This is a genomic window from Gramella sp. AN32, from assembly GCF_023718305.1.
In the GTDB taxonomy this organism is placed as follows: domain Bacteria; phylum Bacteroidota; class Bacteroidia; order Flavobacteriales; family Flavobacteriaceae; genus Christiangramia; species Christiangramia antarctica.
This window is the reverse complement of the sequence record NZ_QEYO01000018.1, coordinates 1-90,821: the sequence shown is the minus strand read 5'-3', so window position 1 is coordinate 90,821 and position 90,821 is coordinate 1. Positions and strand designations below refer to the sequence as shown.

Annotated in this window: 73 protein-coding genes and 1 tRNA gene; 29 read left to right on the top strand and 45 right to left on the bottom strand. The window is 37.6% G+C overall.

The genetic code is table 11. The annotated features are described in order from the left end of the window. Positions 1 to 136: 136 nt before the first annotated feature. The 5 genes from DHD80_RS16475 to DHD80_RS16455 all read right to left on the bottom strand — a co-directional run bounded on the left by DHD80_RS16475 (position 137) and on the right by DHD80_RS16455 (position 3,817). The gene (locus tag DHD80_RS16475) at positions 137 to 1,246 is read right to left on the bottom strand and encodes a serine hydrolase domain-containing protein (RefSeq protein WP_251742561.1); all 1,110 of its coding nucleotides are present in this window, start codon (positions 1,244 to 1,246) and stop codon (positions 137 to 139) included. A gap of 210 nt (positions 1,247 to 1,456) precedes the next feature. Then, complete coding sequence (locus tag DHD80_RS16470; protein ID WP_251742560.1) at positions 1,457 to 2,284, bottom strand: DUF6602 domain-containing protein; 828 nt, start codon at positions 2,282 to 2,284, stop codon at positions 1,457 to 1,459. A 179-nt stretch (positions 2,285 to 2,463) separates the two neighbouring features. Beyond that, positions 2,464 to 2,886: a hypothetical protein gene (locus DHD80_RS16465; RefSeq protein ID WP_251742559.1), complete on the bottom strand. Its 423-nt coding sequence runs from the start codon at positions 2,884 to 2,886 to the stop codon at positions 2,464 to 2,466. A gap of 42 nt (positions 2,887 to 2,928) precedes the next feature. Further along, positions 2,929 to 3,180 carry a hypothetical protein gene (locus tag DHD80_RS16460; RefSeq protein ID WP_251742558.1) on the bottom strand — a complete coding sequence of 84 codons (252 nt, stop codon included), beginning with the start codon at positions 3,178 to 3,180 and terminating at the stop codon, positions 2,929 to 2,931. A gap of 295 nt (positions 3,181 to 3,475) precedes the next feature. Next, complete coding sequence (locus tag DHD80_RS16455) at positions 3,476 to 3,817, bottom strand: helix-turn-helix transcriptional regulator (RefSeq protein ID WP_251742557.1); 342 nt, start codon at positions 3,815 to 3,817, stop codon at positions 3,476 to 3,478. Between the two features lie 634 nt (positions 3,818 to 4,451). On the opposite strand from DHD80_RS16455, the gene DHD80_RS16450 reads away from it, so the two are divergent. The 3 genes from DHD80_RS16450 to DHD80_RS16440 are packed head-to-tail and all read left to right on the top strand — an operon-like array spanning position 4,452 to position 11,649. Further along, a complete protein-coding gene (locus DHD80_RS16450; RefSeq protein WP_251742556.1) occupies positions 4,452 to 7,424 on the top strand; it encodes a SusC/RagA family TonB-linked outer membrane protein in 2,973 nt (990 codons plus the stop codon). Between the two features lie 9 nt (positions 7,425 to 7,433). Further along, complete coding sequence (locus DHD80_RS16445; protein ID WP_251742555.1) at positions 7,434 to 8,840, top strand: RagB/SusD family nutrient uptake outer membrane protein; 1,407 nt, start codon at positions 7,434 to 7,436, stop codon at positions 8,838 to 8,840. Beyond that, positions 8,827 to 11,649: an insulinase family protein gene (locus DHD80_RS16440; protein ID WP_251742554.1), complete on the top strand. Its 2,823-nt coding sequence runs from the start codon at positions 8,827 to 8,829 to the stop codon at positions 11,647 to 11,649. Before DHD80_RS16445 ends, DHD80_RS16440 begins: the two co-directional genes overlap by 14 nt. A gap of 56 nt (positions 11,650 to 11,705) precedes the next feature. On the opposite strand, the gene DHD80_RS16435 is transcribed toward DHD80_RS16440, so the two are convergent. The 3 genes from DHD80_RS16435 to DHD80_RS16425 form a co-directional block, all read right to left on the bottom strand. Then, positions 11,706 to 11,993: a DUF6520 family protein gene (locus DHD80_RS16435; RefSeq protein ID WP_251742553.1), complete on the bottom strand. Its 288-nt coding sequence runs from the start codon at positions 11,991 to 11,993 to the stop codon at positions 11,706 to 11,708. 161 nt (positions 11,994 to 12,154) lie between these two features. Further along, positions 12,155 to 13,093 carry an AraC family transcriptional regulator gene (locus DHD80_RS16430; RefSeq protein ID WP_251742552.1) on the bottom strand — a complete coding sequence of 313 codons (939 nt, stop codon included), beginning with the start codon at positions 13,091 to 13,093 and terminating at the stop codon, positions 12,155 to 12,157. Positions 13,094 to 13,114: 21 nt separating this feature from the next. Further along, on the bottom strand, positions 13,115 to 13,483 hold the full coding sequence (locus tag DHD80_RS16425; RefSeq protein WP_251742551.1) for a hypothetical protein: 369 nt from the start codon (positions 13,481 to 13,483) through the stop codon (positions 13,115 to 13,117). A gap of 246 nt (positions 13,484 to 13,729) precedes the next feature. Between DHD80_RS16425 and DHD80_RS16420 the strand changes: the two genes are divergently transcribed. The 7 genes from DHD80_RS16420 to DHD80_RS16390 all read left to right on the top strand — a co-directional run bounded on the left by DHD80_RS16420 (position 13,730) and on the right by DHD80_RS16390 (position 20,898). Continuing rightward, positions 13,730 to 16,138 (top strand): aminotransferase class I/II-fold pyridoxal phosphate-dependent enzyme, encoded by a 2,409-nt coding sequence (locus tag DHD80_RS16420; protein WP_251742550.1) that lies wholly within the window; start codon positions 13,730 to 13,732, stop codon positions 16,136 to 16,138. Positions 16,139 to 16,216: 78 nt separating this feature from the next. Next, a complete protein-coding gene (locus DHD80_RS16415) occupies positions 16,217 to 17,071 on the top strand; it encodes an RteC domain-containing protein (RefSeq protein ID WP_251742549.1) in 855 nt (284 codons plus the stop codon). Between the two features lie 282 nt (positions 17,072 to 17,353). Beyond that, the gene (locus DHD80_RS16410) at positions 17,354 to 17,638 is read left to right on the top strand and encodes a helix-turn-helix domain-containing protein (RefSeq protein ID WP_251742548.1); all 285 of its coding nucleotides are present in this window, start codon (positions 17,354 to 17,356) and stop codon (positions 17,636 to 17,638) included. Positions 17,639 to 17,641: 3 nt separating this feature from the next. Beyond that, a complete protein-coding gene (locus DHD80_RS16405) occupies positions 17,642 to 18,394 on the top strand; it encodes a hypothetical protein (RefSeq protein WP_251742547.1) in 753 nt (250 codons plus the stop codon). Beyond that, positions 18,378 to 19,040, top strand: a complete 663-nt coding sequence (locus DHD80_RS16400) for an ATPase (RefSeq protein WP_251742546.1) — start codon at positions 18,378 to 18,380, stop codon at positions 19,038 to 19,040. Before DHD80_RS16405 ends, DHD80_RS16400 begins: the two co-directional genes overlap by 17 nt. Before the next feature lie 80 nt (positions 19,041 to 19,120). Continuing rightward, positions 19,121 to 19,837, top strand: coding sequence for a DUF6577 family protein (locus DHD80_RS16395; RefSeq protein WP_251742545.1), 717 nt, complete (start codon positions 19,121 to 19,123; stop codon positions 19,835 to 19,837). Between the two features lie 23 nt (positions 19,838 to 19,860). After that, positions 19,861 to 20,898 (top strand): nucleotidyl transferase AbiEii/AbiGii toxin family protein, encoded by a 1,038-nt coding sequence (locus tag DHD80_RS16390; RefSeq protein WP_251742544.1) that lies wholly within the window; start codon positions 19,861 to 19,863, stop codon positions 20,896 to 20,898. 172 nt (positions 20,899 to 21,070) lie between these two features. On the opposite strand, the gene DHD80_RS16385 is transcribed toward DHD80_RS16390, so the two are convergent. Together DHD80_RS16385 and DHD80_RS16380 are read right to left on the bottom strand one after the other, a co-directional pair. Beyond that, complete coding sequence (locus DHD80_RS16385) at positions 21,071 to 21,718, bottom strand: methyltransferase domain-containing protein (RefSeq protein ID WP_251742543.1); 648 nt, start codon at positions 21,716 to 21,718, stop codon at positions 21,071 to 21,073. Between the two features lie 95 nt (positions 21,719 to 21,813). Continuing rightward, on the bottom strand, positions 21,814 to 22,461 hold the full coding sequence (locus tag DHD80_RS16380) for an N-acetylmuramoyl-L-alanine amidase (protein ID WP_251742542.1): 648 nt from the start codon (positions 22,459 to 22,461) through the stop codon (positions 21,814 to 21,816). Positions 22,462 to 22,650: 189 nt separating this feature from the next. Between DHD80_RS16380 and DHD80_RS16375 the strand changes: the two genes are divergently transcribed. The 9 genes from DHD80_RS16375 to DHD80_RS16335 are packed head-to-tail and all read left to right on the top strand — an operon-like array spanning position 22,651 to position 29,991. Beyond that, on the top strand, positions 22,651 to 22,938 hold the full coding sequence (locus tag DHD80_RS16375; RefSeq protein WP_251742541.1) for a hypothetical protein: 288 nt from the start codon (positions 22,651 to 22,653) through the stop codon (positions 22,936 to 22,938). 32 nt (positions 22,939 to 22,970) lie between these two features. Then, positions 22,971 to 23,255 carry a hypothetical protein gene (locus DHD80_RS16370; RefSeq protein WP_251742540.1) on the top strand — a complete coding sequence of 95 codons (285 nt, stop codon included), beginning with the start codon at positions 22,971 to 22,973 and terminating at the stop codon, positions 23,253 to 23,255. Further along, positions 23,242 to 25,644: a TraG family conjugative transposon ATPase gene (locus DHD80_RS16365; RefSeq protein ID WP_251742539.1), complete on the top strand. Its 2,403-nt coding sequence runs from the start codon at positions 23,242 to 23,244 to the stop codon at positions 25,642 to 25,644. Before DHD80_RS16370 ends, DHD80_RS16365 begins: the two co-directional genes overlap by 14 nt. Positions 25,645 to 25,691: 47 nt before the next feature. Then, positions 25,692 to 26,270, top strand: a complete 579-nt coding sequence (locus DHD80_RS16360; RefSeq protein WP_251742538.1) for a conjugal transfer protein — start codon at positions 25,692 to 25,694, stop codon at positions 26,268 to 26,270. A 3-nt stretch (positions 26,271 to 26,273) separates the two neighbouring features. Next, the gene (locus tag DHD80_RS16355) at positions 26,274 to 27,116 is read left to right on the top strand and encodes a hypothetical protein (RefSeq protein ID WP_251742537.1); all 843 of its coding nucleotides are present in this window, start codon (positions 26,274 to 26,276) and stop codon (positions 27,114 to 27,116) included. After that, the gene (locus DHD80_RS16350; protein WP_251742536.1) at positions 27,113 to 27,727 is read left to right on the top strand and encodes a conjugal transfer protein TraK; all 615 of its coding nucleotides are present in this window, start codon (positions 27,113 to 27,115) and stop codon (positions 27,725 to 27,727) included. The genes DHD80_RS16355 and DHD80_RS16350 overlap by 4 nt, the downstream gene beginning before the upstream one ends. A 50-nt stretch (positions 27,728 to 27,777) precedes the next feature. Beyond that, entirely contained in the window at positions 27,778 to 28,707 is a 930-nt protein-coding gene (gene traM, locus DHD80_RS16345) for a conjugative transposon protein TraM (RefSeq protein WP_251742535.1), read from the top strand. Between the two features lie 52 nt (positions 28,708 to 28,759). Next, positions 28,760 to 29,617: a DUF4138 domain-containing protein gene (locus DHD80_RS16340; protein WP_251742534.1), complete on the top strand. Its 858-nt coding sequence runs from the start codon at positions 28,760 to 28,762 to the stop codon at positions 29,615 to 29,617. An 8-nt stretch (positions 29,618 to 29,625) separates the two neighbouring features. After that, the gene (locus tag DHD80_RS16335; protein WP_251742533.1) at positions 29,626 to 29,991 is read left to right on the top strand and encodes a hypothetical protein; all 366 of its coding nucleotides are present in this window, start codon (positions 29,626 to 29,628) and stop codon (positions 29,989 to 29,991) included. A gap of 4 nt (positions 29,992 to 29,995) precedes the next feature. Here the strand turns inward: DHD80_RS16335 and DHD80_RS16330 are convergent, their stop codons facing one another. The 5 genes from DHD80_RS16330 to dinB all read right to left on the bottom strand — a co-directional run bounded on the left by DHD80_RS16330 (position 29,996) and on the right by dinB (position 36,564). Further along, a complete protein-coding gene (locus tag DHD80_RS16330) occupies positions 29,996 to 30,784 on the bottom strand; it encodes a nucleotidyl transferase AbiEii/AbiGii toxin family protein (protein WP_251742532.1) in 789 nt (262 codons plus the stop codon). Then, positions 30,781 to 31,572 carry a type IV toxin-antitoxin system AbiEi family antitoxin gene (locus DHD80_RS16325; protein ID WP_251742531.1) on the bottom strand — a complete coding sequence of 264 codons (792 nt, stop codon included), beginning with the start codon at positions 31,570 to 31,572 and terminating at the stop codon, positions 30,781 to 30,783. The genes DHD80_RS16330 and DHD80_RS16325 overlap by 4 nt, the downstream gene beginning before the upstream one ends. Positions 31,573 to 31,672: 100 nt before the next feature. After that, positions 31,673 to 32,290, bottom strand: a complete 618-nt coding sequence (locus tag DHD80_RS16320; RefSeq protein WP_251742530.1) for an SOS response-associated peptidase — start codon at positions 32,288 to 32,290, stop codon at positions 31,673 to 31,675. Between the two features lie 38 nt (positions 32,291 to 32,328). Beyond that, positions 32,329 to 35,349: a DNA polymerase III subunit alpha gene (dnaE, locus tag DHD80_RS16315; protein ID WP_251742529.1), complete on the bottom strand. Its 3,021-nt coding sequence runs from the start codon at positions 35,347 to 35,349 to the stop codon at positions 32,329 to 32,331. 3 nt (positions 35,350 to 35,352) lie between these two features. Further along, positions 35,353 to 36,564, bottom strand: a complete 1,212-nt coding sequence (gene dinB / locus DHD80_RS16310; RefSeq protein WP_251742528.1) for a DNA polymerase IV — start codon at positions 36,562 to 36,564, stop codon at positions 35,353 to 35,355. 56 nt (positions 36,565 to 36,620) lie between these two features. Between dinB and DHD80_RS16305 the strand changes: the two genes are divergently transcribed. Next, entirely contained in the window at positions 36,621 to 37,406 is a 786-nt protein-coding gene (locus tag DHD80_RS16305) for a LexA family transcriptional regulator (protein ID WP_251742527.1), read from the top strand. A 170-nt stretch (positions 37,407 to 37,576) separates the two neighbouring features. On the opposite strand, the gene DHD80_RS16300 is transcribed toward DHD80_RS16305, so the two are convergent. The 6 genes from DHD80_RS16300 to DHD80_RS16275 form a co-directional block, all read right to left on the bottom strand. Next, positions 37,577 to 39,157 carry a type IV secretion system DNA-binding domain-containing protein gene (locus DHD80_RS16300; RefSeq protein WP_251742526.1) on the bottom strand — a complete coding sequence of 527 codons (1,581 nt, stop codon included), beginning with the start codon at positions 39,155 to 39,157 and terminating at the stop codon, positions 37,577 to 37,579. Between the two features lie 10 nt (positions 39,158 to 39,167). Next, complete coding sequence (gene mobB, locus DHD80_RS16295; RefSeq protein ID WP_251742525.1) at positions 39,168 to 40,220, bottom strand: MobB family relaxase; 1,053 nt, start codon at positions 40,218 to 40,220, stop codon at positions 39,168 to 39,170. Positions 40,221 to 40,231: 11 nt separating this feature from the next. Continuing rightward, entirely contained in the window at positions 40,232 to 40,651 is a 420-nt protein-coding gene (locus tag DHD80_RS16290; protein WP_251742524.1) for a BfmA/BtgA family mobilization protein, read from the bottom strand. Between the two features lie 449 nt (positions 40,652 to 41,100). Continuing rightward, positions 41,101 to 41,550 (bottom strand): JAB domain-containing protein, encoded by a 450-nt coding sequence (locus DHD80_RS16285; protein WP_251742523.1) that lies wholly within the window; start codon positions 41,548 to 41,550, stop codon positions 41,101 to 41,103. Positions 41,551 to 41,628: 78 nt separating this feature from the next. Beyond that, positions 41,629 to 41,985, bottom strand: a complete 357-nt coding sequence (gene ssb, locus DHD80_RS16280) for a single-stranded DNA-binding protein (RefSeq protein WP_251742522.1) — start codon at positions 41,983 to 41,985, stop codon at positions 41,629 to 41,631. 11 nt (positions 41,986 to 41,996) lie between these two features. Then, positions 41,997 to 42,236, bottom strand: a complete 240-nt coding sequence (locus DHD80_RS16275) for a hypothetical protein (protein ID WP_251742521.1) — start codon at positions 42,234 to 42,236, stop codon at positions 41,997 to 41,999. Positions 42,237 to 42,622: 386 nt separating this feature from the next. Here DHD80_RS16275 and DHD80_RS16270 point away from each other — a divergent pair, with 386 nt between their 5' ends. Further along, the gene (locus DHD80_RS16270) at positions 42,623 to 42,820 is read left to right on the top strand and encodes a hypothetical protein (RefSeq protein ID WP_251742520.1); all 198 of its coding nucleotides are present in this window, start codon (positions 42,623 to 42,625) and stop codon (positions 42,818 to 42,820) included. A 205-nt stretch (positions 42,821 to 43,025) separates the two neighbouring features. On the opposite strand, the gene DHD80_RS16265 is transcribed toward DHD80_RS16270, so the two are convergent. The 21 genes from DHD80_RS16265 to DHD80_RS16165 form a co-directional block, all read right to left on the bottom strand. After that, positions 43,026 to 44,063: a DUF4432 family protein gene (locus tag DHD80_RS16265; RefSeq protein WP_251742519.1), complete on the bottom strand. Its 1,038-nt coding sequence runs from the start codon at positions 44,061 to 44,063 to the stop codon at positions 43,026 to 43,028. 61 nt (positions 44,064 to 44,124) lie between these two features. Continuing rightward, positions 44,125 to 44,889, bottom strand: coding sequence for a glucose 1-dehydrogenase (locus tag DHD80_RS16260; RefSeq protein ID WP_251742518.1), 765 nt, complete (start codon positions 44,887 to 44,889; stop codon positions 44,125 to 44,127). 82 nt (positions 44,890 to 44,971) lie between these two features. Further along, a complete protein-coding gene (locus DHD80_RS16255; RefSeq protein WP_347709976.1) occupies positions 44,972 to 45,163 on the bottom strand; it encodes a fumarylacetoacetate hydrolase family protein in 192 nt (63 codons plus the stop codon). Positions 45,164 to 45,292: 129 nt separating this feature from the next. Further along, on the bottom strand, positions 45,293 to 46,069 hold the full coding sequence (locus tag DHD80_RS16250; RefSeq protein WP_251742517.1) for a glucose 1-dehydrogenase: 777 nt from the start codon (positions 46,067 to 46,069) through the stop codon (positions 45,293 to 45,295). Between the two features lie 35 nt (positions 46,070 to 46,104). After that, a complete protein-coding gene (locus DHD80_RS16245) occupies positions 46,105 to 47,181 on the bottom strand; it encodes a lactonase family protein (protein WP_251742516.1) in 1,077 nt (358 codons plus the stop codon). A gap of 9 nt (positions 47,182 to 47,190) precedes the next feature. Then, entirely contained in the window at positions 47,191 to 48,282 is a 1,092-nt protein-coding gene (locus DHD80_RS16240) for a mannonate dehydratase (protein ID WP_251742515.1), read from the bottom strand. Positions 48,283 to 48,443: 161 nt separating this feature from the next. Next, a complete protein-coding gene (locus tag DHD80_RS16235) occupies positions 48,444 to 49,202 on the bottom strand; it encodes a GntR family transcriptional regulator (RefSeq protein WP_251742514.1) in 759 nt (252 codons plus the stop codon). Between the two features lie 107 nt (positions 49,203 to 49,309). Further along, complete coding sequence (locus DHD80_RS16230) at positions 49,310 to 51,334, bottom strand: sialate O-acetylesterase (RefSeq protein ID WP_251742513.1); 2,025 nt, start codon at positions 51,332 to 51,334, stop codon at positions 49,310 to 49,312. 28 nt (positions 51,335 to 51,362) lie between these two features. After that, the gene (locus DHD80_RS16225) at positions 51,363 to 53,108 is read right to left on the bottom strand and encodes a class I mannose-6-phosphate isomerase (protein ID WP_251742512.1); all 1,746 of its coding nucleotides are present in this window, start codon (positions 53,106 to 53,108) and stop codon (positions 51,363 to 51,365) included. Positions 53,109 to 53,114: 6 nt separating this feature from the next. Beyond that, a complete protein-coding gene (locus DHD80_RS16220) occupies positions 53,115 to 54,044 on the bottom strand; it encodes an ROK family protein (RefSeq protein WP_251742511.1) in 930 nt (309 codons plus the stop codon). A 3-nt stretch (positions 54,045 to 54,047) separates the two neighbouring features. Continuing rightward, positions 54,048 to 55,442: a sugar porter family MFS transporter gene (locus DHD80_RS16215; RefSeq protein ID WP_251742510.1), complete on the bottom strand. Its 1,395-nt coding sequence runs from the start codon at positions 55,440 to 55,442 to the stop codon at positions 54,048 to 54,050. 28 nt (positions 55,443 to 55,470) lie between these two features. Beyond that, a complete protein-coding gene (locus tag DHD80_RS16210; protein WP_251742509.1) occupies positions 55,471 to 56,676 on the bottom strand; it encodes a hypothetical protein in 1,206 nt (401 codons plus the stop codon). A 33-nt stretch (positions 56,677 to 56,709) separates the two neighbouring features. Continuing rightward, on the bottom strand, positions 56,710 to 57,576 hold the full coding sequence (locus tag DHD80_RS16205; protein WP_251742508.1) for a hypothetical protein: 867 nt from the start codon (positions 57,574 to 57,576) through the stop codon (positions 56,710 to 56,712). A gap of 27 nt (positions 57,577 to 57,603) precedes the next feature. Further along, positions 57,604 to 59,067: a RagB/SusD family nutrient uptake outer membrane protein gene (locus tag DHD80_RS16200; protein ID WP_251742507.1), complete on the bottom strand. Its 1,464-nt coding sequence runs from the start codon at positions 59,065 to 59,067 to the stop codon at positions 57,604 to 57,606. A gap of 17 nt (positions 59,068 to 59,084) precedes the next feature. After that, on the bottom strand, positions 59,085 to 62,204 hold the full coding sequence (locus DHD80_RS16195) for a TonB-dependent receptor (RefSeq protein ID WP_251742506.1): 3,120 nt from the start codon (positions 62,202 to 62,204) through the stop codon (positions 59,085 to 59,087). 99 nt (positions 62,205 to 62,303) lie between these two features. After that, the gene (locus DHD80_RS16190; RefSeq protein WP_251742505.1) at positions 62,304 to 64,964 is read right to left on the bottom strand and encodes a GH92 family glycosyl hydrolase; all 2,661 of its coding nucleotides are present in this window, start codon (positions 64,962 to 64,964) and stop codon (positions 62,304 to 62,306) included. 209 nt (positions 64,965 to 65,173) lie between these two features. After that, complete coding sequence (locus DHD80_RS16185) at positions 65,174 to 65,407, bottom strand: tyrosine-type recombinase/integrase (RefSeq protein WP_251742504.1); 234 nt, start codon at positions 65,405 to 65,407, stop codon at positions 65,174 to 65,176. A 419-nt stretch (positions 65,408 to 65,826) separates the two neighbouring features. Continuing rightward, positions 65,827 to 74,082, bottom strand: a complete 8,256-nt coding sequence (locus DHD80_RS16180) for a PKD-like domain-containing protein (protein WP_251742503.1) — start codon at positions 74,080 to 74,082, stop codon at positions 65,827 to 65,829. 584 nt (positions 74,083 to 74,666) lie between these two features. After that, a complete protein-coding gene (locus DHD80_RS16175; protein ID WP_251742502.1) occupies positions 74,667 to 75,968 on the bottom strand; it encodes a site-specific integrase in 1,302 nt (433 codons plus the stop codon). A 228-nt stretch (positions 75,969 to 76,196) separates the two neighbouring features. Further along, positions 76,197 to 76,270 (bottom strand) — tRNA-Pro (locus DHD80_RS16170). A 58-nt stretch (positions 76,271 to 76,328) separates the two neighbouring features. Then, positions 76,329 to 77,174 carry an aldo/keto reductase gene (locus tag DHD80_RS16165; RefSeq protein WP_251742501.1) on the bottom strand — a complete coding sequence of 282 codons (846 nt, stop codon included), beginning with the start codon at positions 77,172 to 77,174 and terminating at the stop codon, positions 76,329 to 76,331. Positions 77,175 to 77,369: 195 nt separating this feature from the next. Between DHD80_RS16165 and DHD80_RS16160 the strand changes: the two genes are divergently transcribed. Then, complete coding sequence (locus DHD80_RS16160; RefSeq protein WP_251742500.1) at positions 77,370 to 78,611, top strand: YaiO family outer membrane beta-barrel protein; 1,242 nt, start codon at positions 77,370 to 77,372, stop codon at positions 78,609 to 78,611. Here DHD80_RS16160 and DHD80_RS16155 read toward each other — a convergent pair. From DHD80_RS16155 to DHD80_RS16145, 3 genes are read right to left on the bottom strand one after another with little or no spacing between them, the layout of a single operon-like run. Continuing rightward, positions 78,608 to 80,059, bottom strand: coding sequence for a glycosyltransferase (locus DHD80_RS16155; RefSeq protein ID WP_251742499.1), 1,452 nt, complete (start codon positions 80,057 to 80,059; stop codon positions 78,608 to 78,610). The genes DHD80_RS16160 and DHD80_RS16155 overlap by 4 nt on opposite strands. Beyond that, on the bottom strand, positions 80,049 to 81,098 hold the full coding sequence (locus tag DHD80_RS16150; RefSeq protein ID WP_251742498.1) for a hypothetical protein: 1,050 nt from the start codon (positions 81,096 to 81,098) through the stop codon (positions 80,049 to 80,051). The genes DHD80_RS16155 and DHD80_RS16150 overlap by 11 nt, the downstream gene beginning before the upstream one ends. Continuing rightward, positions 81,098 to 81,451 (bottom strand): response regulator, encoded by a 354-nt coding sequence (locus DHD80_RS16145; protein ID WP_251742497.1) that lies wholly within the window; start codon positions 81,449 to 81,451, stop codon positions 81,098 to 81,100. Before DHD80_RS16145 ends, DHD80_RS16150 begins: the two co-directional genes overlap by 1 nt. 326 nt (positions 81,452 to 81,777) lie before the next feature. Here DHD80_RS16145 and DHD80_RS16140 point away from each other — a divergent pair, with 326 nt between their 5' ends. From DHD80_RS16140 to DHD80_RS16110, 7 genes are all read left to right on the top strand, one after another. After that, positions 81,778 to 85,332 carry a PAS domain S-box protein gene (locus DHD80_RS16140; protein WP_251742496.1) on the top strand — a complete coding sequence of 1,185 codons (3,555 nt, stop codon included), beginning with the start codon at positions 81,778 to 81,780 and terminating at the stop codon, positions 85,330 to 85,332. A gap of 136 nt (positions 85,333 to 85,468) precedes the next feature. Then, on the top strand, positions 85,469 to 86,212 hold the full coding sequence (locus DHD80_RS16135) for a hypothetical protein (RefSeq protein ID WP_251742495.1): 744 nt from the start codon (positions 85,469 to 85,471) through the stop codon (positions 86,210 to 86,212). Then, a complete protein-coding gene (locus DHD80_RS16130; RefSeq protein ID WP_251742494.1) occupies positions 86,209 to 86,574 on the top strand; it encodes a response regulator in 366 nt (121 codons plus the stop codon). Before DHD80_RS16135 ends, DHD80_RS16130 begins: the two co-directional genes overlap by 4 nt. Before the next feature lie 19 nt (positions 86,575 to 86,593). Beyond that, entirely contained in the window at positions 86,594 to 87,619 is a 1,026-nt protein-coding gene (locus DHD80_RS16125) for a HEAT repeat domain-containing protein (RefSeq protein WP_251742493.1), read from the top strand. 75 nt (positions 87,620 to 87,694) lie between these two features. Continuing rightward, on the top strand, positions 87,695 to 89,113 hold the full coding sequence (locus DHD80_RS16120) for a glycosyltransferase (RefSeq protein WP_251742492.1): 1,419 nt from the start codon (positions 87,695 to 87,697) through the stop codon (positions 89,111 to 89,113). A 260-nt stretch (positions 89,114 to 89,373) separates the two neighbouring features. After that, positions 89,374 to 90,093, top strand: a complete 720-nt coding sequence (locus DHD80_RS16115) for a LytTR family DNA-binding domain-containing protein (RefSeq protein WP_251742491.1) — start codon at positions 89,374 to 89,376, stop codon at positions 90,091 to 90,093. 252 nt (positions 90,094 to 90,345) lie between these two features. Continuing rightward, on the top strand, positions 90,346 to 90,645 hold the full coding sequence (locus DHD80_RS16110) for a hypothetical protein (protein ID WP_251742490.1): 300 nt from the start codon (positions 90,346 to 90,348) through the stop codon (positions 90,643 to 90,645). Positions 90,646 to 90,821: the final 176 nt, after the last annotated feature.

Genomic DNA, 90,821 nt, shown 5'->3' with positions numbered 1-90,821 from the left:
CCAAATCGCTGAATAGCAACCCCACAATTTAGACCAATCCCCATAGTAGACAATCGGTAAACAACCGGTTCAGTCAACACTGCGTTCATGTTGGGCCGTACCGGCCACACGAACGCTTAGTTATTGTAGCCAGTTTTTATTTATTTTGTTCAATTATCTTATCTGCTAAACCACTTAATTTTTGATGTATTTCTGGTCCAGATACATTTGTTATTATGAATACTCCTGTCTTCGTTTCTGGTATTGTTGTCAACCAACTTGAAGTTCCAAATGCTCCGCCATTTTGAAATATTTTTGTTGGCTTATCTCCATTTTTAAAAATTTGCCAAAACAGTCCGTTTTCAAAATCTCCATATTTGCCATTTAATAATTCCTGATGTGAGATTTTAACCAGCGGATTATCCGATTCTAATTGAAAACGTAGATACTTTATCATATCATCAAGGGTAGAAATCATTCCGCCCTCGGCTTGTAATTCTTTCTCAACTCTTGCAGGCATCTCAATTCCGTTGGCATTTAAACCTTTGGCAAGAAATGGTCTGTTTTCTTTTGAAATTCCAACATAGGTGTTGTCCATTTTTAGTGGTGTAAGAATATAAGTTTTCATTAAGTCCTCGTACGGCCTTTCATATATTCGTTCAAGGCAATAAGCCAATAAATTCGCTCCTGCGTTTGAATAACTAAATTTATGTCCCGGAACAGTATCCAATTTTACTTGATGTAGTTCGGTCAAAAATTGCTTTTTTGTAAATCCAGCTTGTAATTTGTTGATTTTAAAAGGTAATTCGTCCCAATTTGGGTTTTGGAACATTTCAGGTTGGTTTGGGAACATATTAGGTAATCCGCTTGTGTGAGTTACCAAGTTCCTGAAAGTAATTGGCTGTTCGTTAAATTCTAAATTTGGGTAGCTCTCTGGTAGATATTTCCTTATATCGTCATCCAGTCCAACTTTGCTATCTGAAATTGCTTTTGCTAACAAGGTACCAGTAAACGTTTTTGTCAAAGACGCAATTTCGTAAAGAGTTTGGTCATTGGGACTGATACCATTGGTTAACTTGCCTTTATGATATTTGTAGACTTTGCCATTCTTTATTACTCCAATTGAAAGCGACTTTATATCTCCGCTTGCTATTAAAGAATCACATTCTTTGTTAATTAATCCCTCTAAATTGTCTTGACTTTGACAGCTTGTGAATACGAGAATTGTAAAAATTATTAGTGTTGCAGCGGATAGTTCTAATTTCATTGTTTGGTTTTTACTTAAAGACGAGTAAAAATATGTAGTGTGTCAATAGTTTCAAGATTTTGTTCAAATTGGCTACAACGGTCTTGTTTAACGCAAGTGGCGCGGAGTAGGACGCGTCCTTGTCGGCTTTGTTGATTTTTACTTGATGTCTAAAATAGCACTTTTCACTAGAATGCCCGCTATTTGCGCTTAACCGATGTTGTGCACAGTCTAACCAATATCTATTAATTTTTTATTTAGTTCCAGATCAGTACTAGCATTTTCTATTTCTTCTTTATAATAAAATTGTAATACGGGTTCTCCAATTCTTGGATCACATTGAGGAAATTTGTTGAGCCACATTAGAAAGACGGCTAAAGTTTGTGAATCATATTTTTTGAAAAACAAACCTTCATGTTCCTTTTTAAAGTTTACGTACATATTCTTTCTGCAATTATATAAAATACCTCTATTGTTGATCACAATCATATCAAACTGTTCTCTCCATTTTATGTTATTATCTACATAATATTGAACAATTGTAGTGAACAGTTTATTTAAATCAGAGTATGAATTATTGCAAAAAATGATGCTTGGTATTTGTTTTGCAGTCTCAATGTATTCCGGATCATACTTTTTGGTCCACTCCAATAATCCAAATTTTTGTCTTCTTAGCTTCTTAACTGATTGAATTTGTTGTAAACTACGATGAATCTCTTTCTTTTGATTTAAAGTTGGTTTTAATTCTATTGCGGCATCAACTCCATCAGCGAAAATAATTGAATGTTTTTTTTTAGCAGAAACTGTATGTGGATGACAAGGATTTAAAATGAGTCCATCAATTGACTGACTTCTTCTTTGAAAACTATCGATAATATTCCCTTTTGCTATTCTATAGGGAAAGGGAAAAAATTTTTGAAGAAATGTATGAAAAGCATCTTCCCTTCGGTCTGAAACTTCTTGGGAAGTACCTTTTCCTTCGATACTTGCTTTTTTGAATAAATGATCAATTTCCTGTGATTCAAATTTTATTAATTCTAAAAAGTCAATATTATTCATTTCTCAATTTTTCTGATTGTGCACAACTCGTTATATAATTACTAAGATAGACAATTAGGCGCACTGGTATCGGGATAAAGACAAATAAACAACCTTACTGTTTCCTATAAAAATCCAATTCTTTATTGTCTTGGCATTATAAAAAAATAACTAAAAAAGATTCCAAAAAGGATAGCATATTAATCTATATGAAACCGAGTTATTAATGGCTTTGAAAACTCATTTGCAGTCGGCACCTCCCACTCAATAATTTCAATTCTCTCATCTGTATTTTTAAGTACTCTAAAGATCGCTGGAGAGGGAGGGTCTTCACCATCCCGAATTAAATGAGTATAGTAAGTTTGATTAGTTCCATAGGTATCATGATTATTCTCGTAATTATTAACCTTCCATTGCTGAAAATGATTATCCAATTTACCTTTACTAAAAATAGAAATGGTATCTGTAGAGATGGAGATTTCCCGGGTAATCCATTCGTAGGGAGAGGCTACTTTATGTGGTCCTTGAGAATACTCTGTAAGCAATGAAATAAAAGTAGAATCTATTTGAGAATATGAATATCCACTTAAAATTAAGAATACGATTATCATTAATTTTTTCATGGTCTAATTTAATTAAACAATTCAACCGATTCTGTTTCTGAATTATTTTTTTTCATTTTCGATTTCAGAGTAATCAATAAAGTCCCAAGGAATTTCCTTTTTAAATGTTGAGATGCATTCTTCCATTAACTCTAATGACACATTTTCCTTAAAAACTGTAATCGTTAGTGTTTTGTCAGTATCATCTCTAAAAATTTCTACAACTAATTTATCATTTCGGTATACTTCAATTCCGATTCCGTCTCTTTCATTCACTTCACTTGCGATAATAACTCTGTCCTTTTTTAGTTCCATTTAGTTCTAATATTGTGCCCAACTCCTTATATACTAAGATAGCCAATTAGGCTCACAGGATAGGGATAAACGTATTTAATAGTGTTTTAGTGAGGGAAGCTATTTACCAAAAAAGAATTTCTTATCAGCAGAGAAGAGAGAGAGAGAGAGAGAGAGAGAGAGAGAGAGAGAGAGAGAGAGAGAGAGAGAGAGGCAGCAGATTTGTTCTGTAAGTATTAATAATTTTTCTCGGACGTAAAGGTGGCTTTTGATGATAAAAAAATTGAATTAGTACTGTAATATAAAGAGTGAAAAGTTACTTATTCTTAAGTAATTTAATAATTTCATCTTTTTCTTTTAATCTGGCTTCATACTGTTCTATTAATTTTTCGGATAGAACTTGATTTATAAAATAAGCAGAATTTCCACCTTGTTGATTATTATTTATTATAACAGCATCACTTCTTAATAATTCTTCAGGAGATATTTCAAATACTTCACAAATTCCTTCTATATGCACAGCCCAAGAATTACTTTCGCCTGATTCCATTCGCGCATAGGCAGATTGAGAAATTTTTAAATAATCCGCAGCCTGTTCTTGAGTATATCCTTTTTGTTTACGATACCTCCTTAATTTCTCTCCAATAATTGCATTCATGAAATTGATATTTGATTTCAAATTTAATAAATATCTTATGATAATCCGATAAAAGGGTAAAAATACCCTAAAGATGAATTAGATGTAAAGTACCTTAATTGTAATTTAGTTTCTTAATAATATATGCGATTCTTAAAATATTAGAAACAAAATCACTTGAAGTACCTTGTTCGATAAGTTGAGCTTTCACGCCTTTTTTGTATTCTGGCGGTACTATTTCTCAACTATTTTTAAAGCATTTGTTTCTTCACTATAAGAGTTCGTATTTAAACTAAAGCCTACATCAAATTTACAGGCCAAAGCGGCCGGCATTCCCTGTGGAGTGTATTTATTAAGCTTGTTTTACGGGAACAAGATAATTCCGCTAATAATCCCGTGGGTTGCCGTGGCATCCCTATATATCACGGCAAGTTGGGTTGGGTTGGGCACGGTGATCTTTTATTACACCAAATTTTAATTTTTGTTTTAGCCAAAAAAAATTGCTTATGAGAGCCCCTAAAGGGCATGTAAAAAGAAAAAAGTGAACACTCGTTTTTACGGGTAAAAGCAACAGAGCCTTCCCCTAAGATTGGCGTCGTACAGGGAAGGCCTAAGCTTTAATAAAACAATGTTTCATTACAAACTACACAAAATTATGAAAAAATTTTACAGGCGGGGCATGCTCCTTATCATGTTCCTGCTGGCCATGGCCTTTTTGGTCCTTCTGGCCCTGAACGAAGCCCAGGCGGCAACACCCTCCCCCTTTTACCAGCAGGAAATAAGCGGTACGGTGACCACCACCAATGGGGAACATCTTTTAGGGGTTAGCATCTTAGTGAAAAATAAACAATACGGTACTACGACCGGCAGTTCAGGCCAATACAGCATCAGGGCCAATTTGCAGGATACGCTGGTATTCTCTTCTATAGGTTATAAAACACAGGAGATCGCTTTACATGGAAGAACTGTCCTGGATGTATTTCTTGAAGAAGATATTGCCGCGCTCAAGAATATTGAAATTAATGCCGGGTATTACAGTACCACAGCCAGGGAAAGTACTGGGAACATTTCGAGAGTGACCGCAGAAGAAATTAAATACCAGCCGGTGATTAGCCCTCTACAGGCACTACAGGGCAGGATGGCCGGGGTAGAAATCACCTCCGGTGGAGCAAATCCCGGAGGCGCTCCAACTATCCGGATTCGGGGAACCAATAGTTTGCGCAGGGAAGGTAACTACCCGCTCTATATTATTGATGGTGTCCCCATAAGTTCCGTTCCCGTGGAAAGTAATTCGGCTTTATCAGGCCCCGGGATCGATCCGCTTAATAATCTAAATCCGGCAAATATAAAGAGTATAGAAGTGCTTAAAGATGCAGATGCTACGGCTATATATGGTTCCCGGGGGGCTAACGGAGTGGTACTTATATCGACAAAGCAAGGAAATCGAAAGGGACTGGAAGCCAGCATTTACACAGGTACCTCCTCCTTAAGCAAAAAACTTGACCTGTTAAGTACCCAGGAGTATTTGCGGGTACGGCGAGAGGCCTTTCAGAATGACGGGGTGGAACCGAATAATTTTAATGCCTATGATCTTGTGCTGTGGGACCAGAACAGGAATACAGACTGGCAGGAATTCTTTTTTGGTGGCAAAGCCGAAGTAACCAATGCCAGCCTGGCGTTTTCCGGTGGAGAGAAAAATACCAGTTACAGGATAGGAGGCTCCTGGTTTTCCCAGGGAACAATTTATCCGGGCGATTATGACTACCATAAAGGAACCGGAAATGTTGCCCTGAATCATACCTCAGAAGACAACCGGTTCGAGATCAACCTGAACGCTAATTACGGCATTGACCGGAATAACCTCACCGGGAATAGCGGTCTGAATATCACTACCATATTATTACCACCTAATGCGCCGTCGGTTTTTAATCCTGATGGTGCTTTAAACTGGGAAGATTGGAGCGAAGCGGGGCTAACTAATCCGTTAGAGGGATATTTCAATACTACATCAACCCAAACAAAGAACCTGAATGCTAACCTACTGCTATCCTATGAAATAGTAACGGGCTTACGTTTAAAATCCAGTTTTGGTTATGCCGATTTTACCAGTGACGAATTATGGAAGTTGCCGGCACAGTCTTATAATCCGGCTTTTAGTCCTGTCAATAATTCTTCCCACCTGTCTACGAATAGAAGTTCGTGGATAGTTGAACCGCAGTTAACTTATGACCATTCATTTGAAAGGCTCGAAACCAATATTTTACTAGGGGGTACCTGGCAAAAAAATCAATCTGCCCGAAGCTCTTTCCAGGGAAGTGGTTACGCCTCCGAATCCCTGATCGGAAATTTAGGTTCTGCGGTAAGTATTATAAATGCCAGCAGTGGAGAAACCGAATACAAATACGCAGCCATATTTTCCAGGATTGGGTTGAATTGGGATGAGAAATATTTTCTGAATCTTACCGGGCGTAGGGACGGTTCTTCACGATTCGGGCCGAATAACAGGTTTGCAAGCTTCGGTGCCATAGGTGCTGCCTGGATCATATCAAAGGAATCCTTTTTTGGAAATAGCACCGATTTTTTATCTTTTGCAAAGCTTCGCGGTAGTTACGGTAGCACCGGTAACGATCAGATAGGGGATTATGGCTACCTGGATGCCTACCAGGCAACTACCGGTCCCGGAGGTCTCTACCCTACGGCACTGGCCAATCCTGACTATAGCTGGGAAGTAAATAAAAAACTGGAAGCGGCGGTAGCGCTTGGATTTTTTCGGGACCGGGTGAATTTGGGAGTTAGCTGGTATCGTAATAAATCTTCAAACCAGCTGGTAGGCTATTCCTTACCATACCTAACCGGCTTCAGTTCGGTGCAGGCAAATCTGCCGGCCACGGTTCAGAATAAAGGTATAGAAATCGAATTAGCGACCATTAATGTCGATAAGGAAAGGTTTCAATGGAGAACTAATTTGAACCTCAGTTTCCCGAAAAATGAACTGCTAAGTTATCCGGATATCGATCAATCATCCTATGCCAATACTTACCGTGTAGGACAGCCTTTGAATATTGCCTTATTATTCAAATTTGACGGGCTGGATCCGGAAACCGGCTTATATAGCGTAAGTGATGCTAATGGGGATGAAAAACTGGACTTTGAAGATCGTATTCTAATCAAAAACCTGAATAGGGAATTTTTTGGAGGTTTAAATAATTCTTTGCGTTATGGAAATTTCAGCCTTGACTTTCTTTTACAATTCGTGAAACAGGAAGGGATACTTTCAAATTTTCAGGCAGGGACAAATAGTAATATACTTAGTTCGATACTTGGAAAAAGTGATCTCCAGCGATACTCTGCATCATACCAGGGTTCAATAGCTTATCAGAATGTACTTAACAGTGATTTTGCCTATACAGATGCGAAATTCTTAAGACTTAAAACCCTGTCTCTCGGGTATGATTTTCCTCAAAATTGGGTGAAAAGACTGCACGCTAAGCAAATTCGCATATTCCTACACGGGCAGAATCTCTTAACATGGACACCGTACGAAGGTCTTGATCCTGAATCGCCTACATCTCCCCTATCACTGGGAAACCTGAGATCTATAACTACAGGCCTACAGTTTAATTTTTAAAATAAGATCATGAAAAGTTTAAAACATACATATCCTTATATAATTCTAATCCTGAGCCTTTTTATTTACTCCTGCGAGGACTTTGTAGATCTGGACCCACCTTCAGACCAGCTTATTGGAGAAGAGGTATTTAAAAATCAGGCTACAGTGGAGAGTGCCCTTATCGGGATTTACCATCAATTATTTCAGTTGGACTATTCCGGCGGCGGACGAAGCAGTATTGCCACTCTGGCAGGAATCTCCGCAGATAACATTCAAAATATCAGTTCCGGCAATATATCCCGGATGCAATTCCAGGAACATGAAATCGATCCTGATAATGTGGACAATCTGAATACCTGGTCCAGCGCTTATAATATGGTCTACGCTACAAATTCATTTCTGGAAGGACTGGAAAATACTGAAAATCTGGATCAGGAATTTAAACAGCAAATGGCCGGGCAGGTTTTATTTGTCCGTGCCTTCACCTATTTCTTTCTGGTCAACCTGTATGGTGATGTTCCCCTTGTCTTGTCCACTGATTATAGAGCGAATCAACTTGCTTCAAGATCTTCTCAAAATGCAGTCTACGATCAGATTCTTGCAGACCTGGTCCTTGCGCTGGAACAGGCTCCCCAGGAGTATATAAATGGAGAAAGGATAAGTGTTAACAGGCAGGTGGTCAGGGCTTTTTTATCCCGTGTTTATTTATACATGGAAAATTGGCAGGAGGCTGAAAAATATAGCACCCAGGTTATAAATGATACCGGTAATTACCAGTTGATGGAAGATCTCAATCAGGTATTTTTGGCTAACAGCCTCGAAGCAATTTGGCAGATTTCTCCTATCGGAGCAGGTGGCCTGGCAACGCAAACAAATGAAGGGAACTTTTTGATTATTGACCCCATATTTTCATTTTTTGCAGCAGTCAAGTTAGAGGAAACATTTGTATCTGAATTCGATACCATTGACAAAAGATTACAAAACTGGGTAGGATACAATGAATCCCTGGACGCCCATTATGTCCATAAATATAAAATACGATTAAGTAATGTGTTTCCCATTCTCGAATACTCTATGGTTCTACGTCTTTCTGAACAATACCTGATACGTGCGGAAGCAAGGGCCAGGCAGGGTGATTTAACAGGTGCGATCGAGGATATAGACAAGATTCGTACCAGGGCCGGCCTGGAATTGCTTGCAGATATTAACCCCGATCTCTCCCAGGAAGAGCTTCTCACTGAAATCTTATCTCAACGTAGGAAAGAACTTTTCGCTGAATGGGGCCATCGTTGGTTTGATTTGAAGCGCCTTGGCCTGGCAAATCAGGTTCTGGGTGGAAATGACCCGCTCTGGGAGGATACCGATATATTTTATCCCATACCGGAAGATGAAAGAAAGAAAAATCCAAACCTAACACAAAATGAAGGTTACTAAAATGAGGATATTTATAAGCTGTATAATTATAATTTTCGGGCTTGGATCTGGTCTGGTTGCTCAGGGAGAACCGGACATAGCGGAAACAAATCTTGACGCATCCGTGAGATATGGCCGCCTGGATAATGGTTTTACCTATTATTTAAAACATAACCAGGAACCCGAAGATAAAATTGAAATAATATTCTCTGTGAGAGCGGGTTACTACCAGCAAAATGAAAAGCAAATGGAATATGCGCATTTAATGGAGCATATGGGCACCTTTCATACAAAGAAGTTCCCTGCTCTACGAGAATATACAGATTCTGTAGGCATTTATAATCACGCCCGAACCGGGTATGATAATACGATGTACACTATTACCCTGCCTTCAGGAGATAAAAATAAATTAAATGCAGCCCTGGATATAGTACATGAATGGTCACAAAATATTTTACTTAGAAAGGAAGATGTGGCTGTTCAAAGTGGTGCAATTATAGCCGAAGGAAGATCTAAAACCTATCATCAGGACTGGGTTGTCGATACTCTTTCTAATATAATTCTTTCGAATACCAATTTTGAATTAAAAGATAAAAAGGGAAGAAAGGCCAGTATGAAAAATGTTGACCTGCAAGCTCTAAAGGATTATCGTGACAAATGGTACAGAACCGATCTTGAGGCCGCAATAATAGTAGGAGATATTAATATCGACAGTCTGGAAAATGTTCTTCGTAATCGTTTTAAAGATTTGAAGCTAAGCAGTGACACCAAAAATCCTGAGCCTTACAACGAACGACATAAGGTTAAATTAAAAGGGGACAACCAGTATAAATTTATCAATGATTCGATTGATAGATCATCCAGGTTGGTTGTCATAAAGAAGAAGCTGAATGACGAAACTTACGTTCGATCAAGAGCTGATTTCAAAAGGATGGTATTACAAAATTTAAGCAGAAGGATGCTCTCGGAAATGGGAACAGATTTCAAAAACCAATACGATCCGCCTTTCCACAATTATACGAACAGTTTTATGAGTAATTCTTTGGGCGGTGGTCAGATACAAACTAGTGCCTGGTCGGTAGATCTGGATGATGATCTGGATATAAAAGCCAAAATGACCCGCCTATTTAAGGCCGATCAACTTCTTAAAAAAAGTCTGAACCATCAACTCCTAAACGAAGCCAAAAAAGAAGTATTGGCTGAATTGGTCGCAACGGATCACAAATCCGATAAAATTGCCTTGAAATTGCATAATCATTTTATTTCAGGAACGGTCGCCTGGACTGCGGACCAATGGCAAGAGGAACTAACGCAAACTCTCGAGAGCATCGATTTAGATGCGCTTAAAAATCATATAGATTATGAATGGGATTTTACAAAAAATTCCGATTTTATTTTTTTTAATGTCCCGCAGGATAAACTACCTGATCATCAAACCGTAATGAAATGGTACCGCGAAGCCAAAAAGCAGGCAGCGGTTAAAAGCGGATTTCAATTCCAAAAAATCAAGACTATGCCAAACCGGTTTTCGTCATCAAAATCTATTAAAGCGGATTTACCGGAAGCCAATGAGATCGGGATAAGTAAACTAACCTTACGCAATGGAATTAATCTAATATTCAAGCCCTCGAAACCAGCTTCAAATTTTTATAAAAATGAAGTTTCCATATATGGTTATAAAAATGTTCCTGTATCCTTTCAGGATAGGGAGGAATATTTAAAGGTTGTCACGGCGCCCAAAGTAATGTTTTATGGTGATGTTGGAGAATACTCTAAATTTCAAATAAAAGATTATATGCTTGAGCATAGAATCAACCTGAACTATCATAACATCAATAACCAGTTTATTATCGATGGCAAATTTAAAAGTGAGCATATCCAGGACTTCTTTAATATTCTTTACCTGTATTTAATTGAGCCTAAATACAATGAAATAGCTTTTAAAAGCTGGAAAAAAGACGAAATACTTAATTTAAGCACTACCAAGGATTATAATAGCATGATCCGGGAAATTACCGATAAGAAACTATATACCACATTACCTGAACTTACCGGCAATGATATTAATACAATACGTTATCAGGAATACCATCGGGCTTATAAGAGGTTTAGCAACCTAAAGGGTTATACCTTTATAATCACCGGGGACTTTGATCCGGAAAAATTGATGTCGCAGGTAGGGCACTATTTTTCTGAGTTTTCGACAAATGATATCGGAGAAATTTGTGAAAGTAAATTTGCCTATAGGTTTGAAAAATTTTCAGAAAAAGTCCCATACGAAAATACAAGCCAGGCTGTTGTCGAATTGTATTTTCCAATCAAGGTTAAAAAAGATGTAAAGACCCAGGCTCTTTTGGATTTAGTTGCATTTAGGCTAAACCAGGTTGTTTTTGATCGATTACGAGTGGGTACCTACACTCCCCGGGCCCGGGGAATATGGATGGATTACACCAGGGGAATTTATGCCTTTAATATAAGTTTTGACAGTGATTATGGATTTCAGGATCACATGATCGAAAATGCGCTGGAAGAATTCAATAAGTTAAAAGCAAGTGGAGTTACAAGTGATTGGCTGCAAACTACCAATGTACATTTGCTTAATCAATATGGCCGGCAGTTAGAAACCTTCTGGCTTGTGAATATATGGCCGGAATATTTAAAGCGATATGAAAATTATGAAGAAGAAGGTATTGAGAATCTTTTGAAATACGAGTCAATATTGAACCATTTTATAGATATAGATGACGTCAATCTTGCCGCAAAAAAATACCTGTCTGAGGAAAAGCGGCAGGAGATAATAATTATACCAACAGAATCAGAAGAACTTTAGAAAACAATTCATCCCGGAAAATTTTCCGGGATGAATTTTATGAATGTTAATGATTATTAGGGCGTAATCAATCGCGCTTCGGGAGTGGGACTAAGTCTTAAAGTATTTACATTCATTTCATCGTAAACATTGTACTTTTGTCCATTCTCACTGAATTTTACCTGGCAATGGTATTTTTCTCCTGTACAATCCTGTTCAGCTATAGGTTGCCAGTTCCCATTGACCAAAATATAATCGCTAGCCAGGTTTACCGGTTCTTTGTCTGTTTCACTTCCAAAATTTGTAAAGGACATGCCTAATACAACCAGAAGCGCCATAAATGGAATTAAAAATAGCTTTTTCATAATATTAAAATTTAAAATACACCTACTCTTTAAAGGATTTTCGGCTTCTCCTACTTATTGCGCAATAAGGTTTAAATGTAAATTCCTTTGTAATTTTACACTAGTAAATGTCACCAATTACCTTTAAATAAAATGGTCGCTAAGGCAGTTTGACTGTTCTGTTAGGAAACAGATCCTAAATGAAGCCTTCTGTGTTGAGTGGGAGTTTGTCCAAACTGAAGTTTGAAATTTTTTGAAAAATGTGAGTGATCTTTAAATCCGCATTTCTGTGTGATCTCAGAAATAGGTAATTCCGTGTTCCGTATTAAAAGCCCTGCTTTTTCTATACGCTTCTCCATATGAAAACGATGGATGGTAGTTCCATACATTTTTTTAAATTCCTCTTTGAGCTTGGTTTTATTGGTTTGATGGATGAGTCCTAATTCCCGAAGTGAAGGCAGGGAGGTGTGTAAATTTCTTAGTATATATAAACGGACGTTCCTTAAAAGAAGTTTTGTGGTGGCACTACCATTATTAGTTGACCTAGCCCGGTCATTTGTAGCGTCATTTTTAAAATCGTCCTGATTTTCCTTTTGAGCATACTTATAAAGGTTTTTAAAAGCTGTCATCAAAAATAGTTCATTCTGGGTATTCCCAACCATTCTCTCAAGCCTGCAATGTGATCTATAATAACTGTTCTCTGCGGTTAGAAAATCGATAACGAAAAAGTTATTTTCCAGATCTTCTTTAAAAGACCGAAAATGTTCATCGAAGATGGCTTTTGAGTTTTTTGAAAGTAGATTTGAAATATGGATGTTCAAAACATTTTCATCCCATTTAAGAATGTTTAAAAGTCCTGAAGTATAAGAGACCACATTTAGATCATTATCCAATATCAAAGCCATTTGAAAATGTTGTTCTTCCTGTTTGTGTTCAGCTTCAAAACAGAAATGATAAATTTCCTCAGACATCATATTAAGCAATACCGCTATAGTATCAATATAATCCCTTTTACCTGAAGGTTCAAGCCGGTACATAAAATTTCCACAGGCAATTTCAATAATTTGCTGATACAGCATATGAATGCGTGCTTTATCGAGGGAGTCCAATTCTCGTTTCATAACCATCCTTTTTTAGTTGCGTTATTTAAAATCTTTTAAAAAGCTAAGGGCTTCTTCTTTATCTATAAATACTTTGGTAGGATAATCCGGCTTACTTGTTTTTACATACAATTGGGTAATTGCCATGGAATGTTCATCTTTTACAAGCAAAGCGAGTGCTTTAGTCATATAGGAACCTTCCAGGGCCAGGTAATCCCGTGCTTCTTTATGGGCATTTGTAACTGCTCGAAAATCACAGAAAATAGGAAATGACTTTTCATTTTGTACCCTCAGTCTTTGGCTTACAATATATTTTGCCATCTGTCGGTCTATTTCGTAGATCTCTTTATAGACAAAAAATAAAATGCCATCACTAATCCATATTTTCGCATATTTATCATCCACCACCATTCCGCTAAAGATTTGGATACCCCTAATATAAAAATTTTAATTTTGGAGGGAATGAAAACAAAAAACACTGTTTACTATCAAACTCTCTTATTTTAATAGCTTCCCCATAGAATTTGATTGAATTTGAATGAAAAGACTAAAAACTGTTCTAAAAAGCCTTTTATGGTAAACCGTTAGGCTTAGCGCTTAAAATTATCCACCCTATTTCATAGCTTGTAAGTCCTTAAATTTTAATTTACAATAGCTATGGCAAAAATTAAGCACAACAACTTTTTAGATACCGTAGATGAAGTAATTACCAACGCCACCAGGGCTGGTGTCCTACATTTACATGCAGAAGGAACCGGGTTAAACGGAAGGAAGATCACTGTTAATGGAATAGAATCCTTCCATTTCGGAACTACCGGTTATCTGGGGCTCGAACAAGACCAGCGCCTTAAGAACGCCGCCATAGAAGCTATTCAAAAATACGGCACCCAGTTTCCACTTTCTAAAACTTATATCTCTCACCCCTTGTATGCGGAATTAGAGGAAAAAATAGGATCTATCTACAACAACCCGATCCTTATAACTAAGAATAGTACGCTAGGCCATATCGCTGTAATCCCCACAGCGGTAAGGGACGATGATGCGGTAATCTTAGATCACCAGGTTCACTGGAGTGTTCAAAATGCAGCCCAATTCCTTAAAATAAGGGGTATCCCGGTAAGTCTTATCCGCCATAATAATCTTGATATGTTGGAAGATCGTATAAAGCGCCTCTCTGGAAAAGTTCGAAAAATATGGTATATGGCAGATGGGGTATATTCCATGTTCGGGGATTATGCCCCGGTTCAAGATCTCATTGCCCTAAGTAATAAATATCCCCAACTGCATTTATATTTTGACGATGTACATGGAATGAGCTGGAAGGGACATAACGGTAGTGGCTATATAATGGATGTTTTAAAGGAATTACCCGATAATATTTTATTATTTGGCACTTTAAGCAAAACATTTGGGGCCTCCGGTGCGGTGCTGGTATGTCCGGATCGTAAACTCTTTCAAAAAATTAAAAACTTTGGTGGCCCCCTCACCTTTTCAGCCCAACTGGAACCCAGCGCGGTGGCGGCGGCAATTGCCTCCGCAGATATCCATCTATCTACGGAGATTTATTCTTTACAAAATGCATTGCAGTTACGAATTAATTACTTTAATGAACTTCTTGCACGAACCAACCTGCCTTTAATATCAAAGAACGGTTCACCTGTTTTTTATATCGGTACCGGGTTACCTGCAACCGGCTATAATTTTGTCAAACGAATACTGGATGAAGGGTTCTTTGTAAACCTGGGATTATTCCCGGCGGTTCCGGTGAAAAATACAGGAGTAAGAATTACGATTTCCTGCCACAATGAATTAGAAGATATTAAAGCCCTGGTGGATGCCCTGGAGCATCATTACGAAAAAGCGCTAAAGGCAACAAATAATACCTTGAAAAGGGTTGGGAAAGCTTTTAATATTGAAGTACACCAAAATATTATAAAAGAAAAATCAGGTTCAGATTTTTCGGTGATTTATGCGGAAAGTATTGAAGACATCGATACAGACCTATGGAATAAACTACTTGGAATAAATAATATGCTCAATGTGGAAGGACTCCAATTTCTGGAGAAATGCTTTTCCAATAACGACCAGAAAGAGCATAACTGGACATTCCATTATTATATAATTAAGGATCATGATGGCCATCCGATTTTAGCTACATTCTTCACTGCCGGTTTATGGAAGAATGATATGCTTGCCCCGGATTCGGTATCGAAAGCCATAGAGAAAGACAGGGAAGCAGATCCTTATGCGATGACCACCAAAGTACTATCCATGGGATGTCTATTTACTGAAGGGACACATTTGTATATAGACCGCAAGCACTCAAAATCTGATAAAGCTTTAAAAGAATTATTGCTGAAAACAGAAGAATTGGCTGAGCGATTAGGAACCGGAATGTCCGTCCTGCGTGATTTTAGAAAGGCAACCCCTTTAGCAGAACTGTTTCAAAAGGAAGGTTACATCCCCATAGCAATGCCTGATTCCTGCGTGATCGATGATTTGAACTGGAGCAATGAAGAAGAATTTCTTGAAACCTTAAGTTCCAGGTCCCGAAAACATTTCAGAAAAGAGGTAAAACCATTTGAAGAGAAATTCAATACTTCAATTATAAACTCCCCTGCTTCAGAAAAGATTGAGAAGTATTATGAACTCTATAAAAATGTGAAATCACAGAATTTCGGATTGAATACTTTTACTTATCCCAGGGAAGTATTTCAAAATATGGCATCCCATCCATGCTGGGAGTTTATTGAATTACAGCTTAAGCCAAAAAACCAGATTGTCGGTGTTATGTTCTGTTACAAAAATAAAGAAGGTATATACGTTCCGAATTTAATCGGTATGGATTATACCTATGCCCGAGAATTCCAGGTTTATCGTCAATTGCTATATCAAACCATCAAAAGGGCAAGGGACTTAAATTTTGAGAGGATAGATCTAGGATTTAGCGCTTCCTTTGAAAAACGAAAATTCGGTGCTAAAATAAGGACCAAACAGGCTTTTATACAGGCTGGGGACAATTTTCTGTTGGAACAATTAGAGATGATGAGAAATGAGTTTTCGTAATTAATAACTGATTGAACCCTACTCCGTTTTTTTATTAAACCAGGCAAATTGAAGATCCCGTTACCACACTATTTTTTAATGATTCAAGGTAAGAATAAGATGTTTGATGATGTAATACATGAATTTCACAATAATTTAAACACAAAGGTGGTACCCATCCCCCATCCCCTAAAAAAAGCGGATAAGGGAATTGATGTTTCAAATCACAGCCTCTCAAAATTAAAAGAAATAGTAGAAAAAGAGGACTTTGAAAATACCCCGGATGAGATTGAGTTTTTTAAAAAAATCAAGCCCTGCCCGATGAGCTATCTCATCTACTTTTCGGAGGTGAGATCCTGTGAGACCCGCAAGCCAAAAGCGGGTAAAAATTTTCAGTTCCGTTTCTTTGAAAAGGAACTGCGAAAAATCAATAAATTCTTTTATAAGAATAATGATTTTGTCCAGTATATGGAACAGGGACATGCATACCTGGATCATCAGCTTTTTACCCGAAATCACCGTAAGAACTATCCTTTCACTCCCATGATCAATTACTACCAGTACCCGGAGTTCTCAAGTTCGCATGATATGTTATGGGCAAAAATCCAGGCGATGTACCGGCTCATTCATTACATTCGGGAAGCCATGGAAACTTTAAAACCAGGAAAACAGGAATCCTTTCTGGACAAAAAGCATAAAATCATGTTGTGGTCTGGCTCAAAGACCGCTCTGGTAGAACTTATCTATGCTTTATATGCCAATGGAGACCTCAATCATGGAGCAGTGGACATAAGCACCGTTACTTCTTCATTCGAAGACTTCTTCAATATCAAGCTGGAGAATATTTACAAAACTTACTCTGAAATGAAGTCCCGAAAAGGCCCCCGGGCAAAATATCTGCAAAATCTTATCATTCGGCTGGAAGCTAAAATGAACCAGGATGATGAAAACTGAATTTTTCGTAGTAACCCGTAACTACGAAAAGTAGAAATCCCTCTTTATAACCCATTTTTTTCGGCAGTGAAACACTTATTATATGCCCTACCGCTACCAAAACTCTCCAAATTCCAACAATAAATATTAAACGTTAAATTTTCTCGTAACTACGAAACGTATAGGGAAAAATAACCTTCAAAGAGCGCCAATTTAGTAGAACGAAAGTCAAATCCTGATAGGGGCTATCAATTAAAAAGCTTTAACCTTTTGATAGTCCCTTTCTATTAAAATCGTTCTATTATGCCAACAAGTATTATTACCACAGACGACCTTCGCGAGTTCAAATTGGAATTACTCGAAGATATCAAAAGCCTTCTTTCTAAACAATCTTCCGGAACACTCAAGCGCTATCTGAAATCTGGCGAAGTTATGGACCTGCTTCAAATAAGCCCGGGCACTTTGCAAAATCTTCGCATTAATGGTACACTCCCCTATAACAAGGTAGGTGGGATCATTTACTATGATATCCAGGAGATCCATCGGGTGATGGATGAAAACAGGGTACAACACAATTTTGATTTATAAAGGATGAATTATATAAAGCTACTTAACGCGGCTTTTTCAACCTTCTTTTTTGATGACCGCCTAAACCCAACACATATCAGCCTGTATATGGCTTTGTTCCAGGAATGGAACAGCAGCCGTTTTGCCGATGGTTTTTTTGTGAACCGCAGAGAACTCATGCGCGTGGCCAAGATAGGTTCAAAATCTACCTATCATCGTTGTATCACCGATCTTGATTCATGGAATTACCTCTCCTATTTCCCTTCCAATAATCCGTATAAAGGAAGTAAAATCAAGATGGCCATTATCGGGACAACTGATGAACCGGATACGGGAGACTACGATCCCATATTGGAACAGGTTGCGGAACAGTACCATCCCGTACGTGAACCGGTGATGTACCAGCACCATCCCGTAAATGGACAAGCTGTGGACCCGCACCGTCCCGTGAGTGGACAAGCATTGGTACCTTATATAAACAATACTAAACAAATAAATAGTAATAAACAGCCAAAGGGCAGGCAGGCCGTTTTAATTTTTTTTGAAGAAAAAGGATTTGATGCTGATGAAGGAAAAAAATTCTTTAAGCATTACCAGGCTAATGATTGGAAAACCAGTGACGGAAACCAGGTAAGGGACTGGCAGGCTTTAGCGATCCACTGGATGGAAAGAACCGAATTATTTAACAAGGAACACAAAGAAATTAAAAAGGAAGCGTCCCATAATCGGGACAACCTACAAACCACTAAACTCAAGGATTATGGACAACCCCTCTAAAATTATCGAAGGTGGCGTGGAATACTGGCTCGGAAAATTTGATGGAAAGAGCGTACTCTACGATTTTGACAAAATCTTGATTTACTTAAATGCAAAGGGAAAGTTACTTTTTGGCAAACAATTCAGAATCTATGATGAGGACACGGTTATCATTCGAAAACTATGCTACTATTTCATCAAGGACAAAGAAAATTGCCTGAAAGATGATATCGATCCTGACAAGGGCATTCTTCTTTCCGGACCCGTGGGATGTGGAAAGACCTCTTTGATGAAACTACTGCGCCATATCGTTCCAATGCAACGACCTTATGAGATGATTCCTTGCCGGAATGTAACTTTCAGTTTTAATCATCTAGGTTTTAAAACCGTTGAAGAATATGGTAATACCAAGTTTTACTGTTTTGACGATTTAGGCGTTGAACCGTCTGGTAGATTCTACGGAAAAGATTTGAACGTGATGGGCGAAGTGCTCTTATCTAGATATGAGCTGTATCTACAAACCAAGCACAAAATTAAAACACACGCTACCACAAACCTAAATGCTGAAGAGCTGGAAGATCGCTATGGCCACCGGGTGCGCAGCCGAATGCGAGAACTGTTTAACTTGATTGCTTTTGATAAGCGGGCTGGGGATAAGAGGAAATAATCAATAAATTTTAATTAAACTTTGGCAAATTAAATGTATTTTGCCAAAGTTTAATTAAAGGCAATACCTTGGATAGAACAATGCAAAATAAAATACCATCCTATTTTGAAGGGCATAAACCTATTTCAAAAAATGATTTGGTTGAACGTATCCTAGAGGATTTCCCGAACCTAAAGGAAAGCTCTATCAATGTCTATTTATCCAAATTAAAAAAGCAGGGGATATTGAAAAATCCGACCAGAGGTATATATGCTTTGAAGGGAAAGCAAGAATTTTATCCTGTCATCAATGCTAAATTGAAGCGACTGTTCAATAAGGTAAAAAAGGACTATCCTTTCATAGACTTTTGCGCATGGAATACTATATGGTTAAATGACCTAATGCGCCACCAGCCCTTTAAGTTTTATACCATTTTAGAACTTGATAAAGATGCAACGCAGTCCGTCTTTTACAAATTGAAAGACCAGGGTAAACAGGTTTTTTTAGAACCTGATGCTGAAACTTTTGAACTGTACATTCATAATAGTGATAATGTAATAATCATTAAGCAGTTAGTTTCCGAAGCACCGTTGCTAGAAACCGAAAATGTCGTAATCCCCTCCTTAGAAAAACTTTTAGTAGATATGATTGTCGATACCAACCTTTACGCTGCTCAACAAGGGGAATTAGATTTTATATATCAATCGGCTTTTGACAAATTTGAAGTTAACCAAGGCAAAATGAAACGTTACGCTCAAAGGCGTAACAGAGAAAAAGAAGTTGAACAAAGAACGAATTTAACTTTGGCAAATAGTTGATATTTTGCCAAAACTTAATATAAATGATTGAAGAAAGTACATATCATCTCGACTGGATTTATGAGGTCAAACAGAGACTTGGCAGAAAGTATGACCCAAAATTGATAGAGAAGGTCATCTATGCTATGGTGTTATTAGAACAGCTAAAAATAAATGGATTAGACTTTATCTTTAAAGGTGGTACCGCTTTATTGTTAGCAACAAAAAAGCCAAAAAGATTTTCAATTGACATCGATATTATAACCGAACAAACGCAAAGCGATATAGCACCCGTATTAGATACGATATGTGGTAAGACGATATTCACCCATTGGGAAGATGACAACAACCGAAAACATACACCTGATGCGCCTGTTGGTCATTTCAAATTGTATTATAAAAGTAACGTTGACGGTAGCGTTGAGCCGATACTATTGGATGTTCTATACACCCCAAATCCATATCCTGAGCTTACAGAAATCCCGATTGTCCACGATTGGATTCAAACACAGGACGAAATCACAACCGTAAAGATGCCGACTTTTGATGCCATCTTGGGAGATAAACTCACTGCCTTCGCCCCAAAAACTACAGGAATATTATATAGCAAAGGAAGACCAGTAGAGATTATCAAACAGTTATTTGATGTAGCTTTCTTAATGGACAATATTTCCGATTTGACTATAGTTCGAAACAGCTACGCAAAAGTGGTTAAAGAAGGGTTGAAATTCAGAAGTTTAGTCCTAACTGCAGAACAGGTTCTAAACGATACACAAGAGGCCTGTTATACTCTTTCAACCCGGGACACTCAATCTGACGAGTTTAAGCACCTCCAGCTTGGAGTTAGCAACTTTACAAATTTTACAATTGAGAAATTTAATATAGAAGAGGCAATTACAGCAGCTTCAAAAGTGGCATATTTGTCCGAATTAATAAAATCTCCTGATGATAAGATTGAAAGGTTTGACAACCCATTAGAAGTTAAAGACTGGCTGATTGAGAATCCTCAATACAATAAACTGAATAAACTTAAGAAAAGTAATCCAGAGGCTTTCTTTTATTGGTATAAGACGATAATTTAAATTAAGGTTTTTGAATGTCTAGATAAGATAACTGAAGCATTGCTACGGGAATCGGGTGCGCAGCCGTATACGGAAACTGTTTAATTTGATTGCTTTTGACGAGAAGGCTGGGGGGATAAGAGGAAGTAAATCAAATAGTATTCTCGTAAGATTACTGCTTTAATGGATGGCTTCAGCTGGGCTTACTTCCGGAGGCAACAAATACACCCCCATAATTGAAACTGTAATCCACTTTAAAATCGGATACTTTGTTCTGTAAATATTGCCAAATTGGCCTGTCCACTTCGCCTTTCCCAATCCATTTCACAAAATCGCCCCTGAAACTCGGTTTTTCAAGATACCAGTCCAAAATCACAATCCTTCCCTTCGGTTTTAAGATTGAAATCATATTGTCAATTATGTTCCGCCATTCGGGTAGCCCAGACAAACCAAGATCGCAAAAAATAGCGTCAACGGCAATTTTTTCATTTCTATAACCCTCAAGCCACTTTTGATTAATTTTAGTAGCGTTGTTTAATTCTGTTTCGATATTTTTCCATCCGTTTTTTTCTATTTTTTGCCTTGCTTTACCGAGCATTCCGCTTGAAAGGTCAATGCCGATAATATGTCCAGAATTGTTCAAATATTCATTAAAATATTTGAAGTTGACCCCTGTTCCGCAGGGCACGTTTAATACTGTTTGTCCATTTTTGAGTTCAAGCTCCTTGATGGCATAGTTTCTTGCTTTTTTATAATACCAGTTTGAGATATAATCATAAATTACGGAAAGCTTGTTGTAATAACGAATAGCTTTTTCTTGATTTTTTTTTGTTCCGTACATTAGAATTTTCATTTTACTTTATAGCTGGTAGTGGGTTTGTTCCATAAAAATACTCATTTCCTGTTTTTTAGAGCATAGATGTTTCTTAGAATCTTTCACAATTGTATTTTTAAGTAGTTCTCAATTCCTTTTAAAATTGCCAACGCCATCGCCTCAACGTTTGAAGGTTGCGAAAAATAACCTCCTTCATCAACATTGGTAAGAAACCCCAATTCCAATAGTACTGAAGAGCAATAGGCAAATGTTTCACGCAACACCTGAAAATTAGAAAACTTCACCCCCCTACTCTCAAATCCCAATTTCTCATTAAATGCATCTTGAAGTTGAAAAGCAAACCAAGTAGACTCCTCTGAATATTTTGAAGTAGCATCAGCCCCATAAACTTCAATACCTCTCGCCTTCGGGTTATATGAATGATTACAATGCAGCGAAATAAATAGATCAGCCTGTAGGGTTCTTGCCAATTTCGTTCTATCTGACAATGGAATCAAAGTATCATTATAACGTGTTAAATAAATATCTAACGGCCTATCCAAGTCATTATTTAACTGCAAAATTTCCTTCGCAATATTTAAAACAACATCCTTTTCTTGAATGCCATTTATTCCGATAGCACCGGAATCTTTTCCACCGTGTCCAACATCAATTACAATTCGTTTTTGAGTTAGAGTTTCCTGCCCAAAAATGATGCACATTTTTAGGAGCAAAATCACAAAACTGACGTTTTTGAGCACTTTTTTCATTTTCAAATTTTGGGTTATCAACAACTTACCTATTGAAATTCATAGAATTTGATGTCAAATAATAGCAACAAAATTCAAATGATATCAAATAATATTTTATTCACAAATTACTGATTATCAGTTATTTAAAACCAAATATATGTAAATTTCCCATAACGAAAACGAATCAAAAACTTAAACCGTTACGTTATGAAAAAATCAATTTATTTGGCAACTTTTCTTTCATTGTTCTCAACATCGATTTTTGCCCAAATTGGGGGGATTGAAGATTCTGTTGATGATGTGTCCGATACCATCCGGACCATTTTTCCCATCATTCTTGGGGTAATTTTCCTCATCGGCTTCCTGTTTAATGCCGGACATTTCTTTGGAGAAAATTCCGATCTCAAAAAAGGGATCACCCGGGTTTTGGTCTTTGTATTAATTGCCGGAGCGGTAGTGGGCATCTTCACCTATCTAATCACCATTGTAGTCTAAGCCTCTAAGAGGCATTTTAAAAACTATACTGTATGAAAAAGTTTGGGGTCTATAGGAATATTAGAAAAAAGGCGATCATTTTTGGATTGCCCTTGTCCCTGTTTGCCATGATGATGATTTCCATAGTGGCTTCGCTCCTGGTCATTATCTTCTCCTTCAGCTTTGGAATTATTATAGGAGTCTTAAGCTTTAACTCTGCCCTTTATATCGCTTTAACGAGGATAACGAATAATCCCCAACTTTTTCAATTTGGAGTTTCCTTCCCTAACATCATCAGTAACCGAAAAAATTCAGGCTTATATTATGAAGAGGATTAACCTATCGACATACTGGCCTATCACAGATATTCAGGATAATATCATTTTTGCCAACAATGGTAATGTGGTCTTATGTTATGAAGTGATACTGCCTGAAATATATTCCCTATCTGAAAAAGATTTTGAAGATCTCCATGGGGCCTGGTTCCAGGCGTTGAAGTCGTTGCCCGTTGGCACTGTGGTGCATAAGCAGGACATCTACTTAAAGACGGCTTATTCGTCCGATAAACTGCCGAATCAAACTTTTTTAGGAAAGGCGACCCATGATCATTTTAAAGGAAGGGAATATATGCAGCACAAATGTTACCTGTTCTTTATCCTAACCAAAAATAAAGCGCTTAATAATCCTAAATATGTCAATCCATTTCGTAATATCTCAAAAGCGATTGTTAGGGAACTGGATGATAGTGTAAAGAGTTTTATCGGGGCGGTCAGCGATTCTGTTTCCTTTATCAATAACAGTCGTAAAATAGAACTTGTTCCGCTTGAAGGGAAAGAAATAGAGAACCTGACCAACGGCTATTTCAATGGCTTCAATGAAGGCTTTGATACCGATATTTTACTGGACAAGAAGAACGTCAATATAGGAGAAAACTATTTTGACGCGCTGGCCATTAACAGTGAACTCTGCTTTGGCGAGAATGTGCAAAGCAGTAAGACCAATGAGAAGTTCACTTCAGACGATTTTGTATTTCACCAGGGCTTTATTGATGGTTTAGGGCTAACTCTTAATGAAAACCATATCGTCAACCAGATTTTATACCTGGATGATAAACATAAGTGGCGTAAGCTGCTGGATAAAAAGGTCGAAGAGTTAAAAAAGAGTTCCAATTTCGGTTCGCAGAACAAAGTGGTACTGGGTAAAATCCAGCATATCTTAGAAAAGATAAATGCTGATGACAACGCCCGGATTATCCGTGGTCATTTAAACATTATCTATTGGGATCGGGAGGCCCGGAGCCTAGATAGAATTGCTTCCAGAATAAAAACCGAATTCAAAGAACTGGATATCCTCCCCTACTACCCCAGAGGTGAAGAACGTAAAAATTATATACTAAACAGTTATTGCTGCTTTTCGTCAAATTTTTCCAATGAAGATCTCTATGTAACTGATTTAAAACATGCCTTATGCCTGTTTATTAATAACACGAATTATAAGTCTGATCCTACCGGTATCATCTTTAATGACCGCGAACATAATATTCCCGTGCTCAAAGATGTCTGGGACGAGAAAAAGAAACGGATCAAGGCACGGAATTTTGCCATTTTTGCCCCTACAGGCGAAGGCAAGTCTTTTTTGGCCAACAATATCCTGCGACAATATTTTGAAAGTGGTGTACGCCTGGTCATTATCGATTTGGGAGGTTCCTACACCAAATTCGCTAAACTATATCCTGAACAATATACCGTGCTTCGCTACGAGAGCGGAAAAAATTTGGGCATCAACCCGTTTTACATTAGCCATACAAACGACCTGACCCCGGAACGTCTGGAAGATTTATCGCTGTTTTTATTTGAACTCTTCGCATCCGACTTAAAAGTTACCAAGGCTCAATCGGTATCTATCAAAAAGATATTACGCCACTATTTTCAATGCACTCCTGGAGATCATTCTTTGGATGGTTTCTATCATTTCATCGAAAGCAATCAAAAAGACCTGCTTCGTAAACTTAAAATCCATCCCGACTACTTCAATATTACGAACTTCCTGCACATCATGTCGGAGTATGTTGGTGCTGGCCTATACAGCTTCCTCTTTGAGGTGAGCGAAGACCAGACCTATAAAATTGAAGACAAACGCCTGATTGTTTTTGAACTGGATGAAGTAAAGGATAACAAGGAAATCCTTTCGGTAATGTTAAAGCTGATCAAGTCGGCTATTCAAAGAACGATATGGAAAAACCGTTCGGAAAAAGGAATTATCCTATTCGATGAATTCGCCAAGCAACTGAAATTTGAAAACGTACTCGAAAGCGTGGAATTTTATTACCAGGCCATCCGTAAACAGAATGGTGCTATCGGGATCATTTTACAATCTATCAACCAGCTTCCGAACAATTCCACTTCAGCAAGTATTCTGGAGAACACACAGGTGATTTACAGCCTTCATAATGAAAAAGGATATGAAGAGCTGGTCAGGCGATTAAACCTCTCCAAACATGATCTCAACCAGTTAAAATCCATTAAGAACAACCTTACCGGGCCCAGAAAGTACACCGAGATTTTTATAAAGATCGGGAAACAAAGCAATGTTTTTCGGCTGGAAGTACCCAAAGAAGTTTATGCAGCTTACCTAACCGATGGACAGGAAAACGACCGCATAATGCGGATTTATGAAAGGACAAACGATATGGAACAAGCCATAAAAGAATTCACATCTAAAATATAATATTATGAAATCGAAGATTCACGAATACCAAAACAAATATTTTAGCAATGAGTAATACAAAAATCTTAATTATCGCAACGGCATTCATCTTTTTACTGCCTGCACGCGCTGCGTGCCAGGGAATGCCGGTTTATGACAACACCAATTTTGTAAGCCTGGTCAAATCTCTCGTGGAATCGGCGAAACAGACATCGAACCTTGTCAAGACCGTGAAATTTCTAAAAACCCAAAAAGAAAACCTTGAAAAGGTCAATAATGTGGTCAAACAGTTAAAAGCCGTCCGCGAAATAGTGCAGAACAATCAACGTCTCATAAATGTAATGCAAAATGACCTTCAGGACATTCTGAGCTCTCCTTATATCAAACCTGATGAAGTCGAAAAAGTCTCCGAATCCTTTACTACAATAGTAGAAAACTCATTAGAGACGATGGACTTTATTGATGAAATATTGTCCAGCGACAATCTCAAAATGAGTGATGCAGACCGTGCTGAAATACTCAAGCAGAAGGAACTGGAGTCCAAAGAAATGGTTTCGAGCATAGCGATTAGGACCAAACGCTATCGTGATATCATTTCCTTCCGAAAAATGCAGGATAAAATAAATAATCGAAAAACCGAATATTAGAAAATGGCTTCAATTATTATTTTAGGGATCGGGGTAGAATATATCGATACTGTTTTTCAGACGATAAAAAGCAGTGAATTCTCCCAGTACACTATTGCTGGAATGAAAACACTTGCTGTGCTTTTCTTTCTGGTCAATATCCTCAAAAAATATAATGAAGGGGTTGCAGATAAGGATGGTTACACCTGGGGCTTGAGTCCAGGGGAACTGGCCAAGAATTTTGCAGTGGTCCTCCTGGTCATCTTCTCAACTCAAATACTCGGTTTTTTCGATGGTATTTTAGTGGCCATTGAAAGTCAATACCGCAATACCGCACCTGCGTTGTTGCCTTTGCAAATGCAGGATATTCCTCTTGAAGAAGACGTCAACTTTATTGAAGCGGCACAAGCAGCAATGGCATTGCTGTACGAAGCCTTGATAACCCCTTTATACGGGTTCAAAATTTTTGCTTTTATCATAAGCCTCTTCCTTTGGATTTTAGATTTATTTATCTACCCATTATTTCTTGCTGAACGATATTTTCTATTGGGAATAATGCAAGCCTTTTTTCCTTTAGTGCTTAGTCTGGCTGTGTTTGAAAAATTCCGTTCAATGGGTTATAATTTTTTTAGGTTGTATGCTGCTGTTTATATGCTTGTCCCTGCCTTCTTTTTGGCAAACGTGTTTATCAACGCCATTTATACCGAAATTAATACCAATTTCTGGGTCAACCTTTTCGGAACGGATGTGGGAAATACCTTGTTTGCACCTGTCGTGGAATTAGGCTCCATAGGTTTCATTGTATTTCTGAAATTCAAACTTTACCGGCGTGCTACTTCATTTACACTAAGACTCTTTACACAATGAAAACACCTTATAAAAACATATATGCCGTGCTTAGGATCAACCGTTTTATCGTGCTTGCTGTGGTCATTTGTGCCACGCTCTCAAGCTTTTTTTCGATCTGGATGGTGTTCACTATCAATAACCAGGCAATGAACAACGCATTTGCTATTAATACAGATGGTTCGGTAATCCCCTTAAAGCTCATTGCGCAAAAGGAAAATTTTAGGGTCGAGGCTCTGGCACACCTGGAACTGTTCCATTCCTATTTCTATAATATTGATGCGAGTAACTATGAAAGCAATTTAGAGAAAGCGCTTTGGCTGGGTAATAGTTCGGTAGATAACCTTTATCGACAAAAAAAAGCTGATGGTGTTTACAACCGGTTGCTCCAATATTCATTGGTACAGAAAGTTTTGAGCATCGATTCACAAATCCAGGAAAAAGATGGTTCTTATGCCTTTAGGACCGTAACCATATTTGAAATAAATCGTGGTTCTATTATCGATACCTATGAGCTGGTTTCCACAGGAAAACTAATTACTGTCAACCGTAATTTTCCCAATAACCCACACGGATTGCTCATTACCGATTATTTTGAAAAGACCTTAAAAAAACTGAACAATGAAAATTGAGCCTACCCGCCTGCCGTCGGGCAGGTAATCGGCATTTAAAAACCACGATTATGAAAGTTGAAAAAAATAAAATAGTGTTTGCATCAGTATTGGTTATGGTGCTCATATTTCTAATTTCCTATTCCTTTATGGTAATGGGTGATGATGAAAACGAAAATGAAAACCTTGAACAAACCTTGGTACCGGATCTTGAAGAAGGCCAAAAAGAATATGATTCCAAACTGGATGCCATTAATGACCTAAAAGAGGTCCGGGAAACCAATGCCCCCAGTATCTATGATGAAAAATTGATTGATTCCCTAGGCTTCTACGATCCTGATTTACCTGAAAAGGAGAAAGAACGTATCGTGGATAGTATATATAAAGCTGGAAGAATACAGTATTCCGAAAAATCGTATCAAAATATCGGTGTTAAAAAGGGGGCTGAGACCGTAACCCGAAAAATAGATTCCACTGAAATAAAAGCCGAGCAAAAAGTAGCAGCTAAAGAACTGGGCCTGGAACATCAGTTGTTTTTCGCTTCGGTGCCCGCAAAAAATAAAAGTTTGATTAGCTCAAATACAGATGCAGTAATAAATGCTGTGGTCGATGGCGACCAGGTGGTCAAAGTCAATTCCCGGTTACGGATGCGATTGAATAAAACAGCGACTATCAACGGTAAGGTAATTCTTAAGAATACACCCATTTTCGGTTTTATCAGTTTTCAGCCCAATCGTGCGCTTATAGAAATTGAGAATATTGACCAGCATCCCGTCAGGTTAAAAGCCTTTGACCTGCAAGACGGCAGCGAAGGGATTTATGTGGAGAACAGTTTTCGGGAAGAAGCTATAAGCAAAGTACTTGATGATCTCATCCAGGATATCAATATCCCAAGTGTTCCCCAGGTGGGCGGTGTAACTAAAGTGCTTCGACGCCAGAATAGGAACGTAAAAGTAAGTGTCTTAAACAACTATAAACTCATTTTAAAACCAAAATTATGATGCCCATAACCTGCCCTCTGGCAGGTTGGTGGACATTTAAAAACTCACTCCAATGAAAAATCATTTAATTCTTTTTTGCTTTGTAATGGTTTCCGCTTTTGCGCCCCGACCGTGCTTTGCACAGATTACAGAAAAACAACCACTAGTACTCGATACTATTTACGCCAACGACCAAAAGAATGTGGCATTATTTTTCCCGGAACCTATTCGTCAAGGCATAACCGGGTCTGATAATTTCGTGTTTACTTATAATCGGGAAAAAGAACAATATTTTGGGCTGCTACAGGCCAAGCCCGGAAAGGAAAGCAACTTGCTTGTAATCAACAGAAATGGTTCAGTTTTTTCGTATATTATAAGTTATAAACAGCAACTTTCGAGACTAAATTATTTTATCCCGAATTCCAGTAGTATTGGTAATGAAAAGCCTTTGGTATCTATAGCTACTAACGAAGATTCTCTTGAAGAAAGCATTGATCTTAAAAGGCATTATTACAAGGAATTCTGTAGTTATTTAGTTAACCGAAGGCAGAAAATAGGTCGAATAAAAAAGCGTGGCCAAGACATTGTATTAAGTGTTGAGAACATTGTTTTTGATAAGTCAGCACTCTACTTCGTTATCCAGATTGAAAACAAATCTACGCTGGATTACGATTTGAATTTTTTGAACCTTTCACTGGTCACGAGACAAAAGGGTAAAAAGAAATCCTTGCAGAAGCTATTTAAGGAACCCGTGTTAAAATACAACCTGCCTTCGAGAATCAAGGAAGGCGATACAGCCAGATTGGTTTACGTCTTTCCCAAATTCTCTTTGAGCGGCGACCGTAGAGCTGTTTTGGAACTCAATGAGAAAGATGGGGGACGCAATTTAAAATTGAAAATATCGCATAGGTTTATTAATAACCCTAATTAACCATAATTATGAAAAAGTTAATTTGTTTTTTTATCCTTATATCTACAATTTCATGTTCGGAAAATGACCAAATGTCCCATACGGAAACAGCAAAGTTGGTTGCGGAGAGCTTTATAAATAAGGACAATAGTAGTTTGGAAAAATATACAACTCCACAACCTTATCGGTCTTTGGTCTCGGTTCAGGAGATGGTTACGTCTGCCTATTCTGGCAATACAAATTTTAAAGTCGTTCGGGATACCGTGTGTAATGATATGGCCTGGGTGAAATTTACGACCTCACATGAACAAAAACCGGAGACCTTTAAAATGATAAAACAAGACGGCCATTGGAAAGTAACTGAAACCGGTTTAAGGGAACGCAGTCCTTTTTAGTAGATCACATTCTTAAAATGATGTTTTCCTTTAGCCACTGGAAAGCTGATTTTTGGTCATAAGCTATTTCCGGTCTTAGTAAGCCTTCCATATCGCCGGTGAATCCCGGATCATTTTCTTTGGCTTCTATATTTTGCAGGAACTCTTTTTGTGAAGGAGCTTTTCCTACCGAAAATTCCATATAAACATTAAAACATTGAATTATTTCATCTAAATCAAGTTCCATATTTCGCCTCGAATAATCTAAATCGAAGAGATCCCTTCCTTTACTACGCTGATATAATGCCCTTAGTTTTGTACCCAGAAGTTCATTGATGCTATAGGTGGTAATGGCGGCTTTTCCTTTAAACCAGGGATTATTGATCTCAAATGGAAATTCAACCCAATCCAGTACATTAAAATGTTCTTTACAGTTGATCTCCAGTTTAAGCCGGCGACGTTCTTCTTCATATTCTGTAGTAAACCGATACAAAGCCTTTGCACCGTGTCCCTTTACCTGTGTACGCCTATCTTCTTCAAAAAAGGTGATCACCTCCCCTATCCGCTTCATAATAGGTTTTATAGGACCTTCTTTGATTTGTACAAGATCAATATCTTCAGAATATCTGGGAGCAGGATCCAGATATAACTTATGTAAGGCTGTGCCACCTCTAAAAGCTAAATTCTCGCGCAGAAAATCATCGGAAAAAATTTCTACCAGTGCCCGGCTAATAATCAAATCCTGTTCAACCTGGGAAAATTCTTTCCATGGGGCATGTTCCTGCCATTGAGCCAAATAAGGTCTTGGGATCATAAATCACTTTCTAATTGCAGGTTAACATCCACTTTCCACTTATTGTCTACTGCGCCGGGTCTTTGCTCAGTATTGGGTTGCAATAAAACAGGATAAAATTTTTGTTTGCTTAGATGTGCAAAAATAAGATCATCCAGGCTATTATTTCCATCTATTTCTGAAACTAAAAAGCCTAAACGCTGTAAAGTTGCTTTATGGTCAAACCATTCGAGTAAATCTTCCAGATCATCTTGAGAAACTTCCTCCATTAACTCTTCTATCGTAGAAAGCATCCGGTTGATACCGCCCATCTTGTTCTGATAACGAACCAGATCTGCCAGAGTAAGCGCCGGGCTCGAAACTTGATAGATCCCGGCATCTGATTTTTTAGAACTAATATTCCTTTTAGGCCAAACTGAGGTCGTTAAAAACCGAATATCGATGGCTGACTTCTGAATGTCTAAAAGTTTAGGTGTCTGGGACATTACGTAATCTCTCTGTGTCTGTTGATGGCTAGCTCCATAAACTTTAGCCGCGCTATAAAACCCCAGGTAATATTTGCGCCCTAAATAATCAAACAGTTTATGGATATAAAGGCTAATGGGTAATTTGCCAAAGCCGGAGTATCTTGGAGTGAGTATTAGATAAAAGCCCTGTCTAAGATTAATGACCTCTTTTTTTTCAATTAAACGGTCCAGTTCTCTTATAATTGCAGTTTTGCCTTTACCGGTTTCTTTGAAAAGCTCAGCCAGCGAAAAGGAATATTCCTCTATGCTTAATAGTTTCTTAATATAATCGGATACTGACATATTAGTATTTATTCGATAAATATACCTATAAAAGGTATAAAACTAAAATAAATACTAATATTTATAGTGTGTAATACTACTTTAACTAACTTGAAAAATGCTAACATTTGTCGGCCACTAAATCCGTTTCATACGGAAATGCGAAAGCACTATAATCTTCACTGGTAAGCCATTTCTTTCTATCCTGCTTATGTAGTACGATGGGCATTCTTTTTTTATTGTTATGTATCTCACCCATTAACTCATTGGCCTCGGTAGTTACAATGCTGTAAGTTCCCATCTCGCTGCCGGTCTCTGGGTTCTTCCATTGAGAGTAGATGCCCGCCAGGGCAAAAATATCCTGATCTTTGGGTTTGATAATATACTTTTGTTTTTCCTTACCTTTTGGGTCTAACCATTGCCATTCGTAAAATCCGTCAACGATTACCAGACATCTATTTTTTATCGCATTGCGAAACGACGGTTTTTCATTCAAGGTTTCCACTTTTGCATTCAAGGTTGCTTTCTGAATTTTATTATCCTTTGCCCAGAACGGTATAAGTCCCCAATTATAAAATTGGATGTGTCCAGGACTTTCATCCACGATTACCGGATATGGCGAGTGAGAAAATCCATTGATCTCTTCTCGTGGCATATAGCGTTCCTTTTCCTCAAAGTAGGCATCAAATGATTTTTCAATTTCTTCTAATTGGGCATTTAATCTGGTTCGGTAGCACATTGTCTTATATTATAGTCTAGTATTTTACAATATAGGGATTAGCTCTTAATTTCCTTTCTTTTTGCTGATTTCAGGTTGAAAACATCGTCGTATGTAGGTTCTTCCCGACTTCGTGGATCTGGTTTCAGCGGCATTTTTTCTGTTCGGATGACTTTCATACTGTAATGGCCAAATTCTTCTGTGATTAACCCGTAGCAATAATAAACGCCTCGACCGTGAATTGGGTATTTATCTACAGCATCCGTAAAGTGAACGACATCGAAATACTCGCCATCGTAATCAATGAAAGTGCTAAGACGCATATTTTTTCCGTGCTTGGTAGTATTGAACCGGGTGTTTACCAGGATACCATAAAGTAAGAGATCCTTGTTTTTAAACCTGCACATATCCCTGGCTCGATATTCATAATTTAATTCTACACCTATCAAATCGAAATAATTGCACAGAGGGAATCCCAATAGTTCCATTTCATCATAGGCATCTTCAACCCATCCTTGATCGAAAACTGGTAACCTAAAATTTCTGTGCTTTGGTTTGAATAGCTGCGGATGCACACTGCGTCTTCCCAACGCATTCAACTTAAACTTTGATTGCCATAGCAGTTCAGGTTTTGACCTTTGGGTAAAGCGGAATGCCCCAATCCTTATCAAAATGGTCAACTGCTCAATGCTAACAGCTACACGGTCAATAAAGTCATCCAGAGATTTAAAACTTCCATAGAGCTGCCTTTCAGTAAGCAGGCGTTGAACCAATAACTTTTCGAGATTTTTTAAATACCCAAAGCCCAAATAGATGTTCCTGCCCTTAATACAATTGGCGAGGTCACTGTTATTGATACAGGGTGCGTGGATGGTTCCACCGCACATTCGGGCTTCCTGAATATAATGTTCACTACTATAGAAACCACCACCGTTATTGAGGACCGCTACCATAAATTCAAGAGGGAAATAGCATTTCAAATAAAGACTCTGATAGCTCTCTACGGCATAACTGGCCGAATGACCTTTCGCGAAAGCATAGCCGGCAAAACTGGATATCTGTTCCCATACCTCGTTAATCACCGTATCAGAATACCCTTTCTCTTTACAATTGCTTCTAAACTTCAGCTCTACGGCCTTGAATTCTTCGCGGGAACGAAACTTACCGCTCATTCCCCGACGCAATACATCTGCCTCGCCCAAATCCAACCCGGCAAACTCGTGGGCAACTTTCAAAACATCTTCCTGGTAAACCATCACGCCGTAAGTCTCGGGCATAATTTTGGCAAGAACCGGATGCGCATCTTTCCTTCTTTCAGGCTCTCGATGTCTGCGGATGAACTCGGTTTTCATACCCGATGATGATACACCAGGACGAATAACTGAACTGGCCGCCACTAAGCTCAGATAATCCTGCACACGAAGTTTTTTCATTAAACCGCGCATCGCTGGTGATTCTACATAGTAAACACCGATAGCCTTTCCTTTAGAAAGCAATCTATTAAGTTTGTCGTCTTTTTTGAATTTTTCAATTTGGGTAATATCAATTTCAGGTAGTTCCGGACGGTTTTCCTTTACGATTTCTATGGCGTCCTTTATTTTGGCCAATCCCCTTTGCCCCAAGATGTCAAATTTGAATATTCCGGCATCTTCGGCTATTATCATATCAAATTGCACGGTCGGGAAACCTTTGGGCGGAAGGTCCGTTGCAGAATAATAATGAATGGGTTTGTCCAATATCAAGATTCCCGCAGAATGAACGCTTAAATGATTGGGCATTCCTTTTATAAGCGAACTATACTTCAAAACCAGCTTATGAATTTCGTTCATTTTGGATTTTAGAAAGTGGCCATCACTAAGTTGGTCAATATCGCTTTTTGGCAGGCCAAAGACTTTACCCAGTTCCCGTATCGTTGCGCGATATTTGAAAGTGTTGTAGGTGGCAAGTAACGCTGTATGTGGAAAGCGTTTAAAAATATAAGCTGTAACGTCATCCCGGTCCCGCCAGCTAAAGTCAATATCGAAATCCGGTGGCGATGCACGGAAAGGATTGATGAACCGCTCGAAATACAAGTCTAATTCAATAGGGTCAACGTCCGTTATCCCGATAATATAAGCAACTATGCTGTTTGCGCCACTGCCTCTGCCCACGTGAAAATAGCCTTCATTTTTGGCATAGGCAACGATGTCGTGGTTGATAAGGAAATAGGAAACAAAATCCATCTTCTTAATCACTTCCAATTCCCTGTTTAATCGAGCTAATACTACATCGTTTGGATTAGGATATCGTTTGGCCAATTTATCTTTACAGAGCTCATTTAGTACCTTGAAATCTTCTTCTTTGGAAGTGCTGAATACGCGTTGATTCTGGGAAACCCTGCTTGCACCAAAATTGAACTTAATACTGCAATTTGATAAGAGTTTTTTGGTGTTCTCCATGATATAGGGAAAATCCTCATAATGCTTCAATAAATCATTAAGCGGTAGCATTTGATCTGTATAACTACCCTCTTCGCTTTTTTGCAATTTGCTCAATAAGGTATTGTTGGCAATAGCACGAAGTAGTCTATGCGCATTAAAATCCTGTTTATTTCTAAAAGTAACTGGCTGCTGTATGACCAATTTAGATTTATAGTTTCTATAGGCTGAAAATGGAAGCCTTCTAAGGTTCTCAAGTGAAATACCCACATATTCATTCTCAGAAAAATCCTTTTTTCGTAACTGGAGAAGTTGTTCAAATGGATATACAATGAAAGTATTTTCTAGTGGTGGTGCTATTTCAGGAAGTTCCATACTGTTATGCGAATGATGGGACAAAAAAGTATTCAATTCGTGGAACCCATCGTTATTCTTTGCGATACCTACATACAACTGTTTTGCACCATTCCTGAAATCGATGCCCACTAAAGGTGTAATTCCATAATCAGGAGCTTTTCTGATAAAGTTTAGACAGGCAGAAGTGTTATTGATATCTGTTAAAACTAGTTTGCTGACACCACAATCTTTTGCAAGCTGCAACAGGTCCAACTCAGAAAATGTTCCGAATCTCAACGAATAATATGTATGGCAATTCAAATACACGGGCTATTGGGTTCTATGAGCAAGAACCATAGGCGGTTCGCCGTTAAACGCATTGTAAAATCTGCCAATGGACTTGGCGCCCATAGACGAGGCACGCATAATTTTCTTTTCCCCGAACCGCATGCGTATGTGGTCCATTGCACTATAAAGGCTTAGCATTTCTTCAGTGTCATCGAAAAGATCGATTTGATAATTTCCCGAAACCAGGTCGCCCATACGCACACCCACCAATCGCAACAACAATCTTCTTTGGTACAATTGCTCAAAGAGTTCGAGTACTTTGGGAATCAAAATATGGTCGGCACTTGTATATGGAATTTTTATCTGTTTGGTACAGGTATTGAAATCAGCGTACCTGATTTTAATTGAAATACAGGATGTGAGCTTGTTGCCCTTGCGTAATGCAAATGCTAAATTCTCTGCCATTGCTGTAAGAGTGGTTCGCAACTTTACCATATCGGTAGTATTCCAAAATGTACGCTCTGTTGAAATGGATTTACGTTCGTGGTACTGTATCAGTGGTGGCCTATCAATCCCATTGGCACGTCGCCAAATGATTTGACCATTTTTCCCAAAAGCACTGAGCATCATTTCTTCCGGCATTTCCTGAATCGTTCTTACTTTAAAAACCCCCATATTTTTTAGGGACTGAAACGTCTTTCCTCCAACAGAGGGTATCTTGTGTACAGAAAGAGGGGCTAAGAATGATTTCTCTAAGCCAAAATCAATCTTCATTTGATTGTTCGGCTTTGCTTCATTGGTGGCCACTTTTGAAGTGATTTTGTTCGAAGACAATCCAAAAGAAATAGGTAAGCCTGTTTCCTTTATAATTTTGTGCCTCAATTCGGTGGCATATTTATAACAGCCGAAGAATTTATCCATTCCTGTGAGGTCAGCATAAAATTCATCCACGCTGGCTTTTTCGAAAATGGGAACTTGCTCTTTAATTATATCAGTAACCTCTTGCGAAAATTTGGTATAAGTACCTGCATTACCTTTTATGACCACGGCCTCCGGACAAAGCTGTTGTGCCAATTTCATGGCCATGCCCGATCGAATCCCAAATTTTCGGGTTTCGTAGCTACATGCAGAAACAACACCACGGTTACCAGTCCCACCCACCAATAAAGGCCGTTTCTGTAACCTGGTATCTAATCGACGTTCACAGGACACGAAAAAAGTATCCAAATCGAGATGAAGAATTTTGCTATTCATTGGACGAACAAAAATAACTACAATATGTAGTTACTATTGCTTATTTTTGTAGCATTATGAATTATATTTCCAAAAATATTCGACATCTTCGAGATTTAAAGGGCATTTCGCAAGAGAGACTTGCAGATGAGCTTGGCATCACACGTTCTAACCTTGGGTCTAAGGAAGAAGGACGTTCCCAGCCCAATCTTGACCTATTGGTTGCTATATCAGATTATTTCAAAATACCCGTAGATATCCTTATTAGAAAAGACTTGACCAAGACCAAGGATTTCTCATTTATTGAACTGGGTAATCAAAGGGTGCTTTTTCCCATCATGGTTGATACCGAAAATGAAGATTTAATAGAGATTGTTCCGGTAAAAACTTCGGCTGGATATTTGGCGGGGTATGATGACCCTGAGTATATTGAGCAACTTGAAAAAATAAAATTGCCATTTCTTTCTACCGGAAAGCATCGCGCCTTTCCTATAAAAGGTGATTCTATGCTGCCTATGAAAGATGGTTCATTTATCATTGGGCGCTATGTTGAGGATATAAAAGAAATAAAAGATGGCACTACTTATGTCCTGTTGACAAAAGATGATGGAATGGTTTATAAACGGGTTTTTAACCAATTGGAATCTAAGAGTTCTCTTCTCTTAGTTTCTGATAACAAAGAATACCAATCCTACGAAATCAATGCAGATAACGTGTTGGAACTTTGGGAATTTTCCTGCGCTATTCAGACTCAGGAATACAATCAAGAAGAACTGAAGATTAGCAGTATTTTAAATATGTTTAATAATTTGGGAATTGAGTTGGAAGCTTTAAAGAAAATTCCAAATGAATATTCCTCTTAATCTTATTACTTCGGCCTTGGATTTAAAACTCTCAGGGCATTTATCTTCTTTCATACCGGGTGGAAGCAAAATGTGATACCATAAAAATTAAAATAATATCGGCAGATTTTAACCATCTTGTCATTTTCTTTTTAGCCATTATTTTTTAAGTATTTCCAAAGAAAATTTAATCATTTAAATATAGACCGGGCCTCATCATATATGCGCTCAAAATTAGACTGCAAATCCTTACTTAAATATTCCTTTGTTATTTCAGGAAATTGTCTCCGAATTTTAGACAATTTAAACTGTACCTTCTTGTCCTTCCCATCGGCATAGGTAATAAATTCGCCTTGCTTCAACCTGAAAAACACATCGGCCCTAATTTTTGGCATCTCCTTTTCCCCGGTTGTTATCCGGGTATCGAAATCCAGGTTATGGCCTCTGCTAATGCTCGTTGTGGGATTTTTGACGATCTCGAAAAAGCGTTCGTAATATTTGGCGGTATCAGGATCGTTTACCTTTCCGAAGAACTGATAGGACAGATTGCTCAATATCGCCTTACTAGCTTTATCTCCATACATCATATCGTTCTGGATCTTGTCCTGCATCACATACACCGTGGCAATATCATAACTTCTTAAAGTAGCCGGAATGCGGTGCATATTCAGTAAGCGTATGGTTGGTGCTTCTTCCATCATTAGAAAAGAGGGATTAGAATTTCGCAAACTCATTTGCTTGGTTATTGTATGGATAATGGCAGCGATCACCGGGGAATAAGAAGCTTCAAATTTTGGATTGTTCACTACCGAAATTACCACCGGATTCTCAGGACTATTAATATTCAGTGGTACTTCATCTGCAGATAGGGCCATAAAGATGTTTTGGGTACTGATGCGTTTTAAGGCGTTGGCCAGGGTACTTTTTACCCCTGCGGTTTGCCTATCGGAATCTTTACCGCTAATAAAAGCATCTGCCATCGCTCTGGAAGTCCTGTTTGAATCCAAAAAGTTTATAAGGCTGTCTGTGTCCAGGAATTGATATATAGCTATTAAATGGGGTAAGGTGCAGTATTCGGGGTAGGAAGTTTTCAATTTCCAGATCATCCCCCCTATCAATCCTTCCGCAGCATCATTAAAAAATTTCGTTGTTCCGCTCGTGCCCGATTCCTTTTGTTCCAACAGATTTTCAATCAGCACCCTGGAAATTTCATTGACGCTTTCTTCATTTTCCAGATATCGTGGGGCAATGGGATTGACCCGATGGATGATTTTATCAAAAGAAATCACTTTAAAAGGAATATCCGAATTCTTAAAAAGCGGATAGGCCATTTCCGTAATTTCAAAATCTTTATAATCGTGGATCACCCCACAAAAATTGTATTTCTGAAAATGCTTTAGGAAACCATAGACCACGCTTTCCGTTTTGCCACTCCCGGCAGAGCCAATAATGGAGGCCCCGCGTTTTATATTTGCAACTTTAAAATCTTTGCTCCTCGTTTTAAAATTGACCTGATACTTCTTAGCAACCTTATCTTCTATATAAGTAGAATGGAGAAAAACATAAAAAACCGTATTGATCAACAACAAAGGACAACCAACATACAATAGGCTTTCAATTATCTGGTGTGGATAAAAGAAATAACCGATGAATCCCAATAGCAGTATCGTATTGATAAAAAAGGCAAATCTGGAAACCCGGTATAGCCCGTAGAAAAGCAAACTCCCCAAAGCGATCATTGATATGATGTTTATTACACTGAATGACTCCATAACTTTTCATTTAAATTCCGATAGAACTGGATTTGATCGCTATATCCACACCGCGCCTCAATCGGTTGAATACCTTTAATGCCAACTGGGCCTTATTGGTAGGAATACTGGGCATCAGGGGCATCCCGGATTCTTTTAGCATTTTCATAGCAACCGCTTTCTCATTGGTGGGCAGCTTCATTAAAGCGGAAAAATAGTTTTTGGGGTTTTTAATGAACTCTTTCCTGGCGGTATAGGTTTCTACAAAATTCCGTTGATATCCAAAGCTTTTGTCAAATGTCTTTTCAGCTTTTCCGAAAAATTTGTCACGGTCAAAACCTCGTTTGACTGTTTTTCCATTTAATTCTACCTGGGAAGCTTTGTATTTGCTACCGGGGGATAAGCTGAACCTGTTGGAAGCGTCCTTGCGGCTCACGATAATATGAATATGGCTTTGGTTTCCCTGCTTGGGCATTCCCTGAACGATCCGTTTTCCATCCTGCTGATGTGGGGCTGCCTTTTCAAGTTTATGAATTTCACGTTCCATCTTTGTGATATTACCAGGGAGTTCACCACGCCCCACTTTTTGTATATCGCTTTTTAGTTGAATTATTGTAGAGGCAAAAGGCTGGTTTTCCCGGACTTGTTTATCTGTTCCTTTAAAGCTTCGTTGATGCTCGATTTTTGCAAAGTATTTTATGTCATCTATGTTGACCGGTCTGCCATTGATCTCCCGGTTAAAAGATGCCACATAATCCTTCATCAATTCCCGGGTGTATTTTTTCAGATCTTTGCTGCTGTCCTGTAGTCTATTCAATTCGTATTTTGAAGGGCTCACTGTTATGGAATAAAACCTGGGTTCGGTCTTTTCCAGTTTAGCGGTATTGGCGTCAATTTCCCGGCTCACTTCCTCAGCTGAAATCTGGTTTCCATATTGATTAAAAAAGTATTCCCTACCTACCTTGCCGGCAGACAGGTCCTCTGGATCCAATCCCTGGTTTTCCTTTTCCAGGTAGTCCACAAAGTCCGCTGAACCCTGGGAGTAATTCCCGCCCAATTTCTGTGATGTGATGGTGATATACATGGATCAAAATTTTATAGTTCGTTATTGGGGTTTCGTTTTTCTTGAAAGCCTGCCTCGCCGGCAGGCAGGCGTACTTCCTTTTTTTTCTCCACAAATTTTCTCTCTAAGATCAGGGGTTGTTTTTTAGGTGCAGTCTCCTCAAATAAGGATTGCAGCATGGCTACGGTAGGTTTGGTTTGGCCCTTCTCAATATCCTTTAAAATAGCAATGACCCCATTGATCCTTTTTTTGATCAGGTGCTCCAGGGTTTGCATTTTGGGACCCATAGATTCCGCCGGGGAAATACCATGCTCTTCAAAAAACTCAATCATCAAAAGCAAGCTGACTGACTGGGATTTTGAAATAGCACGACTAAACCGTCTAAATTTTTTAGCTACGGAAGACTTGATTTTTAAAGTCTCAAATTGCTCTTTTTTATACTCTCTATCCATTTTTTAGTAAAAAACTGACCATTTTTCGGGGGCTGCGGAAGGTTTTTAGTAAAAAATGACTTCCGAATACCTAAAAATTAAATAATGCTCTTTTTAAATATCTGATATTCAGTTATTTAAAATTCATGTCGAATGTGTAACGTGGCTTTGCCCGTTACCCTCTTGCTATTCCTTTTTGTCCTGCCAGGCGGACAAAAAAATTATACAATCTGGCTAATAGCCAATTGCTTTTTTCTTAGAATTCAAGATTCCTTGTAAAATAAATTGATGGGTATAGGGAGCAGCGAAAGTCAAAATAATAGGCTCACTATACGTAAAAATAAATGCTGAAGATCAGCTTTTTAAATATAAGGATTTTTTACGAATTTCACTTTTCAAAGCATAAAAAAACATCCCCGGAATTTCAGAGATGTTCTTTAGCTAATTTTTGTAATTTCATATAATAGCATTTAAAGTATGCCTTCATCTGCAAAACTAAAATAATCACCATCGGGGGTCAGGATTAAATGATCAAGGATTTTAATGTCTAAAAGTTCCCCTGCCTTTTTAATTTTTTCGGTCAGGCGTTTATCTGCCTCGCTGGGTTTCAAAGTTCCGGAAGGGTGATTATGGGAAATTATCAAATTCACCGCTAATGACTTTAATACTACCGCAAACAGGATGCGCAGATCTACAAGGGTGCCGGTAATCCCACCGGTAGAAACTTCAAAAATGCCCTTCACTCTATTGGCATTGTTCAATAGCATGATTTTAAAACATTCCTGCAGTCCGATCTGGTCTTTATTCCATGTAACAAATAATAGCTCTGCCGCACTCACGGAAGAAGTTATTTTTGGCGCCTGTGAGATTTTAAAATTTCCCTGATATTTTATCGATATTTCATTAACTTTCGTTTTCATTTTAATCTGTTTTAAAGGGTTGAAATGAAAAAAGAGGGCGCTACCCTAAGCAAGTATCCGCCCTCTTTTATTTAACTGCTAATGGGTATTGTTGTTAGCATTCCCACTACCCAGCAATAGAATTTCGTTGGCTTCCACTTCGGTTACATAGCGTTTTACGCCATCCTTATCCTCGTAGCTTCGGGATTTGAGTTTTCCGCTTACTCCGATTTCTTTACCTTTTCCAGCGTATTGCTCGATAATTTCGGCAGTTTTGCCCCAGGTCACTATGGTGTGCCATTCGGTATTTTGCACTTTCTCGCCTTTTTCGTTTTTGTAATACTCGTTGGTGGCAAGTGAAAAACGGGCTACTTTTTTACCGCTTTCAAGGTTGGTAATACTTGGCTCCTGGCCAACGTTTCCAATTAACTGTACGTGATTTTTTAAAGTACTCATAACTTAAAGATTTAAAGATCTACCTTTCGGCAGACAGGATTAATTAAAATGCTACCTGAACCTTTCAGATAGTTTACTTTGATATTTTTTTGAAATGATTTACTTATTATATCTTGAGCGTTTTCCTTTTTTGTTTTTTTTGGTGTCACTTCCTTTTTTATGTTTTTGTAAGATTTCATAAGTTTCATTTTAGATTTACTTCCTATAGCGCCCTCGCTGTTACCTTTTTTTGTTGCTGATACATTTTTCAATATTTGGAATTGATAAGGACTTATAAAAAGGAGGAACGACTGGCTTATGCAGTCCGTTCAACTTCCAAATGTTGGTATTTTGCTTTCAAAAAATGGGAGGGACAGTGAGGGTGCGGAAGTATATTCTAAAGGCTTTTGTGAAATACAAAAACATAGGAAGCGGCATCAAATAATTAAATGGAATTCCGATTTGGCGGACTTAATTCACAATTTTGGCTCAGGAATAAAGTGTTCCTTCCCTAAATTGGGGGTTGTGTCCAAGACCAATGTAAATAAGCTCTTTTCCCCGAATGTAGCTTTTCGCGAAATGCAGGGAAATGGGCTGACCGGATAATGAAAAGGGATTTTTCTTTTCCGTTGAGTTTAAAGCGGACTGAACTTCAAAGATGGAGATTGAAATGGAGTTTGGTCGTTTCCCGAATTTTCTCGGGAATGAGCGGGCAAGTGAAATGGAAACCGCAAGCTTTGGAGTTAGGTTCAAGATTTTTGTAGTGAAGCTCTTTCTCGAGATCAACGGGGTAAGCGAAAATGTTCCGAGTGCTTATTGCAGGTCAAAATTTAATGCTCATTTAAAATTATTATAAATAGAACTGCTTAATCCTTTTTAATAAAATAGAATATAAGAGTAGATAAAATTTAGTATTGAAAATCATACAATTCTGATCTTATTCTTTACTAAAGTGAATAAAAAGCTTACAAATTTTTGAGAGCCTTGATTTTTCTATTATTGGGAATTGTCCTAAAGCATAAGAAAAAGGAGTTGTTTTCTTTCTTTTTCCCGGGATATATCTAAGTATCTTCAAATATTCCTGCACATAAATTAGTTTCAATAGTTTCTCCAGATTTAATTTTTAGCCATTCTGAATTCTCAATGGCTTTATCTGGATTATTAGTACCCGACGAGGTCCATGGTTCCAGGGCAACAGTATAGCAATCACCCCACCATGGAAAATCTTTAGCAGCATAGCGTTCTTCCCAAATCCAAAGACATTTAAACATATTACCATTCCATTTTACATTGAATGATAAATTCTTTTCTTTATTCTTTATGGTATAATAAGCGTCCTTTTCATAACCTTCCAGGTAACAAAGTTCACTATAGGAAGCTCCATTTTCATCAGGAATCAAACTCGCATCGTCTTTAGCACCATCTATATTTTCTCCAATTGGCCATTTGAATTTTTTGTCGGGTTTGAAACGTCTGTTAGAAGGCATTAAAGATTCTGCAATAAAGGTTTTAGCATTCGTTTCAATGGTAACACCTTCTTTTATAAAAGGTAGTCCGAATGCAATATGATGGCCCCACATAATATCCAGCGTTGTTTTCCCTTTATTGGTAAGTTTTTCAGAAATATATAATCTGGTATCATTCTGCTTAAGACAGAGTGTTTTTTCTAATAATAATGGCATGCATAATAATTCTGTCCAGACCTTCACGACTACCTCCTCTTTAGTATCTTTTATAATTGAATACTTCCATGGATTGAGTGAAGTCTCACCATGTTGCCCAAGTATTTTTCCACGATAATTAAAAACAGGACTATTAGGCAAAACTTCTTGCCAACCACCATAATAATATTCTTCAAATTTCCCTGCAGGATTTTGCATCTGGCTATATTCTTTTAAAGGATTTCTAATCCCTTTTGGCAGCCTTAATAGCGGATCTATATCTTTGGGCTTATATCTAAATTCAAAAATGTCACTCCCCCTTCCTACTAAAATCCCAATTCGTAAAAAGTTATTTTCTAAGTAAACAACCTGCATTTCCTTATAAGTCCATTCATCAGAAACAGAACAGCTATTTTCAAGATCATTATTCTTTATCATTTAGATGGTTTATAAAATGTTTAATTAACTGATAAAATATACCTTTTATTCTATCAGGGCATTACTGCTTACTTCCTGGTATCGAGATACCTAGTCCTCCGTCTATTCTTAGAGCCTGTCCGGTAATAAATGAAGCTTTATCGCTGGCTGCAAACCCAATTAGTTCTGCAACTTCCTCCGGCTTGGCTATACGTTCCATCAAGTGCATTTGCTCACATTCCCTAAAAACTTTTTCTGGATCTTTAGATTTTGATATAGCATCCCGGAACATTGGAGTATCTATACTTCCAGGGCAAATTGCCACGCATCTAATATTCGGGCCATAATCTACCGCTATACTTCTGGTAAGTCCTAACAATGCAGATTTTGAAGTCGTATATGCCGCAACGTTTTGCTGAGAAATAAAGGCTTGTACACTGGAAACATTAATTATTACTCCTCCTCCTAGTTTTAACATTGAAGAAACAGATTCCTTAGCACATAGATAATGGCTTTTTAAATTGACATTCATTACATGGTCCCAAACATCTTCAGACGTATCCAATAAATTACCATAGACCTGAATACCTGCATTATTTATAAGTACTGAAATCTCTCCAAAATGACCTATAGCTTTTTTGAAAGCCTCCTTAACCTCTTTTTCTTCAGAAACATCACAGGCTATAAAAAAACAAGTTTCACCTAATTCTGATTCCAGATTTTTACCCGAAAAATGATCTACATCAAGGATTACAACATTATAAGATTCCTTTAAAAATAACCTTGCACAAGCCGCTCCAACTCCCTTTGCCCCACCAGTAATGATAACATTCTTTTTTGTTTTCATATTATTAGCATTAAACTGAAACGAGACATTTCTGCTATTTCAATTATTTGTAAAGAAATTTAATGACCAGATTCAAAAAATATTACACAAATTGTTGCTTCTGACTTCCAAGATTATCAATGTTTAATTCTACAACATCATTTTTTGAAAGATATCTTGGAGGCTTCATCCCAAGTCCAACTCCGGGAGGAGTTCCTGTGTTTATAATATCTCCAGCTTCCAGTTTCATAAATTGTGAAATATAGTAAATAACAAATGAAGGTTTAAAGATCATATTTGGACGTGCTACACAGGAGAAGAGCAATCTATTCTATTCCCTTCAATTAATACCTCCGGGCTTTTCTTTTCCCTGCTCTCCTAATCTTATTAATTTCATAATTAAGTTTTTAGATTATTGACTGAATTATGTATTTAGGCTAATGAAACCTCCATCTATTGGATAAATGCTTCCCGTAATAAATGAGGCATCATCACTGCATAAATACTGGACTAATTTTGCTATTTCTCTGGGCGACCCCATTCTTCCGATGGGTTGTGTTTTTGCCAGCTTGTCAAACATTTCCTCTTCCTGCCCCGGATAGTTCTTTTTTAGATATCCATCCACAAATGGCGTATGAACCCTACCGGGAGCAATTCCATTACATCTAATGTTATCATTGATATAATCTCGAGCAACAGAATAGGTCATAGTTGAAACTGCTCCCTTACTCATCGAATATGCGAAGCGATCTGGCAATCCTACAATTGCTGCGACCGAAGATAGATTTACAATCACTCCTCCTCCGGTTAACTTCATACAAGGAATAACCTTGTGTAAACAATTATAAACCCCTTTAATGTTTATTTGGAAGATCTTATCAAAATCCTCTTCACTAGTATTTTCAGCTGTACCAATATGAGAAACTCCAGCATTATTGACCAGAATATCAATTTTACCTTCTTTCGTGAATATCTTATTTACAACTTCTGAAACCTGATTTTGTTTTGAAACATCGCAGTGTAAAAAGTTGGCTTTAAATCCCTGTTCGCGGAAAGAATTTACAGTTTCCCTTCCCTTATCTTTCTGTACATCTATTATATAAACAATCGCTCCAACTTCTGAAAGGGTTTCGGCAATTGCTCTACCAATCCCGCTCCCACCACCTGTTACAATAGCAACTTTATTATCTAATCTTATCATTTTTAATTTTTAATTAATCAGTGTTTATTAAATCTCTATTTGAATAAGATGCATACGGGAGTTCCACACTCAAAGGAAGTCCCCTTGGTTCCATCAGGCAATCCAGTTTTAGTATCGAGACGAAAAGGAATAAGTGTATCGGAATCCTGATTAGCAGCTAAGAGCCAGTTTCCTGTTGGATTTATACTGAAATCTCTTGGTTCCAGACCTTCAGAGGAAAAGTTAGATTTAAAACTCAATTCTCCACCGGCATTATTTATAGTAAAAACTGAAAAACTATTATGATTTCTATTTGAAACGTATAAGGTTTTTAAAGAAGGATGAATTTTAATTGCTGCTCCCGCAGGAACACCAGTAAAATCTTTTGGTAAACTTGAAATACTTCCACTTAAATTCATATTCCCAGAATGCTCATCTACAGTATAGGTCAGGATTTTTGCATCCAGTTCACAAAAAACATAAGCGAAGGGTTTATTTGGATAGAACACCAAATGTCGAGGCCCACTCCCTGAAGGAGTTGAAATTTTAGATACAACCTGGAGCTCTTCGTTATTTTCAGCCAGTTGAAGTTGCCAAATTGCATCGCTACCTAAATCACATGCGTAAATCCATTGCCCATTTGGATAAATTTCAACCTGGTGGATATGAGCAGCTTCCTGCCTTTCTTTATTGGGTCCATTTCCTTCAAACGACAGAATTTGAGGTTCCCTTTGTAAATGTCCATTTTCAAATGAATGCATTGAAATTTTCCCATCTCCGTAAGAAGCTCCAAAAATACGTTCCCCTTTTTGATCAACCCTTAAATGACAGGTCGACTGGCCATATGAACTAGAAACAGAAAGTTTTTCAAGTTTATTTCCTTCCTCAATTCTAAAAGCCTGAATTTCTCCGGTTTTTTCGAAATAATCACAGGCAGCAAATAAATTTCCCTTAGAATCCTTGGCTAAATATGTTGCGTTGATTACATCCTTGTTGATACATATTTGCTGGATTTCTCCTGATTCTAAATTAAGACTACAAGTAAGAATTCCTTCTCCGTTTGCATACGGAATATATGGTCCCTTTTCGCTATATGTTCCAACAAAAAATATTTGAAATCTCTCAGCAGGCATATCGTATGTTTAAGAATTTTCGTTTGATTCGTGTACAATTTGAAGAAGTGCTTTCAGATATCCCATGGCATAAGCCATTCCTGCATGCCAAGGGGCATCACAACTCATTTGAGGAGCATGATCTGGAATTAAAACCCCTTTAAAATTATTTTTCTTGAGTATTTTGAATATCCTGTGCATATCAATGTCCCCCTCATCAACAAAAGTTTCTTTATAATATGGGACCTTACCTCTAATATTTCTGCAATGGATATATCCAATTTTATTATTCAACGAGAAAAAATCTACAGCTTCATATATATCCCCGTCTACCATTTCTCCAAGAGTTCCTAAACAAAGTTCCATTACATGTTGGGGGCTCTTATTGTATCCCATTATATTTTTATAATGATCAGGTTGATAACCCAATCGAGGTTGCTTCCGAATTTCTTTCATAGGTGGATCATCCGGATGTAATGCCAAGCGCACATTTGCTTCTTCTGCAACAGGGATCATTTCAGCAATAAAATATTTATATCTTTTAATTAGTTCCTTATGACTAATAGTTTTTAAATCACCTTTCTTTACTTCACGATCATAAACCATATTCCAAACCATCCCGTTAGGAATTGGTGTATCCAAGGCTTTAGATGGCCCCTCCATACCTACTGCCACAGCATTTCCCCGGGCAAAAGATCCTTTAATTCTACCTGAAACTCCAGCCAGAGAAAAATTATATCCAAGAATAGGAATGCCAGCCATTCCCATATTCCGAATTAATTGTTTCAGGTTTTCAATCTGTTTTTCGCGTTCCGGGCCGTCTAATAAAACATCATACCAAAAACCCGGATCCAAATTTTCCAGAGCCTCTAACTTAAGATCGTATTCAGCCATATCCTGCTTTAAAGACAGCAATTGCTGAAAAGACCATATATTCTTTTTCCCTGTAAAACCCCAACCTCTTTCAATATTGCCCAAAGGCTGATCTGCTTCCCCATCTTTATCACCTTTATAAAAATAATCTGTGAGATGAGCAATAATGTGAGTTGCACCCGCTTGTCGAGCAAAGGCATAATGCTCTTTATTCAACATATGACTATATAAACCAAAACCTAATTTCATCTTTCCATTTTTTAAAAACAGGTATAACAAATACTGTTAGGAATTTCTAATTGAAGTCTAGCCTAATTTATTTGAACGTTTTAAATTTTCATTTTTCAGCATCTATATTAGATGCATACATAAGAGTAGAATTTTTACTAAACTCTATGTAGTTCAACTATTTATCGCCTAATATCAATTTCATACGTAAAACTATCGGCCCTATAATACCCAATGTTATATTCAATGGGGCGATCTCCGGGATCACAGACCAGACGACGCCTGTAGAGAAGTGGGCTCCCGGCTTCCACTTTCAATTTTTTGGCTATATCCCTATTAGCTGTTATAGCATTAATTTTTTCTTTGGAAATACTCGGAACAGTAGCGTAGTCCTGTTCCAGGATTTCATACAAGTGCCTTGAAAAATCTTCCTTTCCTGTTAAACCAATACGTGGATGAAAGTAAGAGACAAAGTTCACAAAGGGCCCGTCATCCAGTCCTCTTAATCGTTCCAGTTTCATAACTTCTTTTCCTTCTTCTATTTGCAATTCAGCGGCGATTACATTATTGGCTTTTTCCCAAGAAACATTAATCTGGTAGTTCAAAAACTTTACTCCTTTGCTAAACATTTCTTCACTGAAACTTGCCCAGTTGCTTAACTTAGTACTAACCGTTTCTTTTACTACCCTGGTACCTACACCTTTCTTTCGAATTAATAAATTTTCATTCTCCAGTTTATTGGTAGCCTGCCTTACAGTATTTCGTGATATCCCTAATCTTTTGGCTAATTCCACTTCTTTCGGCAGGAGCTTACCATCCTGGTATTCTGGAATTTTTATAAGTCCTCTAAGTAACTTTTCCACTTGCATATGAAGAGGTATCCCACTATTATGGTCTATTTTGAATTCTATCTCCTTATTTTTCACCTTTAGCTTATTCATTAAAGCATCCTATTAATTAGATAATAAATGTAACTAAAATCATTATGTGTTCTTTTTAGTTATTTAAAGCTGCTACTTTAGAATTAAAGAAAATCCTGAAGTTTACTTTAAAACCTGGGGCCTTCCTCGAATTGAACACCTTGAGTGCTCAATTCCCAATTATCGGTACGAAATGGTTCCAAAGGCAGCCCAATTGAATTAACCAAATCTAGTTCTCCGGGATTGTCACTCCAGGCATATCTTACTGCTACCGGGTCTGGCACCTCATCTGAATGTACAAATACACCATTCCCCTTTAAACTGGCTTGTGCCCAATGAAATTCTTTATTACTTCCGGCAATTTGAAAACCTCTTATATATCCGTATTTATTTTTTATGGTTAGCCTATTTTTTAAATTTTTAAAACTGATATAAATTCCATTATCTTTTATTTCCATTGTAGAAAAACGAGGTCCAGGGGAATCAAAAGTCCCATCATAACTCATATTCATGGCCAACATACCTAAACGTTGTCCTACGTCCTTTTTATTCTTAGGATGAATATCCCCGGCTTCCCCAATGTCTATTATAACCGCCATTTCAGTATTTAGCTCTTTTAAAGCTAAACTTTGAGCTTCTCTGATTTCTGCCCACTTAGAAGCTTTAGGCTCTTTATCTTCTTCTCGATAATTCGCTAATTGCACGAATAGAAATGGGAAATCATCCTGTGAAAATTGCTTTCTCCAGTCCTTTATAAGAGCTGGAAATAAACTTCTGTACTCATATGCCCGAGCTTCATTAGATTCGCCCTGATACCAGATCACTCCCTTAATCTGAAGTTGTGTAAGTGGTGCAATAACTCCATTATATAAAACTCCTGGAGAGGAAAACGGGGTCACGTTTGGCAACTCCGGTGAATCAAATCTGGAGGAGTCTATTTCAATTCCTTTTCGGTATTCCCAATCCCCCCAAAGTATATTATTTCCCCAAAAGGCCGAAGTCGTAAATCCACCAATTCCTCCGGCATCAAAAACTCTAACTACTATAGTATTACCTGTTTCCTTTAAATCTGAAACAGGAACACTGTAATTTCTATGATTGTGCTTTCCAAAAGTTTCTCCTATTTTTTTTCCATTAACCCAGGTAATATCGAAATCATCGATCTGTAACAATTGTAGGTTAAAGGTATTTCCGGAAAAGTTCTCAGGAAGATTAAATTTCTTACGGAACCAGACGGCTCCATCAAAATTTTTCAAATCCTCATTTTCAATCCAGGTATTTCCGGCAACTTTAACAGGTTTCCATTCCTCTGTATTTTCAAATTTCTGGGAATACCATTTTTCCTTCATCCCAATCCCATCGTAATATATATCCTTACTCCACTTGCTTTTATCATTATCAAATTCAGCTTCAAGGGTTTTAAAACTTTTTGAATGATCTACTTCTCGTTTAAACTGCGGGAATTCAGCAAGTGCATTGTTGCTCATCCATGTCTCTACCGCGGTAGCTCCAAGATTTGCAGATATAATCCCTACAGGTATGCCAGCTTCCTGATTAATAAACTTACTGAAATGGTATGCTACTGCGGAAAAATTACCAATGTTCTCCTGACTTAATAATTGCCATCCTGTGGAAGTGATATCAGATTTTGGCAGGTAATCCATCACTGGTTGTAGCTTCAAAAGTCGCACCTCACCTTTCTTTATAAAACTACTATCGGCTTCTTTGAATGGTGTATCTCTAAGAGGCCATTCCATATTAGATTGTCCCGAAGCAATCCAAACATCCCCAATTAGTATATCTCCCAACTCTAAAGTTTTGGATTTGCCGGAAACTTCCAGAATATAGGGTCCCTTTTCACTTAAAGCAGGAAACTCTACTTTCCACTTTCCATCCTTTCCAGCTTTTGTAATAGAATTTTGGCTGCCAAAATTAACTTCAATTTTTTCCCGTGCTTCAGCCCTACCCCAGATTTTTATTGGTTTATTTCTTTGAATTACCATATGCTCCTGAAAGAAACCAGCTAGCTGAAGGGAATCATCTTTCTGAGCAGTAACTGAAAAATGCAAAAAAAAGAGGATCACCAAAATTGAAAATTTCACGATAACTGAGCTAGCTGAATTTTCTTGTATGCTATTAGAATAGGATTTCATGATTTATCTTTTTGCTATGATCATAGAGTTATTTTCTAACAAAGGCTTTGATGGTTCCGCATTTTTGTCCTTCAGAACTGCCGTAAGGTCGAATTGTATAATCTCCAACTGCAGCAGGGATTATAAATGTCTCCGCATAATGAACTACAAATCCTGGGAATTTACCAGTAGGGCTTTCAACTATTGCTTCCCTTCCTTCTACTAGATTTATAACGTTTACACCTCCGTTAGTGGAATGTTCAACTTTATCTGTAAACCAATGTCTTCTGGTTTCAATAAAATTGGTTTCATAAAGGCCGGTTCTCTCTTCTACCCAACCATTACCCTTAGCTAGGATTTCAATGTTATTTACAAGATTTTTACCTGTCCAACCGGTGGTACGATCCCACTCAATAACCTGTTCACCATGTTCAATATTTATGGGTCTTGGTTTATTATCCAGTCCAAGTCTACCCCAATCCCAAAGTTTGAATGTGAAAATATAAGGCGTGGCACTAATTTCTAAAACCATACTATCTTTTCCTGAACAATGTACCGTTCCTGCAGGAATAAGAATATGATCATGCTTTTTTACCGACCATTTGGTAACATGCCTGTCTGCATCAAAATTATTTCCCGTTTCTTGTGCTTCCTTAAGATCGGCTATCATTTTTTCAGGAGCCACATCCTCATTTAATCCCAAATAAACAAATGCATCATCTTTTGCATCTAAAAAATAATAACTTTCATCCTGTGTATAGGACATTCCAAACTTTTCCCTAATATACTTTTTATTAGGATGAACCTGCAGACTAAGATTTCCGCCCTCCATAGTGTCCAGGAAGTCAAATCTAATTGGAAACTCTGCACCAAATTTTTTGTAAACCTCATTACCTAATAGATCTGGTGCCTCTTTAAGTACTAAATTAATCGCAGGAGTTTCAAAAGTTTCAGAACCAAAAGCTAAAAGAATACTATTCTCTTCAGGGACACAGTCAAATCCCCAGGCATAATTCACTGCAGATCTATCCAGATCTACCACCTCTTTTAACCATTGACCTCCCCAGACTCCGGGATCAAAAAAAGGCACCACTCTAAAAGGCTGTTTATTTAATTGTTTTAGTCCTTTTTTCAAGGAATCACCAGTGATCATTTTAGGCCTGTTCGTTTGATTGGAGTCAATAAAATAATCACAATCATCAAATATGGCTGTCTTATGTCGATCTAAAACTCTCCAGTCCACAAAAAAGGATTGTTTATAAAGTAAGGCAGCTTCTAAGTCTTTATTTTCTACACCTAAATTATTTACTTCATTACGCCGCATACGCTGTTGGATTTCCCAACGAGCCATGTCTATATAAATTAATAGATCAGTATCTGAAATAAGGCTAGCCCCGGGCCCATATATAAGCTTTAAGGTATTATCATCATGATCGATTTGTTTTTTTAGTTGATCAGCTTTATCACTATCTAGAAAATCCCTGATCTCCAGGTCTGTCATAAACCCAAAAATGCGATCATCAGTAACAAAAGGATATACCATTTTTTCTATTTCCTGTTTGCTTTTAAAAGCCTCAGAAGTATGGTATAAACTATGTGAAGGAAACATTTCTTTCAATGCCGTTTCCACTTCATCATCATTTACCCCCTGATATGTTTCAATGGCTACTATCGTTGAAGAATTTTTATTTATTTGTCTATTTAGTTCTCCTATAATTGATTCCCATCCAGTCAGGCATTCCTTCTCGTTATCGCTAACAAGAATACTGGGATTTTTATCGTAGTTTGATTTCATAGTTTTTTAATTTTTCAATAAAAAGCAGACCCCTAGAATTCCTGCGTATTTTGTTTGATTGGCGGTTGTTATCATCACCCCATCTTCAGGAAGCCAGGATCTTTCATTTACTCTTTTTCTGATGAATGGAATAATTTCACTTTTGCTCTTCATTATCCCACCACCTATGATCAGTTTTTCAGGATCATAAGCGTGAAGCAGATTTATAATCCCGGCAGACCAGGCTTCTAAACTTCTTTTTTTTAACTTTTTTGCTATTTCATCACCTTTAGAGGCATGGCTAAATATATCTTTATAGCCAATTGTTGTTAAAGCTGAAAGACTGCTGTTTTTATAGTTATGCAATTTCTTCAAATTGTGTGATAAAGCCCATGTTGAACCTGCAGTTTCTACACATCCAATATTCCCGCAATTGCATTTATCTCCTTCAAAGTCTATAGACATATGCCCTCCAAGATTCCCGGCTATAAAATTTTTACCTCGTAAAAGTTTACCCTCGATAAGTACCGCTGATCCCATACCAGTTCCCAGAGTCACCATAAGAAGATTATCATTTCCCTTACCTGCACCATACTGCCATTCTCCCATGAGGGCTGCTCTTGCATCATTCTCTAACACTAGAGGAACATTCCAGTTTTTTTTAGCCCAACTATTTAGATCTGTATTCTCAGCATCAGTATATTTTACATATTTCGAAAGAATCCTATTATTGATATAGTCTACGATTCCAGGAAATGCAATACCTATTCCCAGCAATTTGAATTTATCATGGAGAATTCTATTTATATCTTCCACTAATTCCTCTAAGCGAACAGGCATACTCAGATCAGACTTTGCCGGAAGCATTTCTGTCCCAAGTAATTCTCCCATTCCATTTACGAGACCCATTTTAATTTGGGTTCCTCCCATATCTATTCCTAAATAAACCTCCTCCACAAACTAAATTTTTGATTCGATTTCCACGGCATTTTCATTTTTCCAGCTTTTCTCAATTTCTTCTAGGCTCTTTTGCTTAGTTTCAGGCACAAATTTCCAGGTAAATATTAAAAGGAATATCGCATTGACCATAAAAATGAAGAAGGTTCCCGAACCTCCTATTTCTTCTAATAGAACCGGAGTTAACTGAGTAATTAGTATCACTCCTATCCAAAGGATTAAAATGCAAAACGACATTGCAATTCCACGGGTCTTGGTAGGGAATATTTCTGAAATTATAACCCATGGAATAGGCCCTAAAGAAGTTGCAAAACTTGCAATGAAACCAAGTATAAATAAGAGAAGCCATGGCCCCTCGTAAATTCTAAAGTGGAAGCATAACGCTGTACCAAGTAAACAAATTATCATACCGCTTACACCCCATAACAGTAATTTTCTTCGACCTGCTTTATCTATTAGGCCAAGCGCCACGAAAGTAAAAATAGTATTAATGACTCCTATTAGTATGGTTTGAGAAAGAGCTGACTCCACCCCAAATCCAATGCTCTTAAAGATCTCCGGAGCAAAATATATTACGGCATTAATACCTGTAATTTGTGAAAAAAGTGCCAATACAACACCTATCACTAAAGCCATACGATACCTCTTTCCAAAAAGCTCCTTTAGGCTACCTTTTTCTTCTTTTAAAGTAGACTTGATCTCTTTTTCAATTTCATCAGCTTGTGAACCATTGACCCTAACCAATATAGTTCTAGCTATTTTATCCTTACCCTTTTTTAAAAGCCATCGAGGACTTTCAGGTACAGTAAATAACAGCACAAAAAATATAATTGCCGGAATGGTCTCTGAACCCAGCATATATCGCCAGCCATATTCTATATTCCATTCCGAGGTTCCGGCTTTGGAAATCCAAAAATTAACCACATAAATAATATTTATCCCCAGTACAATAGCCAGCTGATAAACACTAACCAAAGTTCCCCTCATTTTGGCCGGGGCAACTTCCGATATATACAAGGGAGATAACATAGAAGCAGCACCAACACCTACTCCTCCTACAAATCGAGCTAAAATGAACGGTGTAAGATCATTAGCAATTGCAGAACCAAGAGCTGATAAAAAGAATAGAACTGCGGTGATGATCAAGACTTTTTTACGGCCCCATTTATCGCTTGCGTAACCTGCAACCATAGCTCCAAAAACACATCCCCATATAGCACTGCTTGCAGCCCATCCCACAAGAGCGGGGCTTAGATCGAATTTCTGCTGTAAAAAGCCAATTGCACCTGCTATAACGGCCGTGTCATAACCAAACAACAATCCACCCAGTGCCGCTACTGTGGTTATTTTTATAATATAGGATTTAGAAACCATAGTTGGAATCGGATCTTTTGCCATGTAATTGAATAATTAAACTTTGAAATTTTTATTTAGGTGTATTAAAGGAAATTCTAACAAATCTTGGCCTATATAAATGAGGCTTACTCTCGATGATATCGAAAAATTTAAAACTATTTACGTTGTAGCTAACCAGTAATTCTCCTGGTTTAGAAATTGCAGGATGTGCTTTTGCATTGTAAGTAAACAAATCGGGATCGTTCATTTCGGTGGTGGTATCCCAAATCAATTGTTTTTTGCCAAAGGGCCCGAAAGGTGTTTCTGATCGGCGCATATAGATTTTAGGGTAAATCCCGCCTTCCTGATAAACCAGTGCATACTGACCGTTTGATAACCTGGAAACACTTAATTCATTTGAAACACTGTCAGTAAGTGTCTGCATCTCTAAATCATCTTTAGTCCATTTATCTTCAGCTCTAAATCGCCATGAGTCAAAGTCCTCTATTTTATCGGCAGGTGTTCTAGCTACAACCAATTCTTTATTAGGGCCACGAACACCATATACATAAACATAGGATTGGCCATCCTGCTGTTCTGTGTAGATTCCGACTCCAAAAGAAATCTTCAATGAATCATTTTCGCTATTAAAAAAAGGGATCTTAAGTTGTTTGTCTGCTTTTAAAGGGAGATCATTCTTATTTTCGATCACCAAAAGATCATTACCCACTTCTTCGAAGGGAAGAAGATCATCTGTGTTTGTATTTCTAATGCGATAAGAAAATACATAAAGATTACCATTCATTTCCGGGTTAACAAAACCATCCCCCAGCCAGTAATATTCATTATTTTCGGAGTCAGGTTTAAAAAAGGCAGTATGCTCATTTTTATCATTTTCAGCCAGATAAAATTCTGTGGTGGATGGTTTCTTTCCTTTAGTATAGAATGCTAAGGAATTATTTACCATGGTATATCCAGGTTGAAGTGAGTCTTCCGTAATTTCACCGATCATAGTGTCACTAAACAGAAAAAGAATACTATCAGATTCTTTGCCATCAATGCCTGAGTAAGGAATAGCAAAGATACCGTCACCACCAAACCAGCCTGTATCCCTCTTAAAAACTTCTGTCCATTGCGGTGCCGGTTCTACCTTAAAATCCATTTTTTCGTTCAGTGAAACTACATCAGAAACTTTTTCTTCATTAGGTTCTTTTTTACAGGACACTATCGCGAGTAATGCAATAGCAGATAAACTTCCTAAGAGAATTGTCTTCTGGTTTTTTATATATTTCAACATACTGGATATATTAATCGAATTAAATGATTTCTACTAATTTTCTCTCGGAACTGGAATGAAGCTATATAGAAAAATTTCTTCATCGGTCAATCCAAAAACAGAAAGATCAATCGTCTGCTCCAGTTCCAATTTATCAATAGATAAGGTTTTAAGCTTAAAAGTATCTACAGCGGTAATATTTGGTGTAAATACATTATGTTTTTCCATAATGAAATATTCATCATTAGCCGTGATATACCAGCGATCGTAAACATTTAAACCATCGAATGCACAGGAACCTGCCGCGGTATCCTGACCATATTGAAGACTCATGGATCCGTCTGCATTAAACAGGTAGGCATTATCCTTTTCACAATCGGCTATAACCTCCTCATTTGGCATATTCAAACTATTTACATGCTTAATAGAGGTCCAGTTCCATTTTTTTGTAACCAGGTTATCTTTTGGTGAAAGGGTAATAGAAGCTGTAAGATCGCTTATATGTTTTGTTCCTTCAGAAGTTTTGGCTTCAAAAGTAAATCCTATCAATTTATCTACATCATCTATAGATGGTTCATATATAAAATTATAGTCGAAGCTGGTACCGGAAGCATCTACATTTATCGAACCCTGATTGCCAAAACTTTCGTCTACCACAAGGTTTACAGTTTTTGTAATTAAAAGGCTTTCTAAATTGGCTGGTGCCTCAATATGAACATTAATATCAATAGTTTCATTAGATTCCAAAACTGTACGATATTGTCCCTGTCCTGGGATCTTTTGTGCATCCAGAACTATGGTAAAATTACCCTGATCATAAAAATCTTCTGGGGTTTGACTATCATCGGTCTCGCATCCTGCAATCAGGACGCTGATAAATAATATTAACCCAAACAACTGAAATATTCTTGTATTATTCATCTCGTTTTTCTTTTAATTAATGGAATATTAAAATCCTTGATTTTGCGGTAAATTGGGATTGACATCTCTTTCTCTTTGTGGAATTGGGAACAAATAATACTCACTTCCCACATTAATATTTTTCGCTTCCTGAACAGCTTCTTCCAAACTTCCCAGCCTTGTTAAATCGAACCAACGCATCCCCTCGGCAACAAATTCCCTTCTTCTTTCGTTTAACAATACATCGATAAAACCACCCATATCAGATACATCAACATCATCTAAACCGGCTCTCTCTCTTACCATATTCAAATACTCATTAGCTTCTGAAAAATTGTTCAGGCTGGCCTGAGCCTCTGCATAAACGAGCAAAACATCAGAGTATCTTAATACAGGAAAATCGTTAAACGAACCGCCTGCAGTGGGATCTGCTTCTCTGTCCCAATATTTATCTATATATATTTTATCCAGGTTAACTGTAGTGCCATCCGAAGCCATAAAATTGGTCATAAAAGTAGCTTCCTTACGTTCATCGATATCTTCATAAGAATCATAGAGATCTGGTAGTGCAATTTGCCAGCCTTGCGTATTACTAACTCCATCAACCTCGCGGCTTAGTTCAGTGGGTAATAATCTCACATTAAATTGTCCTACTTCCCAAAATGAGATGGCTCCCCCACCATCACCAAACCCAACAGAGAAAACAGCTTCTTTACCACCTCTACTGGAAATTTCAAAGGCTTCTGAAAAGTCATCCCAAAGGTCATATTGGCCGGAATCAATAACTTCTTTTGCTTTATCAGCCGCTAATTGAAACTCACCCATTCTTAAATAAACTTTGGCTAAAATTCCTTTTGCAGCACCGGTAGTTGCCCGGCCTTGCTGAATTTCACCATCGGCTGGGAGAGACTCAGCAGCTGTTAGATCGGCAATTATTTGATCGTAGATAGCAGATACTGAAGCTGCTTCAGGATTTAATGGAGCATCCTCTGAAATAACTAAAGGAATTTCTCCAAACATCCTTACCATGTTAAAATAAAGAAGCCCTCTTAAGAACTTAGCTTCATTTATAAGTCTATTTTGAACCGCTGGATCCATATCTATTGACGGAATACGATCTATAGCAACATTCGCCAGGTAAATGGTCTTATAATGAATTTGCCAGATCTCCAACAATGCAGCATTATCAGCATTGTAACTAAAAGTTGCAAGCTGGTCGTATTGTGGTGTTCCAAGTTGATTATTAAGCATTTCATCAGAAGCTAATCCCTGGGTAATCCAAAAAGTGCTGTGATAGACTCCGGCAGTATTTCCCCGGGAGGCATCATAAGATCCCAAATATGCATATATAGAATTTACTGCTGCTATGGCATCCTGTTCTGTAGTATAGTAATTACTGGTCGCAACCAAATTTTCAGGATCTTCTTCAAGAAAATCACTACATGAAGTACTTAATAGTAATAATAATATACCCAAAAGTACTTTAGACGAATGTAATTGAATAGTATTCATGCTTTCGTTTTTTTATTTTAAAATCCTAGGTTAATCCCAAAGGTGTATGTTTTAGTCTGTGGATAATTACCACTATCTATACCTACTATATTAGTAGTTCCTCCATACGCATTCCCTTCCGGATCGTAGCCGCTATAATCTGTTATGGTAAATAAATTGGTGGCACTGGCATAAACTCTTAACCGTTCAATACCAACTTTACTCATAAAGGTATCTGGAACTGTATAACCAAAAGTTAGGTTCTTCAGCCTTACATATGAGGCGTCCTCAACAAAACGGGAGGAAAATGCCGAATTAAATGATTCATTAGCCCTTGCCTGAGGATATCTATTATTCGTGGTTTCTGGGGTCCATCTATTAAGGCCAGCTTCAGCCAAAACATTTTGCTGACCGTTTAAATTTTCAAGGTTCACTAAATTCAAGTTAACCATATCATTACCCTCAGATCCCTGAAAGAACACATTCAAACTAAAGTTCCTATAGGTGAATTCATTACTAAGCCCCCAGGTAAAATCAGCTTCTGCTGTACCAATAACGGTTCGGTCAAACTCATCAATGAAGCCATCAGGAACCCCCTCAGGACCACTTAAATCTTTATATTTTCTATCCCCTGCCTGTGCAGTCTGACCTCTTAATGCAGCAGAACTTGCCGCCTCTTCATCAGATTGGAATATTCCGTCAAAAGCATACCCTTCAAAAGTGCCAATTGGCATACCTTCTCTAAGAATACTACCTCCAACCAAAAGATTGATATCTTCATCCCTGGCGAGGTTGGTAATTTCATTTCGGTTAACTGAAAGGTTCCCTGAAGCATTCCATCCAAATTCACCTGTTAGAATATCTCCTCTTAATTCAATTCCAAAGCCTCTGTTTTTTACATTCCCAACGTTTAATAAGGTAGTTTGAAATCCGGATGTAAATGGAATCGGAGTCCCCAACAGCAAATCTGAAGTCTTTTTATCATAGAAATCTGCCGTAAGGGATAAACGTCCTTCCAATATGGAAAGGTCAACCCCTAAATTTGCCTGTCTTGTAGTTTCCCATTTCAGGTCCTTATTTGGATAACTTGTAGGTTCCTGTCCATAGAATATAGTAGGTTCACCAGATCCAAAATTAAACACCCCTTCTCCAAAAGGAGCAATAAGGGATAAGGAATTATAAGGACCAATAGATTGATTTCCTAAAACACCGTAACTAAGTCTTAATTTCAGATTATAGAAGAATTCGTTATCCTTCATAAATGGCTCATTAATTACTTTCCAGGCAAATGCACCGGAAGGGAAGAAACCATATTTATTGCCTTCAGCAAATTTTGAAGAACCATCTACCCTTCCCGAAACGGTAAAGAGATATTTATCGGCAAGTGAATAATTAACCCTTCCTAAATAGGATATCAAAGACCAGCCTAATTCATTATTTACGGGGTTTTGAGGATTTTCTGCTGCTGCAAGATTATGATAACCAGTTCTGCCATCAGGAAATCCAAAAGCAACTGCACTTAAGGATTCATTTTTGAATTCCTGCATGGTAAATCCAAGCAAGGCAGTTAAATTATCAGTATTATTGAAAGATTTGTTATAGGTTAAGGTATTTTCATTTAACCAGGTCAATGCATTAAGACTGCTAACAGATGCTTCTCCTTTACTATTTTCAGATTGTTTGAGGAAGTTTGGACCAAATGTATTGGATTTCGTTGTTAAAGCATCGATACCAAAACTAGTCCGAAATTTTAGACCTGAAATAATTTCGTAGTCCGCAAAAATATTCCCCAATAATCTGGAGGTAGTAGTATTAGATTCGTATTCTTTTGCTTCAGCCACCGGATTGGCAATTCCTTCCTTACGGTCATGTTCAAAAGTATATCCACCAGGATCATTTGGGTTATAAACCGGCAAAATTGGATTAATCTGCAAAGCATTTGAAATAACCCCTGCGTTTATCTGGCCTGCTCCCGTAAGAACCCCATTGGAGTTAATTCTGGCATATGATAAGTTATTGCCTATACTTAATTTATCATTTAATTGTCTTTCCAGGTTTACCCTAAAGGAATAACGCTCAAAGTCTGAACCTATAACAATCCCATCCTGGGTAAAATATCCACCTGAAAGAGAGTAGCTGGTTTTCTCGTCACCACCGGCAAATGAAATTTGATAGTCTGCAATTGGAGCCATCCTAAAAAGCTCTTCCTGCCAGTCCGTTCCTTTACCAAGGCTTGAAGGATTTACATAAACAGGAGTCCTACCAGCATTGATTGCCGCTTCATTCACAAGTTCAGCATATTGCCCTGCGTTCAGCAAATCCAGCTTTTTACTAACTTCCTGAACTCCGTAATAAGCATTAAAGCTGATGGTCCCTTTACCTTCTTTTCCCTTTTTAGTGGTAATTAAAATTACTCCGTTTGCACCTCGGGAACCATAAATTGCAGTTGCCGATGCATCTTTTAAAATCTCAATAGATTCTATATCATTTGGGTTAATGGTAGCCAATGGTCCAATTCGGGGCCCACGACCACCAACTGAAGTTTCATTTCCATTACTATTGACCAGCATCCCATCAATAACATATAATGGTTCACTACTTGCGTTTACAGAACTCGTACCTCTAATGCGAATATTTGTCTCACCCCCCGGCACTCCGGTAGTTTGTGTAACCTGAACCCCGGCCGCTCTTCCTTGAAGGGCTTGTTCAAAACTTGTAGCCGGTACTGCCTGCAACTCTTCCGAACTTACCGATGAAACAGCCCCCGTAAGATCTGATTTTCTTTGAGAACCGTAGCCAATTAATACCACTTCAGATAATTCACTCATATTGGCCTCAAGCTCAATATTAAAACTTGTATTTAAACCAACACTTACCTCTTTTGTTTTAAAACCAATATAAGAGAAGACAAGAACCGCATCTGTATTAGGAATGGTAATTTCAAAGTGACCATCAAAATCTGTCATTGCGCCTACATCTGTTCCCTTAAGGATCACATTAACCCCTAAAAGTGGCTCTCCACCTGTAGATCTTACGGTTCCAGAAACTGGTATACCCTGCTGCTCAAAAAGATCGTTTGTAAATGCTCCAGCATTGAAGGAAAGGCAGAACAGGAAAATAAAATAAATGCAGGCTTTATATTTACTATGGACTTCCATGTTATAGATTTTTAGTTATTAATATTTATTGTTTTCATAATTCAGTTTAAGCACACTTTTATATTTATAGCAAGATAGATTCAGATAGAGAAGCATCTTTTAGGGTAACTCATGCACACCCCATTCTTTATTTGGTTCAGGTCCAAGATATATATCCAATTCTCCCCCCTTTTGGAAAGTATCATGAGAAAACCAAAATTGGTTATGTTCTTTCCCGTTTAAAAAAGCTTTTTGGATATACATGTTATTCTTTGAATTATTATGGGTTTTTATGGTAAATTCTTTTCCTTCATAGTATTTAGGATCTAACTCTATAATAATTTTGTCGAAAATTGGACTGGTGATATCATAAACAGGATTTTGATCTACATTCCCTTTTAAGTTAAAAATCCCTATCGCCATTAAAGCACTTACCCCACCCATCTGGCCCTGATCTTCATCGTGACCTCCATAACCTAAATCTGGAGTTACTCCACCATAAGCCTGCTCCTTGACTTTCCTTACCCAATATTGTGTTAGCCAAGGTTTGTTTGCATAATTGAATACATGGGCATTGGAACAACCCGGTTGATTAGCATAACTCAAATAACCTTCGCTGTATCCAAAAACGAAATCATCATCTTTTGCCATTTCAAAGGCATGATTAAGTTTCTGGCAAAGCACATCATCTCCACCCATCAATTTTGAAAGCTCTGTAATCCCATGTGAAACAGACCAGGTTGCCTGCCATGCGTTCGCTTCTACCCAACCTTCACCAGAAAGAGGATCGGCATGCATAAACTCCTGTTCTCTATTTTTTGGAAAAATTAAATTTTGATCGTTATTAAAGAGTTTTTTCCAACCTTTTGATCGGTTAGAGAAAAAATTAGCATCTTTTTTCTTACCCATACTCCTGGCCATCTGAGATAAAGCATAATCCTGAAAAGCAGCTTCTAAAGTAATACCCGCATTTCCAGGCCAGTAACCATTTTCTGTATAAAACTTAATATCTGCTGGATCTCCAAGCATTCCTCCTGGTAAAAGATTTTGTTTCACCATCTTATAAGCAACCTCAGAATCGATCTTTGTAAGTAAATCTTTTTGATAAGTACTGGCAATTAAATTTGTTGAAGGCGAGCTAGTCATTATATAAGAATAACCACCACCGGAAGGTCCTCTGGGCAACAGGCCTCCATTTATCGCGTATTGTACCATGGATGAGGAAAGTTCATCCATAACTTCAGGCCAGGCAAGACCCCAGAGTATGTTCAAATTCCACTGTGTAAGCCATAATGCATCTGAATTATACATATTAAATTTTAAATTTCCATTAGAGTCTTTTGGAAGAGTTTTTATTTTGAAGACAGCATCTGTAAATGTTCCTTCTCTAACTCCCGAGGTACGATCAGGATAATCACCTGAAACATCATTAATTTTTTGCCTTCCCAGTAAAACGTGCCATAGGTCAGTATAAAATTTTGTACGTTGATCATGAGTTCCGCCTTCAATCTTTATTTTACCTAGCCAATCGTTCCAAACTTCCCTAGATTCATTTTTAACTTTATTAAAATTCCAGTCTGAAAGTTCATCTTTGAGATTTTTCCTCGCATTTTCTACACTAGTATAAGAAATTGAAATTTTCATTTTCAATTCATCTCCTGCCTTCACATCATAAACAGGGGCAACACCAGCCTGATCACCAACAAGTTCATTTACATTTTCCAGTATTCTGTTACCTCTCCAGCCCTTAAGCCTTTTAAAAGGTTTATCAAATTGAGCAACAAAAAACACCTTAACATCCTTGGGACCACCCCAATAACGATCTACAGTACTAAAGGAACCTTCGATTTCAGTGGCACTAACTTTATTGACCTTTGCATCAGTCATTACGTTATTTCCCACATACCCCCCAAGATTGGTTATTATTTGGGCTTCCATAGGTGTAGTAAATCGGAAATTATAAAAGCTCACCCGTTCAGTACTTGTAAATTCTGTCCAGATATTATGATCTCTTAGAAAAACCCTATGATAACCCGGTCTAACGATCTCATCTTCATGACTAAATTCAGACTTCCAGCTATCCTGACCTCCTCTGGGATCTATTTCCTGTGGAGCAGGCATAATTTCGAGCCCCCCGAGCATCCAACTATGAATCTGTTCAAATCCAAGAATATATTTTTCATTATAATTATATCCACCTCCATATTGATTTTTATTACGAGTAAGAGGAGCTGCCCCAACCATACCAAATGGCCTGGAACCAGTAATAAAATATAGGTATCTCCCCCTATTTGTTTCTATATATGGATCTACCCAGTCCACTGGATCATTAGATTGTTCTGGAGCAGTATAAACCTCTACTTCAGAAAGTCCAATATCTTTACCCTGTGCATCGGTAGCTTCAAATTTAACCCACTCAATCGTTTTCGTATCAAAAGAAATTTCTTTCCCAAATCCGTTATTAGGAAGTTGCCTCACCCAAATAGAAGAACCATCACTAAAACTGAGCTTTCCACCGGCAATATGCTCTTTTTGGGATGCCCTATCATAAATAACTATGCGATTAATTCTTTGAGATTCACTCCAACTCAATTTAACCCAGGGCAACTTGATATACCCCCAGTCTGTGGTGTCACCTTTACAAGCCCATTCCCCTAAATCCCTAACACCAATAATCCCATCTGCGATTTTATTTGAAGAATAGCTAGAATTTAGCTCTGAAGATGAAGTGATTTTGGCCTCAGTTGAAATATTCCTTTGAGCATTAACAACTAGTGTCAAGAATAGAAATATGAGAAAAAAATTGATCCTAGAAAAAATTGAAATCATGCGATCTAAAAAATAAGTATGTTCAAACATATGAACATTTTAATTATTCTCATAATATTTTCTAATATTTTTTTAGAATGGTAAAAAAATATGTATGATTTTAAGTAATTACTATATTTTTACGTGACTGGACCAAGCATTAGCAATAAATGGTCATAGATTTAATCTAAATCATTGATAATGCAACCTCGTTTCATCTTTATTTTTGTTTCTAATCTATTTCGCAATGAGCTCATATCTGTGGATACCATTTGTTCGAGTATCCTGGCATAAATTTGAGTAGTAGAAAGCTTACTATGAACCAACAGTTTTGACACCGTTTCAATGGGAACTCCTTCAGAAAGTGTTACGGTAGTTGCAAAAGTATGGCGAGCTGGGTGGAAAGAAAGTTTCATCGGTATGTCATAAATATCCCTATCTCCTTCAAATATTCATTAATTTTTTGTTGGAGAAAACCGACAGCAATTCTTCTAGGGCATTTCCAATGCCGTTATCAGATTTTTTCAAGATGTTAAGCACTTTATTCAAAAAGGGAATTTTTACTGATTCATCATTCTATTCCCCTTTTGTGAATATCCAGTAATCCCCATCAATTCCACACGATATGCTTTTCCCAAGCAGTTTTACATCGATATAGGAAAAGCCGGTGTAACAGATTTAGAAGTGCTTTTTCAGCAAGTACTTCCTTTTAAGTCTCGTTTTTAAAAGAATACGAAGATTTCTCAATAATTTTATTTTAAGCATTAATATTGATTGCTTAAAACAAAAAAAACCAGACATATAAGCAGAAAGGGAAGACAGGAAATTTTTCCAGCTAATTCTCAACGATAAACTTTTTATCTGTAATTCCCTCATCATCAATAATCTTGATGATATAAACTCCGGCGGGATAAGTATTCATTTTGAATTCAAAAAATTCCTGGACCGGTATTTCCGTGAATTCCTGAAGCAGTTTACCTCCAATATCAAAGATCATAATTCTGGAAACCTGTGAGAGTTCAGGATTTTTCAACATGAAATTATTGGTTTCGGAATAATATTCCACTTCCATCAGTCCGGACTCTAAAACAGGTTTTTCAGGTTTTGGAACAAGTTCATTATAAAAAATAATTTCAAATCTATCCTTGATTTCTCCAGGCTCCGCTTCAGTTTTATATGCTGAATTTTTAAGATCGTGAATACTATCTTTTTGTTTATCCTTCAAATAAACCGGTATGTTTTGATCCCAATTTTCAAGGCTATCAATCCTGATGGTGAATTCTTCCTGAAGATTTACGCGAATTCCTAATGGCAGCACTTTGTCTTTATAAAAATTGGGAATGGCCTGGATCACAAATGGGTTTTCTTCAATAATCCAGTATATATCTTCTATATTTTTATCGATCATAGGCGCATCATAGCCTAGGTCAAAGTTCGTAGAGGAAAGTACATCACCAGTTGCTAAAATTTGCCGGTGATATCCTTCCGCCGATTCGTATTTCAACCTGATCTTAGGCCTTAAATCTTCTGAAAACACTGCTTTTGATACTTGTTTGGTAATTTCTTCCTGCTGAAGGAATTGGGAATTACCCGGATTTTCCCTTACATAGATGCGCTGACTGTTTTTGAAAGTTACTTCCCCACCCTGAATAGCAAAATTATTGTTCGTGTTTCCATCTATCACCGTATTTACAAAGAATCCCTGGCCTACCGGAATATATTTAGCCGGTATTTTTGAACCTCCATTGCCATTGGAATTAATTCGTGAGTCATTTGATACTCCGGAAACCCCGCCTGATAGGTTCATCGCAGCATAACCCCCAATATATTCTTCAAGGACATGGGTATCCTCTTTCCCGAAGTGGTCCCAGAAATAAAGTGTTCCATTAAATACATTTTTCGAATTTCTACCTCCAGTAATATCTTTTAGATTGTCCCTTAAAAATTCGGTCGCATCTATTGCTGAAGGATATGGATTTCCCACAAGGCGGTTTTCACCGATTGAGATTGATAATTGAATGAGGCCATTGTTCGGTTTGCCCACAAAAGTATAGTTTTGAAGATCTTGAATGGGCACGTAACCCCTGGTCCCTTTCATACTAAAACCTTCTCCCGCTTTTATAAGTGAATTCGCATAAATACCTTCCCATGATAAATAATCATCTGCCGGACCGTGAAATTTATAAAGCCAGTATTCGCTTATTCTTAAGGCTCCGCTATAATTTCCATCAGCATATGAATATTGTTCATTAAAGGAAATGTTTTGTGGTGATGAAACATTGCTTCCGTCTTTTAAAACTTCTGAAATTTTGAACCCGGAATTATTAGCTTCTCCCACCAGGCTTACCGGTACGGTCCAGTAATTATAATTAAAACTGTTCAATGTTCCCTGCTGGTCTTTTTCGATATGACCGCTACTTTCTTCTGCCAGAATACTATTTTCATATTGGATCAACTGGGATTCCCCATTGAGATCGATCACGCCATCCAATTTAAGGTAATGGCTTATTTCCAGCGAATTCCCGCTAAAATTATTATCTCCCATCATGTCCAACGTGCCACTTTCTGAAAGTAAACCTAAAAGCTGGATATCACTTTTATTATTTGGAGTACCTGAATTTTTAACGTCTCCTCGCAGAATTACGATATTCCAGTTGATGTCTTCGGAAGGAGAAATACTCAGTGAATTTGGAGCATCCCAAACATCGCGCTGATTTATATTCCTGCCCATATAAACTGTAGGCAAGGTCCAGGTAGCTTTATTAAACCATTCCCCGTTGGCATTAGATTCTAAAATATAGGGAAGTGGCGCAGAATTTTCCTGTTCGGTTTGAATATTTCTCAATTCACCTGGGATAGCGTTCACCGCAAGATCTGCGGTGAATCCATCTTGAACCTCAGCACTTATCAATCTGTAATAACCTTCCAAATTGTTCCATGTAAGGTTACCGGGTACATTCATGGGTAAAATTTCGCCTTTTACAGCAGTATTATTATTCTTAATTCGCTGGTTCATCATAAACCTTAGTTGTTCTTGGGAAAGACTAGTCTTCCAAATTCTCATTTCTTCGATCCAGCCGTGAAAATGATTTTCAGGAACCGCAGATGCCGAAGCATTGTACATTGCTCCAACCAAAAACGGACTCGCGATCGTATTTGGGCTGCCCCCTGCCCCGGCCCTTATTTCCACGCCATCCACATACAACTTAATTTCAGCAGAGCTGGCAATTACCGCGAGATGATACCAACGATCTGTATCAATTTTAAAACTAGAGGTTATCGATTGATTATTGTAATTAAAAGAAGGTTTCCCATTGTCAATAACAAGGTCATATCCTCCAGAATTCAGGTTGGCAGCATCCCTTTTAGAGAAAATAGTTTTTATACCATTTAGAGAGTGAGGTTTTACCCAGGCTTCCAGGGTAAAATTATTTCCCAGGGAATAGGCATCACCCATAAATACGTAATCGTTATCTCCATCAAAATCCAGTTTACTACATCCTCCGGGAAAGTTAATCTCTATAATTTGGCTTAATTCAGGACATCCATTTAACGGGGTTACCGTCCATTGCACGGAATAGGTGGTGTTGGGCAATCCTTTTAAGACAGCATTCGGTAAATCGGGATCGTTTAAAGTTCCTCCATCGCCTGCAACAATTTCCCATTTTCCCATAGCCAGGTTTGGATCTACAGGTTCAGCAGAAAGTTGGGCAGTGGTGATTCCACAGGTGGTTAAATTCTGGGGTTCCCCGGCATCGATGAGAATTTCTTCCGGCTGGGTTAAAGTGAAAGCTTTGGTTAAAGTCACACAGTTATAAATGGTACTTACTGAAAAAAGGTAATTCCCTGCATTTAAAGTATCCAAACTTTCGATTCCGGTAGCGCTGGCAATCTCCGCAACAGCTTCTCCAGATTCATTCAGAATTTGAATGAGGTATTCCGGGGTTTCTTCCGGCATAAAACCACCGGCGAGTTCAATACTGGCAAAACCATCTGCAGATTCATAACAGCTTAGTGCTGAAAAATCTGTCGCAATAATTTCTAAGGGTTCAGGCTCTAAAATTGTAATTTCAGAAAAAGCGGAACATCCATTTTCATCTGTTACCGTGACCAAATAGGTTCCCTGCGCCAAACCCGTTGCAGTGGCCGTAGTTTGCCCGTCACTCCATAAATAGGTAAAAGGCGCTTTCCCACTTAGCGACGTGACCGTAGCTTCTCCCGCACTTCCGTTGAAACAATTGTTATTACTAACGGCTACTTCGATTACCGGGCTTGGATGTATCGTAATATTAAGGGTATCGCTTACCGGCTCACAGGGAGCATCTGGCGAATCTGAGGTTAAGATCAATTCAACAAAACCGGTTTCAATCTCAGACTCACTGGGTGTATATATTGCGTCCAATTTAGAAGAGTCCGGGTTATAAGTTCCCAAACCTCCGCTCCAAATTCCTGATGTAACAGAACCTGAAATCATACCGTTTAACTGAATGTCAGCAGTTTCGGCACAGATGCTAAAATCTTCTCCGGCATTTGTGATCGTTTCCGGGATCACCATTACTTCGGTACTTTTTGTTGGGTTAGCACATCCATAGAAGTCGGTAACAGTGAGTTCATAAACTCCTGAATTTTCAACAGTGGCATTTTCTATGACCGGGTTTTCTTCGGAAGAGGTAAAATTATCAGGCCCTGTCCAGCTGTAGATGATGGGTTCCCTTCCACCTTCCATATTGGCATTTAACTGAATAGTGCCGCCCTGGCAGGCGGGGCCATCGTTGGAGGGGTTAAAATCATACTCCACCGCGCTAATTTCAGCAAAAGAAATATCGTCTATCCCAAAATCATTTCCATCACGAATGGTATTTTCATTAATTATTTGAATTTTTACCTGGGTGTTATTACCTGAATTCCAAACCTGTGCATTAAAAAATTCTAACCATTCTCCCACATTTTGAAAAGTCAGATCCCCTAGGGTAGATTCAGATGATATTTGATCCTGTCCGTTATTACCAGGAACAAGAACAACCAACCTCAGGCGGGCATATTTATCTGCTTCAGTCCGGGAAACCAGATTGGTGGTCCATGCCCCAAAATAATAGTCGGTATTAGGTTTTACCTCCAGATACCCAGTAGTCTCCCAAACCACATTTCCCAAATTGGGATCTCCGTTAACAATCATAAAGTTTCCGGTTCCGCTGGTATGATCTCCATTGTCACTAAAATCTGTATGGTAATCGTTAGAATTCTGGTCTACGGCATAAAGCCCTTCCGGATATAGCTCATTTCTCACTCCAGGATTATCAGTCCTAAAGCCATATTGAGTTCTAAAGCCAGTATTTCCCTGTTCAAAATCTCCATTTACTACAAGATTCTCTGAAATATCGATGTTTGCTGAACCTTCGCAACCGTTATCCATAACCCGCAGGGTATAACCCTGTGCCGAAATAACATCGATAGAAGATCCTGTACCCAAAACCTCTCCTGAAGAAGTCCATTCGTATTCATCATAATTTCCTTCTACGTATAATTTAATTTTATTGGGTTCATTGGGATAAGCACAGTAATCTGCCAGGATTTTGGGTTGGGGTGGTTTTTTAACAATAACTTCAATCGTCTCTACCCCTGGACATTCCAGGTCAGGATCGCTATAGGTTACCGTAAAAATGGTGGTTTCAGTTAGTGATATATTCTCGGGGTTTTGTTCTGTAGAAGTCCAGGTACTGGTATTCGAAGCCCAGGTAATATTTTGATCCTGTGCCGCTTCTCCCGTCAAAATAATATTATCAAGAGCCCACCAGTACCCCCAGTTTGCGCTATACCTAAACCGAATATAAAGGGTTTCCTGGCCTACATAACCGTTTAAATTAACAACGTCTCGATTGTTAGAAGAAATATTGATGTCATAGACGGTTTGCCAGTCCTGGTTGTTTGTGGAAACCTGTACTTCTCCCAGACTACTATAATGTTGATAATATTGCCAGAAAGAAAGTTCCAGGGTAGAATACCCCACAGTATTTATGGGATTGCTGTACTTTAAGATAGTTTCGGTATAGCCCCCCCGGCCCTGAGCGTCGCTATTAGACATGATAAATTGTGAATTATCGTCTGATTGTATATTTACGTTATATCCTGGGGAATACCCGTTTGATCTTAACGTCCATGCAGCAGCAGAAGGATTGCCACTGGTAGAATTGTTCGTTGTGCTCCAGTTAGCTAGTCCGTTATTGAAGTTTTCTTCAAATAAGACAGGCTCTAGAGAGCCGGCAATCTCAATTTCAGAAAATAAATCAATGGCCTCACCTTCACAAATTTCAATTTTGGATGCTGAAGCTGTTACTTTAGGGCCAGACAGTAGGGAAAAACTGATATTATCTTCTGTAATACATCCACTGGGAGTCTCTATCGTTATAAAATAGGTTACACCTACTTCCACCCCAGTATCGTTGTAAAGTGTTTCGTTGATACTTCCAGTTCCTGAAGCGGCAGGATTTCCCACAACGGCATTTCTTCTCCAACGTATGGTAGAATTATTAATATTGCTTTGGGGAGTATAGGAAACAGATTCCCCATTACATTTATCGGCAATTGGATTATCTATGAGTTTTGGCTCTGGTTCAATAACCACTTCAATCTCCTGAGTGCTTGAGCAGCCATTAGGTGCAGTTAAAGTAAAAACATAGGTAGCGGTAATTGCGCTACCCGAAGTATTGATAAGCGTTTCATTGGGGTTGGCTGAATTTCTTTCAGATGAATCACTTGCTGCATTTTCTGCTATTGCTGTGCGACTCCAACTAAACGTGGTTCCTTCAATATCACTTTCTGGGGTATAGTCAAAATTTGTGCTGCTGCAAATAAAGGCTGGCGCTGCATTGCTATTTATTAATTTCGGTTGAATTTTATCAATAGTAATCTCCTTTATAACAGAGCAACCTGAGGAAGTGGTGCCTTCAATATAATAGGTACCTGTGCCTACCTCAGCGGGGTTGCCCACTACGGAAGTACCTTCTGCATCTGTCCAGTAATTGAAGCTTAAGCCGGAAGTAGAACCAGCGGTAATTTCCGGTGCCGTTAAATCTACTGAAGTGGCACATTCCGGAATATTGATTTGGAGGTCTGGAGTAGTATTTACACTTACCTTTACCGGAATGGGGGTTCCGGAACATCCATGGGAAGTTGGTGTTACGCTGTAAGTCACCGTAGCTACACCTGCTGTTTCATTGAGTAATGTTTGCTGAATTTGGGAACCTTCACCAGCAGTTGCTCCCTGAATGCTTCCAGACGGTGAAATTTCAGCAATGGTCCAGCTGAAAGTCGTTTCTTGAACAGAACCAGAAAAGGAAATATTGGTTTCACTTCCGGTGCAAATTTCTTGTGAGGAAGGAGAAATAGCCACATTTGGCGTGGGGTTAACCGTTATTTCAAAAGTCTTAATGTCCCCTTCACAGCCGTTGGCTTTAGGAAGGATTTCAATAATGACCGTTTTGGGTTGATCGGTATTATTAACAGGGGTAAAAGAAGGAATTTTGGTAAGGTTATTTTTATCGTTCAGGCCAATTGCAGTACCTCCTGAAATATCAAATTGAACACCCGGAGGTACGCCGGTAAGTGGGATTTCCTCGGTTTGCAATCCATTACAATATAACTGATCTTCCACTAGATCTGCTTCAGGTTTTGGTTTTACTTCAATGCTAAAGGTCTTTACGCCACCCTCGCAATCATTTGCAGTCGGGGTAATCGTGATCGTAGAAATTTGACTTTCATTGGTGTTATTAGTTGCTGTGAATGCCGGAATATTTCCCTCTCCGCTTGTTGGAAGTCCGGTTGCGGGATTGTCGTTACTCCAGCTTATTCTCGTATTCGAAAAGGCGGTGGTAAAATTAATGGCACTTACACTTTCGCCTTCGCAAATGACAACATTTTCCACGGAATTTACCACCGGGGTCGGATTTACCAGAATACTGAAAGTTTCCGGCTCCCCTTCGCACCCATTGGCGGTTGGGGTTACTGTAATTTCAGCGGTGATAGGATTGTTGGTAGCATTGCTAGCGGTGAATGAGTTGATAGGTCCAGTTCCGCTTCCTGTAAGACCTATGGTCGGATTATCATTTGTCCATTTGTTGGTAGTTCCATTTACGCTGCTCCCGGAAAAAGTGATTACTTCCGTATCGGTCCCATTGCAGATCACTATATTTTCTACGGAATTCACCGTTGGGGTAGGATTTACTAAAATGCTAAATGTTTCCGGTGCGCCTTCACATCCATTGGCGATTGGCGTTACCGTAATTACCGCAGTAATGGGACTATTGGTAGTATTTGTAGCGGTGAATGGGTTGATAGGTCCACTTCCGCTTCCGGGAAGGCCTATAGCTGTATTATTGTTTGTCCATTCATAGGCGGTTCCATTTACGGTACTGCCTGAAAATGATATTTGGGGAACATTTTCAGCATTACAAAGAGTGATATTTTCCACTGGATTTACAGCCGGTTGCGGAAAAACCTTGATTTCAAAGACTTCTGAATTTCCTTCACAACCATTATAAGTGGGAGTTACGGTAATGGTTGCAGTTTGTATTTGGTTGCTCGTATTATTGACTATAAAAGGCTGAATATTGCCGGTACCTGAAGCAGCCAGGCCAATAGAAGTGTTACTATTCTGCCATCCGTAAGTAGCCGAAGAATTATTCACCTGAAAATTGATAGCACCAATAGTTTCCCCTACACAAGCTTCTATATCCTGAGGTTTAGTAACTTCAGGATAATTGTAAACGTCTATGCTAATAGTATTACTGAACGATTCATTCACTGTCTCAGAGCAGGTGAAGTTTACTTTCAACCTAACTTCGTCATTATTAATAAAGGAGGAGCTTGTGAAATTTGAAGTATTCGCTCCGTTTATGTCTAAGTTATTCACTTGCCACTGATAAGAAGCTGCCCATTCATTTCCACCACTAATGCTGGATTGAAACAACACTTCCTCTCCTTCACAAATAGTTTCCGTATTTGCATTGATATTTACTGTCGGAGTAGTTGTACACTGACTGTAACTATTGGGAATTGAAATGATTAAAAAGAGTAAAAAAGTAATTTTACCCATAGGCATAGAATTAGGCGTATCGATAAAAGTACTGAATTAATCGATAAAAAGATAATTGCCTGATGAAATCTTATTTAGGTTGTTTGTATAGCATACTGGATGTATCTATAAAATTTAGGTTTTCAAATGGGAAATAGAAGTTCGTCACTGGTTTTAGCGGTTTAAAAATAGCCTATTCACGTGTCCCGATCTCTTTTAAAGAATTTTATTAAATTAAAAATCTTTATGCAAAAAACTTGTTGAATACGCTGGAAAACACTTGCCACGCTTTGTTCGGTAAATGCAAAAGGAGTAGTCAGACTAAATTTGATGTTCTCAGGAAGCTTATCACAATTTGTGATAAGCTCTCTCCAGGCATTCTTGGATAACTGAAACATAAAGTCTCGGAAATCGTTTGTTCGAGTACTCTGGTATCTCCTTCATATAGTTCCGCCAGGTCAAAATCTAGTTTTACTTTGTTGCCGTGGATATGGTGGATTTTGGTTTTTATAATCGATAAATCCATTGTCTTTGTTTTTTGGCTATAGTATCGCAATTTGTGATATCAAATTCTTGTATTTTTTTGTTTAAGGCGTTTCTGATAGTTACTGTTTTGGACTTCTACATACAATTTTCAAATGACTGTAATCCGTATCCCTATATGCTAACCCCTTTTTGGAATTGGCTTTCAACTTTGCCTTTAAATGCATCATATCCTTACTGATTTTCTTTTCAACTACTCTGGCATATCTTTGCGTCGTAGATAACTTAGTGTGGCCCAACATTTTTGAGACTGTTTCGATGGGGACATCGTTTAAAAGTGTAATGGTGGTCGCAAATGTATGTCGCGCTACATGAAAGGTCAGGTTCTTATCGAAATTGCACATCTTAGCTATTTTCTTGAGGTATTGATTTACTTTTTGGTCACTGAATACCCGTAGAAGTGAATAATCATTTTCAGGAGAGGGATAATCAGCGTATTCGTCAAGAATTGCTTTTGCTTCATCCAGCAAAGGAAACATTACGGGAGTGTTCGATTTCTGGCGTCTCACCATTATCCATTGCTCGCCATCTATTCCTTGCACAACATCCTTCCTTTTCAAATTCTTCACCTCAATATAACAGAGCCCGGTATAACATGAGAACACGAATATATTCCTTACCAAACGCATGCTTTGGTCAGGTAAGGGAATTGTTTTTATCATTTCAAGCTCGAATTGCTCTAAGAAAGGACAGTCAAATTCTTCAAACTTCAGTTCATACAAGGCAAAAGGGTGTGACTTGATCCAACCATGTTTAAAGGCAAGGGTCGTAAATTTCTGTAGCCGCTCCAAATGTTTCATTATGCCATTATTGTTCAATGGTTGGGATTTACGTAAGGGTGGGCAAGTACGAAGGTAATTTTCAAACTTGACGATAAATGAATAATCGATTTGGGTCAAGTACACATCATCTGACTTGAACTGCTTTTTTATGAAGCGATAAATGTACTTTTCTGTGGCACTATAGTTCTTTACGGTGCCTGGAGCCAATTTTGCAAATTCGTTCTCTCTATGGTAACGTATGAGGTCTTTGCAAGTTAAGATCGCCTTATCCCTCCCCAAATAGCGAAGTTTAACAGCTTGTGCCGTAATAAGCCTCCCTTCAGCTTTTAGCTCTTTGTAGGCTTTATTGATTCTGGATTTTACGTCATCCAGGGTTTCATTAATGTGCCTTGCATTTTTTGTCCGGATCTTTGCTCGACGGGACATAGCGCACCAATGCTTTTCCAAAATAGATTCCTTTGCACTTACATCTACTGGAATGCTATCTACCCAGATACGGGCATAGATGGGAAAGGTCCCATCCTTTTTGATTGAGGTCTTTTTCAACCAAAAACGGACGTTAAAAGTGTGTGAAATTGTCATTACTTTCGTTTTTAATTATAAAATCAGTTAAACGAAAGCCAAATCGCCTCGAAAGTCAAATACGGGCTATGAACTATAAATTTAGGAATTTATTTCCTAAAAAATAGGACACTAAATAGGACACTAAGAGATTTGCCCTCAAATGGAAACAAAAAAAACCAGTAAAAATGTATTTTACTGGTTTTCATTCATTTGCGTATTAAAAAACTAATTTTAATACCCTATGTGTCGGGATGACAGGATTTGAACCTGCGACCACACGGCCCCCAGCCGTGCATGCTACCGGACTGCACCACATCCCGTTTAAAGTTTGCAAATTAAAGGGCTTTCAGTCAATTTTCAAAAGCTTTTTGAATAATATTACTTATTGAAATGCTCCATAAAATGATCAGGGTGCGCTCCTGTTCTCTCTCCGGCATTGAGACCATCGATTAATTTTAATTCATCATCATTCAAATTAAAATCGAAAACATTGGCATTTTCAAATATTCGCTCTCTATGCGTACTTTTTGGAATGGTGGTCACACCTTTTTGCAAATCCCACCGAATCACCACCTGAGCGATACTTTTCTTATATTTTTCGGCTATCGTTTTTATAATTTCATTTTGTAAAATGGTCCCACGCATTAAAGGTGACCAGGCCTGATACTGAATATTATTTTCTTTACAATAATCCAAAATCTCCTGTTGCACCAGTCTGGGATGGAATTCATTTTGCAAAACCATTGGCTGTATTCCTCCTATATCCTTAATTGCTTCAAGATGATGTGGCATACAATTACAAACACCAATCGCTTTCACCCTTCCTTCATCATAAAGCTCCTGTAAAATTTTCCAACTCTCTAAATATTTATCGGGTACCGGCCAGTGTATAAGATAAAGATCTAAATAATCTAAGTCCATTTTCTGAAGCGATTTTTCAAAAGCATTTCTGGTATTCTCTTTCCCCTGGTCGTCCACCCACAATTTCGTGGTCACAAAAATTTCTTCTCTAGGGAGATTGGACGTTTTAATTGCCTTGCCCACCCCTTCCTCGTTTTTATAAAATGCCGCTGTATCAACCAGCCGGTAACCCGCATCGAATGCGTGATGAATAGCTGAAATCACTTCCCGGCCATCATCAGCTTTATAAACTCCTAAACCCAGGTAAGGCATCTGAATATTGTTTACTAAGCTTACGGTTCCGGATATATCTGTAATTTCCATTTCTTAATTTTAATCCCTTTAAAGTAACCAATTGCCGAGATGAATAAAAATCTCATCCGTTTTTTATTCCATGATTTGCCATTGAATGTTCATACTAAATTTGTCCCTTTCAGTAGTTGGCTATAAGTCATTAATCATAGGAGTTTCCATGATATTTGTTATATTCACGGCGGGTAATCCCAAATCCCCATTTAAATGACCAAAAAGCTAATTTTTCTGCTTACTTTTTTTGTGAGCTGTACCTACGCTCAGGAAATTACTGAAACGAATACGGATAGCCTGTATTTTAAAGCACTTGATCTATATAAAAATCAGCAGTTTCAAAAATCTTTGGATTTAACGAACAAAGGACTTGAACTTGCACCTGATTATCATGATATCAGGATTTTGAGAATTCGGGATTATTGGGCCTTGAAATTGAACGATCTTGCCACCGCAGATATTCAATATTTACTGAACAAAGCTTCTAATTATCCCAATGTGACCAATTTAGCGATCAGGCATGTAAGATTGTTGAAAGATCCACAAACCGCCCTTGTATTTTTAGACAAAATTGAAGCTAAAGAAAGCCTGGATACAAATTTGAAAATCCTAAAATCTCAGCTTTTACTGGAAGATCATCAAAAAAATAAATCCAGAAAGATCGCTCTCGAATTATTCAATGATCCAAATCTGGAGGAAAAGAACAGATATCTTCTTCAGAATATATTGAAAAGGACCATTAGTAATGAAATAGGGGTCAATTACCAGTACATTTATTTCAGTGAGGATTATACCCGTGAAAATTGGCAGACCATAAGTCCTGAATTTCAGCATAATTTCAACAGAACGGCTGTTATCGCCAGAGTGAATTATACTGATAGGGGTTACGATGATGGCATTTTATATGAACTGGAGGCTTATCCTGTATTCAGTGATAAGGTATATAGTTTTTTTAATGTGGGTTTTTCTAATGGAAATTTATTTCCTGACCTGCGGTTAAGTTCCTCCATTTTTATCAATTTCTTGCAAAAGTTTGAACTGGAAGCCGGGGGGAGATTATTGCATTTTTCTGAACAGGATTATTTTTCAGGAATTGTGGGTTTAACTATGTATCAGGGAAAATTTTATTTAAACGGGCGTGCTTTTATCGGTCCAAAAAGAAAGGAAAAACTCACCCAGAACTACCAGTTTAATGTTCGCTATTACCTAAAAAATGCTGATAATTATCTCTTCCTGAAATTAGGAACAGGAATCTCTCCAGACGAAACTACCATATTCACCCAGGTTCAGGAAAATCCTGGGCTTAACGCCTATTATTCCAATCTGGGCATCAATTTTACGATAGGAAATAGAAATATAATCCAGGTTGGCGGCGGTTTTTTGGTGGAAGAATTGAGTTCTAACCAGGATGGAAATCAAATAATAGGAAATCTTGGATACAGATTTAGGTTCTAGGTATCTGAAACTTTAAAACCTTTTCTGGTCATGGTTCCCCATCCAGATTTAATACTGAATATTTTTTTATAATATCCCTTCATTTGTCCGTAAACTAACACAGGGTGATATAAAAATGGTTCCAGGTAAGCGGCAAGGCACAGCAGCACGATCTGTTTTGGTTGGTCATAATGCTTAAAACTTTTCACATACATAAGGATGGCCGCCGTTGAAAAAATACAACCAACAAGATATGCTGAGAAAAAAATGAGAATTGCCATGGGCCAGTTGATCATGCCGAAAAAAGCAAAGGCGACGATGCAAATTATACCAAGGAATTCAATGATTGGAGCCCCAAATTCAAAAATTAGCCAATATGGATAATATAGAAACCCCATGTGACGATACTTAGGGTTCAAAAAAAGTTTCTTGTGAATTTTTAAAGTTTCCCATAACCCACGCGCCCAACGGTCTCTTTGTTGTATTAAAACATTATAGTCTGGGGGGCCTTCTGTCCAGCACAAGGTTTCTGGCAAATACACCACTTTATATGGAAGTTTTAAATCTTCCATCAAAGTCCTGAGCCGGATACAAAGTTCGAGGTCCTCTCCTACTGTTTTTGCATTGAAACCTCCAACTTCAATCACCCGTTTTCTGGGATACATTCCAAATGCTCCTGAAACAAGCATGAGCCCGTTAATTTCACCCCAGGCCATTCTACCAAGGAGGAATGCCCGGATATATTCCACCACCTGAACCAGCGGAACCAAGTTTTCCGGTAACCTAAGCTCTTTTAAAACTCCATTTTTGATAACCGAATCATTCGCAATTCCAATCCCTCCACCACAAGCTATGATCTCTCTTTCGTTTTCTTCAAGATAGGGCCTCACCATTTTCAATAGTGCATCCTGTTCTATAATACAATCGGCATCTGTACAAACCACCAGTTCTGAAGTAGCAAAATTGATTCCTGCATTTAAAGCGTCTGCCCTTCCTCCATTATTTTTATCCAGTACGGTTAGATGGGTGTATTTCGAAAGTTTGCTTTGATAAATATATTTTACGGAAGCTGTTGGAATAGGCTGTGTTATGAAGGTAGCATCTTTTTTCTCCAGCTGAAATTCTTTAATTAATTGTTCTAAAGAATCATCTTTACTTCCATCATTAACAAGGATAAGTTTATAATATGGATATTGAATGGAAAGTAGGGATTTCACGTTCTCAATAATGGTAAGTCCTTCATTGTAAGCGGGCGCTATTAGTGTGACCGAAGGAATATCTGTAGCACTAACGATATCATTTACCTGTAAGAAAAGGGATTTCTTTTTTGCTTTGTTGATCGCTCGATTGGCTAGGACAATTCCGGCAAAATAAAAAAACATCAAAATTATTCCGTAGGCAAAAAATAAGTAGGTGGTCGCCAGATACACATTTTCACTGCTGAAAAAATCCTGCAAATTATTCAACATGGGCCGGCTCTTTAGTATATTGGTTTAAATAGAACTCCTGCACTTTATCTTTATAACCGTTATTCCAAAGAATTTCAGCGATATCTAGTTTAAGATCTTCATTATCGCCATATAATTGTTTTAGATAGAACTGAAGATCAATTTCAGAATTATCAAAGATATAATTCAGTAAGAGTGATTGCTGGGCAGGATGTTGGATCTCTTCATATAATGCTTTTACATATTGCATTTTTGATTTTGAAATCGCAAAGGTCTGAATACAATAGATGGCAGTTTCCCTAATTCCATAATCAGGATCATTTAGATGATCAGTGATATAATCTACTTCTTCGTGTAGCTGGAATTTTCGAATAATCCGCATCAGAAGTTTTTTAGCGAATGGTTTTTTGGTATTATAGGAGTTGTGCAGCCATTTTAATTCCGGTCTTGGATAAAGATCAGAAAGTTTTTCAACAATTTTAATTTGTTGCCATAGCGTCATATTATAATTCAAATAAGGAATAAACCTAAGACTTTCCCACCCAAGAAATACTACCAGGGCAATTTGGGCCTCACGACGAACGTAAAGGTTTTTATCGTTCCTATATTTTAAAATTTTATCTATATGCTGTGTTTGATTCATTTCATAAATCTCACGAATACCCCTGGCCCGTCGATACCAGCTAACACTACTAAGTTTTCTAATTGAAACTCTGTACGGAGGTATTTGGGCATACAGGGTTTTAAGTTTGATGAAATTTTCACCCAGGATCGTCCTTTGGGTGCGAATCATCAACCTTACCAAATATTGAATATTCTTCCTTTTTCCTTGCGAAATACCAACAGCCCTCAAAGATTTTTTAATCTCGCTTAATGTTAATGGATTATTGGGATCGTTGTAAAGGTAACGGCTAACAATGTCGGCAAAAGTGAACTCTATAAGGTTAAGATGGGCTTTTCTATTTTTTCGGTAATAAATGCTGAAGAATAATGCAATCCAAAGTCCAATGAGTACTACAATGAGCACTAAAATAAAATTTAGTAATAAAACTTCTGTCATCAGTAGGTTTGAATGATAGCTTCTATTTCATCTAAATCCAGAGGTACCGCGAAAAATCCGGAAACTCCTTTCAGGGCGAAAATTTCCTGTTTTGTTTTGTCTTGTCCCATATTGGTGACAATTAGTAAATTTTTATGTATGATTACTTCCTGTACCTGAGCGACAAATTCCAGGGGGGCAATCCCTTCAAATAAAATATCGGTAATGATGAAATCGTAATCCTGCTGCTGATCTTCAATATCCAGCCTTTCCAACGATGCAATTGCCCTACATTCAAATTGGTTCTTGGCTACTAATTTTTCCAGAATTTTTAAGATGATAATATCCTCCTGGATCACCAAGACTTTCTTCATTGCCATTGATTTACCTCGGAAATATAGTAATTATAAGCTAGGAATTGATATTAAAAGCTAAAAGCTGCCCTACAAAACTAACTTGAATTATTTTTAGTAAGAAAAATCTTTCTTATTTTTCGTTGCTTTTTTTATAAAAATTAAAAATTTTGAAACATTAAAACATAGCTTTATATCCCTATATAACTATCAAAATAGATAGTTGATCATTTCCTTTTTAATTTTTATATGTACACGCTTAATCCTTTAATCTGTGTTTTGGAAGTTTTGAAATGTAATATAAAAAACTATCTTACCTCACGAACTACAGTCTCTAACATCCCCAAATGTTTAAAAAACCTTCAGATCTATCAAAGGAAGCTCAATCCTGGATCACTCAAAATCCTGAAATTTTCAATTGGCTAACCTCAACTGCTTTTAGTGGATTTTGGTTCTGCAATCTCGACGCACCTGATAATTATTATATGAATCAGGCGTTTAAAACTAATTTTTCAGGGAATTTAATACCAGAAATTTCAGAAAAACTAAGGAATTTTATAGAAAGAATTGAAGGGAATCTTTCTGAATTTGACCAAAACTTCGCCCTTCAATATGAGGATGGCCTGCACATAACTTTAAAATGCTGCGGAAAAGTCTTTCTGTCAGGTTCTGAACAATGTCTTTTTATCAAGTTTGTCCAAACTTCGACAGAATCTGATAAAGAAGTTGAACTTCTCGAAAAAATTAACGAGTTATCAAAGCTGAACAACCTGTTTCATGAAACTAATAAGGTCGCCCGGGTTGGTGGCTGGGAAGTAAACCTGGTTGAAAATAGCGTTTACTGGAGCTCACTCACTAAAGAAATTCATGAAGTTGCTAAAGATTTCGTGCCCAATCTGGAAACAGGGATAAATTTCTACAAAGAAGGTTGGAGCCGTGATAAGATAGTCAAGCTATTTGGTGAGGCCGTTTCAGAAAATATACCTTTTGATTCCGAATTTAAAGTTATTACCGCCAAAGGCAATGAATTATGGGTAAGATCTTTTGGTACCCCAGAATTTGTTGATGGCACATGCGTTCGGGTATATGGTGCTTTTCAGGACATCGACCAAAGGAAAAAAGATGAACTGGAATATGAAGCGACGAGGCAGCGATTCGAAATGATATTTGACAACAGCTCGATTGGAATTCTGCTGGTAAATACGGGAGGTACTATTTTGCTTGCAAATCCTGCAAGTTTAAAGATTTTTGGATTTGATGACCAAAACAGTTCAAAAGTCATGGAAATGACTTTCAGGGACCTTATCCATCCAGATTTCCTGGAAGTTGCTACAGCAAAACGAAAGGAATTACTTCAAGGGGAACTCACTTCTTATCAAATTGAAGCTCAATTTTATAAAGTAACCGGGGAACTCATCTGGTGTAGATTAAATACATCCATTATTTATGGCCAATTTGAAGAAGAAAGATTAATTATTACCCAGGTTGAAGATATTACTTCGCGAAAACAATTGGAAAATGAGGCTTGGGAAAATGCCAAGCGTTTTGAAAATACCTTTGAATATTCCTCAGTTGGAAATGGAGTAATTGGTTTGGATGGAAAATGGAAAATGGTTAACCGGAATCTCCATACCATGCTTGGTTATAACAAGCAGGAATTTTTAAAACTTCGGTTAAAAGATGTTACCCATCCCGAGGATCGAAAGAGCGATGCTAAATTGATCGGGCAATTACTGGAAAATAAAATAAACACCTATACTATCGACAAACGCTATATTAAAAAAGATGGTAAGATTGTCTATGGCCGTTTATATGTTTCCGCTTTAAAAGATGAATCGGGAAAAATCCTGTATTTAATTGGTCAGGTAAATGATGTCACTACCAATGTTAAATCCCAAAAGGCTTTAAAGAAAAGTCTTCAGGAACTTCAAAACCTTATGGATGCCACTACCCAGGTTTCCATAATTGAAACAGATCTTGAGGGATTTCCCCGAAAATTCAACAAAGGAGCTGAAAATCTTTTAGGTTATACTGCGGAAGAATTTATTGGAAAGAAAAGTGTCTCTGTGATACATGAAGCTAGTGAAGTCATGGAACGCGCGAAGGAATTATCAGAAATGTACAACGAACCGATTGAAGGTTTTGATGTGTTTATCTATAAAGCCCGTTTAGGTAATTTTGACTCCAACGAATGGACGTATATTAGAAAGGATGGCTCAAAATTCCCGGTTCAGCTAGTGGTTACAGCTACCAGAAATACAACGGGTAAAATCACAGGATACCTGGGAGTTGCCACAGATATTTCCCAAAGAAAAAAAATGGAGGCCCGCCTGCTGAATTCTACTAAAAAAGCAGAAGCGGCCAATAAAGCAAAATCTGAATTTCTGGCGAATATGAGCCACGAAATACGTACTCCCCTAAACGGTATTATAGGCTTTACAGATTTGTTGATGAAGACAGAACTGCCACAACAGCAACAACAATACTTACAAACAGTTTACAACTCTGGAATTTCACTTATGGATATCATTAACGATATCCTCGATTTTTCTAAAATTGAAGCTGGTAAGCTCGAACTTAGCAGTGAGCGTGTGGACATTTTGGAACTTTGTAACCAGTCTATTGATATCATCAAGCATCAGGTACATAAAAAAGGTATAGAAATTTTACTTAATATCTCCCCAAATATTAAGGGTTATGTCTATGCAGATCCGGTTAGATTGCGCCAGGTCCTAATCAATTTAATGGGAAATGCCGCAAAATTCACCGAAAAAGGTGAAATTGAGCTAAGTCTTACCGCTACCCAGGGAGAAAAGGAGAATTTAATGACCTACCATTTTTCCATTAGGGACACGGGTATTGGGATTGCCCCACAAAATCTTAAAAAGATCTTTACTTCTTTTGGACAGGAAGATGCGAGTACTACCAGAAAATATGGAGGAAGTGGTTTAGGCCTTACTATTAGCAATCGATTATTAGGCTTAATGCATAGCAAATTGCATGTAGAAAGCAAACTTCACGAAGGAAGTACTTTTTCTTTTGAAGTTGATCTGGTTACGGAAACTCCTATTAATAAAAGCTCACGAGTATTTCAAAATGTGAATAAAGTGCTTATTGTTGATGATAATGAAAATAACCGAAGCATTTTAACGGGAATGCTCAATTCATTTCAAATAGAAGCTGCCTCTGCATCTAATGGGATCACGGCCCTCGAAATTCTGAAAAAACAAAAATTTGATTTGGCAATTATAGATTATAACATGCCTTATATCAATGGTATCGACCTAATAGCACAAATTAGGGATAATATTAAGCTGGATAAAAACATTTTGCCCATCATTTTACTCCATAGTGCGGTTGAAGATGATAAAATTACTAAGGGATGTGAAAAATATGGGGTCAAATTTAAGGTAACTAAACCCATACGAATAGAATATCTCAAAGATTTAATCGCTAAAGTTGAAAATCCCATGGAAGGGACCCTAATTAAACCCGAAGAAAATGAGATGATAATTAATAATCCCCTCGCTGCTAATATATTGGTGGTGGAGGATAATCCTGTAAATAAATTTCTGGCCAATACCATCATTAAAGAAATACTTCCAAATGTGACCTTATTTGAGGCAGGAAATGGGTTAGAAGCAATCAATCAATTTAATCAACATCAGTTTGATTTAATATTCATGGATATTCAAATGCCTTTAATGGGCGGGCTTGAAGCTGTAAAAGAAATACGCAACTTAGAAGAATTTTCTTACACTCCAATTGTAGCGCTTACTGCTCGAACCCTCACTAATGAAGCAGATGAATGCATAGAGGCAGGAATGGACGATTATCTGTCAAAGCCCGTTTTAATTGATGACATAGCAAAAGTAATCAAGAAATTTATTATTGATAAATAGTTTAAAAAATTAAAATATCAACCTTTCACCTTATTTTATATGCTTTTTATCGGTATTTTTGAACTTTATATCATTTTGTTACGTAAGTTTCTAAAATCATAAAATTATAGTACTACATAATACCGCTAATTATCACATGAATAATATAAGTGATATTACCCACACAAATTCACCTCAACTTTTATTTGTTGGAGAAAATTCCCAAGATTGCTCTCAATTCCTGCAAAATTTAATTGAAGAGAATATTTCAGTTAAGCACATAGAGAATAGTATAGATGCTATCCATTACATTTCAGAAAATACAGTTGACGTAGTATTAATTAAGCAATTTTGCAGTCCGCTGGACGCACAAAAAACACTGGAATATTTGAATACTGAACAGGAATTTAATGTCCCGGTTTTAATTATTCTCGAAAGTGAGGTTAATGTACAAAGTAGCTTTGATTTTAGAAAGACTGAAGTGCTTTCAAAAGAATTAAATTCTCATGACCTCAAGAAAGTTCTAAACCTACTTGTGGAGGTCACTTCCCAGGGATATGGTCCTTCCACCTTTTCCCTACAATACTTAAGATCTATTGGAGGTGATAATGAGCAGTTTTTAATTGAAACCTTTGAAATTTTTAAATCATCGGTTACCAAACAACTTAAAATTTTAGAAGAAGCGATCAAAATCAACAATCCCCAGGATATCTCAGGAGTTGCCCATAATATTAAACCCTCCTTCGAAATGCTGATGAACGATTCGGGAAGAGACCTTTGTGATAAGTTAACCTACGAGTTAAACAAGCATAAACCCGCACAAATTCTGAAAGAATTAAAAATAGAATATTCAAAAATTGAGCACGAGATGGCCCTTTATCTCCAAAAGAACCCTACATGAAAAGAATTTTGATTATAGAAGACAATCCCATGGTAGTGAAATCCCTGCAATTTAAACTCACTAAAGACGGTTATACAGTTCTAACTGCTACTGATGGAAGAGAAGGCGTTAAAATGCTGGAAGACCAGGAATATGACCTCATTATTACTGATCTTATGTTACCATTTATTAGTGGAGTGCAATTGATTGAACATATCAAAAAAAATCGAGCGGACACTCCAATTATCGTATTATCTACCTCCAAACAGGAAGATATTATTCTTGAAGCATTTAACCTTGGCGTACAGGATTTTATCACCAAACCCTTCAGTCCAAATGAATTATCCTTACGAGTGAAAAGATCGTTAGAAAGCGTCTCTTAAAAATTTAAATAAAAAAGTATTGCCTGAACTCTACGATTATATTTTCAACGAAAAAAACTGGGTACTACGCTTCAATATGATTTGTAGTGTGGTTTTCCTGTTGATGATTTTATTTACCGTGGTGTTGATTTTAAGGTCAAGAATTTATAAAATCATAGAAGAGAAAAAGACAGCCCGTTATCAGGAGTTACTTAATGACTTTGTGGGCACTTATATCTTTGAAGAAGATGAAGATTTCAAAGCCAGAATAGATTCTTTCAGACTTAACTATCTTAAAGGCAATTTTGAACAGGAAATTGCCATAAAAATAATTCTAAATTTCGCAGAAAATCTAAAAGGTGAATCCCGTGAAAAAGCCATTTCACTTTTTTATGAATGGAAGCTTTTAGAAAAGCTTCGTGCAGAACTAAATTCTTCAAAATGGCATAGAAAGGCAAAAGCAATCCATACCTGCTGTTCCCTTCAAATTTGGGAATTATCCCATTTAATTGAGCCATTTTTGAACAGTTCTAAAACCGAAGTTAGACAACAGGCTTTGCTGTATTTTATTCATCGGTCACCAGAAGACCCTTTAAACTTTTTGGATAAAATTGAATTCGATATCACTTTATGGGAACAAATTTTTATTCAGTATGAGCTGCAGAATAACTATAAGGGAGATATTCCTGATTTCTCCCCCTATCTGAAGCATACATTGAATAGTGTGAAAATTTTCGCGATGAAAATTATAGCAGAATTCAATCAGTTTGAAAATTCCCCGAACATATTACCCTTTATTGAAGATGAGAATGAAAATTTAAGGCAATATGCCATCGAATGCTTAATTGAACTTCAGGAGCCTGCAGCACTTGGTTTATTGAAAGGGAATTTTGCCCTGGAAACCTCTTCGGTTCAATATACTATAATCGAATATATTTCGAAATTAGGCAGCAGCGAAGATTTTGAAGACATTCAAAAATTTATTTCCCAATGCGATTGGATAAATCGCTTGAAATACTATAAAAACAGTAAAATTTTAACTCCGGAAATTATTAGTTTTTCATAAATCCATTTTTCCCATAAAATTTAATAGATTGGGACAGATTAAAAATATCTGTTACCTGCTTAAATTGAACATGATTTGAATATTGATAAAATTGCCGATATTGCCAGTTGGCTTTTTTTAGCTTACGGATTAATTATTTCTATAGGATATATGACCACCGCCTTCTTTTCCTTTCTGGAAATTAGGGATTACAAGCGCAAGTATAATTTCCAGGACGAATTCCCATTACTACAATCTTCTAACCTTCCAAAAATTTCCATTCTGGCGCCTGCCTATAATGAAGCAAACAATGTGGTAAACAATTTAAAATCCTTATTGACGCTCAATTACCCTGTTTACGATATTATTATCATTAATGATGGAAGTAAAGATGATACTTTGTTGAAATTAATTGAAAATTTTGATTTAGAACCTACAGCGTTTTTAGGAAATCCGGCTCTTGAAACAAAAAAAGTGAGGGGTATCTATAATTCAAAAAACCTGGCATTCAAAAACTTAAAGGTCATTGATAAAATAAATGGCGGAAAAGCCGATTCCCTAAATGCAGGAATTAATTACTGCGACAATGAGCTGATTTGTTGTATAGATGTGGATTGTATTTTAGAAACTGATGCACTGCTGAAGTTGGTCAAACCATTTCTGCATAACAAAGAAAAGGTTATTGCATCTGGAGGCGTTATAAGAGTTGCAAACTCCTGCAAGGTAGAAGATGGGCGGATCGTGGAAGTAAAATTGCCCGATAGTTTTTTGGCACGTGCCCAGGTGGTTGAATATTTCAGAGCCTTTTTAATGGGAAGAATGGCATGGTCCAGATTGGACGGTTTATTACTTATCTCCGGTGCCTTTGGGATATTTGATAAAAAAACCGCCATTGAAGCAGGAGGTTATAATACCAAAACTGTAGGAGAAGATATGGAGCTCTTAGTGCGTATGCGAAGGTTCATGAGGGAGAAAAAAATAAAATATACCGTGGGATTTGTACCAGATCCACTTTGCTGGACAGAAGTTCCTGATAAATGGAGAATTTTACATAGACAAAGAAACCGCTGGACGCGTGGTACCGTTGAAACTTTATGGATACATAGAAAAATGTTATTCAATCCCAAATACAAAATACTCGGACTCCTGAGTATGCCTTATTGGCTTTTCTTTGAATGGATGGCGCCAATTATAGAACTTATTGGGATAATATACTTCATATTCCTTATTGTTTTTGACGCGGTAGATTACCGGGTACTCGGTATTTTTTTGGTTGTCGTCTATACGTTTGCCATTTTATTTTCGGTAACCGCCTTATTTTTTGAAGAGTATTCTTTTCAGCAATATAAAAAGCCCAAATACATCTTAAAATTAATAACTACCGTACTGTTGGAGCCCCTACTCTATCATCCGTTTATTATGTGGGCATCTATAAAAGGAAATATCGATATAATAACTGGCAGAAATCAATGGGGAGAAATGTCGAAGAAAGGCCTTTCTCAAAATACAGATTAACAAATACTCATCCTCACCTGATTTTGGAGTTTCTCTCTGAAACATTTAAAAATAAAATTGATAAAAAAAATTTTGAAACCGACTATCCTGAGGCTTAGCCACCGGGGAATTTTATAGATTTAAATTCATTTTCAGAAGAATCAAAATTTTATTATCTTAAGCATTAGAATTTTCCTTAAACTATCCTAAATACGGCTAAAATATTCCCTACAAAATCTGTATTTTTAAGAAGACCCTCAGTAATTAAATTATAGCTCTATATGAAATGTATCATTGTTGATGACGAGCAACTTCCTGCAAAAATTCTTGAAACTCTTATTAAGGATCAAAAAAAGCTTGAGCTTCTGGGAATTTTTCATGAGGCTATGGAAGCAATTAAGTTTTTAAATGAACATCAGGAAGTCGATTTAATTTTTCTGGATATTTTAATGCCGGGCTTTTCAGGCTTCGATTTTATAAAAACTATAAAATCAAAGCCTCAAATCATATTAATTTCATCTGATAAGAATTTTGCTTTCAAGGCATTTGAATTTGAAGAAGTAGTGGATTATTTAAATAAGCCGGTTCAACCGGAACGCTTTAAAGTTGCAATTTCAAGAGCTGAAAAAAATCATAGGATTCGTGATAAAGTAATACATAGCTCTCGCACCAATGCTGAAACTCTGGAGAATAATAAACTGTGTGTAAATGTGAACCGGAGGCTGGTAAACCTTGATATAAATTCCATCTATGCCATTGAAGCAAAAGGTGATTATATTCTTGTAAAAACAGATAAGGAAAATCATGTTGTTTATAGCACGCTTAAAAAGATTTTCCAAAAATTACCTTCAGATAAATTTATACAGGTTCACCGCTCTTTCATTGTAAACTTTAATGAGATCATCGACATCAAAGATAATAGTGTCCTTGTAAAAAGTGACCTGATACCTGTTAGTAGATCACATAGAACAAATCTCATTAACAAATTAAACCTCTTATAATTCCAGTAATATCATATACCGGTCAAAACAGGCATTTCACCTTTGGTATGTTTCTATTGGTCTAATTATCTAACAGAGGCCCTCTCCTACTCCATATCTTTATCATCAGATTGATAAATTCAAATTTCAAAGTATGTTGAAATCATTTCGATTCTCGCTTTAAGAGAATTGATAACCTATGGATTGGCCCGGATAGTATCCCTACTACACATCTGGGTTTCCCATAGGATTTCAAAAAAGCTATAATTGCCTATGCACAGATTGGATGTTGATGAAGAAAAGGCTTGTGTAATAATATATGGGCATATTACTTCAGAAAATGTTAGTGAAGTTCAGGTTCAACTAAATGAAATTATAGCCAGAAAAATGAGTCTTGTTCTTGATCTGAACCATATTCAAGAAATAGACAGGGCGGGATTATTTATGTTATTCATATATAAGAAAAAAAATTCAGCAAAGAATAAAGTAGTAAAAATCCTCCTCGACCCCAGCATCTTTTTAAATCATTTTTTTCCCCCGGAAATGCAATTTAAACTTATAAATAATGAGTAGACAATAATCCCCATTACAAACTACTTAATAAGAAAAGCCCTCTTTAAAAGCTACCGTCTGGACACATCTTTTTTTATTCTACTTTAGGATAAAAAAATGCAGACAAGACATTTTGAGGATTTAAAAGACAAGCGATTGTTGAATAGAGGTAATTCTATTCTCAATCGTTTGTTTGC

What these genes read in the sequence shown, in the direction of transcription:
- DHD80_RS16475 (WP_251742561.1), bottom strand. Translation starts at nt 1,246, where the DNA reads ATGAAATTAGAACTATCCGCTGCAACACTAATAATTTTTACAATTCTC.
- DHD80_RS16470 (WP_251742560.1), bottom strand. Translation starts at nt 2,284, where the DNA reads ATGAATAATATTGACTTTTTAGAATTAATAAAATTTGAATCACAGGAA.
- DHD80_RS16465 (WP_251742559.1), bottom strand. Translation starts at nt 2,886, where the DNA reads ATGAAAAAATTAATGATAATCGTATTCTTAATTTTAAGTGGATATTCA.
- DHD80_RS16460 (WP_251742558.1), bottom strand. Translation starts at nt 3,180, where the DNA reads ATGGAACTAAAAAAGGACAGAGTTATTATCGCAAGTGAAGTGAATGAA.
- DHD80_RS16455 (WP_251742557.1), bottom strand. Translation starts at nt 3,817, where the DNA reads ATGAATGCAATTATTGGAGAGAAATTAAGGAGGTATCGTAAACAAAAA.
- DHD80_RS16450 (WP_251742556.1), top strand. Translation starts at nt 4,452, where the DNA reads ATGAAAAAATTTTACAGGCGGGGCATGCTCCTTATCATGTTCCTGCTG.
- DHD80_RS16445 (WP_251742555.1), top strand. Translation starts at nt 7,434, where the DNA reads ATGAAAAGTTTAAAACATACATATCCTTATATAATTCTAATCCTGAGC.
- DHD80_RS16440 (WP_251742554.1), top strand. Translation starts at nt 8,827, where the DNA reads ATGAAGGTTACTAAAATGAGGATATTTATAAGCTGTATAATTATAATT.
- DHD80_RS16435 (WP_251742553.1), bottom strand. Translation starts at nt 11,993, where the DNA reads ATGAAAAAGCTATTTTTAATTCCATTTATGGCGCTTCTGGTTGTATTA.
- DHD80_RS16430 (WP_251742552.1), bottom strand. Translation starts at nt 13,093, where the DNA reads ATGAAACGAGAATTGGACTCCCTCGATAAAGCACGCATTCATATGCTG.
- DHD80_RS16425 (WP_251742551.1), bottom strand. Translation starts at nt 13,483, where the DNA reads ATGGTGGTGGATGATAAATATGCGAAAATATGGATTAGTGATGGCATT.
- DHD80_RS16420 (WP_251742550.1), top strand. Translation starts at nt 13,730, where the DNA reads ATGGCAAAAATTAAGCACAACAACTTTTTAGATACCGTAGATGAAGTA.
- DHD80_RS16415 (WP_251742549.1), top strand. Translation starts at nt 16,217, where the DNA reads ATGATTCAAGGTAAGAATAAGATGTTTGATGATGTAATACATGAATTT.
- DHD80_RS16410 (WP_251742548.1), top strand. Translation starts at nt 17,354, where the DNA reads ATGCCAACAAGTATTATTACCACAGACGACCTTCGCGAGTTCAAATTG.
- DHD80_RS16405 (WP_251742547.1), top strand. Translation starts at nt 17,642, where the DNA reads ATGAATTATATAAAGCTACTTAACGCGGCTTTTTCAACCTTCTTTTTT.
- DHD80_RS16400 (WP_251742546.1), top strand. Translation starts at nt 18,378, where the DNA reads ATGGACAACCCCTCTAAAATTATCGAAGGTGGCGTGGAATACTGGCTC.
- DHD80_RS16395 (WP_251742545.1), top strand. Translation starts at nt 19,121, where the DNA reads ATGCAAAATAAAATACCATCCTATTTTGAAGGGCATAAACCTATTTCA.
- DHD80_RS16390 (WP_251742544.1), top strand. Translation starts at nt 19,861, where the DNA reads ATGATTGAAGAAAGTACATATCATCTCGACTGGATTTATGAGGTCAAA.
- DHD80_RS16385 (WP_251742543.1), bottom strand. Translation starts at nt 21,718, where the DNA reads ATGTACGGAACAAAAAAAAATCAAGAAAAAGCTATTCGTTATTACAAC.
- DHD80_RS16380 (WP_251742542.1), bottom strand. Translation starts at nt 22,461, where the DNA reads ATGAAAAAAGTGCTCAAAAACGTCAGTTTTGTGATTTTGCTCCTAAAA.
- DHD80_RS16375 (WP_251742541.1), top strand. Translation starts at nt 22,651, where the DNA reads ATGAAAAAATCAATTTATTTGGCAACTTTTCTTTCATTGTTCTCAACA.
- DHD80_RS16370 (WP_251742540.1), top strand. Translation starts at nt 22,971, where the DNA reads ATGAAAAAGTTTGGGGTCTATAGGAATATTAGAAAAAAGGCGATCATT.
- DHD80_RS16365 (WP_251742539.1), top strand. Translation starts at nt 23,242, where the DNA reads ATGAAGAGGATTAACCTATCGACATACTGGCCTATCACAGATATTCAG.
- DHD80_RS16360 (WP_251742538.1), top strand. Translation starts at nt 25,692, where the DNA reads ATGAGTAATACAAAAATCTTAATTATCGCAACGGCATTCATCTTTTTA.
- DHD80_RS16355 (WP_251742537.1), top strand. Translation starts at nt 26,274, where the DNA reads ATGGCTTCAATTATTATTTTAGGGATCGGGGTAGAATATATCGATACT.
- DHD80_RS16350 (WP_251742536.1), top strand. Translation starts at nt 27,113, where the DNA reads ATGAAAACACCTTATAAAAACATATATGCCGTGCTTAGGATCAACCGT.
- traM (WP_251742535.1), top strand. Translation starts at nt 27,778, where the DNA reads ATGAAAGTTGAAAAAAATAAAATAGTGTTTGCATCAGTATTGGTTATG.
- DHD80_RS16340 (WP_251742534.1), top strand. Translation starts at nt 28,760, where the DNA reads ATGAAAAATCATTTAATTCTTTTTTGCTTTGTAATGGTTTCCGCTTTT.
- DHD80_RS16335 (WP_251742533.1), top strand. Translation starts at nt 29,626, where the DNA reads ATGAAAAAGTTAATTTGTTTTTTTATCCTTATATCTACAATTTCATGT.
- DHD80_RS16330 (WP_251742532.1), bottom strand. Translation starts at nt 30,784, where the DNA reads ATGATCCCAAGACCTTATTTGGCTCAATGGCAGGAACATGCCCCATGG.
- DHD80_RS16325 (WP_251742531.1), bottom strand. Translation starts at nt 31,572, where the DNA reads ATGTCAGTATCCGATTATATTAAGAAACTATTAAGCATAGAGGAATAT.
- DHD80_RS16320 (WP_251742530.1), bottom strand. Translation starts at nt 32,290, where the DNA reads ATGTGCTACCGAACCAGATTAAATGCCCAATTAGAAGAAATTGAAAAA.
- dinB (WP_251742528.1), bottom strand. Translation starts at nt 36,564, where the DNA reads ATGAATAGCAAAATTCTTCATCTCGATTTGGATACTTTTTTCGTGTCC.
- DHD80_RS16305 (WP_251742527.1), top strand. Translation starts at nt 36,621, where the DNA reads ATGAATTATATTTCCAAAAATATTCGACATCTTCGAGATTTAAAGGGC.
- DHD80_RS16300 (WP_251742526.1), bottom strand. Translation starts at nt 39,157, where the DNA reads ATGGAGTCATTCAGTGTAATAAACATCATATCAATGATCGCTTTGGGG.
- mobB (WP_251742525.1), bottom strand. Translation starts at nt 40,220, where the DNA reads ATGTATATCACCATCACATCACAGAAATTGGGCGGGAATTACTCCCAG.
- DHD80_RS16290 (WP_251742524.1), bottom strand. Translation starts at nt 40,651, where the DNA reads ATGGATAGAGAGTATAAAAAAGAGCAATTTGAGACTTTAAAAATCAAG.
- DHD80_RS16285 (WP_251742523.1), bottom strand. Translation starts at nt 41,550, where the DNA reads ATGAAAACGAAAGTTAATGAAATATCGATAAAATATCAGGGAAATTTT.
- ssb (WP_251742522.1), bottom strand. Translation starts at nt 41,985, where the DNA reads ATGAGTACTTTAAAAAATCACGTACAGTTAATTGGAAACGTTGGCCAG.
- DHD80_RS16270 (WP_251742520.1), top strand. Translation starts at nt 42,623, where the DNA reads ATGGAGATTGAAATGGAGTTTGGTCGTTTCCCGAATTTTCTCGGGAAT.
- DHD80_RS16265 (WP_251742519.1), bottom strand. Translation starts at nt 44,063, where the DNA reads ATGATAAAGAATAATGATCTTGAAAATAGCTGTTCTGTTTCTGATGAA.
- DHD80_RS16260 (WP_251742518.1), bottom strand. Translation starts at nt 44,889, where the DNA reads ATGAAAACAAAAAAGAATGTTATCATTACTGGTGGGGCAAAGGGAGTT.
- DHD80_RS16255 (WP_347709976.1), bottom strand. Translation starts at nt 45,163, where the DNA reads ATGATCTTTAAACCTTCATTTGTTATTTACTATATTTCACAATTTATG.
- DHD80_RS16250 (WP_251742517.1), bottom strand. Translation starts at nt 46,069, where the DNA reads ATGATAAGATTAGATAATAAAGTTGCTATTGTAACAGGTGGTGGGAGC.
- DHD80_RS16245 (WP_251742516.1), bottom strand. Translation starts at nt 47,181, where the DNA reads ATGCCTGCTGAGAGATTTCAAATATTTTTTGTTGGAACATATAGCGAA.
- DHD80_RS16240 (WP_251742515.1), bottom strand. Translation starts at nt 48,282, where the DNA reads ATGAAATTAGGTTTTGGTTTATATAGTCATATGTTGAATAAAGAGCAT.
- DHD80_RS16235 (WP_251742514.1), bottom strand. Translation starts at nt 49,202, where the DNA reads ATGAATAAGCTAAAGGTGAAAAATAAGGAGATAGAATTCAAAATAGAC.
- DHD80_RS16230 (WP_251742513.1), bottom strand. Translation starts at nt 51,334, where the DNA reads ATGAAATCCTATTCTAATAGCATACAAGAAAATTCAGCTAGCTCAGTT.
- DHD80_RS16225 (WP_251742512.1), bottom strand. Translation starts at nt 53,108, where the DNA reads ATGAAATCAAACTACGATAAAAATCCCAGTATTCTTGTTAGCGATAAC.
- DHD80_RS16215 (WP_251742510.1), bottom strand. Translation starts at nt 55,442, where the DNA reads ATGGCAAAAGATCCGATTCCAACTATGGTTTCTAAATCCTATATTATA.
- DHD80_RS16210 (WP_251742509.1), bottom strand. Translation starts at nt 56,676, where the DNA reads ATGTTGAAATATATAAAAAACCAGAAGACAATTCTCTTAGGAAGTTTA.
- DHD80_RS16205 (WP_251742508.1), bottom strand. Translation starts at nt 57,576, where the DNA reads ATGAATAATACAAGAATATTTCAGTTGTTTGGGTTAATATTATTTATC.
- DHD80_RS16200 (WP_251742507.1), bottom strand. Translation starts at nt 59,067, where the DNA reads ATGAATACTATTCAATTACATTCGTCTAAAGTACTTTTGGGTATATTA.
- DHD80_RS16195 (WP_251742506.1), bottom strand. Translation starts at nt 62,204, where the DNA reads ATGGAAGTCCATAGTAAATATAAAGCCTGCATTTATTTTATTTTCCTG.
- DHD80_RS16185 (WP_251742504.1), bottom strand. Translation starts at nt 65,407, where the DNA reads ATGAAACTTTCTTTCCACCCAGCTCGCCATACTTTTGCAACTACCGTA.
- DHD80_RS16180 (WP_251742503.1), bottom strand. Translation starts at nt 74,082, where the DNA reads ATGGGTAAAATTACTTTTTTACTCTTTTTAATCATTTCAATTCCCAAT.
- DHD80_RS16175 (WP_251742502.1), bottom strand. Translation starts at nt 75,968, where the DNA reads ATGACAATTTCACACACTTTTAACGTCCGTTTTTGGTTGAAAAAGACC.
- DHD80_RS16165 (WP_251742501.1), bottom strand. Translation starts at nt 77,174, where the DNA reads ATGGAAATTACAGATATATCCGGAACCGTAAGCTTAGTAAACAATATT.
- DHD80_RS16160 (WP_251742500.1), top strand. Translation starts at nt 77,370, where the DNA reads ATGACCAAAAAGCTAATTTTTCTGCTTACTTTTTTTGTGAGCTGTACC.
- DHD80_RS16155 (WP_251742499.1), bottom strand. Translation starts at nt 80,059, where the DNA reads ATGTTGAATAATTTGCAGGATTTTTTCAGCAGTGAAAATGTGTATCTG.
- DHD80_RS16150 (WP_251742498.1), bottom strand. Translation starts at nt 81,098, where the DNA reads ATGACAGAAGTTTTATTACTAAATTTTATTTTAGTGCTCATTGTAGTA.
- DHD80_RS16145 (WP_251742497.1), bottom strand. Translation starts at nt 81,451, where the DNA reads ATGAAGAAAGTCTTGGTGATCCAGGAGGATATTATCATCTTAAAAATT.
- DHD80_RS16140 (WP_251742496.1), top strand. Translation starts at nt 81,778, where the DNA reads ATGTTTAAAAAACCTTCAGATCTATCAAAGGAAGCTCAATCCTGGATC.
- DHD80_RS16135 (WP_251742495.1), top strand. Translation starts at nt 85,469, where the DNA reads ATGAATAATATAAGTGATATTACCCACACAAATTCACCTCAACTTTTA.
- DHD80_RS16130 (WP_251742494.1), top strand. Translation starts at nt 86,209, where the DNA reads ATGAAAAGAATTTTGATTATAGAAGACAATCCCATGGTAGTGAAATCC.
- DHD80_RS16115 (WP_251742491.1), top strand. Translation starts at nt 89,374, where the DNA reads ATGAAATGTATCATTGTTGATGACGAGCAACTTCCTGCAAAAATTCTT.
- DHD80_RS16110 (WP_251742490.1), top strand. Translation starts at nt 90,346, where the DNA reads ATGCACAGATTGGATGTTGATGAAGAAAAGGCTTGTGTAATAATATAT.